This window comes from Tenggerimyces flavus (assembly GCF_016907715.1).
Lineage (GTDB): Bacteria > Actinomycetota > Actinomycetes > Propionibacteriales > Actinopolymorphaceae > Tenggerimyces > Tenggerimyces flavus.
In genome coordinates this window covers 1,815,665-1,928,834 of sequence record NZ_JAFBCM010000001.1, presented here as the reverse complement: position 1 = coordinate 1,928,834, position 113,170 = coordinate 1,815,665, and the positions used below count along the sequence as shown (strand labels likewise).

The 113,170-nt window shown below is 69.2% G+C and carries 108 protein-coding genes, 1 tRNA gene and 1 pseudogene (2 of these 110 cut by a window edge); 52 read left to right on the top strand and 58 right to left on the bottom strand.

What is annotated here, in order from left to right; translation table 11 throughout:
- Positions 1-873, bottom strand: partial view of a right-handed parallel beta-helix repeat-containing protein gene (locus JOD67_RS08930; RefSeq protein WP_205116954.1) — the 5' portion only. 681 nt of this gene lie to the left of the window's left edge; only the first 873 of its 1,554 coding nucleotides appear in the window; it begins with the start codon at positions 871-873; the stop codon falls past the left edge of the window.
- Between the two features lie 546 nt (positions 874-1,419).
- Here JOD67_RS08930 and JOD67_RS08925 point away from each other — a divergent pair.
- The gene (locus JOD67_RS08925; protein ID WP_205116952.1) at positions 1,420-2,283 is read left to right on the top strand and encodes an LLM class flavin-dependent oxidoreductase; all 864 of its coding nucleotides are present in this window, start codon (positions 1,420-1,422) and stop codon (positions 2,281-2,283) included.
- Here the strand turns inward: JOD67_RS08925 and JOD67_RS08920 are convergent.
- A complete protein-coding gene (locus JOD67_RS08920; RefSeq protein WP_205116950.1) occupies positions 2,273-3,205 on the bottom strand; it encodes a YncE family protein in 933 nt (310 codons plus the stop codon). The genes JOD67_RS08925 and JOD67_RS08920 overlap by 11 nt on opposite strands.
- An 85-nt stretch (positions 3,206-3,290) precedes the next feature.
- On the bottom strand, positions 3,291-3,788 hold the full coding sequence (locus JOD67_RS08915; protein WP_205116948.1) for a GNAT family N-acetyltransferase: 498 nt from the start codon (positions 3,786-3,788) through the stop codon (positions 3,291-3,293).
- A gap of 111 nt (positions 3,789-3,899) precedes the next feature.
- Here JOD67_RS08915 and JOD67_RS08910 point away from each other — a divergent pair, with 111 nt between their 5' ends.
- Positions 3,900-4,205 (top strand): putative quinol monooxygenase, encoded by a 306-nt coding sequence (locus JOD67_RS08910; protein WP_205116947.1) that lies wholly within the window; start codon positions 3,900-3,902, stop codon positions 4,203-4,205.
- 57 nt (positions 4,206-4,262) lie between these two features.
- Entirely contained in the window at positions 4,263-5,657 is a 1,395-nt protein-coding gene (locus JOD67_RS08905; protein ID WP_205116946.1) for an FAD-binding oxidoreductase, read from the top strand.
- Between the two features lie 74 nt (positions 5,658-5,731).
- Here the strand turns inward: JOD67_RS08905 and JOD67_RS08900 are convergent, their stop codons facing one another.
- The 3 genes from JOD67_RS08900 to JOD67_RS08890 form a co-directional block, all read right to left on the bottom strand.
- Entirely contained in the window at positions 5,732-6,277 is a 546-nt protein-coding gene (locus JOD67_RS08900; RefSeq protein WP_205116945.1) for a hypothetical protein, read from the bottom strand.
- 83 nt (positions 6,278-6,360) lie between these two features.
- A complete protein-coding gene (locus tag JOD67_RS08895; RefSeq protein WP_205116944.1) occupies positions 6,361-6,978 on the bottom strand; it encodes a hypothetical protein in 618 nt (205 codons plus the stop codon).
- Positions 6,979-6,983: 5 nt separating this feature from the next.
- The gene (locus tag JOD67_RS08890) at positions 6,984-7,634 is read right to left on the bottom strand and encodes an RNA polymerase sigma factor (protein ID WP_205116943.1); all 651 of its coding nucleotides are present in this window, start codon (positions 7,632-7,634) and stop codon (positions 6,984-6,986) included.
- Between the two features lie 198 nt (positions 7,635-7,832).
- On the opposite strand from JOD67_RS08890, the gene JOD67_RS08885 reads away from it, so the two are divergent.
- From JOD67_RS08885 to JOD67_RS08855, 7 genes are all read left to right on the top strand, one after another.
- On the top strand, positions 7,833-8,366 hold the full coding sequence (locus JOD67_RS08885) for a DUF1707 domain-containing protein (protein WP_205116942.1): 534 nt from the start codon (positions 7,833-7,835) through the stop codon (positions 8,364-8,366).
- 90 nt (positions 8,367-8,456) lie between these two features.
- Complete coding sequence (locus tag JOD67_RS08880; RefSeq protein WP_205116940.1) at positions 8,457-9,755, top strand: diaminobutyrate--2-oxoglutarate transaminase family protein; 1,299 nt, start codon at positions 8,457-8,459, stop codon at positions 9,753-9,755.
- On the top strand, positions 9,752-11,134 hold the full coding sequence (locus JOD67_RS08875) for a pyridoxal phosphate-dependent decarboxylase family protein (RefSeq protein ID WP_307782323.1): 1,383 nt from the start codon (positions 9,752-9,754) through the stop codon (positions 11,132-11,134). Before JOD67_RS08880 ends, JOD67_RS08875 begins: the two co-directional genes overlap by 4 nt.
- A gap of 20 nt (positions 11,135-11,154) precedes the next feature.
- A complete protein-coding gene (locus tag JOD67_RS08870) occupies positions 11,155-12,774 on the top strand; it encodes an IucA/IucC family protein (protein WP_307782322.1) in 1,620 nt (539 codons plus the stop codon).
- Positions 12,771-13,322 (top strand): GNAT family N-acetyltransferase, encoded by a 552-nt coding sequence (locus tag JOD67_RS08865; RefSeq protein WP_205116938.1) that lies wholly within the window; start codon positions 12,771-12,773, stop codon positions 13,320-13,322. The genes JOD67_RS08870 and JOD67_RS08865 overlap by 4 nt, the downstream gene beginning before the upstream one ends.
- Positions 13,315-14,643 carry a lysine N(6)-hydroxylase/L-ornithine N(5)-oxygenase family protein gene (locus JOD67_RS08860; RefSeq protein WP_205116937.1) on the top strand — a complete coding sequence of 443 codons (1,329 nt, stop codon included), beginning with the start codon at positions 13,315-13,317 and terminating at the stop codon, positions 14,641-14,643. The genes JOD67_RS08865 and JOD67_RS08860 overlap by 8 nt, the downstream gene beginning before the upstream one ends.
- On the top strand, positions 14,621-16,420 hold the full coding sequence (locus tag JOD67_RS08855; RefSeq protein WP_205116936.1) for an IucA/IucC family protein: 1,800 nt from the start codon (positions 14,621-14,623) through the stop codon (positions 16,418-16,420). Before JOD67_RS08860 ends, JOD67_RS08855 begins: the two co-directional genes overlap by 23 nt.
- On the opposite strand, the gene JOD67_RS08850 is transcribed toward JOD67_RS08855, so the two are convergent.
- The 8 genes from JOD67_RS08850 to JOD67_RS08815 form a co-directional block, all read right to left on the bottom strand.
- Positions 16,387-17,001 (bottom strand): DUF2461 family protein, encoded by a 615-nt coding sequence (locus JOD67_RS08850; protein WP_205116935.1) that lies wholly within the window; start codon positions 16,999-17,001, stop codon positions 16,387-16,389. The genes JOD67_RS08855 and JOD67_RS08850 overlap by 34 nt on opposite strands.
- Before the next feature lie 41 nt (positions 17,002-17,042).
- On the bottom strand, positions 17,043-17,282 hold the full coding sequence (locus tag JOD67_RS08845; RefSeq protein WP_205116934.1) for a BBE domain-containing protein: 240 nt from the start codon (positions 17,280-17,282) through the stop codon (positions 17,043-17,045).
- Positions 17,283-17,328: 46 nt separating this feature from the next.
- Complete coding sequence (locus JOD67_RS08840; RefSeq protein WP_205116932.1) at positions 17,329-17,502, bottom strand: hypothetical protein; 174 nt, start codon at positions 17,500-17,502, stop codon at positions 17,329-17,331.
- 78 nt (positions 17,503-17,580) lie between these two features.
- Positions 17,581-18,285 (bottom strand): FAD-binding oxidoreductase, encoded by a 705-nt coding sequence (locus JOD67_RS08835; protein WP_205116931.1) that lies wholly within the window; start codon positions 18,283-18,285, stop codon positions 17,581-17,583.
- A 10-nt stretch (positions 18,286-18,295) separates the two neighbouring features.
- A complete protein-coding gene (locus JOD67_RS41785) occupies positions 18,296-19,054 on the bottom strand; it encodes a phosphotransferase enzyme family protein (protein WP_205116930.1) in 759 nt (252 codons plus the stop codon).
- Positions 19,055-19,072: 18 nt separating this feature from the next.
- The gene (locus tag JOD67_RS41780; protein WP_205116929.1) at positions 19,073-20,824 is read right to left on the bottom strand and encodes an ABC transporter ATP-binding protein; all 1,752 of its coding nucleotides are present in this window, start codon (positions 20,822-20,824) and stop codon (positions 19,073-19,075) included.
- Positions 20,821-22,578, bottom strand: a complete 1,758-nt coding sequence (locus JOD67_RS41775) for an ABC transporter ATP-binding protein (RefSeq protein ID WP_205116928.1) — start codon at positions 22,576-22,578, stop codon at positions 20,821-20,823. Before JOD67_RS41775 ends, JOD67_RS41780 begins: the two co-directional genes overlap by 4 nt.
- A gap of 107 nt (positions 22,579-22,685) precedes the next feature.
- Positions 22,686-24,056: an MFS transporter gene (locus tag JOD67_RS08815; RefSeq protein WP_205116927.1), complete on the bottom strand. Its 1,371-nt coding sequence runs from the start codon at positions 24,054-24,056 to the stop codon at positions 22,686-22,688.
- A gap of 187 nt (positions 24,057-24,243) precedes the next feature.
- Between JOD67_RS08815 and JOD67_RS08810 the strand changes: the two genes are divergently transcribed.
- Entirely contained in the window at positions 24,244-25,104 is an 861-nt protein-coding gene (locus tag JOD67_RS08810) for a helix-turn-helix transcriptional regulator (RefSeq protein ID WP_205116926.1), read from the top strand.
- Here JOD67_RS08810 and JOD67_RS08805 read toward each other — a convergent pair.
- The 3 genes from JOD67_RS08805 to JOD67_RS08795 all read right to left on the bottom strand — a co-directional run bounded on the left by JOD67_RS08805 (position 25,093) and on the right by JOD67_RS08795 (position 27,534).
- Positions 25,093-26,349 (bottom strand): RNA polymerase sigma factor, encoded by a 1,257-nt coding sequence (locus JOD67_RS08805; RefSeq protein ID WP_205116924.1) that lies wholly within the window; start codon positions 26,347-26,349, stop codon positions 25,093-25,095. The two genes, JOD67_RS08810 and JOD67_RS08805, sit on opposite strands and share 12 nt — an antisense overlap.
- 78 nt (positions 26,350-26,427) lie before the next feature.
- Complete coding sequence (locus tag JOD67_RS08800) at positions 26,428-26,802, bottom strand: YciI family protein (protein ID WP_205116922.1); 375 nt, start codon at positions 26,800-26,802, stop codon at positions 26,428-26,430.
- A 33-nt stretch (positions 26,803-26,835) separates the two neighbouring features.
- Positions 26,836-27,534, bottom strand: a complete 699-nt coding sequence (locus tag JOD67_RS08795; RefSeq protein WP_205116920.1) for a DUF998 domain-containing protein — start codon at positions 27,532-27,534, stop codon at positions 26,836-26,838.
- Between the two features lie 152 nt (positions 27,535-27,686).
- Here JOD67_RS08795 and JOD67_RS08790 point away from each other — a divergent pair, with 152 nt between their 5' ends.
- Genes JOD67_RS08790 through JOD67_RS08780 form a run of 3 tightly spaced genes read left to right on the top strand, consistent with a single transcriptional unit; the run spans position 27,687 to position 29,195 of the window.
- Positions 27,687-28,082, top strand: a complete 396-nt coding sequence (locus JOD67_RS08790; RefSeq protein ID WP_205116918.1) for a hypothetical protein — start codon at positions 27,687-27,689, stop codon at positions 28,080-28,082.
- A gap of 10 nt (positions 28,083-28,092) precedes the next feature.
- The gene (locus JOD67_RS08785; protein WP_205116916.1) at positions 28,093-28,299 is read left to right on the top strand and encodes a hypothetical protein; all 207 of its coding nucleotides are present in this window, start codon (positions 28,093-28,095) and stop codon (positions 28,297-28,299) included.
- A gap of 38 nt (positions 28,300-28,337) precedes the next feature.
- Positions 28,338-29,195, top strand: a complete 858-nt coding sequence (locus JOD67_RS08780; protein WP_205116914.1) for a carbon-nitrogen hydrolase family protein — start codon at positions 28,338-28,340, stop codon at positions 29,193-29,195.
- Positions 29,196-29,327: 132 nt separating this feature from the next.
- Here JOD67_RS08780 and JOD67_RS08775 read toward each other — a convergent pair whose 3' ends face one another.
- The 3 genes from JOD67_RS08775 to JOD67_RS08765 are packed head-to-tail and all read right to left on the bottom strand — an operon-like array spanning position 29,328 to position 30,908.
- Positions 29,328-29,930 (bottom strand): GNAT family N-acetyltransferase, encoded by a 603-nt coding sequence (locus JOD67_RS08775; RefSeq protein WP_205116912.1) that lies wholly within the window; start codon positions 29,928-29,930, stop codon positions 29,328-29,330.
- Positions 29,918-30,385, bottom strand: a complete 468-nt coding sequence (locus JOD67_RS08770; RefSeq protein ID WP_205116910.1) for a hypothetical protein — start codon at positions 30,383-30,385, stop codon at positions 29,918-29,920. Before JOD67_RS08770 ends, JOD67_RS08775 begins: the two co-directional genes overlap by 13 nt.
- A 19-nt stretch (positions 30,386-30,404) precedes the next feature.
- The gene (locus JOD67_RS08765; protein WP_205116908.1) at positions 30,405-30,908 is read right to left on the bottom strand and encodes a mycothiol transferase; all 504 of its coding nucleotides are present in this window, start codon (positions 30,906-30,908) and stop codon (positions 30,405-30,407) included.
- An 83-nt stretch (positions 30,909-30,991) separates the two neighbouring features.
- Here JOD67_RS08765 and JOD67_RS08760 point away from each other — a divergent pair, with 83 nt between their 5' ends.
- The gene (locus JOD67_RS08760; RefSeq protein WP_205116906.1) at positions 30,992-31,576 is read left to right on the top strand and encodes a winged helix-turn-helix domain-containing protein; all 585 of its coding nucleotides are present in this window, start codon (positions 30,992-30,994) and stop codon (positions 31,574-31,576) included.
- 11 nt (positions 31,577-31,587) lie between these two features.
- Here JOD67_RS08760 and JOD67_RS08755 read toward each other — a convergent pair whose 3' ends face one another.
- Entirely contained in the window at positions 31,588-32,094 is a 507-nt protein-coding gene (locus JOD67_RS08755) for a peptidase associated/transthyretin-like domain-containing protein (RefSeq protein ID WP_205116904.1), read from the bottom strand.
- Positions 32,095-32,268: 174 nt separating this feature from the next.
- On the opposite strand from JOD67_RS08755, the gene JOD67_RS08750 reads away from it, so the two are divergent.
- Entirely contained in the window at positions 32,269-34,857 is a 2,589-nt protein-coding gene (locus tag JOD67_RS08750; protein WP_205116902.1) for an MFS transporter, read from the top strand.
- A 77-nt stretch (positions 34,858-34,934) separates the two neighbouring features.
- Here JOD67_RS08750 and JOD67_RS08745 read toward each other — a convergent pair whose 3' ends face one another.
- Positions 34,935-35,885, bottom strand: a complete 951-nt coding sequence (locus JOD67_RS08745) for a TetR/AcrR family transcriptional regulator C-terminal domain-containing protein (protein ID WP_205116900.1) — start codon at positions 35,883-35,885, stop codon at positions 34,935-34,937.
- Positions 35,886-35,997: 112 nt separating this feature from the next.
- On the opposite strand from JOD67_RS08745, the gene JOD67_RS08740 reads away from it, so the two are divergent.
- From JOD67_RS08740 to JOD67_RS08730, 3 genes are all read left to right on the top strand, one after another.
- Entirely contained in the window at positions 35,998-37,125 is a 1,128-nt protein-coding gene (locus tag JOD67_RS08740) for an FAD-dependent monooxygenase (RefSeq protein WP_205116898.1), read from the top strand.
- Between the two features lie 52 nt (positions 37,126-37,177).
- Positions 37,178-38,392: an MFS transporter gene (locus JOD67_RS08735; protein WP_205116896.1), complete on the top strand. Its 1,215-nt coding sequence runs from the start codon at positions 37,178-37,180 to the stop codon at positions 38,390-38,392.
- Positions 38,393-38,528: 136 nt separating this feature from the next.
- Positions 38,529-39,449, top strand: coding sequence for an aldo/keto reductase (locus tag JOD67_RS08730; RefSeq protein WP_307782321.1), 921 nt, complete (start codon positions 38,529-38,531; stop codon positions 39,447-39,449).
- A gap of 3 nt (positions 39,450-39,452) precedes the next feature.
- On the opposite strand, the gene JOD67_RS08725 is transcribed toward JOD67_RS08730, so the two are convergent.
- Positions 39,453-41,237, bottom strand: a complete 1,785-nt coding sequence (locus JOD67_RS08725) for an ABC transporter ATP-binding protein (RefSeq protein ID WP_205116893.1) — start codon at positions 41,235-41,237, stop codon at positions 39,453-39,455.
- Positions 41,230-43,008: an ABC transporter ATP-binding protein gene (locus JOD67_RS08720; protein WP_205122915.1), complete on the bottom strand. Its 1,779-nt coding sequence runs from the start codon at positions 43,006-43,008 to the stop codon at positions 41,230-41,232. Before JOD67_RS08720 ends, JOD67_RS08725 begins: the two co-directional genes overlap by 8 nt.
- A gap of 211 nt (positions 43,009-43,219) precedes the next feature.
- Between JOD67_RS08720 and JOD67_RS08715 the strand changes: the two genes are divergently transcribed.
- From JOD67_RS08715 to JOD67_RS08705, 3 genes are read left to right on the top strand one after another with little or no spacing between them, the layout of a single operon-like run.
- On the top strand, positions 43,220-44,188 hold the full coding sequence (locus JOD67_RS08715) for an ATP-binding cassette domain-containing protein (RefSeq protein WP_205116892.1): 969 nt from the start codon (positions 43,220-43,222) through the stop codon (positions 44,186-44,188).
- Positions 44,185-44,991, top strand: coding sequence for an ABC transporter permease (locus JOD67_RS08710; RefSeq protein WP_239553775.1), 807 nt, complete (start codon positions 44,185-44,187; stop codon positions 44,989-44,991). Before JOD67_RS08715 ends, JOD67_RS08710 begins: the two co-directional genes overlap by 4 nt.
- Entirely contained in the window at positions 44,988-45,803 is an 816-nt protein-coding gene (locus tag JOD67_RS08705; protein WP_205116889.1) for an alpha/beta fold hydrolase, read from the top strand. The genes JOD67_RS08710 and JOD67_RS08705 overlap by 4 nt, the downstream gene beginning before the upstream one ends.
- Here JOD67_RS08705 and JOD67_RS08700 read toward each other — a convergent pair.
- Positions 45,793-48,912, bottom strand: a complete 3,120-nt coding sequence (locus tag JOD67_RS08700) for an AfsR/SARP family transcriptional regulator (protein WP_205116888.1) — start codon at positions 48,910-48,912, stop codon at positions 45,793-45,795. The genes JOD67_RS08705 and JOD67_RS08700 overlap by 11 nt on opposite strands.
- Positions 48,913-48,973: 61 nt before the next feature.
- Here JOD67_RS08700 and JOD67_RS08695 point away from each other — a divergent pair, with 61 nt between their 5' ends.
- Positions 48,974-50,017 (top strand): aminoglycoside phosphotransferase family protein, encoded by a 1,044-nt coding sequence (locus JOD67_RS08695; protein ID WP_205116887.1) that lies wholly within the window; start codon positions 48,974-48,976, stop codon positions 50,015-50,017.
- A 142-nt stretch (positions 50,018-50,159) separates the two neighbouring features.
- On the opposite strand, the gene JOD67_RS08690 is transcribed toward JOD67_RS08695, so the two are convergent.
- Together JOD67_RS08690 and JOD67_RS08685 are read right to left on the bottom strand one after the other, a co-directional pair.
- A complete protein-coding gene (locus tag JOD67_RS08690; protein ID WP_205116886.1) occupies positions 50,160-50,735 on the bottom strand; it encodes an HD domain-containing protein in 576 nt (191 codons plus the stop codon).
- A complete protein-coding gene (locus JOD67_RS08685) occupies positions 50,732-51,691 on the bottom strand; it encodes a hypothetical protein (protein ID WP_239553773.1) in 960 nt (319 codons plus the stop codon). The genes JOD67_RS08690 and JOD67_RS08685 overlap by 4 nt, the downstream gene beginning before the upstream one ends.
- 741 nt (positions 51,692-52,432) lie before the next feature.
- Here JOD67_RS08685 and JOD67_RS08680 point away from each other — a divergent pair.
- From JOD67_RS08680 to tgmC, 3 genes are read left to right on the top strand one after another with little or no spacing between them, the layout of a single operon-like run.
- Entirely contained in the window at positions 52,433-52,654 is a 222-nt protein-coding gene (locus JOD67_RS08680) for a hypothetical protein (protein WP_205116883.1), read from the top strand.
- Complete coding sequence (gene tgmB, locus JOD67_RS08675; protein WP_205116881.1) at positions 52,651-53,625, top strand: ATP-grasp ribosomal peptide maturase; 975 nt, start codon at positions 52,651-52,653, stop codon at positions 53,623-53,625. The genes JOD67_RS08680 and tgmB overlap by 4 nt, the downstream gene beginning before the upstream one ends.
- On the top strand, positions 53,622-54,806 hold the full coding sequence (gene tgmC / locus JOD67_RS08670) for an ATP-grasp peptide maturase system methyltransferase (protein ID WP_205116879.1): 1,185 nt from the start codon (positions 53,622-53,624) through the stop codon (positions 54,804-54,806). Before tgmB ends, tgmC begins: the two co-directional genes overlap by 4 nt.
- Before the next feature lie 20 nt (positions 54,807-54,826).
- Here the strand turns inward: tgmC and JOD67_RS08665 are convergent, their stop codons facing one another.
- Positions 54,827-55,027 carry a hypothetical protein gene (locus tag JOD67_RS08665; protein ID WP_205116876.1) on the bottom strand — a complete coding sequence of 67 codons (201 nt, stop codon included), beginning with the start codon at positions 55,025-55,027 and terminating at the stop codon, positions 54,827-54,829.
- Between the two features lie 86 nt (positions 55,028-55,113).
- On the opposite strand from JOD67_RS08665, the gene JOD67_RS08660 reads away from it, so the two are divergent.
- Positions 55,114-56,586 carry an alpha/beta hydrolase gene (locus JOD67_RS08660; protein WP_205116874.1) on the top strand — a complete coding sequence of 491 codons (1,473 nt, stop codon included), beginning with the start codon at positions 55,114-55,116 and terminating at the stop codon, positions 56,584-56,586.
- 89 nt (positions 56,587-56,675) lie between these two features.
- Complete coding sequence (locus JOD67_RS08655) at positions 56,676-57,620, top strand: phosphotransferase family protein (RefSeq protein WP_205116873.1); 945 nt, start codon at positions 56,676-56,678, stop codon at positions 57,618-57,620.
- 213 nt (positions 57,621-57,833) lie between these two features.
- On the opposite strand, the gene JOD67_RS08650 is transcribed toward JOD67_RS08655, so the two are convergent.
- A complete protein-coding gene (locus JOD67_RS08650) occupies positions 57,834-59,012 on the bottom strand; it encodes an SGNH/GDSL hydrolase family protein (protein ID WP_205116872.1) in 1,179 nt (392 codons plus the stop codon).
- On the bottom strand, positions 59,009-60,178 hold the full coding sequence (locus JOD67_RS08645) for an ROK family transcriptional regulator (protein ID WP_205116871.1): 1,170 nt from the start codon (positions 60,176-60,178) through the stop codon (positions 59,009-59,011). Before JOD67_RS08645 ends, JOD67_RS08650 begins: the two co-directional genes overlap by 4 nt.
- 81 nt (positions 60,179-60,259) lie before the next feature.
- Between JOD67_RS08645 and JOD67_RS08640 the strand changes: the two genes are divergently transcribed.
- Positions 60,260-62,980, top strand: coding sequence for a DEAD/DEAH box helicase family protein (locus JOD67_RS08640; protein ID WP_307782320.1), 2,721 nt, complete (start codon positions 60,260-60,262; stop codon positions 62,978-62,980).
- A gap of 2 nt (positions 62,981-62,982) precedes the next feature.
- Here JOD67_RS08640 and JOD67_RS08635 read toward each other — a convergent pair whose 3' ends face one another.
- The 4 genes from JOD67_RS08635 to JOD67_RS08620 all read right to left on the bottom strand — a co-directional run bounded on the left by JOD67_RS08635 (position 62,983) and on the right by JOD67_RS08620 (position 68,544).
- Entirely contained in the window at positions 62,983-64,410 is a 1,428-nt protein-coding gene (locus JOD67_RS08635; protein WP_205116870.1) for a dihydrolipoyl dehydrogenase family protein, read from the bottom strand.
- A gap of 172 nt (positions 64,411-64,582) precedes the next feature.
- Entirely contained in the window at positions 64,583-65,395 is an 813-nt protein-coding gene (locus JOD67_RS08630; protein WP_205116869.1) for an ABC transporter permease, read from the bottom strand.
- Entirely contained in the window at positions 65,392-67,893 is a 2,502-nt protein-coding gene (locus JOD67_RS08625; protein ID WP_205116868.1) for an alpha/beta fold hydrolase, read from the bottom strand. The genes JOD67_RS08630 and JOD67_RS08625 overlap by 4 nt, the downstream gene beginning before the upstream one ends.
- Positions 67,894-68,040: 147 nt before the next feature.
- Positions 68,041-68,544 (bottom strand): flavin reductase family protein, encoded by a 504-nt coding sequence (locus tag JOD67_RS08620; protein ID WP_205116867.1) that lies wholly within the window; start codon positions 68,542-68,544, stop codon positions 68,041-68,043.
- A 159-nt stretch (positions 68,545-68,703) separates the two neighbouring features.
- Here JOD67_RS08620 and JOD67_RS08615 point away from each other — a divergent pair, with 159 nt between their 5' ends.
- The 4 genes from JOD67_RS08615 (at position 68,704) to JOD67_RS08600 (ending at position 73,444) form a co-directional block, all read left to right on the top strand.
- Positions 68,704-69,477, top strand: coding sequence for an alpha-L-fucosidase (locus tag JOD67_RS08615; protein ID WP_205116866.1), 774 nt, complete (start codon positions 68,704-68,706; stop codon positions 69,475-69,477).
- A 60-nt stretch (positions 69,478-69,537) separates the two neighbouring features.
- Entirely contained in the window at positions 69,538-70,134 is a 597-nt protein-coding gene (locus JOD67_RS08610; RefSeq protein ID WP_275577369.1) for an alpha-L-fucosidase, read from the top strand.
- A gap of 113 nt (positions 70,135-70,247) precedes the next feature.
- Complete coding sequence (locus JOD67_RS08605; protein WP_205116862.1) at positions 70,248-71,186, top strand: patatin-like phospholipase family protein; 939 nt, start codon at positions 70,248-70,250, stop codon at positions 71,184-71,186.
- On the top strand, positions 71,183-73,444 hold the full coding sequence (locus JOD67_RS08600; protein ID WP_205116860.1) for a serine/threonine-protein kinase: 2,262 nt from the start codon (positions 71,183-71,185) through the stop codon (positions 73,442-73,444). Before JOD67_RS08605 ends, JOD67_RS08600 begins: the two co-directional genes overlap by 4 nt.
- Here the strand turns inward: JOD67_RS08600 and JOD67_RS08595 are convergent.
- Entirely contained in the window at positions 73,437-73,871 is a 435-nt protein-coding gene (locus JOD67_RS08595; protein WP_205116859.1) for a hypothetical protein, read from the bottom strand. The two genes, JOD67_RS08600 and JOD67_RS08595, sit on opposite strands and share 8 nt — an antisense overlap.
- A gap of 252 nt (positions 73,872-74,123) precedes the next feature.
- On the opposite strand from JOD67_RS08595, the gene JOD67_RS08590 reads away from it, so the two are divergent.
- Positions 74,124-74,444 carry a hypothetical protein gene (locus JOD67_RS08590; protein ID WP_205116858.1) on the top strand — a complete coding sequence of 107 codons (321 nt, stop codon included), beginning with the start codon at positions 74,124-74,126 and terminating at the stop codon, positions 74,442-74,444.
- Positions 74,445-74,837: 393 nt separating this feature from the next.
- Here the strand turns inward: JOD67_RS08590 and JOD67_RS08585 are convergent, their stop codons facing one another.
- On the bottom strand, positions 74,838-75,821 hold the full coding sequence (locus JOD67_RS08585; protein WP_205116857.1) for an aldo/keto reductase: 984 nt from the start codon (positions 75,819-75,821) through the stop codon (positions 74,838-74,840).
- A gap of 20 nt (positions 75,822-75,841) precedes the next feature.
- On the bottom strand, positions 75,842-76,945 hold the full coding sequence (locus JOD67_RS08580; protein ID WP_205116856.1) for a glycerophosphodiester phosphodiesterase: 1,104 nt from the start codon (positions 76,943-76,945) through the stop codon (positions 75,842-75,844).
- A 370-nt stretch (positions 76,946-77,315) separates the two neighbouring features.
- Between JOD67_RS08580 and JOD67_RS08575 the strand changes: the two genes are divergently transcribed.
- Positions 77,316-77,708, top strand: coding sequence for a GreA/GreB family elongation factor (locus tag JOD67_RS08575; protein WP_205116855.1), 393 nt, complete (start codon positions 77,316-77,318; stop codon positions 77,706-77,708).
- Positions 77,709-77,819: 111 nt separating this feature from the next.
- Here JOD67_RS08575 and JOD67_RS08570 read toward each other — a convergent pair whose 3' ends face one another.
- Complete coding sequence (locus JOD67_RS08570; protein ID WP_205116854.1) at positions 77,820-78,587, bottom strand: phosphotransferase enzyme family protein; 768 nt, start codon at positions 78,585-78,587, stop codon at positions 77,820-77,822.
- A 166-nt stretch (positions 78,588-78,753) separates the two neighbouring features.
- On the opposite strand from JOD67_RS08570, the gene JOD67_RS08565 reads away from it, so the two are divergent.
- Together JOD67_RS08565 and JOD67_RS08560 are read left to right on the top strand one after the other, a co-directional pair.
- Positions 78,754-79,824, top strand: coding sequence for a helix-turn-helix transcriptional regulator (locus JOD67_RS08565; protein ID WP_205116853.1), 1,071 nt, complete (start codon positions 78,754-78,756; stop codon positions 79,822-79,824).
- Between the two features lie 94 nt (positions 79,825-79,918).
- Positions 79,919-80,959 (top strand): hypothetical protein, encoded by a 1,041-nt coding sequence (locus JOD67_RS08560; RefSeq protein WP_205116851.1) that lies wholly within the window; start codon positions 79,919-79,921, stop codon positions 80,957-80,959.
- On the opposite strand, the gene JOD67_RS08555 is transcribed toward JOD67_RS08560, so the two are convergent.
- From JOD67_RS08555 to JOD67_RS08545, 3 genes are read right to left on the bottom strand one after another with little or no spacing between them, the layout of a single operon-like run.
- A complete protein-coding gene (locus JOD67_RS08555; RefSeq protein ID WP_205116849.1) occupies positions 80,956-81,675 on the bottom strand; it encodes a cation diffusion facilitator family transporter in 720 nt (239 codons plus the stop codon). The genes JOD67_RS08560 and JOD67_RS08555 overlap by 4 nt on opposite strands.
- A complete protein-coding gene (locus tag JOD67_RS08550; protein ID WP_372442323.1) occupies positions 81,675-82,010 on the bottom strand; it encodes an ArsR/SmtB family transcription factor in 336 nt (111 codons plus the stop codon). Before JOD67_RS08550 ends, JOD67_RS08555 begins: the two co-directional genes overlap by 1 nt.
- A 37-nt stretch (positions 82,011-82,047) precedes the next feature.
- Positions 82,048-82,611 (bottom strand): TetR/AcrR family transcriptional regulator, encoded by a 564-nt coding sequence (locus JOD67_RS08545; protein ID WP_205116847.1) that lies wholly within the window; start codon positions 82,609-82,611, stop codon positions 82,048-82,050.
- Between the two features lie 82 nt (positions 82,612-82,693).
- On the opposite strand from JOD67_RS08545, the gene JOD67_RS08540 reads away from it, so the two are divergent.
- The 3 genes from JOD67_RS08540 (at position 82,694) to JOD67_RS08530 (ending at position 85,223) form a co-directional block, all read left to right on the top strand.
- Positions 82,694-83,734, top strand: a complete 1,041-nt coding sequence (locus JOD67_RS08540; protein WP_205116845.1) for an alpha/beta fold hydrolase — start codon at positions 82,694-82,696, stop codon at positions 83,732-83,734.
- A gap of 167 nt (positions 83,735-83,901) precedes the next feature.
- Positions 83,902-84,378, top strand: a complete 477-nt coding sequence (locus JOD67_RS08535) for a peptidase inhibitor family I36 protein (RefSeq protein WP_205116843.1) — start codon at positions 83,902-83,904, stop codon at positions 84,376-84,378.
- 137 nt (positions 84,379-84,515) lie between these two features.
- A complete protein-coding gene (locus JOD67_RS08530) occupies positions 84,516-85,223 on the top strand; it encodes a hypothetical protein (protein ID WP_205116841.1) in 708 nt (235 codons plus the stop codon).
- Here the strand turns inward: JOD67_RS08530 and JOD67_RS08525 are convergent.
- The 3 genes from JOD67_RS08525 to JOD67_RS41115 form a co-directional block, all read right to left on the bottom strand.
- Positions 85,220-85,663 carry a VOC family protein gene (locus tag JOD67_RS08525; protein ID WP_205116839.1) on the bottom strand — a complete coding sequence of 148 codons (444 nt, stop codon included), beginning with the start codon at positions 85,661-85,663 and terminating at the stop codon, positions 85,220-85,222. The two genes, JOD67_RS08530 and JOD67_RS08525, sit on opposite strands and share 4 nt — an antisense overlap.
- Before the next feature lie 63 nt (positions 85,664-85,726).
- On the bottom strand, positions 85,727-86,014 hold the full coding sequence (locus tag JOD67_RS08520; protein WP_205116838.1) for a hypothetical protein: 288 nt from the start codon (positions 86,012-86,014) through the stop codon (positions 85,727-85,729).
- Between the two features lie 87 nt (positions 86,015-86,101).
- Entirely contained in the window at positions 86,102-86,515 is a 414-nt protein-coding gene (locus JOD67_RS41115) for a YkvA family protein (protein WP_275577061.1), read from the bottom strand.
- A gap of 58 nt (positions 86,516-86,573) precedes the next feature.
- Between JOD67_RS41115 and JOD67_RS08510 the strand changes: the two genes are divergently transcribed.
- Together JOD67_RS08510 and JOD67_RS08505 are read left to right on the top strand one after the other, a co-directional pair.
- A complete protein-coding gene (locus tag JOD67_RS08510; protein ID WP_239553770.1) occupies positions 86,574-87,338 on the top strand; it encodes a helix-turn-helix transcriptional regulator in 765 nt (254 codons plus the stop codon).
- A gap of 45 nt (positions 87,339-87,383) precedes the next feature.
- Positions 87,384-87,941, top strand: coding sequence for a dihydrofolate reductase family protein (locus tag JOD67_RS08505; RefSeq protein ID WP_205116836.1), 558 nt, complete (start codon positions 87,384-87,386; stop codon positions 87,939-87,941).
- A 42-nt stretch (positions 87,942-87,983) separates the two neighbouring features.
- On the opposite strand, the pseudogene JOD67_RS42345 reads toward JOD67_RS08505, so the two are convergent.
- Positions 87,984-88,403, bottom strand: a pseudogene (locus tag JOD67_RS42345) (dihydrofolate reductase family protein); the annotation flags it as partial.
- Between the two features lie 89 nt (positions 88,404-88,492).
- Between JOD67_RS42345 and JOD67_RS08495 the strand changes: the two are divergent.
- Positions 88,493-89,125: a hypothetical protein gene (locus JOD67_RS08495; RefSeq protein ID WP_205116835.1), complete on the top strand. Its 633-nt coding sequence runs from the start codon at positions 88,493-88,495 to the stop codon at positions 89,123-89,125.
- Positions 89,126-89,161: 36 nt separating this feature from the next.
- Here JOD67_RS08495 and JOD67_RS08490 read toward each other — a convergent pair whose 3' ends face one another.
- The 8 genes from JOD67_RS08490 to JOD67_RS08455 form a co-directional block, all read right to left on the bottom strand.
- Positions 89,162-89,485, bottom strand: a complete 324-nt coding sequence (locus JOD67_RS08490; RefSeq protein ID WP_205116834.1) for a hypothetical protein — start codon at positions 89,483-89,485, stop codon at positions 89,162-89,164.
- Between the two features lie 9 nt (positions 89,486-89,494).
- Positions 89,495-90,754 (bottom strand): hypothetical protein, encoded by a 1,260-nt coding sequence (locus JOD67_RS08485; protein WP_205116833.1) that lies wholly within the window; start codon positions 90,752-90,754, stop codon positions 89,495-89,497.
- Between the two features lie 367 nt (positions 90,755-91,121).
- Entirely contained in the window at positions 91,122-94,133 is a 3,012-nt protein-coding gene (locus JOD67_RS08480; protein ID WP_205116832.1) for an AfsR/SARP family transcriptional regulator, read from the bottom strand.
- Between the two features lie 41 nt (positions 94,134-94,174).
- Positions 94,175-94,882: a sulfotransferase family protein gene (locus tag JOD67_RS08475; RefSeq protein ID WP_205116831.1), complete on the bottom strand. Its 708-nt coding sequence runs from the start codon at positions 94,880-94,882 to the stop codon at positions 94,175-94,177.
- On the bottom strand, positions 94,879-95,034 hold the full coding sequence (locus JOD67_RS08470) for a hypothetical protein (protein ID WP_205116829.1): 156 nt from the start codon (positions 95,032-95,034) through the stop codon (positions 94,879-94,881). Before JOD67_RS08470 ends, JOD67_RS08475 begins: the two co-directional genes overlap by 4 nt.
- A gap of 99 nt (positions 95,035-95,133) precedes the next feature.
- On the bottom strand, positions 95,134-95,361 hold the full coding sequence (locus JOD67_RS08465) for a hypothetical protein (protein ID WP_205116827.1): 228 nt from the start codon (positions 95,359-95,361) through the stop codon (positions 95,134-95,136).
- Positions 95,362-95,666: 305 nt separating this feature from the next.
- Positions 95,667-95,739, bottom strand: a tRNA-Glu gene (locus tag JOD67_RS08460).
- Positions 95,740-95,774: 35 nt separating this feature from the next.
- On the bottom strand, positions 95,775-97,415 hold the full coding sequence (locus JOD67_RS08455) for a metallophosphoesterase family protein (protein WP_205116825.1): 1,641 nt from the start codon (positions 97,413-97,415) through the stop codon (positions 95,775-95,777).
- Between the two features lie 45 nt (positions 97,416-97,460).
- On the opposite strand from JOD67_RS08455, the gene JOD67_RS08450 reads away from it, so the two are divergent.
- Positions 97,461-97,802 (top strand): metallopeptidase family protein, encoded by a 342-nt coding sequence (locus JOD67_RS08450; RefSeq protein ID WP_239554609.1) that lies wholly within the window; start codon positions 97,461-97,463, stop codon positions 97,800-97,802.
- Here the strand turns inward: JOD67_RS08450 and JOD67_RS08445 are convergent.
- On the bottom strand, positions 97,793-98,425 hold the full coding sequence (locus JOD67_RS08445) for a hypothetical protein (protein WP_205116821.1): 633 nt from the start codon (positions 98,423-98,425) through the stop codon (positions 97,793-97,795). The two genes, JOD67_RS08450 and JOD67_RS08445, sit on opposite strands and share 10 nt — an antisense overlap.
- Positions 98,426-98,512: 87 nt before the next feature.
- Between JOD67_RS08445 and JOD67_RS08440 the strand changes: the two genes are divergently transcribed.
- Genes JOD67_RS08440 through JOD67_RS08430 form a run of 3 tightly spaced genes read left to right on the top strand, consistent with a single transcriptional unit; the run spans position 98,513 to position 101,092 of the window.
- Positions 98,513-99,502 (top strand): ABC transporter ATP-binding protein, encoded by a 990-nt coding sequence (locus JOD67_RS08440; protein WP_307782319.1) that lies wholly within the window; start codon positions 98,513-98,515, stop codon positions 99,500-99,502.
- On the top strand, positions 99,499-100,287 hold the full coding sequence (locus JOD67_RS08435) for an ABC transporter permease (protein WP_205116819.1): 789 nt from the start codon (positions 99,499-99,501) through the stop codon (positions 100,285-100,287). Before JOD67_RS08440 ends, JOD67_RS08435 begins: the two co-directional genes overlap by 4 nt.
- Positions 100,280-101,092 (top strand): ABC transporter permease, encoded by an 813-nt coding sequence (locus tag JOD67_RS08430; protein ID WP_205116816.1) that lies wholly within the window; start codon positions 100,280-100,282, stop codon positions 101,090-101,092. The genes JOD67_RS08435 and JOD67_RS08430 overlap by 8 nt, the downstream gene beginning before the upstream one ends.
- On the opposite strand, the gene JOD67_RS08425 is transcribed toward JOD67_RS08430, so the two are convergent.
- From JOD67_RS08425 to JOD67_RS08410, 4 genes are read right to left on the bottom strand one after another with little or no spacing between them, the layout of a single operon-like run.
- Positions 101,006-101,701, bottom strand: coding sequence for a hypothetical protein (locus tag JOD67_RS08425; RefSeq protein WP_205116814.1), 696 nt, complete (start codon positions 101,699-101,701; stop codon positions 101,006-101,008). The two genes, JOD67_RS08430 and JOD67_RS08425, sit on opposite strands and share 87 nt — an antisense overlap.
- Entirely contained in the window at positions 101,698-102,513 is an 816-nt protein-coding gene (locus JOD67_RS08420) for a carbohydrate ABC transporter permease (RefSeq protein ID WP_205116812.1), read from the bottom strand. The genes JOD67_RS08425 and JOD67_RS08420 overlap by 4 nt, the downstream gene beginning before the upstream one ends.
- Positions 102,506-103,399 (bottom strand): carbohydrate ABC transporter permease, encoded by an 894-nt coding sequence (locus JOD67_RS08415; RefSeq protein ID WP_205116810.1) that lies wholly within the window; start codon positions 103,397-103,399, stop codon positions 102,506-102,508. Before JOD67_RS08415 ends, JOD67_RS08420 begins: the two co-directional genes overlap by 8 nt.
- A gap of 6 nt (positions 103,400-103,405) precedes the next feature.
- Complete coding sequence (locus tag JOD67_RS08410; protein WP_205116808.1) at positions 103,406-104,743, bottom strand: ABC transporter substrate-binding protein; 1,338 nt, start codon at positions 104,741-104,743, stop codon at positions 103,406-103,408.
- Positions 104,744-105,179: 436 nt separating this feature from the next.
- Here JOD67_RS08410 and JOD67_RS08405 point away from each other — a divergent pair, with 436 nt between their 5' ends.
- From JOD67_RS08405 to argS, 5 genes are all read left to right on the top strand, one after another.
- Positions 105,180-107,327: a glycoside hydrolase family 2 protein gene (locus JOD67_RS08405; protein WP_205116806.1), complete on the top strand. Its 2,148-nt coding sequence runs from the start codon at positions 105,180-105,182 to the stop codon at positions 107,325-107,327.
- Between the two features lie 53 nt (positions 107,328-107,380).
- A complete protein-coding gene (locus JOD67_RS08400) occupies positions 107,381-108,349 on the top strand; it encodes a hypothetical protein (RefSeq protein ID WP_205116804.1) in 969 nt (322 codons plus the stop codon).
- Between the two features lie 629 nt (positions 108,350-108,978).
- On the top strand, positions 108,979-110,232 hold the full coding sequence (locus JOD67_RS08395) for an HNH endonuclease signature motif containing protein (RefSeq protein WP_205116803.1): 1,254 nt from the start codon (positions 108,979-108,981) through the stop codon (positions 110,230-110,232).
- 243 nt (positions 110,233-110,475) lie between these two features.
- Positions 110,476-111,978 carry a DUF4832 domain-containing protein gene (locus JOD67_RS08390; RefSeq protein ID WP_307782318.1) on the top strand — a complete coding sequence of 501 codons (1,503 nt, stop codon included), beginning with the start codon at positions 110,476-110,478 and terminating at the stop codon, positions 111,976-111,978.
- A gap of 65 nt (positions 111,979-112,043) precedes the next feature.
- Positions 112,044-113,170: the 5' portion of an arginine--tRNA ligase gene (argS, locus tag JOD67_RS08385; RefSeq protein ID WP_205116801.1), read on the top strand. It continues 508 nt past the right edge of the window; only the first 1,127 of its 1,635 coding nucleotides appear in the window; the start codon lies at positions 112,044-112,046; its stop codon lies beyond the right edge, outside the window.

Genomic DNA, 113,170 nt, shown 5'->3' with positions numbered 1-113,170 from the left:
GCCGCCGGACTCCCAGTCGCTCACCCAGTACAGCGCCTGCGCGTTGTTGTGGTCGACCTCGACGTTCGCGATCGTGAAGTTGCGGCCACCGTTCACGCCGCCGCCGAGCTGGCCGTTGTACGAGGTACGTCCCGCGGTGAACGACGCGTTGTTGCCGAGGAACCTGAACCCCAGCGCGTGGTTGTAGCTGGTCTCGACGCTGAACACCCGCCACCCTTGGCCGAGCTCGATGGCGCCGACCTGGCTGGGCGAGGCGAAGTACCGTACGCCGAGGCCGCGGACGACCACGTTGCTCGCCCCCGCGACGGCGATCGCCTGCGCGGTGCGGCCGATCTGCATGGTGACCGCGGCGGGGTTGTCGCGAACGTAGACGCAGTTGGCCGCGTAGTCGGCGAAGAACTTGCCCGGCCCGAGCTCGGCGAGCGTGGCGACCCGGAGCAGCTGGGTGCTGTTGCGGAAGACGTCCTCGCGCTTCTGGCAGAGGTTGGTCGTGAGGACCTCGCACTTGCCGCCGTCTGCGTAGGCCGCGGGGAGGGCGCCGGCGACGTACCAGTTGGCGCCGGACGCGGTCCAGCCGGTCAGCACGCGGGCGCCGGTGAGCATGGTGCCGCTGGTGGGGGAAGGACCCGCGCCCCAGAGGGTGTCACCGGTCTTGAGCCTCAGTGGGGCGGTGAGTCGATAGAGGCCGGCGGCGAGGCAGTACGTGGTGCCAGCGGGACGGGCATCGATGGCGGCCTGGATGTTGCCGCCGACGGGAACGTTGACGCCGACGCAAGTCTCAGCCACAGCTGCCGTCGGCGTGGCGGTGACCGTCGCCGCCGCCAGCATGGCGAGCGGAACCGTCCAGCGCAGCAGTGATCGAGATGCGAACACAGAGGCCTCCTCGCCCGGCCGACCGAGAGCCCACCCATCGTCTCCGGATGGCTACCCGTCGCAACAGGAATGAACGTTCCTTGACATGTCACCTACTTTGCAGCTCGAGCCTCGTCGTCAACCCTCCCTTGACGCCCCATCTCCCGCGTCAACCTGGCCTTGACGCTCGCGCTAACCCTCCGCTCCCCCTAGACTCAGCCGTACACTCGCCGGCCCGCCGCCCGCCCAGGGGGTGGGCTGTCCCCAACAGTCGCTCCGCCGGGCGAGAGGCCTGTCCCCCACCTGTACCCACCGGGCTCGCATCGGGCGACCAGACTGCCTTCCGGGCAGGGCCGAGCCGGCGGCTGGCTGGAGCGACCCGAGGCCTGCCGCTGAAAATGCGACTGACTCCAGCATCGCCCCGAGCCGGGCCGAACGGGGAGCCCGCCGAGGATCTGTGGAGAACTTCCCGAGATCGGCACCTGGGGACGAAAACGTGGCCACCGGGCCTTCCGTCAGGCGTGCGGCCGGAGCGGTACGTCGATGGTGTGCAATACGTTGGGCGCCATGCGCTATGGCTTGACGATCCTGCCCGAGTTCCGGTGGCGAGACGCCGAACCGAGGTGGCGGCGGGCGGAGGAGCTGGGGTTCGACCACGCTTGGACGTTCGACCACCTCGCCTGGCGGACGCTCGCCGACGGGCCTTGGTTCGGCACCGTTCCCACGCTCACCGCGGCCGCAATCGCCACGCAGCGCATCAAGCTGGGCACGTTCGTCGCCTCCCCGAACTTCCGCCACCCCGTCTCGTTCGTCCGAGAGCTCCTCTCCCTCGACGACATCTCCCGCGGCCGCTTCGTCCTCGGCTTCGGCGCCGGCGGCATCGGGGTGGACGCGACCGTGCTCGGGAACGACGTCCTCCCGCCCGGCAAGCGCGTCGCGCGGCTCGGCGAGTTTCTCGAGCTCCTCGACCAGCTCCTCACCGACGACCACGTCAACTATGACGGCGCCTTCTACCAGGCCGTCGACGCTCGCACGCTGCCCGGATGCGTCGAGGAGCCGCGCCTCCCGTTCGTCGTCGCCGCCAGTGGGCCGCGGTCGATGCGGCTGGTCGCCAAGTACGGGCAAGGCTGGGTGACCACCGGCCCGCGCGACGGCGAGACGAACGAGGACTGGTGGAACGGCGTCAAGCACCAGTCCGACCAGCTCACCGACGTCCTCGCCGAGGCCGGCCGCGACCCGGCAACCATCGACCGCTACCTCGCCCTCGACAGCTCCGGCACCCTCGCGCTCTCCAGCGTCGACCACTTCGAGAACGCCGTCGGCCGGGCCGAGGAGCTCGGGTTCACCGACGTCATCGTGCACGAGCCGCGGACCACCGAGCCGTTCAAGGGCGACGAGAAGGTCCTCGAACAGCTCACCCTCAGAAGGTAGGCAGCTCCACCACCCCGCCGTAGCAGTCGTCGGAGCCCGGCAGGCTCCCCACGTACGTCACGAACAGTCGCGCACCATCCGCCGACGTCGCGATCCCGTTCAGCCAAGCGTGCCGGCCCAGCGACCAGCCGTTGATCAGCACGCGACGCACCGCCGCGACCGAGCCGTCCTGCCGCATCCGCACGATCGTGGCATTTCCGCGGTTGCAGACGAAAATATCGCTGCCCTCCGGCAAAGTCGTGCTCGCCGAGTCCGGAAGTACCGGCGCCAGGTCGACGGGTTGGGCGAGCAGCCAGGAACGGACGGTCCGAGCCGATGCCGGGTCGCCCGCGAGCTGGATGACCCGGATCGAGTCGTCGAACGGCTGGCTCACGTACAACCGCGAGGAGGAGTTCACGACGCCGAGTCGCGGCATCGCGTACCTCCAGGAGCGATGTGCGAGCGGCTGCACCGTACGAGCCGGCGCCACGCCGTCGATGCTGCCGTCCGCGCGGACGACCACCCGACCGAGCAGCGCGGTGCCGACGGCCGCGCGCTCGATCAGCCCGTACGGCGCACTCGCCGGCGAGAATCCTCCACCAGAGTTGGTGATGGACAGGCCGAGCGGGTTCGCGACAGTGCTGTGCCGCCGCACCGCACCGTCGTGCGCCGAGCTGGCGAACCGCGGCGGCACGCGGAGCTCGCCGCCCCACGAATCGATGCACAGGAACGAACCAGCGGCCTGGTCCGCCCGCACCTTCGGCGCGCCGAAGTTGGACCGGCTGCCCACGAGGACGCCGGCACCGATCGACGCGACCGCGGACGCTCCGGGGATGCCCGAGGCGAGGATGCGTCCGTTCAGCGTGGCGACGGCGACTCCGCCGAGCGCCGCACCGCCGGCGAGCAGCTGCCGCCGGGTGAAGAAGGTGGTACGAGCTGACATGACCGACGTCCCCCTTGATCCGCACCGCACTCAGCAGTGAACCAAGGGCCGTTCAGCCAGCCTTAGACCAACCTTCAAGAACCCGCTAGCAGTCGATCCAAAACCGGAGCGCGTCGCCCAGAGTCTCGTCCTGCTTGCCGCCGTTGGCGGCGATGACCCGGCGGGACGGCTCGTTCTCGGGTGCGCAGGTGAGCAGGACCCGGCTGAGGCCGAGGTCCCGCGCGTGGGCGATGCCTGCGCCGAGCATGCGCGTCGCGTGGCCTTGCCGCTGCCACGGCGCGACCACGTGGTAGCCGATGTGGCCGCCCTCGACGAACAGCTCGTCGGTGAGCTCGTGCCGGATCACCAGCGTGCCGAGGTAGTGCTCGCCGGCCTGGTACCAGAAGACCGTGGACGGTACGTTCCAGCGTTCCTTGACGCCGACGCGTGCGGCGACGAAGCCGTCGAAGTCCTCGCTGGCGGGGCCGAGCCAGTCGGTCTCGGAGCCGCGCGCGACGCAGTCCACCTGCTCGCCAGTGAGATAGGAGACCTTGACCGCGGTGGAGGGCGGCAGCAGACGTGGCGCTTCAGGGAGGGTGATCATCGCCGTCGATTCAACCACCGTGCCCCGTACGTGACGGACTTGGATCCGGGAAACCCCCACGTTTCAACGCGAAACTCCGCATCGGGCCGACGACCGCCTACGCTCGAAGGCGTGATCGTGGTCCACGCCATCCTCAGATCCAAGCCCGAGCACCGCCAGGAGACGGCCGAGGCGCTCGAGGCGATGCAGCGGGCGACGAACGCTCGGGACGAGGGCTGTCTGCACTACGCGTACCTGCAGAGCCTCACCGATCCGGACGAGTTCACCGCCGTCGAGGAGTGGCGCGACCTCGAGGCTCTCCAAGCTCATATCGCCAGCGACCATATGGCGAAGCTCGACGCGACGCTCGCGCACATGGCGGCCGGCAAGGCGACGATCCGCGTCTTCGAGGCCCAGCCCACAGAGCTGCCTTCCTAGCACCTGCCCAGCGGCTTCCCATCAGGCGTCAAGCCTGCCCACGTACACCTTTCCCAGGTGTACGCCAGCATTCAGGGGGATCTGATGCACGACCTCACGTCCGAAATAGGCCCGTTCCAAGGGGACCTCGTCACGCCCGGCATGCCGGCCTATGACGAGGCGCGCAAGATCTGGAACGAGGCGATCGACCGCCACCCGGCGCTGATCGCCCGATGCGCGACCAGGCGAGACGTCCAGCTCGCCGTGCGTCTCGCCAAGACCTCCGCGCTCCCGCTCGCCGTCCGGGGTGGCGGGCACAGCTATGCCGGGTTCGGCAGCTGTGACGGCGGCATCGTCATCGATCTCCGCGCCATGCGCGACATCGATGTCGACCCACAAGCAAGAACGGTCAAGGCCGGCCCCGGTCTCACCTGGGGCGAGCTCGACGAACGGACCCAAGCCCACGGCCTCGCCACGACCGGCGGCCACATCACCAGCGTCGGCATCGCCGGGTTCACGCTCGGCGGCGGCATCGGCTGGCTGTCCAGGGAGCATGGCCTCGCCGTCGACAACCTGGTCGCCGTCGAGATCGTGCTCGCGAACGGCGATGCGCTCCGAGCCAGCGACGACGAGAACCAGGACCTGTTCTGGGCGATCCGCGGTGGCGGCGGAAATTTCGGCATCGTCACGGAATTTACGTACCGCCTGCACGAGGTCTCCGACCCCCTCGGCGGCATGCTCCTGTACAGCGCCGAAAATGCCGAGGAGACGCTGCGGTACTTCCGCCACTTTTCCGAGAGCGCGCCCGACGACGTCACCGCGCTGGCGGCGTTCATCACCGCACCCGACGCGCCATTCGTCCCCCAGGACCTGCGTGGCAAGCCCGCGCTCGCGATCGCCGCCGCCTGCCTGCACCCGACCGGCGAGGGCAAGGCCGCGCTCGCGAGGCTGCAGGCGTACGGCCCGCCCGCCGTCGACCTGGTCGGCCCGAGCGAGTACCTCGAGCTCCAGCGCCTGTTCGACGGCATGGCACCGTCCCGCCCCGCGTACATTCGTTCGCGCCTGCTGAGCAAACTCACCGACAGCACCATCGCGACGCTGACCGAATACGGGCTCAACCCCACCTCGCCGAACGGCGCGATCGTGATCATCCCGCTCGGTGGCGCCATCGCGAGAGTTTCGACGAACGGCACCGCCTTCTCGCACCGGAAGGCGGCGTACCACGTCGAGCTCTGCGCGTTCTGGGAGAACCCCGACGAGCCGGCCACCCGCCATCGCGTCTGGGCCGATGGAACTTTCGAACGCATCAAGGCCGACTCGGTCGGCGTGTACGTCAACCACCTCGGCAACGAAGGGCCCGACCGCGTCCGCGAGGCGTACGGCGCGGAGACGTACCAACGGCTCGCGACGATCAAGCGCCGCTACGACCCGACCAACCTGTTCCGCGGCAACCAGAACATCCCACCCGCATAGGAGAAAGTGGAAGGGCGCCCCGATGGCGGGGCCATCGACACCGGGACGCCCAGCTTGCAGTCGTCGTCAGCCCGTTACGGCAGGCACTTCTTCGAGTCGGTCGACAGGTCGGTCACGCAGATCGTCGCCTTCGGCACCCGCAGCGTGGTCGAGTGCGCGCTGTAGCTCGCGGTCACGGTCTGGGTGTCGATCTCGAAGAGCGTCTGGCCGGCGATCTCGGCGGTGATGACCTTGTGGAACGACTTCTCCGACTCGCAGACGAAGCTGATCGTGATCGTCGTGAACGCCGCGTCGCCCTGGTCGACGTCGACCGTGGGCGGCTCGGAGCACGGGGTCGGCGCGTCGGGCAGGTCGGTCTTCGGCCCCGGAGCCGGCTTGTCGGAGTCGGAGCCGCCGTCTGGCAACGGCAGGTCCGGAATGTTCGGCAGTCCCGGAAGGTCAGGCAGCTCGCCCGGCAGACCCGGCAGGTCCGGAACTTCCGGCAACGGCAGGCTGTCGGTCGGCAACGTCAGGTCAGGCAGCGGCGGCTCGACGGCCTGGCTTACGCCGCCGCTGAGCACCAACGCGCTCATGACGGTTCCCGCGACCACGACATTGCGGACGAGGTGTCGGATTCGCACGGTGCTGGTTCCTCACTCTCGATCGGCTGTGGCGCAGACTTCGCGCCCTCTCCCTCTCGACAGCGCCGGAAGTCTCGAGAGTGTTACGGCCTGTTCGCCGGAAAAGTCGGAAAAGTTGTCGGAAATCGCGTCGGCAACGGCAGCGAGGTCGGAAGAGGCAGCTCTGTCGGCACCGGCAACGTGCTCGGAACGGGCCACGGCCGGGGCTGCTTCGTCAAGGTCGGCACCGGCTCGGGTTCCGGAACCGGATCCGCCGATCTCGTCGGGAACGGCTTCGGCGCGGGCTGCGGCCGCTTCGTCGGGGAGTCGGACGGTGAGACCGACGGCTTCGGGGCGACGCCCTCCGTCCGCGTCGTCCCCGGCCCCGCCGACGACACCGACGGCGCGGGAACGGGCGGGGGCGAAGCCGGGCCGGGCAGGATCCCGGTCGCCGCGAACGCCACGCCGCCGAGACTCAGGCCCGCGAGCACCAGCCCGGCGACCTTGACCAGCGCGAGCCGTCGTCCGGGTGCAGGCACCGGAGCCGGCGAGAGCCGCGAACGATGGAACGCCGCCACCGCGGTCTCCTCGCCCACCAGCTCGTCCGAACGGGCCGGCGCGGCAGCCGCCGAAAGTATCGAAGCGACGGGATCCGGGGTCGCCGAACCGCGCCCGGACAGCAGCTCGGCTGCCTGGGCGCGGGAGATCCGGCGACGACGCATCCCACTCATCTCATCTCGGTAAGCGTCGGGTCGAGCGAAACTGTCACGCGCGGCGAGGTTCCGGGCGTGGCGCAGGCCATAGTTCCGCCCCGTCCCTCGAGAACGGAGGCCAGCCGGCGCAGCCCGCGGTGAGCTGCGGCACGTACGGCACCTGCCCGCTTGCCCAGCACCTTGCCCGCCGCCGCGGCGTCCAGCCCGACCACGACCCGGAGCAGGATCGCCTCCGCCTGGTCCGGCGGGAGCGTCGCGATCAGCGCGAGCGCCGCGTCCGTCGAGACCGCGTCGAGTGCTTGGGTCGCGGTGTCCTCGCCGCTCGGAAGTTCCGAGAACTGGGCCAGGTCGGCGTCCGCGATTGGCCGCCGACGCACTCGCCGCAGGTGGTCGAGCGCGCGATTCCGGCCGATCGACACCGCCCAACCGCGGAACGCGTCGTCGTCCCCGTGGAACGAGCCGAGGTCGCGAACGATCTGCAGCCAGGCCTCGGACGCGACGTCCTCGACGTCCCGATCGCCAACCAGGACACGCAAGTAGCGGACCATGCCGGGATGCACGTCGCGGTACAGCCGGCGGAACGCGTCCTCGTCACCGGCCTGCGCGAGCTCGACCGCGGGCGCGGCGACATGGCGTGCTTCGCCCCGCTTCCGCCCGCTCGGCATGGCACGCGAATCTAGCCGGGTGCCGCGGCGCTTTCCTCCCCGGCCTCCCACCGGCACCAGACCGGCAACGGAAACGATTGACCGGGGTGGAAGGCGCCGCGTTCAAAGCACCCAGCTCGTCGCGCGGAGCGCGACCATGACACAGCCGCGAGTCGCGGTGATCACACAGCGGGGTTGTCGGAGTGGCACGATGCGCGCATGCCGGAAGATAGGCCTCAGCGCATCACCCAGCACGAGCGCGACCAGACGGTGCGACGGCTCCAGGAGGCGTACGCCTCGGGCGAGCTGTCGCACGACGAGCTGGACGACCGGCTGCAGCAGGCGCTGACCGCGACCACCAGCAGCGAGCTGGCGCCGATCCTCGCCTCGCTCCCGGAGATCGCACCAGACCGCACCGTCCGGATCAGCGCGAAGGCCGGAAGGATCCAGCGCCGCGGGACCTGGCAGGTACCGAAGACGTTCGAGATCGAGTCCGAGTTCGGCAAGGTCGACCTCGACCTGTCCCGCGCGATCATCGAGCACCCGGCGATCCAGCTCGAGCTCAAGCTGCGGTTCGGCAAGGCCCGGATCACCGTTCCCCGCAACGCGGTCGTCGAACTGGACGACCTGCGCTGCGAGTGGAAGCAGCCGGTCGACCGGCCTCCGGTGGACCGGCCCACGAACGGCGTCCGGATCAGGATTTCCGGTGAGATGGAGTTCGGTCGGCTCGTCGTCCGGTACGCGCGCCACTAGTCACCCCCGATTTCCACCGACGCGCCGACTCGGACTACGCTGGGCCTGTAAGGCGAGCCTAACCTGAGTTGACCGGAGGTAGGGAGCTCGATGCCGACCGTGATCACCGACAGCGGCCAGGTGCTCGCACGCCAGAGCCGGCGCGAGTCGTCGGCACGGACGTACGCGCGCTCGTTTCCGATAGTTCCGGTGCAGGCCAGCGGCCTGACGATCACCGGCGCGGACGGGCGGACGTACCTCGACTGCCTCTCCGGCGCCGGAAGTCTCGCGCTCGGCCACAACCATCCGGTCGTCGTGAACGCGATCCGCAAGGTGCTCGACGACGGCGCGCCGCTCGCGACCCTCGACCTCGCGACACCGGTCAAGGACGCGTTCGTCGACACGCTCTTCGACCTCCTGCCGCCGAACCTCAAGCAGAACGGCCGCATCCATTTCTGCGGCCCCACCGGTGCAGACGCGGTCGAGGCGGCGCTCAAGCTGACCCAGACCTCCACCGGCCGGCGCGGCGTGCTCGCGTTCACCGGCGCGTACCACGGCATGACCGCGGGAGCTCTCGCCACGACCGGCAACGTGGCGGCCCGCCAGAACGTCGTCACAACCGGCGAGGTCACACAACTTCCGTACCCCTACGCGTATCGCTGCCCGTTCGGCGTCGGTGGCGACGACACCGCCCGCCTGAGCGCGCACTACGTGCGCCAGCTGCTCCAGGACCCGAACGGCGGCGTCGTCCCGCCCGCGGCGATGATCCTCGAGGCCGTGCAGGGCGAGGGCGGCGTGATCCCCGCGCCGAACGAGTGGATGCGCGCCATGCGCGATATCACAAGCCAGCAAGGGATTCCGCTGATCGTCGACGAGGTGCAGACCGGCGTCGGCCGCACCGGCGCGTTCTGGGCGGTCGACCACAGCGGCGTGGCGTCGGACGTTCTCGTCCTGTCCAAGGCGATCGGCGGCGGCCTGCCGCTGGCGGTGATCGTGTACGACGCGGCGTTGGACGGTTGGGCGGCCGGCGCGCACACCGGAACGTTCCGCGGCAACCAGCTCGCGATGGCTGCCGGCGCGGCGACCCTGCGGTACGTTGCGGAGCATCGACTCGACGAACGCGCGGAGAAACTCGGCGACTGGTTGGTGGCCGAGCTTTCGACGTTGCCGTTCGAAACTATCGGCGATGTCCGTGGACGTGGCCTGATGATCGGCGTCGAAGCGACGGATCCCGCGATTTCCCAACAGGTACGGGCCGAATGCCTCGAGCGCGGGCTGATCGTCGAGCTCGGCGGACGCGACGACGCGGTCGTGCGCCTGCTGCCCCCGTTGGTCATGTCCGACGTCGAAGCTACGTCGGTGCTCGAGCGGCTTGCCGCCGCGTGGACGGCCGCGGAACGAGCCCGGTGAACGACCGGTTGCCCCCTGGCTCGGAGCTCGCCGGCAACGTCGACGAGCTGGCCAGCTACGTCGCGGTCGCCCTTACCGGGTTGACGATCGGCGCCGCCGAGCGGGGCGGACCGTTGCCCGCGGGCGGTCCCGACGCGGTCGCGAAGGCGGTCGTCGCGGCACTCAACGGCGGCACGCCGAGCGAGGCCCTCGCCGACCTCGCGCGGGTGGTCACCGCGGGATCGGCCGACCCGGCGGACCCGCGCTGCGCCGGGCATCTGCACTGTCCGCCGTTGGCGATCGCGGTCGCGGCCGACCTCGTCGCGAGTGCGTTGAACCAGTCGCTCGACTCGTGGGACCAGGCACCGGCATCGACCGCGCTCGAGGGCGAGGTCATCACCCAGCTCGCGCGGATGGTCGGCTACGACCCGGCGCGAGCCGGCGGCGTGATCACCTCGGGCGGTACCGAGTCCAACCTGATGGGCCTGTTGCTCGCGCGCGACCATGCGACGAAGCCGGTCCGCGTGTTCTGCTCGCGGATGGCGCACTTCTCGATCGCCCGGAACGCCGGCTTCCTCGGGCTCGATCCGCAGGCCGTGGTCGACATCGACGTCGACGAGTCGTCCCAGCTGGACCTCGACAAGCTCGCGGCGGCGCTCGACCAGGCCGGCGACGTCTCGCCGGTCGTCGTGGCGACCGCGGGCACGACCGACCTCGGCGCGATCGACCCGGTCGACGCCATCGCCGACCTCGCCCGAGAACGCCAAGCCTGGCTGCACGTCGACGCGGCGTACGGTGGCGGCGCGTTGTTCTCCGAGCGGATGGCACCGTTGCTGACAGGCATCGAACGAGCCGACTCGGTGTCGCTCGATCTGCACAAGCTCGGTTGGCAACCCGTTCCGGCCGGCGTCTTCCTCACCCGCGACAGAGAGTCGTTCGCACCGCTGACCCAGCGCGCCGCGTACCTCAACCCGGCGGACGACGAGGAGGCCGGATACCCAAGCCTGCTTGGACAGTCACTGCGTACGACCCGCCGCGCCGACGCCGTCAAGATCGCCGTGACCCTTCGTGCGCTCGGCCGGTCCGGCCTCGGCACGCTCGTCGAGCGCTGCCACGAGCTCGCCGACTACGCGGCCGTCCGGATCGCCGAGCACGACAGCCTGGAACTCGCGGCAAAGCCCGTCCTGACCACGGTCGTCTTCCGCTACAACGGATCCGATACTGTCAATGCCGCCTTGCGGCGGCGGTTGCTCGAGCAGGGCCGCGTGGTCGTCGGCCGGACAGCCCTCGGCGGCCGTACGTGGCTCAAGCTCACGTTGCTCAACCCGCACGCGCGAACCGACGACATCGACGCTGTTCTCGACGCGGTCGTGGCAGCCGGCGCGGAGGAGGAGCGCTGAGCGACGAAAGTCCCGCCGCCGTGGCCGACCACGCGGCGATGGAGAACCTGCTGCGGTGTTGGCTCCGCGAGACCGACATCGCCCACAGGGATGGCGAGCTGCTCACGCTCGACCTGTCGGGTACACGGATCGAGGCGACGATCGCGCACTGGTCGGCGAGCGGCTGGCACCGGTTCGACGAGGTACGCATCGACGACAGGCCCGGTGACGCCGCGACGCTCGCCGCGCTGATCGCCCGCGAGGGCGCGCTGCTGCGTGGCGTGCCGCCGTACGCCGGCAGCGAGCTCGTCATGCGAGCGCTGGACTCCGTACGCCGTGTCGCCGACCATGTCGCGCACCGGCGGACTCATCCCGACGCGCCGGCGGACACGACGCCGTTCCTCGATGGCGAGCAGGCGCTGATCCTCGGGCATCCGTTGCACCCGACGCCGAAGAGCCGGGAATCCCTCACGGACACGGAGTGTTCGGCGTTCTCGCCGGAGCTGCGTGGCTCATTCCCGCTGCACTGGTTCGCCGTGGAGGCCGACCTGGTCTCGTCGGACTCGGCGCTGGAACGGTCGGCCGAGGCGATCGTCGCCGAGTTCGCCGACCGCGACGCGCCGGACGGGACCGTCCTCGTTCCCGCGCACCCGTGGCAGGCTCGCGACCTCGCCGGGCGACCCGACTTCGCCGAGCTGCTGACCGCCGGACGGATCCGTGACCTCGGGCCGTCTGGCGCGCCGTGGTATCCGACGTCGTCGCTCCGTACGGTCTATCGGCCGGAAGTTTCGGTGATGCTGAAACTCTCGCTCGCGCTGCGCATCACCAACTCCCGCAGGGAGAACCTGCGCAAGGAGCTGCACCGCGGCGTCGAGGTGCATCGGCTGCTGGAGGCCGGGATCGGGGAGTCGTGGCAGGCCGCTCATCCCGGGTTCGACATCGTGCGGGACCCGGCGTGGATCGCGCTCGACGGACCGATCGGCCTCGACGCGATGCTACGCGCCAACCCGTTCGGCCCGAACGACGACATCTGGTGCGTCGCCGGCCTGGTCTCGCCGCAGCCCGGCCCGTCCCGGCTCAGGCGACTTGTCGAGAAGCTGGCCGAAACTACCGGTGGATCGCTCGCCGACGTCGCGGCCGTCTGGTTCGCCCGCTATCTGCAGGCCGTGATCGATCCCGTGCTCTGGCTGTACCGGACGTACGGCATCGCGCTCGAGGCACACCAGCAGAACACCCTGGTGGTGTTGGACTCTGAGGGTTGGCCCGCCGGCGGCCGCTATCGCGACAACCAGGGCTACTACTTCGCGGCGAGCCGGATCAGCGAGCTGGAGAAGCTGCTGCCGGACGTTGGCGTGGCTTCCGATACCACCGTTCCCGACGACGTCGCCGAGGAACGGCTCGGCTACTACCTCGGCATCAACAACCTGCTCGGCCTGGTGGGCGCGTTCGGGTCGCAGGGCTTGATCGCCGAGCGTCCGCTGCTCGAGCTCGCCAGGCAGTTCGTCGAGGACCGCGATGCGCCGATCCTGCGGGAACCCGTGCTGCGCAGCAAGGCGAATCTGCTCACTCGCCTGCACGGCATGGACGAACTGGTCGGCCCGGTGTCGACGCAGTCGGTGTACGTCCACCTTGCCAACCCGCTGTGGACAAGAGACCGATGAGCGACGATCGGCGCTGGTCGAGTTGGTACATCATGTCGGAGGGGTTCGGGCTCAGTCGCGCGAGCGCGGAGGACCACGAGCTGCTGACCACGTGGATGAACGACCCGGACGTCGCGGAGTTCTGGCAGCTCGACGGTCCACCCGAGCGCACGATCGCCTATCTGACCGAGCTGAACAAGGCGACGCACACGAGGGGCTACGTCGGGTCGCTCGATGGCACGCCGATGAGCTACTGGGAGCTCTACTGGGCCGATCTCGATCCGCTCGCCAAGCACTACGACGCTCGCCCCTTCGACGCGGGGATCCATCTGCTGCTCGGGCCGAGCGACTTCCGCGGGCGCGGGCTCGGCGCCCAGTTGCTGGAGGCGGTCGCGCGTACGATTCTCGCTCTGCGACCGGAAGTTTCGCGAGTGGTGGCCGAGCCGGATGTGCGGAACGTCCGGTCGATCGCCGCGTTCGAGCGGGCGGGCTTCGTCCGTGCCGCCGACCTCGACCTGCCCGACAAGCGCGCCGTCCTCATGATCAAGACAAGGGAACCGCATGACTGAATCCAGCACCTACGACGTGGTAGGTGTGGGCCTCGGACCGTTCAACCTCTCGCTCGCCGCACTGGCCGATCCGCTCGACGGCCTGTCCGCGCGCTTCCTGGAGAGCAAGCCGGAGTGGTCGTGGCATCCGGGCCTGCTGCTCGACGACGCGATGTTGCAGGTCCCGTTCCTCGCCGACCTGGTGACGCTCGCCGACCCGACCAGCGAGTGGTCGTTCCTCAACTATCTGCGCGCGCACGACCGAATGTACGCGTTCTACTTCGGCGAGCGGATGCACGTGTTGCGGCGCGAATACGACGACTACTGCCGGTGGGTGAGCGAGCGGCTGCCGTCTTGCACGTTCGGCGCCAGCGTCACGTCGGTCCGGTGGGACGGCGCGTTCGAGGTCGAGTTCGTCACGGCCGACGGGACCGAACGGGTCCGGGCGAAGAACGTCGTCCTCGGTGTCGGAACCCAGCCCGTCCTTCCGGAAAGTTTCGCGCCGGTCGTCGGCCGCGGCGTCTTCCACTCCGGCGAGTACCTGCATCGTCAAGCCGAGCTTGCGGGCGCCGGCGACGTGACGGTCGTCGGGTCTGGCCAGTCGGGGGCGGAGATCTTCCTCGACCTGCTTCGCCAGCTGCCGGCCGGACGCCAGCTGCGGTGGTTGACGCAGGCACCGGCGTTCGCGCCGATGGAGTATTCGAAGCTCGGGTTGGAGCACTTCACTCCCGCGTACACGCGGTACTTCCGCGGGCTTGCCGAGCCGGTGCGCGATCGGCTTGTTCCGGAACAATGGCAGCTGTACAAGGCGATCTCGGCCGAAACTATCGCGGCGATTTACGACCTTCTCTACGAACGCAGCGTCGGCGGGGCCTCGTCGCAGGCGACTCTCCTTCCGAATGTTTCGGTGGTCGCCTCGCGACGTTCCGGAAACGGCGTGGAACTGCGCTGCCACCAGCCCGACCAGGACGAGGAGCTCGTCGTCCGTACGGATGCCGTCGTGCTCGCGACTGGCTACTCCGCGCGGCAGCCGGACTTCCTGGACGCCGGGCTGCTCGACCTGGACGATGCGGGCCGCTACCGCGTCGACGCCGACTACCGCGTCGCGACCGCCCCGCACGTCACGGGCGCGCTGTACGTCCAGAACGCCGAGCTGCACACGCACGGCGTCGGCACGCCGGACCTCGGGCTGGGTGCGCACCGCGCCGCGGTGATCCTGAACGCGATCGCCGGCACGACCCGCTACCGGCTGCCCGAGCAGACCGCGTTCACCACGTTTGGTGTCCCGTCATCCACCGACCAGCTTCAGGAGGCCGCTCGTGTCGCTGCCCGTACCCGCTGAGCTCACCGCGGACGCCTGGCGCGCCGCCGGGCGTGCCTTGCTGGCCAAGGCCATCGCGGAGTTCTCCTACGAGGAGCTGCTGACGCCCTCGCCGGAGGGCAACGGCAGGTACCGGCTCGACCTGCCGGATCGGGTCGTCTACCGGTTCGCGGCGTCGCGCGGCTCGTACGACTCGTGGTTCGTGGATCCGTTGTCGATCACGCGCTCGGTGGGCGACGCGGATGCGGAGGAGGCGACGGACGCACTGCGGTTCGTGCTCGATTCTCATCGAGCGTTGGGAATGTCGGGTGACACGACCGGGCACCTGTTGCGCGAGCTGTCGGCGACGCTGACCGCGGACTGCCGGCTCGCGGCGTCGGCGTTGCCGGCAGCGGAGCTGGCGGAACTTACGTACGCGGAGCTGGAAGGTTTTCAGACCGGGCACCCGTGGATCGTGCCGAGCAAGGGACGGATGGGCTTCTCAGCCGCGGACGCGGCGACGTACCCACCGGAGGTACGGACGGCGCTGCGGCTGCCCTGGTTCGCGGTCGACCGCGAGCTGGCCGACTACCGCGGCATCGCCACCTTGCAGGAGGCGGACCTCTACGCCGGCGAGCTCGACGAGACGACGCGAGCGCGCTTCACCGCGAGTCTCCAAAACCGTGGGCTCGACCCGGATCGCTATCTGTCGTTGCCCGTTCATCCCTGGCAGTGGGATGAGATCGTGGTGCCGCTGTTCGCTGCCGAGATCGCCGAGCAGCGCATCGTTCCGCTGGGCAACGGGCCTGACGACTATCTGGTGCAGCAGTCGGTGCGTACGTTCACCAACGTCTCCACGCCGAACCGGCACCATGTCAAGCTGCCCTTGTCAGTGCTGAACACGCTGGTCTGGCGTGGTCTGCCGACGGAGCGGACGCTCGCTGCGCCGGCCGTGACGTCGTGGGTGCTCGGGCTCTTCGAGAAGGACGAGTTCCTGCGGGACGTGGCGCGTCCGATCCTGCTCGGTGAGGTCGCGTCGGTCACCGTGCGGCACGAGGCGCTGGAGTCGGTGAGCGGTGTTCCGTACCAGTACCGGGAACTGCTCGGCGCGATTTGGCGCGAGCCGCTGGTCGCGAAGCTCGACCAGGGCGAGCGGGCGCGGACGCTGGCGTCGTTGCTGTACGTGGATCCGTCGGGTCGTGCGTTCGCGGCCGAGCTCGTCGCACGGTCGGGGCTGTCGGCGGAGGCCTGGTTGGAGCGGCTGTTCCACGCAATGCTGCCGCCGTTGCTGCACTTCCTGTACGAGTACGGGGTGGTGTTCTCGCCGCACGGGGAGAACGCGATCGTCGTCTACGACTCGTCCGACGTTCCTTCGCGGCTCGCGGTGAAGGACTTCGTCGACGACGTGAACATCTCCGACCAGCCGTTGCCCGCGCTGACGTCGCTGCCGCCGGAGATCGCGCCGGTGCTGCTACGGGAGCCGCCGGCGTTCCTGTGCCAGTTCATCCATTCGGGGCTGTTCGTCGGACATTTCCGGTACTTGGCCGAGATCTTCCGCTCGCAGCTCGGCGTCCCGGTCGACCGGTTCTGGCGGTTGGTGCGGTCGGAGATCCTCGCGTACCAGTCGGACTTTCCGGGACTTGTCGAACGTTTCGCCCTGTTCGACCTGCTGACGCCGCGGATCGAGCGGCTCTGTCTGAACCGGAACCGGCTGCTGCTCGATGGCTACCGGGACCGCCCGGCACGGCCGCACGCTGCTGTGTACGGAACGGTGCCGAACCCGCTCTACGGCTTCTCCCAGCCCGCGGGCGCGATGTAGTCGGTGTACCAGCTGGTGAGGGCGTGCAGTGCGCGGAGATCCTTCCGGATCTTCCGGAGATCCGTCGTGTCGATCGGCTTCTCGGCATAGATGCCGCGGCGGCGGAGCAGGTCGGCGCGGGGATGGTCTTTCCGGAACTCGCTCGGTAGGCGCCGCAACTTGCTGCCCTGGAGATCGAAGCCGGCACGTTCCAGCTTGCGGACGATGTCGGCGAGCTCCGTTCCGGTACCCTCGGCGTCGACGAGCTTCCGGTAGAGCTGGACCTGGTCGGGCGCGGGGCTGCCCGAGCCGCCGCCGAGCGCGAAGCCGTCGAGGTCGAACGTGAACGTGATCTTGATGCGGCGGGCGATCCACCAGGTGATGCTCTGGTGCTGCCAGCCCCACGGGCGGTCGGACATGCCGCTGGGCCAGAACGTGCCGAACTCGTCCGTCGCGTTGAGCGCGTCGCAGAGCTGCTGGAAGGGTTCGCGGACGTACCGCTCGACCGCGTCCCGGTGCTCCTCGAGCTCGGCGGGGCCGGGGTCGCCTTGCAGGTCGAGCATGACTTCGTACGCGCGGTCGGACCAGCCGGTGAAGCTCATGCGGGCATCGTGCCAGGGGCCACCGACAGTTTCGGCGAGTGTCAGAGTGCTTGCGGAAAGTCGAAGAAGCGGTCCGGATCGTAGCGCCGCTTGATCGTTTGGAGTCGCTCCTTGTTGGCTCCGTGATAGGCGGTGAGCGGGTCGTCGAGGTCAGGATCGGGCCCTCGTCGGAGTACGGGTGCTGAGCTGCCACGACTCGTCGACCCAGGTGTCCGTACGTTCGGCGCGGTCTGCTGGACGTGTTCGAGCAGGAACCGAGAGTTCCGATACGCGAAAGCCATGTCGGTCTCGTTCGGACGCCTGTAGGCCCCACCCCACGCGTGAAGCTCAACTCGCGTCGCGAGTCTTCGGTCCGTCCCCGGCGAACCGCTCCAGAAGCTCCGCGAGGACGTCCGACCGGCTGCGTTCGGCGCCAGACTCGTAGAAGTCCTCGCGTCCGACGATCCTGGAGGAGGACTTGACGTCCCGGTAGGAACGCTCGATGGCCCAGTGCGGGCTCACACCGGCGTGGCCAGGACCCGTTCGGTCTCGGCAGCGTGCCGAGGTGGATCCCGAACAGGAAGAGGATCGGGGGCTCGTTCAAGTAGGGGTCGCGACCAGGCGGAGGTGGGCGTTCATGCCGTCCAGGCAGTCGCGTGCCCAGCGCATCCAGTTCGCGATGACGTCCTGATGGGGCTCATCGGAGAACGAGTGCTGGAAATGGGCGACGACGCCGAACTGGCCACCTCCGGCGCCTCGTAGCGCCCAGAAGAGATCTTCGTGGTGATTCTCGTCAGCGTGGACGATGCTGCCGTCGGCGAGCACGACGGCGGCCTTGAGGAGCCGGTCGCAGGTGAGGCCGTAGGCTCGGCAGAGGCCGATTCCGCCGCCTAGGGTGAGGCCGGCGACGCCGACGGTCGGTCCGCAACCGAGATTGAGGATCCTGCCCTGGCGCCAGAGTGCGCGTTCAATCGTTCGAATCGTGGCTCCGGCGCCGATCGTGGCCGTGTCACCCTCGACAGCGAACCCCCACATCGGGCTGAGGTCGAGCACGATGCCGTCGGTAGACGATCGTCCCGCGAAGCAGTGACCGCCGCTGCGTGGTCGGAGCTCGATCCCACGCTGCTTGGCGAACGTGATGGTCTCGGCGACGTCCTCGGCCGTGAAGGCGCGGACAACCGCCTTTGGCTTGTAGTGGTGGAAGGCCTTGAGCTGCGCATTGCGCACTTCGGGGTACTTCGGGTCGTCCGGGTGGATGTACTCCCCCGCGAGTCTCCGGTGCAGTTCGAGCTCGTCCGGCACCATGCGGACAAGCCTAGGTCAGGTGGTCGCGGATCCAGGCGGCTTCGCGGGTGAAGGCTTCGAGGCTGCCGTCGGCGGCGAACTTCCTCCAGGGGTGGAGGTTGCGGCGGGCGAGCTCTCGGGTGTGGTCGAGTTCGGTCTCGATGACCGCGATCGCTCCCTCGATGACCTCGTCCGGCGTGAAGTCGCCATAGCCATCGCAGAGCGCTTCGAGGCGGGCTCGGCGATCCAATGGGGTGCGCATCCCGTACTCCCGCACCCGGTCGTCCGGCGACAGCGGGACGAGGTACCACGCGAGGTACGCGACGTCGTCGATCGCCTTGCCTGGTTGGGCGAAGTCCCAGTCGATGACGCCCACCGGCTCCGCGCCGATCCAGGTCACGTTGAACGGGGAGAAGTCGCCGTGCCGGATCAGGTCGCCGCCCTCGGCGACGACGTTCCGCCACGGGGCGTCCGGCGGTGGGGTGAAGTTTCGGACCGCGTCGTGATACTTCCGGAGCAACCGGCCGAGCTTGGTCGGACCCTCGTTCGTCTTGAGGTGCGACGGCCAGTTCGTCCAGCCGACCGTCTCGCCGGGCAGGAACGTCAGGATCTCGCGGCCTTGCTCGTCGATCCCGCGCACCCGCGGCGACGCGGCGAACCCGACCTGCTCGAGGTGGTCGAGCAGCGCGTGCACCGCCGGCGTCCAGTACCCGGCACTCCGGCGCACGGTGTTGCCGACGCGCACGACGTCGTTGACAAACCCACCCTCGAGTCGCTGCTCCGCTTCCACCGTTCCAGCCTAGAGCGCTCAGCGATACGCGGCGGCTTGGAGCGAGTACAGCTCGGCGTAGAGGCCGGCAGCGGCCATCAGCTCGGCGTGCGTGCCCACCTCGCGCAGCCGGCCGTGGGACAGCACGACGATCAGGTCGGCCATCCGTACGGTCGAGAACCGGTGCGACACCAGCAAGGTGATCCGGCCGTCGACCCGGGCCGTCGCCGAGACCTCCTCGAACAGGGCGTGCTCGGTCTGCGGGTCCAGCGCCGCGGTCGGTTCGTCGAACACCGTGAGGAACGGGTCCGTCCGCACCATCGACCGGGCCAGCGCCAGCTTCTGCCACTCTCCGCCCGAGAGATCCACTCCGCCCGACCACGAAATCCCCAGCTGGGTGGACAGTCCCGACGGCAGCGAGTCCACGAACGACGCCCGCGTACGGCCCAGCGCCGAACGGACCGCGGACTCGTCGGCACCGAGCGCCCCGACCTCGACCGCCTCCCGGACGAGCAGCTCGAACCGCATGAAGTCCTGGAATCCCGCCGACACTCGCGACCGGTACGCGTCGAGGTCGAGCGACGCCAGGTCGACCCCGTCGACGAACACCCGGCCGGCGGTGGGTGCGTACATGCCGGTCAGCAGCTTCACCAGCGTCGTCTTCCCCGCTCCGTTCTCGCCGACCAACGCCACGACCGCGCCCGCCGGCAGGGTGAGTGACACGTCATCCAATGCCGGTGCGCCCGCCGTGTAGGAGAAGGACACCGAGTCCAGCGCGATGCCGCGCGAAAGCTCAATGGGAACAGGCGATCCGCCCTGTGCATCGGCGGCCTGGTCCTCCAGCCAGTGGTAGTGCTCAGACACAGTACGCACCGCCAGCAACGAGCCGGCGTATTCGGTCAGTCGGGCCGACGCGTGCACCAAGGTCACCGCCAACATCAACACCAGGGTGACGTCGCCGACCGACGAGCGGCCGGAGGCAGCCTGCTGGAGAACGAGCACGATGCCCGCCGCGTATGCACCCCAGAACAGCAACCGGCCGCAGAATCCCAACCCCACCGAGCGAAACTGCGCCGACTCGTGCTTGTGGTTGGCGACCGCCGAGGCAGAACGGTGCCGTGTCAGCAGCTCGGACGACAGCCCGTAGAGCCGAATCTCCATGCCCGCTGGCGCGGTGGACGCCAGCCCGAACAGGTGCTCCGCCGTCCGCTGGTAAGGCGCCGCTCGCAGCGCCGCCGAGCGTTGGATCCGCTCCGCGTAGCGTGCCGCCCACACCGCCGGCACCGCCACCACGGGGATGAGCGCGAGCCACGGCGAGATCTGTCCCAGCAGCACGGCCGCGACGACGAGCTCGGCTACCAGGATCGGTCCGAGAACGGCGAGGGACAGGCCCATCCAGAGGCCGTCCATGCTCCGACGCAACGATTGCAGACGGTCCCAGAACTCCGGCCGTTCGAAGTGCTCCAACCGCGGTGCCTTCGTAGACAGGTCGAGCAGGCGACGCTGCATCACCATGATGGTGCGCTCGCGCACCCGGACCGTCGTCCAGCGGTAGGCCGCAGGCATCAGCACCAGGAGCAGCAATGCCGTAGCGATGAGAGCGACTCCGAGGGCCAGGTGGGACGTCGAGCCGGTCGCGATGCCGTCGACCAGTGGCCGCGCGCCGATCGCGGCGACGATCGGGGCGGTGAAGTCGAAGGCGCTCGTCAGCAGGGTGGCCAGGGTGAGGAGTGGCCCGATGTCGCGGCCGATGCCCAGCAGGAGGCGGGCTGTGCGCAGCCACTCTTTCACGATGCCTCCGAGAATCGCGAAGCCTGCAAGCGAAACATCTCCGCGTACGCCCCATCGAGCGCGAGCAGCTCCTCGTGGGTCCCCTGCTCCACCACGCGGCCCTGGTCGAGCACGACGATCGAGGACGCCTGGCGTACGGTCGAGAAGCGGTGTGAGATCACGATCGTCGTCACGCCCGACGTCAGCTCGAGGAACCGCTCGTACAAGCGGGCCTCCGCTCGCGCATCGAGATGGGCGGCGGGCTCGTCGAGGATCAGGACCGAGGCACCGTTCGACACGGCGTACAGCGCTCGGGCCAGGCCGATCTTCTGCCACTCGCCGCCGGACAGGTCCACTCCACCGTCGTACTCGGCCGACAGCGGCGTGTTCCAACCGTCGGGTAGAGCTGCGATCACGTCGTCGATGCCGGCCGCCTTGGCTGCCGCGTCGAGGTTGGCCGTCGACACTCGGCCGAACGACACGTTCGCCTGTGCGGTAAGGGCGAACCGGGTCGAGTTCTGGAACACTGCCGCCAGTTGCGACCGCCACGCCTCGACGTCGGCCGACGCCAGGTCCACGTCATCGACGCTGATCCGGCCCGACGACGGCTCGTACATCCGGCTGAGCAGCTTGACCAACGTCGACTTGCCGGCACCGTTAGCGCCGACGATCGCGAGCGAACGCCCCGCCGGTACGACGAGATCGAGCTCGTGCACCGCGTCTCCGGTACCGCCGGGATAGCCGAACGACACCCGTTCGAAGCGGATCTCCCGTTGCGGGGCACCCACCACCGCGCCACCCGACGACGGCGTCGATGCGAGACTCGCGACCGCGTCGTCGTAGCGCCGCAGGGTCGCCAGTGCCAGTTCGGTCTGCAGGCTCGACCACGAGGTGATCCGCGCGCCGGCGAGCGAGACCATCAACGCCTGCACGACCGCCATCGCCGCACCCGCGGCGAGCGAGCCGCCCGCGGACCCGGCGACCGACCCCAGTGCGCCGAGTACGACGGCGCCGAGCGCGATAGCGGCGACGAACGGCCGCCGGCTCGTCGGGGCGAGCACCTCGTCCATCGACCGGTTCCAGCTCGCGAGATAGCGGTCCAGCAGGTACGGCCCCAGCCCGAAGATCCGGATCTCCTTCGCCGCCGGAGGAGTCACGCCGAGGTCGTAGTAGTACTCGGTGCGCCGCGAGATCTCCGTTCCGCTGTGGTGGTGGTTCGCTTCGATCCGGGAGGCGACCTTGTCCTCGTACGCCGCCCACAGCCCGGCCAGCAGGAGCGCGATCCCCCACACGGGTTGGGATTTCGCCACGATCACGCAGGCGCCGATCAGCATCAACCGCCCGTTGAGCACTCCGCTGAGCGTCCGGGCGAGCCGTCCCGGCCGGCTCCAACCGGAGCGGAACGTCTCCTGGCCGACGTTGATGAGGTTCAGGCTGGCCGGATCCTCCAGATGCCCGATGCCGACCGGCCGCATGACCGCGGCCATCAGGTCGCGCTGGAGCAGAGCGTTGACTCGTTCGGCGAGCGCTGCCGCCGCGGCCTGATACAGGCCGATCGCCAACCATTGCAGCAGGAAGAACGCGCCGACGGCGATCGCCCAGGGCATCGCCGACGCACTGGGCACGCGCGAGACGACCGCACCGATCGCGACGGCGGCTCCGAGGGGAGCCGCCGCGTTCAGCACGAGCATCAGGACCGTCAGAACGGTGAGCGCCGGACTCGCCCGCCATGCCAGTCGAGTGAATCTTCCGTAGCCACGCCAGGTTTGCCGCACGTCGTTGAGCATGAGAGTGCCGAAAGTCCTTTGGATTGGAGAATACGCACCCGCGACCATCGGCAAGTTTTCAGTGAATTACCGGAAAGATAAAGTCTTGTCCTGCCTCACCCCACTGCGGCAGACTTGAGCCGTGGCCGAAAGGCGCCCGCGACCACGAGTGCGCCGACCAGGCACAGCCCCGCATTGACGATGATCGCCGTCGTCACGCCACCGAGTACGGACTGCTGGGCCACGACGACCGCGCTCATGATCGGGATGCCCATCGTGATCCCCACTTGTTGACTCATGGTCGCGATCCCGGTGGCGAGCCCCTGCTCCGCGTTCGGCAGTCCCGACGTCGCCGTCACCATGAAGCCGACGATCACCACGAGGTTCGCGACGCCTCCGACGAACGTCGCGACGAGGACGAGCCACATCCACGAGCCCGGAAGTCCCACCAGGACGAGCGAAACTGTCGCCACTGCCTGCACGAGGAGACCAACGACGATCGCTCGTACGCTCCCGAACCGGCCGATGACCCTTGGTCCGACGATGCCGCCGAGCACCGTGCCCACGCCGAGGACGCCGAACGACAGCCCCGCCGCGAGGGCCGAGAAGCCCAGTACCTCCTGCAGGTACAGGGTCAGGACGAAGACCAACGACGTCTCGGTCGCGAACGCCAGCAGCCCGGCGAAGTTGCCCCACCCGACCGAGCGTCGGCGCAGTACCGGTAATGGCACGAGCGGCGCCGATACTTTCCGTTCCACGAGAACGAACGCGACGAGCAACACCACGCCAACGAGCAGCGCCGGCGGAGCGACTGTCAATCCGTAAACAACGGCGAGCAGGCCGAGAGTGACGAGCACCGCGCCCGGAACATCCAGCCGCGGCCGTATCGCCGGCCGAGCCTCGGCCAGCACGAACGGCGCCACAACGAGCACGAGGGCAGCCACGGGCACGTTGAGGAAGAACGCCCACCGCCAGCTCAGCACGTCGGTCAGGACGCCACCGAGGATCGCGCCAGTGGTGAAGCCAGCCGCCATCAACGCACCGTTCAGCCCGAGAGCGCGGGATCGCAACGCTCCTTCGGGAAACGACGTCGTCAGCAACGACAACGCCGCCGGCGTCACCGCCGCGGTCGCCAGCCCCTGCGCCACCCGTGCCGCGAGCAGCACGCCCGGCGATGTCGCCAGGCCACCGATCAGCGACGCTATGCCGAGCACCGCCATCCCCGCCAAGAACAGCCGGCGCCGCCCGAACAGGTCGGCCACCCGCCCGAACAGCAACGTGAAACCGGCCGCACACAGGGCGAACGCCGTCGCCACCCACTGCAGGTGCTCCAGCGCGAAGCCGACGGAGGCGCCGATGTCCGGAAGTGCCACGTTCAGGATCGAGAAGTCCACCGCGAGCGTGAAGCTCGCGCTCAGCAACAGGACGAGGACGACGCGTTGACGACGCGTCATCCGTTCCTGGGTCACATCCACCACAGCAGTCATGCCGCCAACGGTCGGCGCGATCGCCGATGCCAACCAGAGCCTGTGTCGCCTAGCACTCGCAGGGTTAGGCAGAACGGCCGCCGGCGAGCAACCATGGACTCATGGAGACGACGGCGCCACTCCGATTGGTCGAGTCGGGGTCGCTCAGTTTCGCCGGTTCTAGCTGGCCATCACGTCGGTCAGCGGCATGACCGACGCGCGAAGGGCTTCTTCGACGACCCCGACTCGACTGGGCGAGTACCTCCGGACGCGGCGCGCCCAGCTCAGCCCGGAGGACGCGGGCGTGGTGTCGTACGGCGCCCGCCGGGTGCCGGGACTCCGGCGTGAGGAGCTCGCCCAGCTCGCCGGCGTGAGCGCCACCTACTACACGCGCCTCGAGCAGGGCCAGAGCGCGAACGCGTCCGAGGCCGTGATCGACGCCCTCGCGACCGCGCTCGACCTCGACGACGACGAGCGCGCCCACCTGCACACGCTCGCCAAGCCGGCGAAGCGGAAGCGCACCCGGGCGCCGAAGCCCGCCCGGGCCAGTAGGAACGTCCGGCAGCTGCTCGGTGCGCTCATCGAGGTTCCGGCCGTGGTGATCGACCGGCGCAGCGACGTTCTCGCCTGGAACGCACTCGGTCGCTCCCTCCTCGCCGGTCACCTGCTGCCCGACGCGCCGGACGACCTGGCCGACCGGCCGAACCTGACCCGCATGCTGTTCCTCGACCCGCACCACCGCGACCTCTACCCGCGCTGGCAGGAGGAGGCGGCGCGGGCGGTCGCGTCGCTGCGGGTCTTCGCCGGACGGTCGCCGGACGACCGCGTTCTCGCCGAGCTGGTGGGCGAGCTTTCGGTGAAGAGCGCGGAATTTGCAGCCCTGTGGTCGAAACATCCGGTCGCGAACTGCGTTTCCGGAACAAAGCAGTTCCGGCACCCGGAAGTCGGCGAGCTGGAGCTCACGTTCGAGGCGCTCTACCTCGCCGAGGACGAGGGCCAGCGCATCCTCCTGTACAGCGCCGAGTCCGGCTCGCCCTCGGAGGCCGCGCTGCGGCTGCTAGGCCGTTAGCTCGCTGGCCCGCGCGAGGAAGATCGCGCGCTCGCGGGCGTTGCGGGTGAGCTCGGCGGCACGTTCGAACTCCACCCGTGCCTCGTCGGCCCGGCCCAGCTTCGCCAGCAGGTCGCCGCGAACGGCGGGCAGCAGGTGATAGCCCTGCAGGACGCGCTCGTCCATCAGCTTGTCGAGACGTTCCAGTCCCGCGGCCGGACCGGACGCCATTCCGACCGCGACGGCCCGGTTCAGCTCGACGATCGGCGACGGCGAGATCTGGGCGAGGATCTGGTACAGCGTGGCGATCCGTTCCCAGTCGGTGTCCTCCGGCGTCGCGGCCCGCGCGTGGCAGGCGGCGATCGCGGCCTGCAGCGTGTACGGGCCGAGCAGCCCGCCGAGCTCCTCCGCCTTGGTCAACGCCTCGAGCCCGCGCCGGATCAGCAGCCGGTCCCAGGTCGAGCGGTCCTGGTCGAGCAGCAGGACCGGGTTGCCGTCGGCGTCGGTGCGCGCGGCCGTACGGGACGCCTGGATCTCCATCAACGCGACCAGCCCGTGCACCTCCGGCTCGGTCGGCGCGAGGCCGGCGAGGATCCGTCCGAGTCGCAGCGCCTCCGTACACAGCGTGGGCCGCATCCAGTCGTCGCCCGCGGTCGCCGCGTACCCCTCGTTGTAGACCAGGTAGATCACCTCGAGCACCGACGCGAGGCGCTCGGACAGGTCGGCCGGCGGGGGAAGCTCGAACGGCACCTGCTTCTCGGCGAGCGTGCGCTTGGCCCGGACGATGCGCTGGGCGACCGTCGGCTCGGGGACAAGGAAGGCGCGCGCGATCTCGTCGGTCGCGAGGCCGCCGAGCAGCCTGAGCGTGAGCGCGACGCGTGCCTCGGTCGAAAGTATCGGGTGGCAGGCCATGAAGATCAGCCGAAGCAGGTCGTCGCCGATCTGGTCGTCGAGGTCGTCGTCCCAGTCGGGGTCGAGCCGGTCCGAATGGTCTCGGCCGATCTCCTGCAACTTTCGTTCGTGGTTCGTCCGGCGGCGCAACTGGTCGATCGCGCGGTGCTTCGCGGTGGCCATCAGCCAGGCGCCGGGGTTGTCGGGTACGCCGTCCCTCGGCCACTGCTCGAGCGCGATCACCAGCGCGTCCTGGGCGAGCTCCTCGGCCTGGCCGACGTCGCGGACCAGCCGGGTGAGCCCCGCGATCAGGCGCGCGGACTCCATCCGCCACACCGTCTCGATCGCGCGATGCGTCTCGACCCCAGCCGTCATGGGCCTGATCCAAGCACCGACAGCCGAAAGCCCTCAACTTCCTTCCGGAAGTCGAGGGCTTCGTGGCCGGTAGTTTCGTTAGGCGGGCGGTCCGGCGAAGTCCTCCGGCCCGAAGATCTTGAGCACGTCGGCCTCGCCCTCCCAGCCTTCCCAGAGGTCGCGGTGCAGCTTGACGAAGCGGTTCGCCCACTCGACCGCTTCCTCCTTGGAGCGGACCTCGTAGATCGCGTAGCTGATCAGTTCCTTCGCCTCGGTGAACGGGCCGTCGGTGACGCTGAGCTGGCCGCCGGTGAGGGCGACGCGGGCACCGTTCACGCTCGGCTGCAGGCCGGCCGTGTCGAGGAGCGCTCCGGCCTTGGTGGCCTCTTCACCGAGCTTCATGATTCCCTCCATCAGTTCGGCGGGGGGCGGGGTCGGAGGGTTGGTGCCGCGGAGCAGGACGAGGTAGCGCATGATCTTCTCTCCTTGGGTGTGTGGCGGGTGAGGTTACTTGCTGGCTCGCTGGTAGAGGTGCACCGCGACGGCGGCGACCCAGGTCCAGGCGAGCGCGACGGCGATGCCGAAGCCGACGTTGGCCACGACGGCGCCTCCGGTGGAGGCGATGCCGATGAACGAGAAGAGGAAGAGCACGCCGGTCGCGACGGAGTACGCGGCCCAGGCCTTGCGACCCTCGCCGGCGAAGCGGCGGGCCAGGACGATGCAGCCGATGACGAGCGCGAGGAACCCGATTGCACCAGCCGTGAAGTGGCCCAAGGCGTGCCAGCTCATGGTCACCGGGCCGCCGGTCGGCGTGCCGGCCGGGAAGCCGAGCGCGGGGTCGGCGCGGAAGATTCCGGCGGCGATGAGACTTGCGCCGTACGTTCCGATAAGTCTCGGAGCCCACTTGGCGCCGCGGCCGTCCTTGAGGGCGCGGCCGAGGCCGACGGCGAACGCGATCGTCATCAGGCCGGTGAGGACGAAGTTCGTGATCTGGATCCAGCCGAGGTCGCCGTTGCTGAGCAGGCTCACCTGGTGGCGGCTGAGGTCGAACCCCTCGCGGGTGAACGCCTGGGTCAGCGCGACGATCGTGTAGAGCGGGCCGGCGACGACACCGTAGCCGAGCAGGCTCCGGGTGACGCTGGTGGCGGGGTCGCAGACGGCGTTCTTGCTGGTCAGGGTGGCGGCGGTGGCGGTGTGCTGCGTCATGGTCGGCTCCTGTGAAGTCTGGTTCCGACCCGTTCGTGGGCCGGCCTTTACCTAGGCCTCGAACGACCAGACCGGGAATCGACACGACTTCCGAACTTTCTCAAGAAACTTTCGCTGGGGTCTCGCCGGGTCGGTATGTGACGCTGAGTGGCATGGGGACGACGCGGCGTTTCTGGTGGAACTTCCTGCGGATGCTCGTCGCGATGAGCGGAGGGATGCTGCTGCTCGGACCACTCTGGTCGCTGGTCTGGCCCGGGCACGCGTCCGGGGTGGAGGGGATGACGCTGCTGATGGCGACGAACATGACCGTCGGCGTCGGAGTGTGGATGGTGCTGCGCGGCCACGGCGTCGTGGCGGTCGGGGAGATGGCGCTGGCGATGTACGTACCGTTCCTGCTGCTGCTCGTGCCGTACCGGCTCGGCGTGCTCCCCGCCGACGGCGTGCTGCTCGGCGGCCACGTGCTGATGCTGCCGTGCATGCTGCTCGCGATGGTGCGGCGGCGGGACGAGCACAGCCGGCCTGTGGTTCGGCGTCAGCTGGGCGGGTAGGGGCTCGGCCGTGAGCGACGAACAGGAGAGCAGACGTCCGACGGTCGACGACGTCGATCCGGAGGCCTTGGCGATCCACTCGATGGACGACATCACCCGTATGCACGGGGACGGTGACGAGACCGAGCGGATCGCGAGCGCAACGGGTGACGTGGAGCTGGTCGAGGAGCCGGCCGACGACGTCGAGGACGACGGAACGGGTAGCAGCAACAGCTAGGGCCGCCTTGTCGGTGGTGGGTGCGAGCATCTCGCGACATGACCTCGATCCGGATCGCGGTGGCGCAGGGCGTGGGGACGCGGGCGCAGATCCCGGACGGGGTGTCGATTCGTGAGCATGGCCGGCGCATTCGGGAGCTGATGACCGTCGCGGCTGACGGTGGAGCGCGGCTGATCTCGTTCACCGAAGGGGCGTTGTCGGCCTACCCGGACAAGCGGTGGCTGTCGCGCGATCCCGATCGGTTGGCGGAGTCGGACTGGTCGCGAGTCGACTGGGCGGTGCTGTCGGAGGAACTCGCGGCGACCGTCGAGCACGCCGGCGACGTGGGTGTGTGGGCGGTGGTCGGCTCGGCCCATCGTGACGTGGGAAGCGCACGACCGTTCAACAGCTTGTACGTGATCAGTGGGACCGGGCAGCTCGTCAGCCGGTACGACAAGCGATACCTCTCCCCCAGCGAGTCGACGTATATGTATGCCGCGGGCGATCATCCGACCGTCTTCGAGGTCGACGGGTTCCGCTTCGCCTGCGCGCTGTGCTGTGAGGCATGCATGCCCGAGGTGTTCATCGAGTACGAGACACTGGCGACCGACTGTGTGCTGATTGGCGGTGGTGACCCGCGACTGGCCAAGGCGAACGCGTTGCTCACCGGGATGTGGATCGCCTTCGCCGCTCCCGGGAGCGACGGGTCCGGTGTGGCGTCACCCGACGATCGATGGCTGGCCACCCGTACATCGGACGGAACGCCCAGCGTCGTGTTCGCCGACCTCGATCCGCACGCGATGCGCGCCGGCTATGACCGCGGCTACCGGCCCTGGCGCGCGTACTTCCGCCAGAACAGCCACTGCCCCACGCCCGCTGAGGTCACGGCGATGCTCGAGCCTCCGAGGCAGACCTAGACCCCGTTGCGGAAGTCGGCGGTGCTGGCGGATGGGCACCGATGCCGCCTTACCTGGTGAGCGGGTGCTCTACGCGGGGTGTATCCCACGTAGAGCGGCGAATGATCATGTAAACATGATCATTGGCCGTCGCTAGGCCGGGTTGGGCTCCAGCGTGCGGCTCACGATCCAGCGGTGTTTGCCGATCTGGCGCACGCGCTCGAAGCCGTACTCCTCGTACAGCTCGACCGTCATCTCGAACAGGAAGCGCCCGTGGGCGATGCGGTCGGCGGTCACCTCGGGGAGGGCTTCGACACGTCCTCCGCCCGCGTGGGCGATCAGGTCCAGTGCCCCCTCGAGCGCGGCGCGCGCGATGCCCTGGCGCCGGTGGCGGGTGTCGACGTAGAAGCAGGTGATCCGCCAGTCGGGCGGCGGCGGGGGATCGGCTTCGTACGCACGCCGGTTTTGCTCGATGATCGGCTGTTCCTCGAGCCTGCCGTACTTCGCCCACCCCTGCGCCAGGCCGTCGGCGTCGAAGACCAGCGCGGCGTGGGCACGGCCGGCGCGCACCAGCTCCTCCTTCTTGGCGCGCTTGTCGTACTTCTGCCAGCGGTACGTCTCGCCGTTGTCCATCGCGTGGTGACCCATGCACCAACAGCCGCCGAAGACTCCGCCGTTGCGCTCGACCAGCTCCGCGAACGCGTCCCAGGTCGTCCCGTCGAGCGCGCGAACGGTGTACGGCGTCAGCCCACCCATCCGGCCCACTGCTCTCCGCCGTCGATCTCCAGCGCCTTGAGGTAGACGCTGAGCTTGCCGTAGAAGATGTAGACCGCCTCGCGGTAGACCTGATGCTGGACGAACGGCGAAGCGACGAAGCCGCCGCGGTCGATCCGGTCGATGCGCAGCTCCTCGTCGGTGAAGCGGTCCAACGCGGCCTTCATCGCGGCGTCCTGCGCGTCGAACCACGAGCGCAGGCCGGCGACAGTGACCGTCGCCGGCGGCGGGAGCTGGCGGTGCTTCCAGTCGAGGGTGAACGTCGCGAACGAGTGCGTGTAGACGCCCTGCAGGTCGCCCAGCTCGATCAGCAGTCCGCCCAGCGTGGGGTTCTGGCCGGGCAACTCGTAGCCGAGATCGGCATCGGACACCAGCGTCAGCAGGTGGTCCCGCATGCTGTGGTGGCTGCGGATCTCCTCGTCGAACAGCGTGTTCATCAGGCTCCTTCGTCAGCGGTCACGGTGGGTCGTTGCCGGTCAGCCCGTCGACCGCCTCGCGGACGATCGAGGTTTGGCCAGTGTGCAGCAGGTTCTCTTCGAGGATGTCGACGAGAACGCGGCGGCGGTTCACGTGGTAGTCGTCGCCGTACCAGGGAACGACGGTGTCGAGGTCGGTGGCCATGACCGTCCAGGCCTGCCTCGTCCGGGCGATCGTCTGGAACCACAGGGCGCGCAGCTCGTCGGGCTCGTGGGCGAGGGCGTCCCAGTCGACGTCCGCGAGCGTCTCGTCGCCGTCGCGGCCTTGGGCGCGCGCCGTCCAGTCCGCCTCGACCCTGGTGAGATGTTGGACCAGCCAGGCCAGCGTCAGCTCCGACGGCGGATGCTTCTGGAGCATCTGCTCGACAGGGAGCCCACCGGTCTTCCAGGCGAACTGGCGATGGACCCGGTCGAGGGCGAAGAGCAGCATCTCGCCCTCGGTGCCGGTCGCGCACTCCGCGAACGGGATGTCGGTGTGGTCCATCGGTCCTCCCCAGGCGTACGGATAGGCTGTCCAGCAACCAATCGAGAAGTTTCGATCAGTGAGCATACGGAAGTAATCCAAAAATGTCGATCAGTCAGCAGCAGTTTCCCGACTACGAGCTGGACGACGTCCGCCGCGTGTCGACCCCGCAAGGGGTCAAGGCGATGTTCCACCCGCTCCGCGGGACCGTGCTCGAGCTGCTGCTGGAGCGCGCCGCGACCGTGCAAGAGCTGGCTGCCGCGGTGGAACGGCCGAAGAGCAGCGTCGCCTACCACGTCGGGCTGCTCGCGTCGGCCGGGCTGCTGAAGGTCATCCGCACCCGCACGGTCCGCGGGCGGGAGGAGCGCTTCTACGGACGCACCGCCAGGTCGTTCTACGTCGAAGGCCCAGGCCCGGAGCGCACCGAGTCGACGCCGAACTGGTTCGTGGCCATCGCCGCCGAGTCCGAACAAGCCCAGCGCGACGACAACCTGCGTGCGGGCAAGAGATACGCCTGGATCTCCGACGACGACGCCGACGAGTTCTGGTTCCGCGTCATCGCGCTGGTCAACGAGTACGCGCAGCTACCTCGCACCGAGAACGGCGTGGCGTACGCGTTCCAGACGGCGCTCTATCCGACCAAGCACCCAAGACTGCCGCAGCCCCACGACACGGAGAGCGAGGACTGAGCGGCACGCGACTACTGAGTGCCGCCGTTCTTCAGGGCGCCCTTGGGGTCGTAGCGGTAGGTGATGTCGATCGGGCCGGCGGCGGTACGCCAGGTGCCGTTGACGATCTGGCGGGTGAAGCCGGACGAGGTGAAGTCACCGTTCGTCGCCTCGACCAGCATGGAGATCGTCGCGATCCCGTCGTTCTTCGCCGCACCCTTGACCAAGGCCTGCGGCGCCGTCCCGCGAACGGTGTAACGGCCCTTGCCGTCGGTGGTCGCCTTCGCCACGATGGCGGGCTCGAGGGTGGCGCCGGACTTGGCGGCCGCACGGTCGGTGGACCAGGTGAGCGTGATCGTCGCGCCGGCTACGGGCTCGGCGGGCTTGCCGTCGACAGCCTTACGCACCGTGCCGGTCACGATCACCGGGGCGTTGCTGTCCGCAGCGCGCTTGTTGACGTCGGCGGAGGGACCGGGGCCTGAGCACGCGGTGACGACGAGCACGCCGAGCAGCGTGAGAGCCCCACCAAACTTGATCATTCCCCACCCCCGGAAGACATCAGGCCCGCACCAGAGTACCCGGCAAATAGGGCGAGAAGAACGCGGTCCACAGGCGGTTGCTAAGCGTGCTGAGGCGGGCGCGTACAGTAGGGCAAGTTCGACATTGGTGACGAGAACGTCACATCCAGTGACCACATCCGGAGGGTCGCCCCCGTGACAACGACCAACGTGGACCGCATGCCGCCCAGTGTGCCCGCGCCCACCGAGGAAACGCTGAGCCGCAAGCGCATTCTCGTGGTGTTCTCGGCACTCATGCTGACGGTTCTGCTCGCCGCGCTCGACCAGACGATCGTCGCGACCGCGCTCCCCACCATCGTCGGCGAGCTGAACGGGCTCGACCACATCTCCTGGGTCGTCACCGCGTACCTGCTGTCGTCCACGGTCGTGATGCCGATCTACGGCAAGCTCGGCGATCTGTTCGGCCGCAAGGGCATCTTCCAGTTCGCGATCATCGTGTTCCTCGTCGGCTCGGTGTTGTCCGGCTGGGCGCACAACATGCCCGAGCTGATCGCGTTCCGCGCCCTGCAGGGCGTCGGCGCGGGCGGCCTGATGATCGGCGCGCAGGCGATCATCGCCGACGTCGTTCCGCCGCGCGAGCGCGGCCGTTACATGGGTCTGATCGGCGCGGTCTTCGGCCTTTCGTCGGTGATCGGCCCGCTCCTCGGCGGCCTGTTCACCGAGCACGCCAGCTGGCGTTGGTGCTTCTACGTGAACATCCCGCTCGGCATCATCGCGCTGTTCGTTACGGCGGCGGTGCTGAAACTTCCGAAGCACCACGTCCGGCCGCGGCTCGACTACTGGGGCGCGCTGCTGCTCGCGGTGGCGTCGACGTGCATCGTGTTGTTCAGCAGCTGGGGTGGTTCGCAGTACGAGTGGGACTCGTGGCAGATCCTCGCTCTCGCCGGCGGAGCGATAGTTTCGATCATTCTGTTCGTCGTTCGCGAACATTTCGCCAGCGAGCCGATCATTCCGCTCCGGCTGTTCCGGGACGGCATCTTCAGCGTCGCCAGCGTGATCGGGCTCATCATCGGGTTCGCGATGTTCGGCGCGATCGCCTACCTGCCGGTGTTCCTGCAGATGGTCGACGGCGCGACGCCGACCGAGTCCGGGCTGCTGATGCTGCCGATGGTCAGCGGGCTGTTCGTCGCGTCGATCACGGCCGGCCGGATCATGTCGGCGACCGGTCACTACAAGGTGTTCCCGATCCTCGGCACGATGATCGCCGGTGGCGGCATGGCGTTGCTCGCGCAGATGGACGTCGACTCGACTCGCGTGGAGAACGGCATCTACATGGCGGTGCTGGGTGTCGGCGTCGGTCTGGTGATGCCGACGCTGGTGCTCGCCGTCCAGAACTCGGCGCCCCGCGAGGACCTCGGCGTCGCGACGTCGGCGTCGAACTACTTCCGGCAGATCGGCGCGTGCCTGGGTACGGCGGCGTTCGGCGCGCTGTTCACGAACAGGCTCGCCGACGCGCTCACCGAGCGGCTGCCGTCGACCGGTGGCGCCCCGGTGCCCTCGGTGGACTCGATCACGCCGGAGTCGTTGCAGGGCCTTCCGGCCAACGTACGTGAGGGATTCGTGCTCGCGTTCGCCGACGCGCTGCCGCCGATCTTCCTGTACGCCGTTCCCGCGTTGGCCTTGGCGTTCCTGTTCGCCTGGTTCCTCAAGCAGAAGCCGCTGCAGGGTCACCCCGCCGCGACCACAGCCAGTGGCGACCCGGCGGCGACGCCGCTCGAGGCTTTCGAAGAGGACGAGAACGACCTGCGCGGTTACGCGGTGAGCCTGCCGGCGCAGCAGCGGACCGAGGAGGACGTCGTTCCCGACCTCGAGCCGGACGAAGACCCTGATGACGTTGAGGAAACCGTTCCACAGCTCGACGCAGTCGTACGTGAGGAAGACGAGGAAGCCGACCCGATGCCGATCCGAGTCAATGTGCGTCGCGGGGATGGTGAGCTCGTCCGCGGCACCGTACTCACCCTGATCGACCTTGCGGGCAAGCAGGTGGGGCGCAGCGTCGCGACGGGCGAGGGTGGCTACTCGATCGACAAGCCGGAGCGTGGGACGTACGTGCTGATCGCTAGCGCGCACGGTTACCACCCGGAGGCGACGCCGATCGAGATCGGTGACGGGCCGTTGGATCTCGCGGTGACGTTGACCGGGGAGAGCGGGCTCTACGGGACGATCCGTTCGGTCGGCAACGGCCCGGTGTCGGGCGCCACGGTGACGCTGACGGACCCGGCCGGGCAGGTGGTCGCCTCGCGTTCGACGACGTCGGACGGGTCGTACGCGTTCCGCGGGCTGGTGCCGGGGTCGTACACGATGGCCGTGTCGGCGCGGGTGTATCGCCCCGCCGCGTTGGTGGTGCAGGTCTCGGAGACGGGCAAGGTGCGCCAGGACGTCGAGCTGGTGGGCGGCGCGCAGCTGCACGGACGGATCCGCGGGAAGTACGGGCGGCGCCCGCTGCCCGGCGCGCGGGTGACGCTGCTCGATCCCGCCGGCCGCGTGGTCGGCGCCACGTCGACGGGTGAGGACGGGTCGTACCGCTTCGCCGAGGTGCCCGAGGGCCAGTACACCGTGGTCGCGACGACGTACCCGCCGTCGGCGAGCACGATCAAGGTGAGCGGCGGGCAGTCCCACGAGCACGACATGGAGCTCGCCTTCCCCGAGCCCGACGCCGGCGCTGGCGTTGGCGTTGGCGTGGCCGCTGTCTCCAACGGCCGGCCGGCATCGGTGGGGTCGTAGATGTCAGCCCTGTGGCGGGCGGTCCGAACGGTGTGGGCCGCCCTCAAGCACCAAGGCCACTACCCCACCCGCGGCGATCAGCTCGCCTGGTCCGGTTGGTCGACGAGCCGGCCATCGGGCCGCTCGATGACCCCGGCGAGGCCGTCCAAGTAGGCCCGTAGGCCGAACTCGAACGCGTTCTCCAGCAAGAAGTCGAAGCCTTCCGGGCCGAAACCGTTGATCACGCGCGCGAACGCGGGGAACTCGCCGGAGTTGACGAGCTCGTCGAAACCTCGTTCCTGTGTGGTCATCCACTCGTCCTGGGTCAGCCCGGTCTCCGCCGCCGCCAGGGCTTCGGACTCGAGGTTGACCGCCACGCCGCGCACGAACGTGTACAGCCCGGCCTGGAGATACATCGCCGTCTCCGAGCCGAGGTCGTAGCGCTCGACGGCGGACAGCATGTACTCCGACATCTTCGTCAGGTTCCGCGACGGCAACGGGCGGCCGAGCGTGCCCACGTGCGGCAGCCACGGATGGCGAACGTACAGCTGCCACTGATGCCGCGCCGCCACCTCGAAGCGCTCCCGCCAGCCGTCCGGCCAAGGGGTCGGGTAGCTGATCTCCCCGTAGACGGCGTCAACCATCAACGCCACAAGGGCATCCTTGCTCTCGACGTACCGATAGAGCGTCATCGTCGCCACGTCGAGCTTCGCCGCCACGGCGCGCATCGACACCGCCGCGAGGCCCTCGGCGTCGGCGAGGGCGATCGCCGTACGGAGGATCCGAGCACGCGACGGCTCGCCCGCGTGCTCGACGGCTCGGCGTTCCCGCCCGGGCTTCGCGGCGACCACGGTGCCGACCCTCGGCACGGCCTCGACGAGCCCCAGCTGCTGCAGCGTGGTCATCGCCTTGGTCGCCGTCGCGAGCGCCACGTCCCACTGCCGCGCGAGCTGGCGGGTCGACGGCACCCGGTCGCCGGGCGCGAGCGCGCCGGACTCGATGCGCTCCCGCAGCGCCGCGACGATCCGGGCGTACGGCGGCTCTGCCATCCCACCCACCTCCTCCTGTACTAGTACAGCTTGTCATCAAACAGTCTTGTACAAGCTGTATTTACGCCGTACGTTCAGATCACGTACAACGTATCAGGGAGGGATCCTCACCATGCACAACCGACGCGTGCTCATCTCCGGCGCGAGCGTCGCCGGACCGACACTGGCGTACTGGCTGCACCACCACGGCTTCGAGCCGACCGTCGTCGAGAAGGCGCCCACGATCCGGCCCGGCGGTCAGGCGATCGACATCCGCGGCACCGCGCTCGACGTGACCCGGCGGATGGGCCTGCTGGAGCAGGCACGGGCCGCTTGCACCGCGATGCGCGGCATGTCGTACGTCGACGAGAACGGCACCGAGCTGTTCAGCACGACCGAGGCCACGCTCACCGGCGGCGACGTCGACAGCCCGGACATCGAGATCCTCCGCGACGATCTGGCCGGAATCCTCTACGAGGCAACGCGATCCAACGTCGAGTACGTCTTCGACGACTCGATCGCGAGCCTGACCCAGCACGAGGACCACGTACAGGTGACGTTCGAACGATCGGCGCCCCGCACGTTCGACCTCGTCGTCGGCGCGGACGGCCTGCACTCCGCGACGCGCGCGCTCGCGTTCGGCCCGGAAGCGGACTTCATCCACCACCTCGGCACGAACCTCGCCGTCTTCACCTCCGAGAACTTCCTCGACCTCGACCACTGGCAGGTCTACCACCAGACCTCGGACGGGCTCGCCGGTCTCTACAGCGCGCGGAACAACACCGAGGCCCGCGGCATGCTCGGCTTCCTGGGCCAGCCCCTCGGCACTCGAGACGTCCACGCGCAGAAGCGGGCCGTCGCCGAGCACTTTGCCCAAGCAGGATGGGAAGTTCCGCAACTGATCAAGCAGCTGTGGGAAGCGCCGGACTTCCACTTCGACTCGATGAGCCAGATCGTCCTGCCGTCGTGGTCGGCCGGGCGCGTCACGCTCGTCGGCGACGCCGGCTACTGCGCCTCGCCGCTGTCCGGCCAGGGCACGAGCCTCGCGCTGACGGGCGCGTACGTTCTCGCCGGTGAGCTCGCGGCGGCCGGCGGCGACCACGTGCGGGCGTTCGCGAGGTACGAGGCCACGCTGCGTCCGTACGTCGAGGCGAACCAGGCGTTCGCGCTGGCGATGAGCGCTTGGCAGCAGGACCAGTCCACGCCGCAGCCGAGCATCCACGACGTCTCGAGCCTGCTGGAGCTGCCGACCTACCCCTGACCGCGCCCGATGTGAGAGGCTGGCCCGCTGCCCAGAGCCTTGGAGGTAGCGCGTGTCCACGCGTGCACGGTGGGTGCCGTACGTCGCGGTCGTCGGGATGTTCGGCGGCCAGCAGATCCTCGCACCGGTCATCCCGCCGCTCGGGCGCAGCCTGGGACTGAGCGAGATCCAGGTCGGGCTGTTCATCACGGTGTCGTCGACCGTGATCCTGCTCGCGAGCCCGTTGTGGGGCCGCGCGGTGAGTCGGTTCGGGCCCAAGCCGGTGATCGTCGCCTCGCTGCTCGGCGTCGCTGCCGCGCTGCTGGGGTTCGCGATCGTCACGCAGGTCGCGGTGGCGACGGGCATGTCGCCCGCCGTCACGTTCTGGCTGTTGCTGCTGTGTCGAGGCGTCGGCTTCGGGTTGACCGCCGCGGCGGTTCCGGTCGCGGTGCAGTCGCACCTCGCCGCGAGCACGGGGACTGAGGCCGAACGGGTGCGCTCGCTCGGCATGTACGGCGCCGCGTACGGGCTCGGTGCCGTGGTCGGTCCGATGCTCGGCGGACTGCTGGCCACGTGGGGGTTGATGGCGCCGCTGTTCGTCCCGCCGGTGCTGATCCTGCTGATCGCGGTGGTCGTGTGGGTACGGTTCCAGTCGGCCGGCCCCTCGGCACCTCCGGAGGCCGCAGCCGAACGGAAGGCGCTCAGCCCGTTCGACCCGCGCATCTCGCCGTACCTGCTCACCGGCATGGTGCTGTTCGTCGCGCTGACCTCGCTGCCGGTGACGGTGGGCTTCCTCGTGCAGGACCGGCTCGGGCTGACGCCGGAGCAGGCGGCACAGCAGACCGGCGTGGCGCTGCTCGGGTACGGGGTCGCGTCGCTGATCGCGCAGGGCGTGCTCGTCCGGCGGTTGGGCTGGTCGCCGGCGACGTTGCTGCGGGTGGGGATCCCGGCCTCGATGGTGGCGCTCGCCGGCCTGGCGTTCGCGCCGAACCTCGCGACGATCGTGCTGGCCACCACGCTGTTCGGGCTGGGACACGGGCTCGCGCTGCCGGGCTACATGGCGGGCGCGACACTGCGGGTCGAGCAGCACGAGCAGGGTGGGCTGGCCGGCCTCATCGGGGCGACGAACGGCGCCGGCTCGATCGGCGGCCCGTTGTTCGGAACCCCGCTCTACGCCTTCGCTCCGGGCGCCCCGTTCCTCGCCAGCGCCGCCCTGCTCGGTGCGCTGGCGCTCTTCGTTCGGTGGAAGCTGCCGGCCAAGAAGGCCAATCAGGTATGGCAGCGGTAGCCATTGATCGATCCGACCGTTCCCGCCGATCAGTCAGGGCTATTGGACGTTAGCCGCCAACGCTGTGAGGGTGGGCGGTATGAACGCGAGCGATGGGTGGACAGGCCGTAGGCAGCTGGGGAGCAACGGGCCGGAGGTGAGTGCGATCGGGTTCGGGGCCTGGGCGATCGGCGGCCCGCTCAGCCGGGACGGGAGTCCGATCGGGTGGGGCGTCGTGGACGACGACGAGTCGGTCGCCGCGATCCATGCCGCGCTGGACGAGGGCGTCACGTTCTTCGACACCGCCGACGTGTACGGCGCCGGGCACAGTGAGCGGGTCGTCGCGCGGGCGCTGAGCGGTCGGCGGGACGAGGTGGTCATCGCCACGAAGTTCGGCGTCCTCTTCGACGAGGAGACCCGCGAGTCCACTGGCCGCGATGCCGACCCCGCGTACGTACGCCAGGCCTGCGAGGCCAGCCTGCGCCGGCTCGAGACCGACCGGATCGACCTGCTCCAGTTCCACATCGGCGACTACGACCTGGCCAAGGCCGAGGACGTACGCGCGACGCTCGAGGACCTGGTCGCGGAGGGCAAGATCCGCTCGTACGGCTGGAGCACCGACGACACCGACCGCGCCGAAGCCTGGGCCCCACACGAGCACTGCTCGGCGATCCAGCAGGCGTTCAACGTCCTCAACGGCAACGCCGACACGCTCGCGGTCTGCGAGAAGTACGGCGTCGCGAGCGTCGTCCGCGGCCCGTTGGCGATGGGTCTGCTGTCCGGAAAGATGAACCAGGACACGACGTTCGCGGCCGACGACATCCGCAGCGGCTGGAACCTCAGCGGCAGCGACGACGAGCGGCTCGCGAAGGTCGAACGCCTCCGCGACGTCCTCACGGTGGACGGCCGCACGCTCGCCCAAGGTGCGCTCGCCTGGCTGCTCGCCCGCAGCCCCGCGTTCGTCCCGATCCCCGGCATCCGCACGGTCGCCCAGGCGAAGGAGAACGCCGGCGCCCTCCAGCACGGACCGCTGTCCGAGCAGCAGCTCGCCGACGTCGAGGCAGCCCTCGGCCGCTGAGCATCAGCGGTAGGAGCGAGCCTGGAGCTCGAACAGCTCCGCGTACAGCCCGCCCCGTGCCATCAGCTCCGCGTGCGTGCCGACCTCCACGACCCGGGAGGAGTCGACGACCACGATGAGGTCGGCCATACGAACGGTCGAGAAGCGGTGCGAGACGAGCAACGTGATCGCTCCCGTCGACTGCTGGAGCTGACGCGCGGCGGCGGTCCAGTGGTCGAACAGCTGGTGCTCGGTGTCCGCGTCGAGCGCGGCCGTCGGCTCGTCGAGCAGCAGCAGGAGCGGGGACGTGCGCATCATCGCCCGGGCGAGGGCGAGCTTCTGCCATTGACCACCGGACAGGTCGACCCCGCCGTCCCAGGCCGTTCCGAGCTGGGTGTTCAGGCCGTCCGGCAGTGACTGGAGAAGGTCGACGGCGCCAGCCCGTCCCAGCGCCCCGGCGACAGTGTCCGCGTCGTCTACAGAGGGCAGGTCACCGATGCCGACGGTCTCGCGGACGACGAACTCGAACCGGGCATGGTCCTGGAAGCCCGCCGACAGACGCAGCCGCCAATGGTCGGGGTCGACCTCGGCGAGGTCGACGCCGTCGACGGTGAGCCGGCCCGAGGTGGGCAGGTACATGCCCGCGAGCAGCTTGACCAGGGTCGACTTTCCAGCACCGTTGTCCCCGACGACGGCCACGGTCGCTCCGGCGGGCAGCAGCAGGTCCACCTCGTGCAGCGCGTCCGAGCCCGCGAGCGGATAGCGGTACGACACGCCTTCGAACCGGATGCCCTCGGTGAGCCGCGACGGCACGACGGCTCGCGGATCGATCCGTTCGCGGGCACGGGTGAAGACGTCGTGCAGGTAGACCCATCTGCTCGCCGCGACCAGAGCCTTGAGCCCGGTCTGGAGCACCTCGGCCGAGCCGGTGACGAGTCCGAGCACCTGCCCGGCCAGGACGGCGGTGAGCGCGGCGTCGCCGACGGTGGCCTCACCGCGGACGGCCCGGTCGACGACGAACGCGATCGCCGCGACGTACCCGACCAGGAACAGCACGCGGGCGGCGAGCCCGATCAGACCGGCGCGCACCTGCATCGAGTGGTGGATGTGCCGGATCTCCCGGTGGGTGGCGTGGAAGCGAGCGAGCAACTCCGCGCGCAGCCGGAATAGCCGTACCTCCTTGGCCCCACCGGGAGTCGCGGTGAGCTCGAGCAGGTGCTCCGAGCGGCGTTGCGGTACAGACGCACGCAGCACGCCGACGTAGAACAGCCCGCTGGTCATCGGGCTGAGCAGCAGCATCGGCGCGCCGAACAGCGGCAGCGCCAGCAACAGCGGATGCACGCTGACCAGGAGCAGGCTGGTGGTCACGATGCGGACGACCGTGGCGAAGGCCTGGATCAGCGACGGGAAGACGTTGGCGAACGCGTGGCCCTCCAGCCGGAACGCCTCGAGCTGGGCGAGATGCCGCGGATCCTCGTGGATCTCCAGCGTCGGCGTCCGGCCCATCAGGTCGAGCATGCGGAGCTGGACGAGGTGCTTGGCCCGGTCCTGGAGCGTCGCCTGAACGCGGCTTCCGGTGTACGACAGCGCGGCGACGCCGCCGATCGACGCGGCCATGCCCACAGCGCCAAGGCCGAGCTGACCGTCGAGGAGCAGCTTCAGCCACAGGGCGAACACCGACCCGGCGAGGGCCTCCAGACCGAGCAGGCCGAACGAGAGGATCGTTCGCCGCCGATCGGCTGCCCAGGCGAAGCTCAGCATGGTGCGGGCGGCGCGGTACCGGCTCACCGGTGGGCGGGTCTCAGGCATCGTCTCCTCCATCGGCTGCGTCGTGATAGCGCTGCGCCTGCTTGGCGAACAACCGTGCGTACGTCCCGCCCGCGGCGACGAGCTCGTCGTGGCTGCCGTCCTCGCTGATCCGGCCGGCGTCCAGGACGACGATCCGGTCGGCGCGTCGTACGGTCGAGAAGCGGTGGCTGATCACGATCGTGGTCAGGCCGTGGGTGAGGTCGAGGAACCGGTCGTAGATGTCGGCCTCGGCTCGGACGTCGAGCTGGGCGGTGGGTTCGTCGAGGACGAGGACGCGCGCGCCAGCCTGGACGGCGACCATCGCGCGGGCGAGCGCGATCCGCTGCCACTGACCGCCGGACAGATCCACGCCGCCGGGGAACCGACGGGACAGCAGGGTGTCCAGCCCGTTCGGGAGCCCGGCCAGCACGTCGTTCGCGCCCGCGCGGTGGGCCGCCTCGGCGATCCGCTCGTCATCGCGAACGTCTATGGAGCCGAACCCGATGTTGTCGCGGGCGGGCAGCTCGTACCGGACGAAGTCCTGGAAGATCGCCGCCACTCGCCGCCGCCAGGAGTCGGGGTCGAGGTCGGCGAGATCGGTGCCGTCGACGGTGATCCGGCCGGCCTGCGGCGCCTCCAGTCCGGCGAGGAGTTTGATCAACGTCGTCTTGCCGGCGCCGTTGATCCCGACGATGCCGAGCGAGGTACCCGCCTCGATGCGGAGGTCGAGCCCGTCGAAGACAGGTTCTTCCCTGCCTGGGTAGGCGAACCGTACGCCGTCGAAGCGGACCTCGTGCGCCGGCCCGGACGCGACCAGCGTGCCGGCCGGACGGGTGGACTGCGCGGCGACGGCCTGTTCGAGCTCCCGCACGGTAGGGATGTGCGGCGAGCCATACACGATCAGGTTGTCGGCATCCTGGTCCGCGAGAGCGGCCAGGCCCAGCAGGCCTTGCACGAGCACGGTCAGCCCGGCGATCCCGAGCGAGCCGTCCGCCGCCGACCGGGCCGCGAGGACCAGCACCCCGCCGTTGGCCGCAGCCAAGGCGACGAACAGCAGCGTCGTCGAACGCTGGTCGACGCGACGCGCCTTCCACATCTCGTCGAGGATCACGGCCCACTGGCGGCCGAACCGGCCGGCGACCCAGTCGACCAGGCCGAAGACGCGGACCTCCTTGGCCCACTCGATCCGCTGCCCGATGCGGCTGTAGTAGTCCGCGTGGCGGAGCGCCTCGCCGTAGGCGTAGAGGTCGGAGCGATGCAGGTCCGCCTGGAGTCGCCGACTGATCAGCACCCACACGGCGGTGACAACGACGGCAGCGATCGGCCATACGGTCGCCACCAGTACGGCCGACGCCAGACCCGGCGCCTGGACCCGCCACTTGGTGGTCCATCCGTCGACCAGATCACCCGGCTCCCAGCCGGCGATGTGCACGGCCTTGTCGGCGACGGCTGCCTGCTCGCGGTCCTCGAACAGCTCCAGCCGTGGCGCGGCGAGTGTCGCCCGCATCACACGGGCCATCAGGTACTCCTCGTACCGCCGGTAGAAGTCCCACTTCGCAACCTGGTAGACGCCGTCCACGACCTCGCGGGCGACCAGAACAGCGGTCACCCAGACGAGTGTCGTGACGACTCGACCGCCTGCGGCCGAGCCCATCCCACCTTCAACTGCCGCGGGCAATGTCTCGACCAGGCGGCCTACCAACAGGGCGAAGATCGCCGGCAAAGCTCCGAGGAGCAGGGCGAGCATGAAGAGAAACGTCACGCTGGCGGGGAACGCCCGCACCAGCGTCATCAGAGCCACGCGACGAAGCGGACTCCGGTCAACAACCCGTAGGGAACACTGTCGATCTTTCCGGCGGCCCCCGGGGCCGTCAAGCCTTTATCCCTGTCACCTCGTGCCAGCCGCTCTCAGCTCCTGACAGCGCCGTCTCAGCGAGCTGTGCGAGCGCTGTCAGCGCCGAGAGGGACGGTGTGGGAGTCAACCTCACCGAAAGGCACTGAACATGTCCTATGCGATCCAGGCAGAAGGCCTGGTGAAACGGTTCGGCAAGACCACGGCCCTGGCCGGGGTCGACCTCGCGGTCCGGACGGGTCGGGTGCTCGGCATCCTGGGTCCGAACGGAGCCGGCAAGACCACGGCCGTCCGCATCCTCTCCACCCTCATCCGGCCCGACGAGGGCCACGCCACCGTGGGCGGGTACGACGTCGTCAAGGACGCCCAGCAGGTCCGCCAGCTGATCGGGCTCACCGGCCAGTACGCCTCGGTCGACGAGGAGCTCACCGGCTTCGAGAACCTCCTGCTCATCGCCAGGCTGCAGGAGCTTCCGCGCAAGCAGGCCAAGGAGCGCGCCGCCGAGCTGCTGGAACGGTTCGAGCTCACCGACGCCGGCGGGCGTCCCGCGAGCACGTACTCCGGCGGCATGCGCCGGCGGCTCGACCTCGCCGCCAGCCTCGTCGGTCACCCCCGGATGCTCTACCTCGACGAGCCCACCACGGGCCTCGACCCGCATGCCCGCAACGAGGTCTGGGACGTCATCCGCAAGCTCGTCGGGGACGGCACCACCGTGCTGCTCACCACCCAGTACCTCGACGAGGCCGACCAGCTCGCGAACGAGATCGCGGTCATCGATCAGGGCAAGGTCGTCGCGCTCGGCACCTCCGGCGAGCTCAAGGCCAAGGCCGGTGCACAGACGCTCGACATCCGCCCGGCCGACCTGCGCGACCTCTCCAAGGTCAAGGCGATCATGCACGACCTCACCGGCGAGCACCCCACCGAGAGCTCCGACCTCGGCCTGCTCACCGTTCCCGTGAACGACCCCGACATCCTCACCGCCGCCGTACGACGCCTCGACCAGGAACAGGTCACCGTACGCGAGCTCGCGCTGCGACTGCCCAGCCTGGACGAGGTCTTCCTCGCCCTCACCGGCCATCGCGCCGAAGAAAACTCCAAGCAGGAAGGCAAAGCGGCATGACCGCCCTCACTGTCAACGACACCTTGCCCACCCGGGGCATGAACCCTCTCAGGGCGCTCCAGCACGGCCTCACGCTCACCTGGCGGAGCATCGTCAAGATCCGCCGCAACCCCGAGACGCTGATGGACGTCACGCTGCAGCCGATCATCTTCACCGTGCTGTTCGTGTTCGTCTTCGGTGGCGCGATCGCGGGCGACTGGCACAAGTACCTGCAGTTCGCCCTTCCTGGCTTGATGGTTCAGACCATCGTGTTCTCGACGATCGGCACCGGCCTCGCGCTCAACACCGACATCGACAAGGGCGTATTCGACCGGTTCCGCAGCCTCCCGATCGCCAGAACGGGACCGCTCGTCGGCGCCGTGCTCGGCGATCTCGTCCGGTACGCGATCTCGCTCGCCGTGCTGATCGGCTTCGCCGCGATCCTCGGTTACCAGTTCAACGCGGGCTTCCTCAACACCCTCGCCGCCTGCCTGCTCGTGCTCGGCTTCGCGCTCACGCTCTGCTGGGCCTGGGTGTGGCTCGGCCTGAAGATGAAGAAGCCGCAGGGCTTCCAGGGCGTCGGCTTCATGATCATGATGCCGCTGACCTTCGGCAGCAATGTGTTCGTCCAGACCACCACGCTGCCGGGTTGGATGCAGGCGTTCGTGAACGTCAACCCCGTGGCGCATCTGGTCGACGCGACCCGCGGACTGATGCTCGGCGGAGCGGTCGCCAGGCCGCTGCTGTTCAGCCTGCTCTGGATGGCCGGCTTCCTCGTCCTGTTCGTCCCGCTCGCCCTGCGCGCATACCGGAGGCGCACATGACCACCCCGAAGACCGAGACGCTGAAGGTTCCCGGCGCGACGCTCTACTACGAGGTCTACGGCAGCGGACCCACCCTGTTCCTCATCCCCGGCGGCATGGGCGACGCGGGCTTCTACGGAGCCATCGCCCCGTTGCTCGCCGACGAGTTCCAGGTCGTCACCTACGACCGCCGCGGCAACTCGCGCAGTCCGCTCGACGGGCCGCCGACCGACCTGGTCGTCGCCGAGCAGTCCGACGACGTACGCCGGATCCTCGACCAGGTCGGTGCCGGCGAGACGTACGTCTTCGGCAACAGTGGTGGCGCGATCATCGCGCTGGACATCGCGGCGCGGTACCCCGAGCTGGCGGAGCGGGTGATCGCGCACGAGCCGCCGGTGGTCGAGCTGCTTCCCGACGTCGACCGGCACCGCGCGTTCTTCGCCGACGTCCTCGCCACGTACGAACGGGAGGGCAGCTGGGCCGCGATGACCACGTTCCTCGAGGGCTCGGGACTGGTGGAGGAGGAACAGGGCGAGGACCTGTTCGAGGGCGAGCTGGAGCAGAGGTTCGCGGGCAACGTCGACTTCTTCCTCGCTCACGAGGTGCGCAACTTCGTCAGGTTCGTGCCCGACATCGCCTCGCTGCGGACGAACGGCGCGAACGTCGTCCTCTGCGGAGGTGCGGACAGCAGGGACACCTACCCGTACAAGGCGGGCGTCGCGGTCGCCGAGCTGCTCGGCACCAGGTACGTCGAGTTCCCCGGCGACCACACCGGCTACCTCGGCCACCCGGTGGAGTTCGCCGCGAAACTGCGAGACGTCCTCACTCCGTAGGGAGAATGCTGGCGAGCGCGTCGTCTCGCGACTGGCTCCGGCCGGTCGCGAACGCGCGCTCGTACGCTTCGTCGCCCAACGCCTCGCGGGCCCGGGCGGCGGTCTGGAGCACGTTGTCGTCGACCAGCGGCCCACCGCGTACGGCCTCCGCGAGCCCGAGCAAGGTGGCCGCTCGTTCCGGCGATCCCTCCAGCAGTGCGACGGCGGCATCGATCCGCGCGGCGATCGACACTACCGGCATGTCGAACGCGACCATGCCGTGCTGGAGGGCCTCCCGCGCCCGCTGCGCGGCCATCGGCGCATCGCGTTCGAGCACGTCCGCCGTCGCCAGCCCGACGAGCACCAGCGCCTTCGCCTGCGGCGGACCCGCGGACTGCCGCTCGCTCTGGTGCAGCTCGCTGAATGCCCTGTGCAGCAAGGCGCGAGCGCGCGGGATGTCGTTCGACTTCATCTCGACTTCCGCGAGCCCGCACAGTGCCACGTGCCGCGCCTCGGACTGGCCGAACTCCTCGGCGAACCGCAGCGCCTCCTCCAGCTCGGCGCGACCCCTGGCCAGGTCGCCCATGCGCGCGCGTTCCAGCCCCATCTCCGACATCATGTGCGCGACGTCGTCGACCGAGTTGAGGTCGTGCACCAGTTGCAGGGCCTCGTCGTACGCGGCGATCGCGCCCTCGTGGTCGCCGACCGCCGACAGGTCACCGGCCTCGGCGCGCCGCACGGCGGCCATGCCCCAGCGGTCGCCGACCTCGGCGAACGCCTCGAACCCGCGGCGAAGATACGCGGCCGACAGGTCGGGGTTGCCCTCGTTGCCCTCCACGAATCCCAGAAACGTCAACGCCAGCGCGCGTTCCCAGCCGCCGTACCGGTCGACGAGGCCGGTCAGCGTGTCCCGCGCCTTGTTGCGGTCGCGGTCGAAGACCGAGACGATGCCCTCGAGGAACAGCATCAACGGATACTGGGTCATGTCGAGCGCACGGCTGTCCGCGATCGCCTTGCCGATGATCGCGCGGCCTTCCTCGAAGCGGTCGGCGCTGAGCATCATCATGCCGTGGAACGCCAGCACCGACGCCCTGGCCTCGGGATGCGACGTCACCGGCAGCGTCACGATCTCGTCGATGAGCGCCATGCTCTCGGCCCGGTTTCCCTCGATGAACCAGAACCACATCATCGACGCGCCGAACCTGACGGCCAGGTCCCCGTCCTCGGTGTCCAATGCCCAGCGCAGTGCGGCGACGACGTTGCCGTAGTCGCGTCTCACCCGGGCCAGCCAGGTCAGCTGCTCGCGCGTGCGCAGGTGGGCGTCGGCGGTCTCGATGAGGTCGCCGAAGTACACCGCGTGGCGGCCCCTTACGTCGGCGAGCTCACCCGCCTCGGCGAGCTGTTCGGCGCCGTACGCACGGATCGTCTCGAGCATCCGGTAGCGCATCTCCTCGCTGCCGGTGTCGGTCGTGCCGACCAGAATCGCCTTGTCCACAAGGGCGGCGAGGATCGGCAGCACGTCCTGGTCGGGCGCTGCGCAGACCAGCTCGGCCGACTCCAGCGTCGCGCCGGCCGGGAACACCGAGAGCCGGCGGGCGAGGACGCGCTCAGGCTCGTCCAGCAGGTCCCAGCTCCACTCGACGACAGCGCGCAGCGTCTGGTGTCGCGGCAGGGCGGTACGACTTCCGCCGGTCAACAGTCGGAACCGATCGTCAAGCCTGGCAGCGATCTGAGCCGGAGCGAGCGAACGCAGCCGGGCTGCCGCCAGCTCGATCGCGAGCGGCATCCCGTCCAGCCTTGCGCAGATCTCCAGTACAGCTTTGAGATTCGCCTCGTCGAGTGCGAAGTCTGGCCGTACGGCGACCGCGCGATCGACGAACAGCCGTACCGCGGAGTGCCCGAGCGCCTCCGTGGGATCGGATGACGTGGTGGGCCAGGACAACGGCGGGAGTGGGTAGACGTTCTCGCCGAGGATCGTCAGCGGCTCGCGGCTCGTCGCCAGGATGCGCAGCTGGGGACAGGACGCGAGCAACGTCTCGGCCAGCCTCGCGGCCGCGGTGACCAGGTGTTCGCAGTTGTCGAGGATCAGCAGCGCCCGCTTGGTCGCGAACGCGTCGACCAGCCGCGCGACCTCGGCCCGCGCCTTGAGCGGGCGGGGTTCGAGCGTCGACGACTCCAACAGCACGGCCTCGCGGATGCCCATCGCCGAGAGCACAGCTTGCAGCAGGTCGTCCTCGTTGGTGACCGGGGCGAGCTCGACCAGCCAGCTGCCGTCGGGTGAGTCCGCCTGCCGCCTTCCCGCGAGCTCGGTCGCGAAGCGAGTCTTGCCCGCGCCGCCGGGGCCGAACACGGTCACCAGCCTGGTCTCGTCGAGCAGCGCGCCGACGCGTTCGAGCTCGGTCTCGCGTCCGACGAAGCTGGTGAGCGAGGCTCTGAGGTTGGTGCGGGTCAGTGCTGGTGTTGGCGGCGCGACGGACGGGTCGTGCCGCAGGACGGCGAGGTGAACGGCGGCGAGCGCCGGCGACGGGTCGACGCCGAGCTCGTCGGCGAGCGCTCTGCGGATCCGTTCGTACGCGGCCAACGCGTCCGCCTGCCGCCCGGCCGCGGAGAGCGCTTTGACGAGCTTGGCGTGCAGCGTCTCCCGCAGCGGGTGCTTGGCGGCCAGGCGTTCCAGCTCGCCGAGGTCGAGCGCGCGGTGCTCGGCGACGTCGAGCCTGCGGTCCTCGAGCCTCGTCGCGACAGCGGTCGCGAACGGGGCGTCCAGCACGTCGGCGAGCGCTTCGCCGCGCCACTCGCGCTCGGCGTCGTCGTACCTGCCGGCGGCGACCAGCGCCTCGAACCGGCAGGCGTCGACGTCGTCGGGCATGATCGGCAGCAGGTAGCCGGCCGGCTTGGACTCGACCGGGATCCCGGCGCGCCGCAGCCGGGAGACCAGCGACTGCAGCGCGTTCGTCGCCCCACCGGGCGGGTCGTCGCCCCACAGCCCGTCGATCAGCGCCTCGGTCGTGACCAGCCGACCGGGCTGTAGCGCGAGCAGTACGAGCAGCGCGCGCAACCTCGTCCCGCCGACCTCGACCGGCCGGCCCTCCTCGTCCCGGACCGCCAGAGGGCCGAGTACGTCGATGCGCACGCCTCCAGCCTGCCAGGTCACCCCAGAAACGCCGGCGAGCGCCGGATGAAACGATGAAGCCATGTGGTCGAGACTTCGGTTCGGGGAGGAGCTGCGGTCCGAACTGGGGCGGCCGCGCCGGGCGAAGAGGGTGAGCAGCAGCCCGCGGTCACGGGTGTGGCGGGCGGAGCTGGCCGGTGTGTCGGTCGTGGTCAAGCAGCTCGTCGACGGCGCGGAGGCGGACGACCGGTATGCGCGCGAGGTGGCCGCGCTGAGACTTTCAGCGAGGGTGTATCCACCGGTCGCACCCAGGTTGCTCGGAGCGGATCCGCGCGAACGGATGCTCGTCCTCGAATACGTGGATCAGCAGGAACCGCCCGCAGACTGGGCCGTCGCGTACGCGACGGCCCTGGCGAGGCTGCATGCCGCTACCACCGCCGACGACACATCCTCATCCGTCCTACCTGCCTGGTCCGGCCCCACCGACGACGACGTCCAAAGCTTCCTCGGGCTCGCTCAGCAGCTCGATGTCGCCGTGACCTCCAGGGTGCGGGCCGAGCTGGACGACGTGCTCGACCGACTCAGCCGCACACCTGGCCATGCCCTCCTGCATGGCGATCCCTGCCCCGACAACGCCCTGCACACCAGCAGTGGTGTCAGGTTCATCGACTTCGAACAGGCCGCGCTCGGTAACGGACTGGCCGAAGTCGCGTACCTGCGCATCGGCTTTCCGACATGCTGGTGCTCCACCAGCCCGACCCAGGCCCTGCTCGACGCGGCGGAGACCGCCTACCGAACAGCCTGGCACCAGGCCACGGGCACCGACGTTCTCGGCGACCTCACCGACGCCTGCGCCGGCTGGCTGCTGCGAGGTGACGCGCTCGTCCAGCGAGCCCACCGTGGCACTGTGGATCACCTGGCCAGGCTGCCGAAGCAGGACTGGGAGTGGGGTACCGCGACGGCCAGGGAGAGGCTGGTGCACCGCCTCGGAATCCTCGGTGAGATGAGTGCGGACCGCGAGGAACTGACAACGCTCGGACGACTCGCCGCGAGCATGCGCGCCAACATGCTCGCCCGGTGGCCCGCGCTCAGGCCCCTGCCCCAGGAGCTACCCGAGCTGACCTGACTAGAGGACGCGACTCGCACGGGAACTCCCCGGAATGCATGGCCAAGTTGCTCGGCCTCGCCCGAGCTCTGCGTGGTGGTGCGAGAACGTGACTGACAGTCCACGCACAGCGACCGGGACACCTGCTTCGCTGTTCCCGCCGCTAGCGCGAGCCTTGCGCAGCCCTCCACCAGTCACCGGGGTGTGTGACCAGCGCCTCTTCGGCCAAGCGACGCCCTGTCTGTGTCCTCACTGCTCGCTTGGATGACTCGATCCAGGCGTCGATGTCCGTTGCTCCGGCAATCTGGTACTCGCGTGCTTGGAGCAGGCACTCCAGCTTGTCGGCATCGCGCGCGCAGACCGCTTCGATCGTCTCCCCCGCCTCGAACTCGGCTATCGCCGCCCGAATCGGCGCCGAGATCGTCTCGGGCATGCTGCTGGTCTGATCCTTGACGATCGTTTCCGGTTCAGCGGCGGTCAAGTACCGCCGGCCCACATATGGGATGTCCCCGATCCGTGTCTCAGGTACGTCGTGATACAGCCCCAGAGTCGCGGCTCGGTCGGGATTCCCACCCTCGGCCGTAGCGATCAGGTGGGCCAGAATCGCCGTCCGGAAGGAGTGCTCCGCGACGGACTCGATCCGGCCAGCCACGCCACCGACTTCCCAGCCGACACGCGGAGACCGCTTCAGGTACCCCACCTCGTACAGGAACCGACAAACAGGTGCTGCGTCGTTCACACCGACTCCCTCGCAAACTTGGCGGTGTAGTGGATCCTGTCCAGCGCTCTCCGGGTGGGTGCGTAGCCAGTTCCACCGTCCAAGAGACTAGCTGCCGTGTTGGCCAGGCCGGCCGCGGCTTCTCGATCGCTCAGCAGAAGGCGAGGGTAGCGACGAATCAATGCATCGGTTGAATGCACACTCAGGTCAACGAACGGCTGGGATTCGGACAGCTGGGCGGCGAGATGTCTCAGCAGCTTCCCGAGTGGAACCTGATCAGGATGAGTGGTCGACATGAAAGTGTCCGACTCCGCACCCCCCTCCGGTGGTTCGAGCCAGTACGCCCAGTACACGATGCTTGCTGTCTCGGCCAAGTCGTCGTCGGCCAGGTGACGCGAGATGAATGACTGGAGAAGTCCCGGGTCGCCTTGACACGCTCTCGCAACGGCCAAGCTACGCAACGTTGCCCAGCCGCCTGGCCATTCCTTCCCGGCTCCGGAGACAAGCCCGTCGCGTTCCACGCTCGCGAGCCAGCTCTTGCTGTCGGATCTCCGATCGACGCCCGACAAGAAGTACGCCTGCCTGCGCAGAAGCGGTCCGGTCAGCGGTCTATCGGCACCTCTCTGCAGGTGGTCGAAGAAGATCGACAGCTCGCCCGGACGCAGGGGCTGCAGAGACGTCACGTCCGCGAGGTTTCGAATCGCTGCCGGCGCTCGTCCCGTGATCGGCCAGAAGATCAACTCGAACAACTCGCGCCACCCGACCACATTCGCAAGAACCCAACACCTGGGATCCTCGCCCGCCACAACTTGCTCGTAGAACAGATCCGCCTCCATCGCAGGTTCGAGGAGTCCTATGAGCCGGGGCGCAACACCACTTCGACGAAGGTGAAGTCGCACATGCCGAATGACTTTGCCAGAAGCGTTCACTAGCGGGCGACGCCCGGTTTCCCATGCCTTGACGGTTTCGATGTCCACACCGAGCTGCTCAGCGAACTGTTCACGGGTGGCACGCACAGTCTCTCGTGCGATCCGCAACACGTGACCGGCGATGACCCCGTCGCCGATCGATGGCGGTCGCCTCCGTGTGGGGGTACCGGGAGTACCCGCACGGTCCGCTGAGGCTTGCGACAGGGTCTTCGCTGCCCGCAAGCGTGGACTGCTGGTCACTCCCGACTCACGAGCCGCGCCTTTATCGTCCTGTGTCATGGAACTCCCCGTAGAACTGCGGAAGTTGCGCGGCACGCCTGCTGGTGCCGCTGACCGGCATTGGTCTTTGGTCGACAACCACCGTGAAGGGCGAATTCTAGCCGCGCACTCGACGGCGCAACAGCATCTCACTGGCGGTAGCGATGCAACGTCCGTCGCCGAAGTAGGTGCCGTAGACGCGATCGGTCCCGGACACGGCCAAGGCACAGTCGGAGGGAGACCATTGATGGAACCGGGCATGGCATGCGCCTACGAGCGTTGCTCATCCATCTTGACGCGGTCGACGACAGAACCGCCTACCTCGTCCACAACTTTGGCATGTGGACCATGAGCGAGATCGAGGTCTCGTGGGGATCGGCACGAATGGCCCGGGTCGGAACGGCGATCGTTCCCCGGCCACTGACTCTCGTCGAACTTGGGGCGGACCTACGCCAGATGCCTAGCGGCTCAGCTACGACCGTAGTCACACCTCGACAAGCCTAGAGATCAATCGAGCAGAGGAGAAACGCCATGACCGACCAGCAGACCGTACCGTTCGGAGCCCGCGCGGAGCGTTCACCGCACATCATCGACATCGAGGCGGGATCGGTGACCTACGACCCGAACCAGCAGGTGAACGTCGTCGCTGGGGGCCAACTGTGGTGCCTGTCCAGCGAGATGCCGGCAACCTGTACGAATACCAACTACGACAGCAAGAACGACGACACCAGCGACCCGTACCGAGTCGTATGACAACGAAGCTCGACCGCGGCACAATCCTGGTTCTCGCCGAAGAACTCGATCCGACTGCCGATCTGGTCGTCCACGAGCTGAACTCTCGGCAGGCGCCGGTCATGCGATTCGACCTCTCCACCTTCCCGCAGCATCTCACGTTACGGGCGCGGCTCGAGGAGCGCTGGTGCGGTGTCATAGAGGGAGCGTGCCGAGCTGCTGACCTGGAACAGGTCCGGGCCGTCTACTACCGGCGGCCCGAACCGCCAGCGATCGCCGATCACGTGGACGAGCCCTACCGCAGCTGGGCTCGGGGCGAGGCCGTGGCCGGATTGCTTGGCGTTCTCTACGCTCTGCCTGCAGTGTGGGTGAACCGACCAGACGTCGATATGAAGGCCGCGGAGAAGCCCTGCCAGTTGCCCATCGCTGCCGCCTACGGGCTGCGAATCCCGCGCACGCTCATAACGAACGACCCTCGACATGCTCGCGAGTTCGCCAGGGATATCGGTGGCCAGGTGGTGTGCAAGTCGTTGCACGGTGGGCAGCTCCAGCACGACAACGGCGCACGTAACGGGGTACCGACACAGCTGATCGACCCCGTGGAGATCGACGACTCGGTACGCCTTACCGCCCACCTGTTTCAGGAGTGGATACAGAAGGATCACGAAGTTCGACTCACAGTCGTCGGCGAGCGCATGTTCGCCGGCACGATCCACGCTCGGAGCCGGCAGGCGCACGTGGACTGGCGGACTGACTACGACGCTCTCGAGTACGGCACAACCGGGGTGCCCGACGAGGTACGACTTGGCGTTCTGGCCTGGATGAAACACTTCGGACTGAACTTTGGCGCCTTCGACTTCGCGGTAACCAGGAAGGGTGAGTGGGTGATGTTCGAATGCAACCCGTCCGGCCAGTGGATCTGGATGCAACAACGAACTGGCCTGCCGATCGCCGCCGCGATCGCCGACCTACTCGTCGGAGCTCAGTTGTGAACGAGGACCACAACAGCGTGAACGTCGGCCGAGATCCAGCCCGGCAGCGCCTTCGCACAGAATTGGCCGACCTTCTCATCGAGTCCGGAGATCTACGGTCGCAGGCGTGGCGGCAGGCCCTACTCGCCACGCCACGTGACGCATTCTTGCCACGTTTCTTCATGCCTCACTCTGAAACGGGCGAGCTCGTGCTAGTGACGACCAGCGATCCGGAATGGATCGGTGTCGTGTACTCGAACGAGCCCCTCGTGACTCAATTCGATGGAGATCCCGGCGCGACGCACGGTGTTCCCACCTCTTCCTCGACCGCGCCAGGTCTCATGCTCCGCATGCTCGAAGCCCTTGAATTGGACGATGGCATGCGCACATTGGAGATCGGCACAGGCACGGGCTACAACGCCGCGCTCCTATGCCATCGCGTCGGCGACAAGAACGTCACGACCATCGACGTCGACCCCGCAATCGTCGAGACGGCCCGCGGAAGACTCAACGTTCTCGGGCTCCAGCCAACTGTGATCGCTGGCGACGGCGCCAACGGCTGGTCGGCCAACGCCCCTTTCGACCGCATCATCGCTACCTGCGCTGTCCGTCATATCCCGTCGGAGTGGATCGCACAGACCGCGATCGGCGGCAGGATTCTGACCACCATCGAGACCAGTCTGCATGGCTATGCGCTCGTTCTTCTCGTTCCTGACGGTCGAGGTAGCGCATCGGGCTCGTTTCTGCGCGACGCCGCTTCGTTCATGCCGATGCGGTCGCACGCGAGCCCGGCGTTCGCACAGCTACGTGGACGCGCCGCCCAGACAACGACTCGGAGACGCAGCGGCCTTCGGCCACTCGACCTGGACAGCGACGCGGCGAGGTTCGCCATAGGCCTGGCACTACCCGACGTGTCGGCCTTCAGCATCACGACCGAAGGGGGCGCGGGGATCTACTTGGGCCACCACCTGGATGGTTCGTGGACGCAGGTCACCGACACCGGTTCCCGAATCAACGTCGAGTACGGCGGGCCGCAAGACCTGTGGGCGGTCGCTGAAGACACCCACGCCCGCTGGGTTCGACATCGCGAACCAGAGCCCAGCCAGTTCTCGCTCTCTGTCGACGCCGAAGGCACACAGACCGTCCACCTCCACACCGCTCAAGGCCCCAACACCTGGACCTCGTTCGACGCCAAGAGATAGGCGGGCCCCGGCCTCCCAGGTCAGAGGTAGTCCTGAACGCGGGCGAGGGCCTGCTCGCGGGTGAGGGCGGTGCCGCGGGCGTACGCGGCCTCGTACGCCTCGGGGCCGAGTGCTGCACGGGCGCGGTCGGTGATCGTGGCGAGCGGCGGGACGCCGGCGACCTCGATCGGCTCGCCGGCGTCGTCTCGGACGTCGAGCGGCCCGAGCAGGTTGACCCGCACGTGTTCAAGCCTGCCTCACCGCGGCAATCCAGATATAGGCAGTCGTCACCCATGCATGCGCCTGGGCACGCGCCTACACAGGAGGCATGTCGCTTCGCCGCCTCGTCGTCCCCGTCATCGTCGCCCTGACGTTCTCCCTGACCACCGCCGCTGCCGCCTCATCGGCCTCCGCTCCGCCGGTGCCGAAGCTCGGCTGGACGGCGTGCGAGGGCGGCTTCGAGTGCGCCACCGCCAAGGTCCCGCTCGACTACCGCAAGCCACACGGAACGAAGATCGAGCTGGCGCTGATCCGTCGCCAGGCGGTCGACCAGGAGCACCGGATCGGGACCCTGTTCCTCAACCCTGGTGGGCCGGGCGGCTCGGGCGTGGACTTCGTACGAACGGCACCGCCGCCCGCGTTCCAGCTGCTGAGCAGGTTCGACTGGGTCGGCTTCGACCCGCGCGGCGTCGGCGCGAGCCGGCCGGCGATCGACTGCCACGACGAGGACACCGGTCCGATCGTGTTCACCCGTCCCGAGACCGCGAACGTGCCGACGCTCGTCGCAGAGGCACGGCAGCGTGGGGAGAAGTGCCTGCGGAACAACAAGCTGCTGCTCCCCCACGTGAGCACGGCGAACGTCGCGCGCGACCTCGACCTGCTGCGCGTGGCGGTCGGCGACCAGAATCTCACCTACGTGGGGCAGTCGTACGGGACCGTGCTCGGCGCGACGTACGCGTCGATGTTCCCCGGCCGAGCGCGGGCGATGTTCCTCGACAGCGCGATCGACGTGCAGGCGTACTACGACCGGCCGGCCGATTACCAACAGCAGCAGGGCGCCTCGTTCGAGGAACTCCTCGACCGCTTCTTCACGGCGTGCGCCGCGGCCGGCCCGAAGTGTGGCTTCGGCGGTGCCGATCCCGAGGCGGCGTTCGACGCGCTGACGGCGAAGCTCGACAAGAATCCCCTTCCCACCAACGATCCTGAGCACCCGGCTCCGGTGACGGGTGACGAAGTACGGCTCGCCGCCTCGGGCGCCCTGTACAGCCAGCGGGACTGGCCCGGCCTCGCCAAGGCACTGGTCGCGGCGGACGCCGGCGATCCTGCTCCGATGATCGCGTTCCGGAGCGACGCGTTCCAGTCACTGACCGGCGACTCCGGCAGCGCCGTGCTGAACGTCGACCAGCAGACCTCCCGCCGGATCTCCGACCACGTCGAACGCGGGAAGCAGAACTACGCGATGTTCCGCAACTTCTGGTGGGCGATGGGCTACGACGACATCGGTCCGGCACTGTGGCCCGTCGAGGACAAGAACGCGTTCCGCGGCAAGATCCGCAACCCCAAGAGCGCCGCGCCGATCCTCGTCACCGGCGTCACGTACGACCCCGCGACGCCGTACCGGATGGCCGAACAACTCACCGCCGACCTCGGCAACGCCCGGCTGCTCACGTTCCGCTCGACCGGGCACACCACCCTGGGCGCGTTCAACCCGTGCATGCTCGGCGCGATGGCCGCCTACCTCAACGACGGCACGTTGCCCGCGAAGGGCACCGTCTGCGTGGACTCCCGCAAGCCCTTCTAGTGGCCTGCGTCTGAGACATCGGGTCACTTCCTCTGGCGGGTGAGAAATCCCTTATCGCCGCGGGCCCTCTGACGAATAGCCTCGCGCTCATGACCGATGGTGACTGGAGGGATGGCGGGTTCAGGCAGCGTCGGCCTTCCGTGGAGACTCTCGCCTGGGTTGCGGCTTCGATGGGTCGGGGCAGTCGCGTCGTTGGCCATCGCCGATTGACCGGTGGTGTCTCCTCCGCGATGCATCGGGTGACTGTCGAGCGACGTGGAAGGCGAACGTTCGTCGTCCTGCGTCAGTACCCGGGCGGGCTTGGCCTGCAGGGAGCTTTGGAGAGGGAGATCGCCAACCTTGGTCTGGTGGCGGGAAGCGGACTCCCGGTTCCGGGCATCCTGGCTACTGACGCCGCCGGTGCTTCGACGGGCGGCGCGCCATCGTTGCTGATGACACGTTTGCCCGGGCATGTTCACCTCGATCCGGCGGAGCCTCGATCATGGCTGACGAGGATCGCGGAGCTTGCTGTCTTGCTACATTCCCTCGATCTCCCCGCGAAGCTGTTCAGACCTTGGACGGATTCCTGGATCGCTCCGCTCGACGGCCGTCAGGTGCCGGTCGGCGCACAGAAGCCGGCCGTGTGGAAGGCGGCGTTCGGTGCCATGGCCGCGCCGCCGCCCAAGGACAGTGCCGTCTTTCTGCACGGCGATTTCCTGCCGGTCAACCTGCTGTGGTCGCGCGGGAGGATCACTGGCCTGACCGACTGGCTCGGCGTCCATCGGGGGTCGCGCGCGATCGACGTCGGGCAATGTCGGCGATACTTGGCGGCGCTCTACTCGCCCGAATGGGCGGAGCAGCTTCGGTCGCTCTATGAGTCGATCGCCGGGGTGACTCTCGATCCGTGGTGGGATCTGTATGCCCTGCTGCACTATGACGACAACGCGCCGAAGTGGATCGGTGAACAGGTCGCTGGGCGCCGGCCCGTCGATGGGCCCGGCATGACTTCCCGGGTCGAGGTCGCTGTCGAGACAGCGCTACGGCGCCTCGGATAACCGCGGGTTCCCTGCTGGTCGTCCCTTCCGCCTCTAGCCCCGATCTCTCGTCCGGCGTGGGGTTCGCCCGGCCCCCGCCCGCCTTGGGGCCAACGATCATGTTTACATGATCATTAGCCACTTTACGTGGGGTGGACACCAGGTAGAGGGGGCACTGGCCGGGTAAGGCGACCATGGGGTGTCGCGCGCCCGGCGATATTTGAGAGACACGCCCTACAGGTCGGCGAGGTCGATCGCGTTGGCCATCAGGACGTAGCCGGCGTCGTTCGGGTGCAGCTTGTCCCCTTGGACGTAGGCCGGGTTGACCTGCTCCGGGTCGGCGGGGTCGCGCATGACAGCGTCGAAGTCGACCAGGTCGTCGCAGGCACCCGCGCGGACGGCCGCATTGACGGCCTGGCGGGCGGTCTCGGCCTGCGGCGTCCAGGCCCCGAATCCCTTGTAGGGAAGGACAGTCGCGCAGATCAGCTTGACGCCCTTGGCGTGGGCGCGGCTCTTGAGCTCTCCGTACGCGGCGATCAGCGCGGCGGGGTCGGTGGCGGGTGCGTTGATGAGGTCGTTGACGCCCTCGAGCAGGATGACCGTGTGTACGCCGGCGCGGCCGAGCGCGTCGCGGTCGAACCTGGTCAGCGCGCCCGGTCCCTGCCACTCCTGGCCGGGCAGCGGGTCCTTCAGCACCTTGTTGCCGCCGATGCCCTCGTTCGCGACGCCCATCCGCTTGCCCGCCGCGAGCAAACGCCGGGCGAGGACGTCGGGGTAACGACGGTTGACGTCCCAGGAAGAGCCGACGCCGTCGGTGATCGAGTCGCCGAACGCGACGACAGCGCCGCGGACCCGGGGACCGAGCACGTCGACCGCGGTCACGTACCACCAGAAGTCGGTCGTCGCGCCGAACGCGCCGCCGGTCGCATCGCCCGCGTGGTCACCCGTGGCGACGAACGAGCGCTGCGCGGCGAACGGGTGGATCGTGCCCTCACCGGGCGCGTCCGCGACGTACGTGGACACGAGCAGGGTGGCCTCGTCGCCCACGCGCAACGGCACCGGGTCGCTGACGACCTCCTTGCCCGCGGGGATCGTCAACCGCGCCTTGCCGTGGACGCGCAGCGTGCGCAGAGTGCCGGCGACGATATCGGCGGTGCCGTTCGCCGAGACCGCGACGGTGGCGCGGTCGACGACGAGCGGTGCCTTGCCGAACAGGTTCGAGAGCCGTACGCGGACGACATTGCCGCCCACGCTGAGATGCACGACGTTGCGGACGGTCGTCTGGGGCTGCGCGTCCCACTGCTGGGTCGGCGCGGTCCCCCAGCTCGCCGTCCAGGCGCTGGTGGACGCATTGGCGGGCGTACCGACCAACCCACACCCGAGAACGAGCAGGACGACGAGCATCTTCTTCATAAGCGCTCCGCTGCCAGCAATTGCCCGATGGCTACCGCGGCGGCGCCGCGGGCCCATTCCTCGAACGGCATCTCGCGGGTGATTACATCACAGCGGGCGGCCCCGTACGCCTGCCGTCCGAACTCCTCGCGGATCTGCTCCTCGACGAGCTCGTAGGTCGGCAGGCCCTCGCCGGACACGACGATGCGCTCCGGGCCGACCAGGTTGGCGACGGTGGCGAGGGCGACACCGATCGCGCGGCCGGCCTCGCGGAACACCCGTTGGGTCGCGGCGTCGCCGGTGCGGGCTCGGGCGAGGGCGGCGGTGAGGGTGAGTTCGGGCTCGCCGGTGGCGGACCTGAGGTGCTCGACGATCGCCCGTTCGGACGCGACGGTCTCGACGCAGCCGCGGCCGCCGCACATGCACTCCGCGCCGTTCAGGTCGACGGTGACGTGGCCGAGCTCGCCCGCGACGTCGTGCGCGCCCTCGACCAGCTGGCCGTCGGCGACGAGGCCGCAGCCGATGCCGGCGCCGATCGTGACGAGCGCGAACGAGTGCGAGCCGACGCCGTGGCCGAACCACTGCTCGGCCCGGGTGAGCGCCTTGACGTCGTTCTCGACGAACGTCTCCAGGCCGGTCGCCTTGCGGACGAGCCTCGCGATCGGGACGTTCTGCCAGTCCAGGAACGGCGAGTAGCGCGCGACGCCCGCGTGGTGGTCGACGTCGCCGGCGATCGCGAGGCCGAGGCCGGTGGTGCGTCGCTGGAAGGCGCGGTCGGTGCTCAGCAGGTCCTTGGTGAGCTTGGCGATCGCGTCCACGACATGGTCGACATCGTGGTCGCGGAGCCGTACGTGCTTGGCCCGGCGAACGACGGCCCGCAGGTCGGTGACGACGCCGACGAGCTCGTCGGCGGTGGCCTTGATCCCGACGAAGAACTCGCGGTCGGCGTCGACCTCGAGTGGGTTGGCCGGCCGTCCGACACTGGCGGGCCGGTCCTCCAGCTCACCCTCGACGAGGTAGCCGGCGTCGAGCAGCGGACGGACCGCTTTGGTGACGGCGGCAGGCGACAGACCGGTCAGTCGGGCGACGTCGACGCGGGAGACGGGACCGTCGGTGAGGACGGTCGTGAACACCCGGACGGCAGCGGGACCACTCCCCGGCACCCGTCGCGGCGCTTCGGTCGACACGCCGTGACCTTAGAAGGGTTAGTTCACGCCGTCAAGGAACTTCGCGGCGGGGGGTCGCTCAGCCCGTGGCAGGATGCCCGGGTGCGGGACCTGGCGGCAGCCTACGCGATGACGGCCGCGCCCTACCCGCTTCGCGTTCACCAGGCCCGAGCCCTCTCCGAAATCGACCGGTTGATGGTCGACGGTGACCGCCGCCGCGCGTGGGTCGTGCTGCCTCCGGGGACCGGCAAGACGCTGGTCGGGCTGGAGACCATCCGGCGGCTCGGCGCTCAGGCCGTCGTGTTCGGGCCGAACACCGCGATCCAGTCGCAATGGGTACGGCAGTGGTCGGCGTTCACTCCCGCGACCGTGCCGGCCGGGATCTCCCGCACGTTGGACGCTCCGGTGACGGCGCTGATGTACCAGGCGCTGGCCACGTTCGACGCCGACGAGGAGGTCGACGAGGAGGGGCACTCGGGCTCGCCTCTGATGGGGCGATTGCACCCGAACGGCCGCGCGCTCGTCGAGGTGCTGCGCGCCACGTCGCCGCTGACGATCGTGCTCGACGAGTGCCATCACCTGCTGGAGGTGTGGGGACGGCTGGTCGCGGAGCTGTTGGAGCTCGTTCCGCATGCGCACGTCCTCGGCCTCACCGCGACGCCGCCGCGGTCGTTGACGCGGGACCAGGCGCTGCTCGTGGACGAGCTGTTCGGGTCGGCGGTGTACGGGACGTCGATCCCGTCGGTCGTACGGGAGGGGCACCTCGCACCGTTCGCGGAGCTGGCCTGGCTGACCACGCCGACGCCGACGGAGGCCGACTGGCTGACGGCTCAGGCGGAACGGTTCGCCGAACTCGTCACCGATCTGCTGGATCCGTCGTTCGGCTCGACGAGCTTCCTGAGCTGGCTCGATGTGCGGTTCGTCCATCGCTCGCCACCGATTCCGTGGCACCGGCTGGAACGTGACGAGCCCTTGCTGACTGCCGCCGCGCTGCGGCTGCACTACGCGGGGCTGTTGGCGCTGCCGCCGGACGCGCGGTTGCGCGAGGAGCACCGGCACCCGCCGACCGCGGACGACTGGGTCTGTCTGCTGGACGACTGGGTGCGTCGGTGCGTGGGCTCCGACGATGCCGTGCTGGACGAGCTGCGGCGGGCGCTGCCGAGCGTCGGGTACTCGCTGACCCGGCGGGGCGTTCGGTCCGGCCGTTCGCCGGTGGATCGGGTGCTGGCGCGGAGTGCTTCGAAGTCGGCGGCGTGTGTCGAGATCACGGCAGCGGAGGCTCGTTCGCTCGGCGACCGGCTGCGGATGCTGATCCTGTGCGACCACGAGCGTGCGGCCGCGACGTTGCCCGCCACGTTGCGCGGGGTCCTCGCCGCGGAGGCGGGGTCGGCGCGGCTCGTTCTCGCGGGACTGCTCGCCGACCCGCGGACCCGTTCGCTCGCACCCATGCTGGTCACCGGCCGGACCGTCGCGGCCGGCGCGGAGACGGCGACGGCGTTCGCGCGGTACGCCGACGTCGAGCTCGAGGTCGGCACGCCGGATGCCGACGGGATCGTCGAGCTGACCGGGCGCTGGACGTCGCGGACCTGGGTGCCCTTGGTGACCGCGTTCTTCGAGGCGGGCTTCTGCCGGGTGCTGGTCGGCACTCGTGGGCTGCTCGGCGAGGGCTGGGACGCGCGCGGCGTCAGCGGCCTGGTCGACCTCACGACCGCGACCACACCGACAGCGGTCGTGCAGACCCGCGGTCGGGCGCTGCGCACCGATCCCGGGTGGCTGGACAAGGTGGCGATCACGTGGACCGTCGTCTGCGTGACCGAGGACCATCCGAAGGGTGCGGCGGACTGGGATCGGTTTGTCCGCAAGCACAACGGCTACTTCGGGATCGACGAGACCGGGGAGATCGTCGACGGGGTGGCGCATGTCGACGACGCGTTCTCGCCGTTCGCTCCGCCGAAGGTCGCTTCGTTCGACGCGGTGAACGCTTCGATGCTGGCGAGGGCGGAGGCTCGTTCGGTGGTGCGGGCGTTGTGGCGGGTCGGCGAGCCGTACGACGACCGGCCGGTGCACACGTTGCGGATCCGTACGCCTACTGCGCGGCCGGCGGTCGTGCCGGCCCAGCCACCGGCGTCGGTGCCGACCGTTGCCGGGGTCGCGGCCCGGACTCCCCGCTGGGTCGTGCCCGTCGCGGCGGTGCTCGCTTTGGCGTTGCTGGTAACGGTGTTCGGGCTTCCGGCGGTCGCGGCCGTTGCTGCCTTGGGTCTGTTGGGCGTCGGTGCGTACGCCGTCGAACGCCGGGGCCGAGTAGTGGCGGACGCCGCACGTCCCGTCGACCCGATGCGACTGGCGTACGCGGTCGCCGACGGACTGCACGCTGCCGGACTGACGCCAGCCGGGGCCAGTGCGGTCGCTGTGAAGGTGGACGAGACCGGCGAGTACCGCATCGCGATGCACGACGTCCCGGCCGAGGCTTCGAGGGAGTTCGCGGTCGCGCTGGACGAGGTGCTCTCGCCGATGACGTCACCGCGGTACGTCGTCCCGCGCTACGTCCTCGATACCGTGGACGGGCTCGCCGACCGCCTGCGTGCGGGGGCGTCGTCGATGGTCGGACGGCTCCGCCCGACCGCCGTGGTCTGGCACGCCGTACCCACCGCCCTCGGCCAGAACGCCAAGCGGGTAAGGGCGTTCGCCGCAGCCTGGACGCACTGGGTCAGCGCCGGCACACCGCTCTACACTGGCAGCCCCGAAGGCGAAGGCGTCCTCGCCGCCCACCGCGGCAGCGACCCGATGCAGGCCACCACCGCGATGCGCCTCAGCTGGGAGTAGCGCTACATCCCGTACGTCTCGAGCAACCGCAACCAGACCTCACTGACCGTCGGGAACGACGGCACGGCGTGCCAGAGGCGGTCCAACGGGACCTCGCCCACCACGGCGATCGTCGCGGCATGGAGGTGGTCACCAGCGTCGGGCGCGACAATGGTGAAGCCCACGATCACCAGGCGTTCCTGGTCCACGACCATCTTCGCCAGGCCTTTGTAGCCGTCGGCGTGCAGGCTGCCGCCGGCGGTGTTGCCCACTTCGTACTCGACCGCACGGACGCTCATGCCCTTGTCCTCGGCCTCCGCCTCGGTCAGCCCGACCGACGCCACCTGCGGGTCGGTGAAGACGACCGCGGGGACGTAGCCGTTGTTGGCGGTCGCGGCGTACGGCGACCACTTCACCGGCATCGCGTGGTCACCCTTGGAGCGCGCGGTGATCGCGTCGCCGCAGATCCGGGCCTGGTACTTGCCCATATGCGTGAGCAGTGCGCGGTGGTTGACGTCGCCGACCGCGTACAGCCAGCCGCCCTCGACGCCCTTCACGCGGCAGCTGTCGTCGATGTCGACCCAGTCGCCGTCCTTCAACCCGGCGGTCGCCAGGCCGAGGTCGTTCGTCCGCGGCGAACGACCGGTCGCCACCAGCACCGCGTCGGCCTCGAGCTCCGAGCCGTCCTCGAACGTCAACGTGGTCGGACCGTCGCCGTCGCGGCGCGCGGACTTCACGTTGGCCGACGTCCGAACGTCGATGCCGTACGACGTCAACGCCTCCTTGACGTACTCACCGGCGAACGGCTCGAGCCGCGGCAGCAGCCGCTCCCCGTTGACGATCAACGTCACCTCGGAGCCGAGGTCGTTCCACGCCTGCGCGAGCTCGCAGCCGACCGGCCCGCCACCGAGGACGGCAAGGCGCTCCGGCGCCGCCTTCGCGCTCGTCGCCTCACGGTTCGTCCACGGGCGGGCCTCGCGCAGCCCGTCGATCGGCGGGAACGCCGAGTCCGAACCGACCGCCAGCACCACCGCGTGCGTGGCGAGCAGCACCTGGTCCTCGGCGCCTTCCTTGCTGACTACGACGCGGAGCGAGCCGTCGAGCCGCGCGCGACCGCGGACGACCGTGATCTTCGCGCCCTCGGCCCACTCGACCTGGCCGGTGTCGTCCCAGTTCGCGGCGAACGAGTCGCGCCGCTTCAGCACCGCGGCGACGTCGAGGTCGCCGGTGACCGCGGCGGCCGAGCCGGCCACGGCCTTGGCGGCCCGCAACGCCTCGCCGGAACGCAGCAGCGCCTTGCTCGGCATGCAGGCCCAGAACGAGCACTCACCGCCCAGCAGCTCCGACTCGACCAGCGCCGCTGAGAGTCCGTGCGAGGCGACGCGGCCCGCGGCGTTCTCTCCGGGAGGGCCGCCACCGATGACGACGACGTCGTACGTCTGCTCAGTCATAGGTGCAAGGCTAGTCTGGTTCGCCCCGGTGCGGCGGCCAGCAGGTCGTCGCCTTGTCGACGTGGAGCACCAACGGCGCTCCGTCGCTGGCCACCATCCCGATGAGCCATGGCGCCGTTGGCGCGATGGGGGTCGACAAAGCAACGACGGCCGCCGACCTCTGGCGAACGGGCTAGCTCGTGACGTCCTTGCGCAGGAAGCGGACCCACGCGACTGCTGCGAAGAGTGAGGCGTAGATCGCGGCCGAAACGCACCCTTTCACCAGGTCGTCCAGCTGCACAGGATCGCTGAACAACCCCTGCCAGGCATCGGTGAAGTGCGTCGGGAGCAGGTTGCGCAGAACGCCGAGCGCGCTGATCTGGTCGAGGATGCTGGAGACGATCACGATCATCACCGCGCCGCCGACCGCGCCGAGCGGGGCGTCGGTGCTGACGCTCAGCAGGAACGCCAGGCTGGATACGACGAGCAGGCTGACCGCGAGGTAGCCGAGCATCGCGGCGAGCCGGACCAGCGCCTCGTTCGCCGAGATGTCGTCGCCGATCGGCGTCTGCAGCGGATGCCAGCCGTACGCGAACACCCCGATGAGCAGGCTCGTTCCGGTCAGCAGCGCGATCGCGACACCGGTCGACAGCAGGCTGACCACGTACTTCACCGCGAGCAGCCGCCCTCGCCCGACCGGGATCGCCAGCAGGTAACGGAGGCTGCCCCAGCTCGCCTCGCTCGCGACCGCGTCACCGGAGAACAGCGCGGCGACGACGATGAGCAGGAACGCCTGCGACACAAGCACGGTGAAGATCGTGAAGTTCGCGGCCCCGCTGGTCGCCATCGAGATGAAGCCAGGCCCGTCGCCGCTGTCGTCGTCCGGGCCGAGCTGGAACGCGACCAGCACGATGATCGGCAGCAGGACCATGAAGCCGAGCGCCCAGCGCGTACGTTGCCGGCTCCATTGCCGACGGATCTCCGTGCCGAGCGTGTACGTGCTCATCGGGCGTCTCCCCCGATCAGGCTGAGGAAGACGTCCTCGAGCCGCTGTCCGTTGCTCGTCCCGACGATCTCCCCGACCGAGCCCGCGGCCACCCGCCGGCCGCGGTCCAGGACCACGACGTGCGTGCAGGCCTGCTCGACCTCGGCGAGCAGGTGGCTGGAGACGAGGACCGCGCGCCCGTTCGCCGCGTACCCCTTGAGCACCCGCCGCATCTCCGCGATCTGCGGCGGATCGAGCCCGTCGGTCGGCTCGTCGAGGACGAGCAGCTCGGGCAGGCCGAGCATGGCCTGCGCGACGGCGAGGCGTTGCTTCATGCCGTGGCTGTACGTCTTCACCTTCCGTTCCAGCGCGCTGCCGAGCGCGGCGATCTCGAGCACCTCGTCCATCCGGGCCTCTGCCTTGGGGCGGCCGGTGGCGCGCCAGTACAGCTCGAGGTTCTTGCGGCCGGTCAGGTGCGGGAGGAAGCCGGGACCTTCGACGAGCGCGCCGAGCCGGTTGAGGACGTCGGAGCTCGGCGTGAGGGGAGTGCCGAAGATCAGCACATCGCCCGCGGTCGGGCGGATGAGGCCGAGCAGGATCCGCAGGCAGGTGGTCTTGCCCGCACCGTTCGGGCCGAGCAGGCCGACGACCTGGCCGCGGCCGACCTCGAAGTCGATGCCCTTCAACGCCTGGAACCCGTCGGTGTACGTCTTGGCCAGCCCGCGGATGACGAGCGGCTTGTCGGTGGCGTCTGCTTCGGTTGTCGTCGTACGGCGGCGGGTGCGGGTCCGCGCGACCAGCCAGGCGAGGGCGACGCCGAGCGCGATCGCGAGGAGCACCGCGGCGAGGATCCACGGCCAAATCGCGCTGGCCGTCGCGATCGGGCTCGCGGTCACCTGGGGCAGCGTGAGCCTGGCCTCGGCCAGGCCGACGACGTACGTCGTGGGTGCGGGCGGGCTGGCGTACGCCTGGTCGGCGGTCGCGATCGTCACCCGGATCCGGTGGCCGGCCGACCAGCGGTGCACGACGCCGGGCAGCTCGACGGTGACGGGCTTCGCCTGGTCGAGGCTTGTCGGCAGGTTCGTGAGCCGGATCGGCGCGACCTGGCCGCCGAGCAACGTCTGGTTGCCGTTGGAGCCGACGTCGTAGAGCTTGACGAAGAGGACGGCCTCCGTCGTCGGGCTGGCGGCGAGCAGCTGGACGGTCGCCGCCCCGGCTATGTCGGTGGCCTCGTCTAGCGTTCGGGACTCGTACCGGACGAACTGGCCGGGGATGTCGGAGAGGGCTCCCGCCGCTTCGGTCGCTTGAGCGAACGCGCCGAGGCTGGGGAGGTTGGTGAGGGGCGCGGGCACGCCGTTGGGCGGGTTCGCGATGGGGCTGGGGCGGCCCTTGAGCTGGAGGGACCGAGGCTCGGTGTTGCCTTCGAGCCCGGGGTAGCGAGCAGAGCTGAGCGCGGTGGTCCGGACCGAGTTCGTCCTGTAGTCATAGCCGTTCACGCGGCTGAACGTGAAGTCAGTGGAGGCGTTGCCTATGCCCTTGAGGTAGTGGTCGAACCAGGTGATCGTGAGGTACTTCAGCCGGTCCTGGTCGGCGGTCGAGCCCTGGCCGCCGTCGTGGCCGCCGGAGAACCACGCGACCTGGACAGGCGTGCCCGTCGCGGCGATGCCGCGGGCGTTCGCGTCGGCTTCGTCGAGCGGGAACAGCGAGTCGGCGAGGCCCTGGACGAGCAGCGTCGGCGCCTTGATCCGGTCGAGCACGGTCTGCGGGCTGGACCTGGTCAGCAGCGCCTTGGTCCGCGCGTCCGAGCGACCGGTGGCGGCGGACTGGAGGTACGTACGGCAGACGTCCGGCGCGAACCGTCCACACTGCGGCGTCGCGCCCGGTCCCGGGGCGAGGCCGGCCGTGAACAGGCTGCCGGCCCAGGCGCGCTTGAACACGCCGCCGGGGAAGAGCGCACGGTCGAGGTCGTTCCAGGTGATCTGCGGGACGATCGCGTCGACGCGCTGGTCGTACCCGGCCAGCAGCAGCGCGAGGCCGCCACCGTACGAGCCGCCGGCGACGCCGACGCGTGGATCGTCCGCCTGGTCGAGCTGGACCTCGGGCCGGGTCGCGAGCCAGTCCAGCAGCCGGCGCGCGTCGGTGACCTCGTAGTCCGGGCTGTTCAGGTGGATGGTGCCGGTGGAGCGGCCGAAGCCCTGGGCGGTCCAGGTCAGAACGACGTACCCACGGCCGGCGAGGTCCTCGGCGTCGTCGCGGACGCTGTCCTTGGTGCCGCCGAAGCCGTGCGCGAGCAGGACCGCGGGAGCCTTGGCGCTGCTGGTCGCCGCGTCGGGGACGAACAGCCGCGTGTCGAGCCGTACCTGCTCGTCGCCGGCAGGACCGGTCTGGACCGTGAACATCCGGTCCTCGGTACGGAAGCCGGCGGGACGGGTCGCGACCCAGAACGCGACGCCAGCGATGAGCAGCACCGCCAGTCCGGCGGCGATCAACCCGTGCCGGCGGCGGAGTCGTACGGCCATGTGATCACCGTACGTGCCGGTTGCCACCGCAACGACTCGGGCGCGTTGGCGCCTCATCGAACGCCCAGATGATCTACGCTCTCTCGCGGGACGGGCGCTCTGGAAGGACCTCTCGCGCCAGAACGCCCCTCCCGAAAGACTCGGCTGCTACTCCGGGAGCGTGAGGTAGCGGCCCCGCTGGTGGAGCAACGGGGCGGGATCGTCACCGACCTCGACGTGCTCCAGCGTCGCGCGGATCTCGATCGCCCAGCCTGAGCTGCGCGAGTCCAGCAGCCGGCAGCCGGCCCAGCTGGTGACTCCCGACGGCACCAGGCCCCACTCCGTCGCGTTCCACTCCGTCAGCCGGAACGGCCCACCGGGCGCGGGCATGGTCTCCGCGAACGCCTCCGCCAGGCCGCGATGCGACCACGACAGCAGAGAGATCGCGAACGTGGACGTCCGCTGGATCGCCGCCCACAGCAGCGAGTCCTCGTCCACCAGGCCGATCGCCAACGCCGGCTGGCCGTCCGCCACCAGCATCGAGGTCACCGGCAGGCCCGCCGACTCCGACGTCCACAGCGCCACCGGCGACGCCAGCCGGCCGCGGAACCGCCGTACCGCCGATCGTTCCGACTCCGGCGGCAAAAAGGGGTGGTCGCCGTGGATCGTCATGCCGATCATCCTTCCACCACTGACTTTCGGTGGTACCCCAAGACCGAAGGACCCGACGTTCGTTGGGTGGCACCACTCCGTCTGGCCGATGTCCGCCAGCCCTCGCCGTCAGTAGCGTCCCTCATCAGCAAGCAAGGACGCGATGAAACGGGGGAGACCATGTTCCACACCCAGGACCAGCCCGCCAGTCAGGGCTCCAGCCGCCGCACGTTCCTGCGTGCGACAGCTGCCGGAACGGTCGGCCTCGCGCTCGCCGGGCAGAGCCAGGCACATGCCGCCACGAAGAGCGCGAACGCGCCGCCGGCGTGGTTCGACCAGGACAAGTTCGGCATCTTCGTGCACTGGAACGCGGCGGCCATCCCCGCGTACGCGCCGGTCCACACTGCCGACCTCGACGCCGCGCTCAGCCCCGACGCGCCGAAGTGGCGCCAGGAACAGCAGTGGCGGCTGTTGCCGTACGCGGAGATGTACCAGAACACGATGAACGTTCCCGGCAGCGAGACCGCGCGCTTCCACCGCGAGCGCTACCCCGGCACGAGCTACGACGACTTCGTGGCGCAGTTCCGCGACCGTTCGCTCGCCGGTTGGAATCCGCGCCCGTGGGCGGACCTGTTCGCCAAGTCGGGCGCGAAGTACGTCGTGGTCACCACGAAGACCGAGGACGGGTTCCTGCTCTGGCCGAGCAAGAACCCCAACCCACACAAGCGAAACTGGCAGGCCAAGCGCGACGTCCTCGGCGAGTTCGCCACGGCGGTCCGGCGCAAGGGCATGCGGTTCGGCACGTACTACAGCACAGGGATGGACTGGACGTTCGGCGGTCTTCCGATCGTCGACAACGAGTCGTTCGCCGCGGCGCTGGTCAGCGTCGACCTCGACTACACAGGCAAGCATTGGCAGGAGCTGATCGACCGCTATCAGCCAAGCGTCCTCTAAATAAGGATCACCGGCGGAAGCCACGCCAGACGGAGAGCGCGGTGAGCGTCCGGCACCGGCCTGGCGACGCCGACAGGTGGCTCGAGGGTTTCAGTCAAAGTCTGTGGAGCGACTACGGCTTCCAACCCTGGAAGGAAGCCGGCGCATCGGCACGTCGTTCGGCTACAACCGGCTGGAGACCGACGCGAGCTCCTCACCAGCGAGCAGCTCGTCCACCTGCTCGTGGACGTCGTCTCGCAGGGCGGCAACCTGCTGCTGAACGTGGGTCCCACGGGCTCCGGCCACCTCCCGCGCGAGCAAGAACGCCGGCTCCGCGACCTTGGCACGTGGCTGGAGGACAACGGCCGGGCGATCTACGGCACCACGTACTGGAAGCGCGCCAAGGGCCTTACCACCGACGGACACGACGTCCGCTACACCAGAAGCAAGGACGCCGTGAACGCGATCGTGCTCGGTGCGCCGCAGGGCAACACGGTCGATCTCGACGTCAAGCTCGCCGACCACGCCAAGGTCGAGCTGCTCGGCGGCGACGGCACGCTGCGCTGGGAGAGCTCGCCACAGGGTACGCGGATCTCCTTGCCTGGAAGGAGGAACGACCAGTACGCGCTTAGCCTGAGGCTCTCTCCGGCGTCGGCCGTGACGGATCCGACCGCGTAGCTCGCGGCGGGACCCGGCGTTCGGGGAATCCCCATCCACAGGCCTGTGTACGACCGCCCTGGAGCCGCCGAAGGTCTCACTAGGCTGGTGCGTACACGGGAGGAGACACGGCCATGGGCGAACAGCGGGGGCACCCAGTCCTCGCCCTGTTGCGCGCCCGACTCGAGGCGCAGGACCGGCCCGGCGCCCGGCACGACCAGCACCGGCTCGGCCTCGCGATCCAGGGCGGCGGCATGCGCGGCGTGATCTCCGGCGGCATGCTCGCCGCGCTCGAGGACCTCGGGCTGGGGCACGCGTTCGACGGCTTGTACGGCTCGTCCTCCGGCGCGCTCAACGGCGCGTACTCCTACGCCGGCGACAACTGGAAGCAGCTCGCGATCTACTGGGAGCACCTCACCGACCGCCGGTTCATCGACCCGTTCCGCGCGCTCACCGGTTCTCTCATTGGGCTGGACTACGCGTTCTCGTACGTCATCTCCCAAGCTGTGCCCCTGAACGCTGACGCGGTGCTGGACTCGAAGGTGCCGCTCACCGTGGCGGTCACGCTCGTCGACGAGCTCCGGACCGAAGCAGTGTCGACGTTCCAGGACCGGGCCGACCTGGTCGCGGCGCTGCGGGCGTCGTCGTGGCTGCCGCTCGCCGTGCGTGGGACGGCGACGTTCCGCGGCCGGCGCGCGATCGACGGCGCGCTGCTCACCGTGCATCCGTACCGGCTCGCGCTGCTCGACGGGTGCACGCACGTGCTCTCGCTCAGCACCCGCCCGCACGGCCCGTACCAGCTGCCCGGCCGGCTGCTGCGCTCCGTCCAGCACCGCGGGCTCGAGCGGCTGCGTCCCAGCCTCGGCGCCCGGCACCTCGACGCACTGGAGGAGTACGTGGCGGACCGCACCGTGCTGAGTCGTCGGACGACCACGCCGGACGGACCGCCGTACGTGTACGACCTGGCACCGCCACGACCTCTTCACGCGCTCGAGCAGAGTCGCCCCAAGCTGATCGCCGCCGCCACCGCCGCTCGCGAGCTCACCCTTCAGGCCATCGGGGGTGCCGCATGACGGCCGACCTGCGCACGCTCGTCGGCGTCGTACCCGCCGTCCTCGACGAACGCGACCACGAGCTCGACCAGCTGGCCCGCAAGTGGAACGTCGAGGGGTGGCGTGACGTCCTGCTCGGCATCCCGCCGGACAGCGGCACGTTCACCGCCCAGCTCGAGCTGCCCTGGGACCGCGTGATCACCGCGCTGACTGGCTGGCGCGCCCGGCTCGCCGACCGGGAGCGGGGCGAGCTCGGGTCGCTGAACGGGTTCGCCGGCCTGCTCCTGTTGACGTTGCTCGCGCTCCGGCATTCCGAACGACAGCGCTCGCCCTGGGCCGACGAGGGACCCGATCACGACTGCACTCTCCTGTGCGAGCGGCTCGTCAAGGATCCCGACGTCCAGGACGCGCTGCGGGAGCTGTACGCGCCGGCGGAACCCAACGCCGAGTGGGACGCGATCAAGGTCCGCAGTCTCACGTTCCACCGGCATGGCACGACGTCGTTCCTGCTCCGCGGCATGCCCACCGAGCGCAGGGCGGGCGAGCTGAAGCCGCTCGCGCTGAAGTGCATCGTCTACCCGTTCCTGCGGATCCCGACGATCGCCCGCGCGACCAAGGGCTATGCGACGACGTACGAGCTGCCGCTCGACGTCGAGGCCGACCACCTGGTCGGCGTGTGGGCGAGCTCGGACAGCTGGCTGCTGATGGACTTCATCGACGGTCAGACCCTGGCCGAGCTGCTGGCCGCGCAGGCGAACGGACCGGCGAACGTCGGCAAGGCGCGGCTCGACCTCGCACGGCTGCGCACGATCGGCGACGAGCTGTTCAGCGCGCTCGCCGACCTGGAGGCCTGCGAGCTCGAGCATGGCGACCTCTCGCCGAGCAACATCCTGGTCGTCGAGGTGGAGGGGACGCGGCGGCTCCGGCTGGTCGACCTCGGCGTCAACTTCCTCTACCTGCACAACCTGCCCGGGCGGGACGGCGCCGACGCGGCGTACGTCGCGCCGGAGATCCGGGCGCTCAGCCGGCAAGTCGATCCCGGGGCCGCGGTGGAGGAACGTTCACGTACGCACGGGAAACCGTCCGGCGACCTGTACTCGCTCGGCCAGCTGCTGATCCTGCTCGGCTGCGGCCGGTTGTCGAGCGACGGCACCGTGCCCGACGTGTTCTACGCCGAGGCGCCACTATTGGCCCGGTTCATCGAGGACCTGATCGACCGCGATCCGGCTCGGCGACTGCTGATCTTCCGGCCGTCGGATTCCACGTACGAGAGCCTGCGCCAGGACTTTCTCGAGGAGCTCGACGCTGTCGCTGCGGCGAAGTCCGAGGGCGCGAACCCGCACGGCGTGAGCTGGTGGCGCGGCATGGCCGACCTGTTCACGCCGCTGTCCGGTGCGCTCGGCCGGCAGCTGCGACTGTGGCGCAAGCGCCGTTCGCAGGGACTCTGGCGCGACCCGACGCGCAGCTTCGGCGTACGTCGGCTGCTCGTCTGGTCCACGCTCGCCACGCTGACCTGGGGACTGTGCTCGGTGCTGGTGCTGATGTGGACGTACCGCAGCGCCGGGCTGTCCTGGGACAACCTGATCGTGGTCGCGCTGCAGCGGCTGTCCGGCGCTGCTCCGGACGTGTTCCCGATCATCGACCAGCTGCGGGCGCCCGGCTACGCCATTCCGGAGGGGATCGCGCCGGTCGCGCTCGGCATCCTGGCGCTGAGCATGACGCTGGTGGGCGTGAAGTACTACCAGAGCTTGTTCGCGAGCGTGACGCCGTGGCCGCTGCGATGGGGTTCGAGCGCGCTGTCCTGGTACGGCATGGTGGCCGAGGTCGCCATGCGCGTGCCGGCGTTCGCGCTGTCGCTGTTGACGCTCGCGGGGCTGCTCGTCCAGCCGCGGCTGTGGCTGTTGCTGACCGCGATCGGGATGACCGTGGTGACGGCGATCAACTGGCTGACGTCGTCGTTCGCCCTTACGGTGTTGGCGAAGGCGCGTGCGGACGGCCTCTCGACGGTGCCCGCGCAGGTGCCTGGCTTGGCCTTGTTCGCGTCCTGGATCCCGGGCAACCTGCTGTACGCGGTGATCCTGTGGGCGGTCGGCATCCTGCTGTATCTGGGAGTGCTGCGGGACGCGATGTTCTACGTCGTCGTGATCACGTTCCTGAACGTCGTGCAGCTGTACCTGGTCAAGTGCGGCCGCCAGGGACCGCCGATCCGGGCCGGCCTTGCGCGAGCCAGCGTGACGGCGGAGCGGCTGCGGCTTGTCCGTTCCGCCTTGCCTAGCTGAGGATCGCGGCGTTGATGCCGAGCACAGTGGCGGTGAGGACGAGGCCGGTGACGATCGCGACGAAGCCGGAGACGACCTTGGTGCCGTTCGTCGTGGGCTTGGTCGCGTAGCTGGCGACCCACGAGACGGCGACGAACGTGAAGCAGAGCAACAGCGGCACCCACTCGCCGGCGCCGGTGCCGAAGAGGCGCTGGATGAGCTTCCAGAGCAGGGTGATCACGGTGGTGGAGAAGGTGAGGTTGACCAGCGACTGCACGGTGAGGAGGCTGCTCACCGTCTCGGTCGCGTTGCTGGTGCCGTTCTCCTCGGTGGTCGTGAAGAGCGGGTTCTCCTTAGCGCCACGCGGCGCCTTCGTCGCTGCGGGCGGGACGCCGGCTATCAGGCTGGGGAGCTCGACGCGTACCCCGACCAGATCTGACCACTTCATCGCCGATACCTCCGTGGGCCTTCGGATGTCTCGCGTGTCGTGCGTGTCGTGAACGCACACGGTAGCCCCGTTATGACACCCTGCGACCAGAGGGTCCAGCGAATTCCGCTATGCCCGAAATGTGCCACTCCCGGCTCTTGCTACCAACCCGACCCCGCACTTCACCCACCCAACCGGGGTTCTCCAACGTGGCAACACGGTCCCCAACCCCGATTCGGTCGGCAAAGTCGCGGAAAACTGTGGACAGCCACGATGCTCGACCATCGCCGCCGACCGCAGATGTCCGTCGCGCTGGGCAGGCCACCGGCCCACCCCTCACTCCGCCCACACGAGAGCAGGCCACCCGCCGCCTGCACGCCTGCCACCGAGAACGGCCTCGTGCTGCGCTACCGGGTCGAGGAGACCGAGGACGGGCTCAGCGGCGAGGAAGGCACGTTCACGATCTGCTCGTTCTGGCTGGTGTCCTGCACACCTGCCACCTGCCACCTGCCCGCCCGCCACCTGCGCGCCGCACGGGTGAGCACCGCCAGCCGCCCTCACCCGCACTGGTGTGCGCCACCTGGAGGGACCTGAACGTTGCGGCGAAAGCTCGCGTGGGCGGCGAGCGGACCCTGATGTCGCCGTCGATGCGCACTTCACCCACCGAACCGGGGTTCTCCAACGTGGCAACACGGTCCCCAACCCCGATTCGGTGGGCAAAGTCGCGGAAAGCTGTGGACAAACGGTGCTCAGCCACCATCGCCGCCGAGGTCCGTCGCGCCGAGGAAGGGCACCGACCCAACCCCTAGCCCCGCCCGCACGAGCACAAGCCACCCGCCCACCCATACCAGCGAGAGCCACCCGCCACCTGCCCGCCTATACGGTTCAGTTCGCTGCATCCACAGCCGCCGACACTTCCCTTACCAGACTGGGGTTTGACGGGGCCTTGCCACGGTGCAGAACCCCAGTTCGGTAAGGGAAGTCGCGCTACCAGCGGTCGTGGACGTCAGGCCGGATCAGCTCGTCGTAGATCGCCCGCACCTCGGCCAGCACAGCCTCAGGCAGCGGCGCGAGGGCGGCGGCCGCGGCGTTGGCGTTCGCCTGCTCCGCGTTCCGCGCGCCCGGGATCACCGTCGACACCCCGGGCTGGTCGAGGATCCAGCGCAGCGCGAACTGGGCCATCGACGCGCCCTCCGGCACCAGTGGCCGCAACCGCTGCACGGCCTCGAGACCCGTCGCGAACGACACCCCCGAGAACGTCTCCCCCACGTCGAACGCCTCGCCCTGCCGGTTGTACGTCCGGTGGTCGTCCGCCCCGAACGACGTCGACGTGTCGTACCGCCCCGACAACAGGCCGCTGGCCAGCGGCACCCGTGCGATGATCCCGACGCCCGCGGCCAGAGCCGCCGGCAGGACCTGGGCGAGCGGCTTCAGCCGGAACGCGTTCAGGATGATCTGCACCGAAGCGACCCCCGGCCGCGCCACCGCGGCCAGGGCCTCCGCGCACGTCTCGACGCTCACCCCGTACGAAGCGATCACCTTCTCCGCCACCAAAAGATCCAGCGCTTCATACACCGCGCCAGACGAGTAGACGGCAGAAGGCGGGCAGTGCAACTGAACCAGGTCGAGAGTGTCCACACCGAGGTTCGACCGCGACCGATCGAGCCACCCGCGGAAGTTGTCCAGCGTGTAGATCGACGGCGACTGCGGCAGTCGCCGCCCCATCTTCGTCGCCACCGTCAGGCCGGCGGACGGACGCGACCGCAGCAGCTCCCCCACCAGCCGCTCGCTCCGGCCGTCGCCGTACACGTCCGCGGTGTCGATGAACGTCACGCCCGCATCCACCGCGGCGTTCAACGTCGAGAGCGCGTCGGACTCGCTGACCGAGCCCCAGTCCGCCCCGAGCTGCCACGCCCCGAGCCCGACCGCGCTCACCGACCTACCCGTACGACCCAGCGTCCGCTTCTCCATGCGGACCAACCTAGAGCTACCTAGAAGTCCGAAACCGCCTCGACACCGATGTCCGGGAAGTCGGTGAAGATCGCGTCCAGCCCGGTCCGCAGGTACGTCTGGATCTCCCCGACGAGGTCGCCGTGCGCGGCCGGGTCGGTGCCGTCGCGGAAGTCCGCCGGCAGGAACGTGTTCTCCGCTCGGAACGTCCACGTCACCACGCGCAGCCCGGCGCGGTGGGCGTTCCGGACCAGCGCGGTCGGCTGCATCATCCCGCCCGACGCGTCGCGCGGGATGATGCGGCCCTTCTCCGGCGCGACCCAGTCGGCGTACCGGCTCAGCTCACGAAGCCCGGCCGGCGTGAGGAGGTCGTCGTACGTGCGCGGATCGCCCTTCGCGATGAAGTCGTACGGCGCGCCGGAAGCGTTGACGAGCTGCGCGAGCTCCACGTCGGTCTGCTTGGCGAGCGCCTTGAGGTTCGAGACCTCGAACGACTGGATCACGACCTTCGACCGGCGGTGGTCGAGGTCGTTCTTGCGCAGCGTGCGGATCAGCGGCTTCTCCAGCGGCAGCCCGATCGAGGCGAAGTACGTCGGGTGCTTGGTCTCCGGCGCGATGCCGATCCTGCGGTGCTGCCGCTTCGACTCGCGCTTCACGAGGTCGATGACCTCCTGCAACGTCGGGATCTCGTAGCGGCCGTCGTACGCAGTGTTCGAGGGCCGCAGATCGGGCAGCCGCTCCTTCGCGCGAAGCGTCTTGAGCTCGCGCAGCGTGAAGTCCTCGGTGAACCAGCCGGTGACCGCGACGCCGTCGATCGTCTTGGTGGTCTTGCGCCCAGCGAACTCACCGTGCGCCGCGACGTCGGTCGTTCCCGAGATCTCGTTCTCGTGCCGCGCGACCAGCACGCCGTCCCTGGTCGAGACGACGTCGGGCTCGATGTAGGCCGCGCCCAGCTGGATCGCCAGCTTGTACGCGCCGAGCGTGTGCTCGGGCCGGTAGCCGCTCGCGCCGCGGTGAGCGATCACGATCGCGTCGTCGCCATGCCCGTGCCCGTGGCCGTGTCCGCCAGCCTGAGCCGTCCCCACACCCGGCACCGCGACCGCCAAGGCGATCAGGGCGACGAGGCCGATCCTGCGGAACCTCATGAGCTCTCCCTTGCGTTGGTTCTCTCAACCGACCCCGTTGGGCGCTACCGAATCGAAGCAGACGGTACGTCCGGCGAACGCAAGGAAGCCGGCAGGTAACTGCTGGCCGAGCAGCACTGTGTCACCGCAAGCTCACGCTCGGCGTCCGAAAGTTGATACACCCCTTCCGTAGGGGCCATTGCGTGAGAGGATAAGCACCTTCGTCGGCGTCGACGACCGGATCCCTCCGAAGCTGTAGGGAACTGTGCTCAGAGGCGTCTTGGGGGCAACCGAGGGAAGTGAGGCCGCCGTGAGTGTCCTCGATCATCAGGTCCACGTACTCTCCGAATCTGCGCGTGAGCGTCTGCATCGCGAGGAAGAACAGCTTTTGGTGCGTCGCGCCGAGCTGCTCGCCGAGCAGGGCTCCGAGACAGGCGGCGATCTCGTCGACCAAGCAGGGGTCGCAGCACAGCAGATCGAGATCGAGTCGATCGACCGCAGGCTCTCCCGCATCCGGGACCTGCTGTCCGCCACGACGATCGCTACGGCGATCGACAAGGACACGGTCGGGCTCGGTACGAAGGTCACGCTGCGCTTCGACGACGGAAGCACAGAGACCTACCAAGTGGGCTTGATCGAGGAGCAGGACGACGAAGTCGTCGCGCTCACTCCGACCAGCCCGCTCGGGCAGGCGTTGATCGGCCAGCGGAAGGGCGGACAGATCACGTACGCCGCTCCCGCCGGTCAGCTCACGGTCGAGATCGTCGGAGTCGCCGCGGCCTGAAGGCTCACCGAGGGCCTCCCCGCCCTCGAGGAGTAGGTCAGCGGAGTCTCCGCAGCCGTCCAGGACGGCGGGCCACCCCAGGCAAAGCGCGGTGCCCGCCGTCTGGCGTCTTCACTGTGACTTCAGCGCGGTGCGTAGCTCGGCGAGCCGTCGTCGTGCGTACACAGGTTCGGCGCGCCAACAGGTCGCGGCCTCCCACGCGAGGCCGGCGACCATCGCGTCGCGCCAGGCTTCGTCGCGTACGCCGAGGTCGGTGAGCTCGAGGTACGGACCGGCCAGGTCGAACGCCGGCACGTCCACGCGCGCCTCGTCCCAGTCGATGAGCCCGACGCTGCCGTCCTCGGCCACCAGCACGTTGCCGCCGCCGGGGTCGCCGTGCACGACGGTCTCGAGCGCGCCGTCGAGGACCGGGAGCCACGCCGCCTGCACGAGCGCCGCCGCGTCGGAGGGCATCGCGCCGAGATCGACGTCGCCGCCCACCGACTCGATCAGCAGCGACCGCGCCGAGGCGAACCCCGGCCGCTGCGTCCAGCCGACCCCGAGCGCGTGAACGTCGCGGAGCACCGCGAGCACGTTCCGCCAGTCGGCCTCCGTACGCGGCGGGCCGCCCGGCAGGAACTCCTGCACCAAGACCGGCCCGACGAACCGGCGCCCATCGGCCGCCGGAACGATCCGCGGCACCCGAACGCCGTTCGAGTCGAGGTGCTCCAAGAGGTCCAATTCCCATTCCAACGTGGGAATCGGTCGTCCCGACTGCCGCACGACAACGGAGCGGCCTCGGTACCGCGCGAGGAAGACCGGGTTGCGATGCCCGCCGGTCAAGGGGTCCAGCAGCTCCAGACCCGGCCATTCGGCCATGTCCACAAGGGGATTCTGCATCGCCTCAGTGTCCACCAGGCCACCGACGATGTCGGATACGTCCCGTTACCGTGGCCACATCAGACACTGTTGTCACAAATTCGTCGTCAACAATTGCCGAACGGGGTCAGTTTCTGGGCACAATTCACCAGGGGTAATGGGGGTCCAGACCCGAAGGAGCCTGAGCATGTGGGAAGTGCTCGGACTTGACCGGCAGATGCGCGAGACGTACCGGATGCTGCTCCGCGAACAAGAGTGCACGGCCGCAGACGTCTCCGACCGGTTGGGTCTCAGTTGGAACCAAGCAGAAGACGCACTGGACCGACTCGCCGCGGCAGGACTCGCGGTGGCCGTGCCAGACGCGCCCCACCGGATCGTCCCGGTAGACCCGCAACGCAGTTTCGGCCCGTTGCTCGCCCGGCGGCAGGCGGAGGTAGCCGCCCGACAGCAGGAACTGGCCCGGACCCAGGAGGCCGTGCTCACCCTGGTGGCCGCGTTCTCCACTCGTGAACCGCACAGCCCGCCGGCGCCGCCCCGGTTCTGTACGGGCGTCGCGGAGGTGTGCGAACAGATCGAAGCGCTGGTGCTCGCCGCACAGGCCACCGTGGTCACCGTGCTGCCGAGCCCCGCGTGGGACCTGGCGCTGACCGTACGATCCGATCCGGTCGAGCAGGCGATCGACCGGGGTGTGGCGGTCCGCGTGCTGTATCCGGACGCCGTACGTTCGGACCCGGCCGCACTCGGGCAGGCCAAGTGGCTGCTCGCGGCGGGCGGCGTCGTACGGGTGGGCGGCGCGCTCCCGCCGACGATGATCATCATCGACGGCAGGGTCGTGATCGTGCCGGCTGACGGCGAGGTGCCGACCGCGCTCGTCGTCTACAACCGGCCGCTCGCCCGGGCGTTGGCCACGCTGTTCGACGTGGCGTGGCAGGACGCGTACCCCGTGCAGGCGGCTCCGGCACCGGACCCGTCGACCGGGCTCAGCAACGCCGAGCGCTGCCTGCTCCGGTTGCTGGGCAAGGGCATGACCGACGCCTCGGCGGCCCGGCAGCTCGGGGTGTCGTTGCGTACGGTGCGCCGGATGATGGCCGAGATCATGGCCAGACTCGGCGCGCGCAGTCGCTTCGAGGCGGGGATCCGGGCAGCCGAACGTGGCTGGATCGGCTCCGCGCCGCGGCCGTTGCCGCACCAACCCGCTGCCCATGCGGTGTCGAGCCGCCCTCGCCAAGCGGTCACTCCGGTGATCATGAGCAGCTAGCTGAGGTCGTGTCGGGCAAATAGCGCCGGTCATCGCGCGCCGCGCGCCAGGCGATCTTTGACCGACACGGCCTGGCCTCCCGTACGCTGCGGCCGTGCGGGAGGCTTGGGTACTCGATCGACAGAGGCTCAATGCGGGGCGGCACGACCTGACGAAGGTCGCCGCCTCGCTCTCTTCGTCGCTGCCTTGCGTGGCGGGTACGGCGCTGCTGTGCCGGCCGGACTGGGTGCCCGACGAGCCGATCGCGCTGGGCGCGCTCACGTTGCGGTTCGACAGCGCTCATCCGGCGCCCTCGTTCGACGGGACGGAGCCGGCTTCCGCGCACCTGCGGGCAGGCTTCGGGTCGTACGCGGAGGCACTTGGGGCGCTGGCTCGGCCGGCGGTGTTCGAGAACCGGCCGGCGTACCGGCTGCTCGACGCCTCCCTCGCCGAGCGTGCGCTGACGTTCGGGCCGGGGTCGTACTTCGACGGCGTGAACGTTGGCGAGGCCGTGGCGCACGAGCTCGCCGCCGGCGGTCGGGAGTTCCGTTCGCTGGTCGGCGACCCACGCGACTTCGCGCGCCGCCCGGCGCTGCCGGCGATCAGCACGTTGACGCTGCGCGCGGGCCCGGTGACCTCGTTCGTCCTGCACTTCCGCGACGCCGCGAAGGTCGCGCACGGGGGCGGCCTGCACCAGGTCATGCCGGTCGGCGTCTTCCAGCCGGTGAACGCGGCGCCGGGGAGCTTCGCGAACGACTTCGACCTGTGGCGCGGGATGGTGCGCGAGTACAGCGAGGAGTTCCTCGGCCGTTCGGAGTCCTACGGCGACGACGAGCCGCTCGACTACGACGCGTGGCCGTTCTATCGGGCGATGACCGAGGCGAGGGACGCCGGGCTGATTCGCGTGTACTGCCTGGGCCTTGGCGTCGACCCGCTCACCTGGGCCACCGACCTGCTGACGGTCGCGGTGTTCGACCCGGACTGCTTCGACGACCTGTTCGGCGGACTCGTCCAGACCAACACCGAGGGCACGAGCTCACTGGTTCCGTTCGAACGGAAGATCCTCGAGCCCCTGCTCGACGGCACCAAGCCGATCCAGGCCGCCGGCGCGGCAGCCCTCTCGCTCGCCGCGATCCACTGGGCCCAGCTCGCCTAGCAGTCGCAGCCGTCCACACACCCGCAGGTGCTCGTCCCTTGGACGAGGATCTCGGTGGAGACGGTGACGGGGAGATCGCAGCAGGTGTCGCCTCGCCACGCCTCGATGCCCTCCTTGACCGCGACGCCGGCGATCACCAGGGCGGCCAGCGGGTCGGCCCAGCTCCAGCCGAACAGGCTGTTCAGCCCGAGCCCGACCAGCAGCACCACGGACAGGTACGTGCACAGCAGCGTCTGTTTGGAGTCGGCCACCGCGCTGGCGGATCCGAGCTGCCGCCCGGCGCGACGTTGGGCGTAGGAGAGTCCGGGCATGACCGCCAGCGACAGCGCCGCCAGCACCAGGCCCACCGTGGAGTGCTCGGCCTCGCCGCCGGTCAGCAGCGACCGGATCGACTCGAAGGTCACGTACGCGGCGAGCGCGAAGAACGAGACCGCGATGATCCTCAACGCCCGTTGCTCGCGGGCCTCCCGTACGGCGTGGTCACGGGCGGAGAACTGCCACGCCACCGCGGCCGCCGACGACACCTCGACCACCGAGTCGAGCCCGAACCCGATCAGCGCGGTCGACGACGCGATCGTGCCCGCGCTGATGGCCACCACGGCCTCGACCACGTTGTAGGAGATCGTCGCGGCGACCAACCACCGCACCCGCCGCGCCAGCACCGTTCGCCGCTCCAGCGTGGTGGCGACGGGCAGCTGCTTCGTCCAGAGCGCCATCAGGCGCGGCCGTACGTGGGACACAGCGCGACGGCGTGACCGGTGGCGTCCAGCACCCGCTCGGCCGCGACCAGCAGGTCCATCAGCTCCGGCTGGGTCAGCGCGTAGAACGACTGGCGTCCCTCGGTCCGGTAGTCGACCAGCCCGCAGTCCCGCAGGCACGCCAGGTGCTTCGACACCGTCGACTGCGCCAACCCCAGCTCCGCGGTCAGGTCGACGACCCGTACCTCCCCGCCGGCGAGCCGCTGCAGGATCCGCAACCTGGTCTCGTCGGCCAACGACCGGAACAACGCGGCCGCGGGAGTCACGGTGGACACGGTCCGATCCATCGCCATTCGGCGATGCTATCGACCATCGGCTATATAGGGAAGGTCAGAGGGCGTCGACTTCGGCGTGCAGAACGGCGATCGCCTCGTCGGCGTCGAGCCCGCCTGCCAACACGCGCAGGGTCAGGCCGTCGGAGAGCGCGAGCAGGCGTCGCGACACGGCGAGCGCCTCGGCGGCGCCGACCTCGCGCATGGCTCGTACGTGGGCTGCGCATTCGGTCTCGCCGACGCGCAGCGCCTCGGCGAGGATCTGGCGGATGCGGGTGTCGGTGATCGCGGTGGCGAGGTAGGCGTACCAGACCGCCACGCCCATGCGCCCGGGCTCGGTGCGCGGCACCTGCTGGGACAGGACGTGGAAGAGCCGGTCGCGCGGCGGAGCGTCCGACGTTCCCTGGTAGGCGCCGACGGCCTGGTCGATCAGCCGGGTGAGCCCGGCGAGGACGAGGGCCTCCCGGCTCGCGAAGTAGTGCTGGATCCGGCCGATCGACACGCCCGCGGCCTGCGCCACCACGCGCAGGCTGACCCCTTCGATGCCGTGCTCGGCGATCACCTGCCAGAGCGCACGGACGATCTCCTCGTGGCGCTGCTCGTGGTCGACGATCTTGGGCATGGGTTTGAGCTTATCCGGTACGGTCATACTGTAACCTGATGCAGTACGAACGTATTGCAAAGATTCCGACGGGGAGACTTCCATGACCACGGACACTTCGCCGGCCGAGACCCAGGAAGCGCCGGCCGACCCGAAGAAGCGGACGAAGCGGCGCCGCTGGCCGGTCGTGTTGCTGGCCATCGTGGCGGTGCTCTCCACGACCGGATTGGTGGCGATGCTGGCGATGGGCGGACCGAGCCTCGGCTACTTCCGTACGCCCGAGGGCCGCGCGACGTACGTCTCCGCGTACGAGACGGCGATGAAGACCATGCCCGCGCCCACCGCCACGCGCGATCTCACCACGACGTTCGGGACCGTGCGCGCCTATGCGTGGGTCAACGACAAGCCCGTCGACGACACCCCGGTCGTCCTGCTGCCCGGTCGGGCCAGCGGCGTGCCGATGTGGGGCACCAACCTGCCGGACTTCGCCGCCCACCGCACCGTGTACGCGTTCGACGCCGTCGGCGACAGTGGACTGTCGGAGCAGACGCTCCCGCTCCGCGACATGGACGACAACGCTCGCTGGGTCGACGAAGCTCTGGCCGCGTTGAAACTCGACCAGGTGCACCTGGTGGGGCACTCGCAGGGTGGCGGCCTGGCCGCGGCGGTGGCCGTACGCCACCCCGAGCGGATCGCCAGCCTCACCATGCTGGACCCGATCATGACGCTGGGGACGATCCCGCTGTGGGCCTTCGGTTGGACCGCGCTCGCGTCCCTGCCGGGCATCCCGAAGTCGTGGCGCGACCACGCACTGAACAAGATCGGCGGCGTCGAGGACGAAGAGGTCGACCCGAACGACCCGATGGCCCGGATGATCGCCGCCGGGACCGAGCACTTCTCGTCCGGGAGCCTCCCGACGCCGAGCCCGCTGACCGACGCCCAGCTGAAGGGCCTGCCGATGCCGGTGTACGTGGCGCTGGCGAGCGACAAGTCGCTGGCCGGCGGCGGCGCGGCCGAGAAGGCTGAGCTGATCCCGGACGCGCAGGTCAAGGTGTGGCCGAACACGACGCACTCCCTGCCCATGCAGGCCGGCAAGCCGCTCGACGCCGAGCTCGAGTCGTTCTGGGCCGCACATCGCCCGTAGTCGCGTTTGCCCTTGCCGCGTTGGGAGTTCTCGACGTAGTGGCACGCACCAGTATGCGTGTCGGTGATCGGTCGGGTGGGGGAACGATCGTTCCTATCGCGCCGTGAGTCCGCTTGGAAAGCTCGACGTGGCATAGCTTTCCAGGTTCATGAGCGGAAGGTTTCCCCATGAGACAACGCATTGCGGCTCTCCTCGGCACGTTCGTCGCGGTGATCGCCGGGCTGATCGCGTTCTCCGTTCCCGCGCACGCCGCGAACGAGAACGGCCACTGCGAGACGGGCGAGATGTGCATGTGGCAGAACACCTGGCACTCGGCCGGTGTCTACGACTCCTTCTACAGCATTGCGAACCTCACCACGAAGGTGTTCATCCGGAACTGCGGGACCGACTGCAGTGTGGACGACAACGTGAGCTCGCTCCGGAACTACGACGCCGGCAAGTACGTCCGGACCTGGCAGCACGCGAACTTCAGCGGCGGCCTGTTCACCCGCAAGTGGGCGAACGGACCCGACGAGCTCGATGCGGCGATGGACCTCACGATCGACAAGTTCAACAACGGGTTGGTGGTCAACGACAAGATCACCTCGTTCTGCTTCGTCTATGAGACCAGCCCACACCGACAGTGCCGAGGCATCTCGCGGTGAACGTCGCCGGCGCGCGAGCGTCGTGGGCGGGCTTCCTTGCGGGTGTGGTGCTGGTTGCGGGTGCGTCGGCGTGCGCACCCCAAACAGCCCACCCCGCAAGGGGATCCTCCACCGCCGCCTTGTTGAGGGTCAGCGGAGTGTCGGAGATCAAGCTGCCACTCGACGCGCTCTACCCGACCGCGCAGCAGGACCTGCGGATCCAGCGCGCCGAGGGCTTGCTGACTTCGCGCTGCATGCGCGGGCGGGGATTCTCGTACGCGCCGCCCGCGCCGTTCCATTTCGACATGGCGTCGGCTCGGGAGCGGTTGTTCGGGCTCATCGACGAGAAGGAGGCGCGGGCGCACGGCTATGCCGGGAGGGTGGAGGCGGAGTCGCGCCCGCCTGCTTCGCCGCCGCTTTCGGCAACCGTGGAGAAGGCGCTGACCGGTTGCGTTTCTGAGAGTGCCAAGGCCGTCTCGGGTGGCGTCGAGAACGTGGACCCAAGTGTGCTCGACGAATTGTCCATGCGTACCGGTGGCATGGCCGAGGCGGACGAGCGCGTCAAGGCGAAGTTTCGCGAGTGGTCCGCGTGCATGAAGGCGGAGGGCTTCGCGTTCGCCGATCCCTGGCAGCCGAACGACGACCCGCGCTGGCAGCCGGGCAAGCCGACAGCGGTGGAGAAGCGTACTGCGGTCGCCGACGTGCGGTGCAAGCACAGCACGGGGCTGGTCGACACCTGGTACACGGTGCTGGTGGGCTACCAGCGCGAGGCGATGTCGACGTTCGCCGGCCAGCTGGGTCGGCTGGCCGACGCGACCGCGACGCGGGACCGCAATGCCAAGCGGGTGTTGGCAGATGCCCGTTAGTTGACGTCGAACTCGTTGCCCTCCGGATCTCTCATAGCCACGGCGTAGTGGTCGAGGCCTTCCTGCTGCAGCACCCGAACGGCGGTGGCGCCGAGCTCGGTCAGCCGCCGCACCTCGGCGTCGACCCGTTCCCGCCGCGTGGCGAGCGGAACCTCGCGCCCACCGCCGGCGTGGATGTCGAGGTGGAGCCGGTTCTTGATCGTCTTGCGTTCCGGAACGACCTGGAACCAGATCCGCGGCCCACCACCGCTGGGGTCGACGATGCGGTCCTCACCGGCCCCGAGCTCCTCCTCGGGCACCCCCACCTCGCGCCAGTAGTCATCCCACGACGCAAACCCCTCCGGCGCCGGCGCGAACTCATACCCCAGCGCGGCAGCCCAGAAGCGCGCGAGCAGATCGGCATTCGCGCAGTCGATCACGAGCTGATACCTGACAGTCACAGGCCCTCCTTCGTTGGATACCTGAGCGCCAGCTTGCCCGAGCCCACCGACACTCCTCACCGATCACGGGCGGGCGAAGCCCCAGATCGGTGAGACCACCGGTGGATCCGCGTCCAGGCCGGTCGCCGCGAGGGCGGCGGCAAGGACGTCGTCGTGGAACGACCGCAGCTCTGCCTCGGTGCGCCAGACGTCGACGATGACGAAGCCGTCGCCGTGGGGCTTGGTGAAATGGACCATGAGCCCGGCGGGTGGGCAGCCCATGGCCCCGATGGCCTCGCCGATGCGTTCATCCAAGGCGTCGTGCTCCACCTGCGTGGCGTGGTGGATGCGCGTTTCCACAGCAACAGCCATGATCCCTCGTCCCTCCGGCAGTCAGAGCGCCCATCCTTCGGCACGCACCCCGTCGATCGGTATCGGGCGAACGACGTATGTCGTCCGTCACGGTGCAGCCTTCAGTCCGGTGAGACGCAGGAGGACGGCGAGTCCATCGGACGTGCCAGGCCAGTGTCGCTCGATCGCGGCGAGGCCGGCACGGCGGACGACGGAGCGCAGGACCAGGGTGACGATGACCGCGTCGTCGGCGTACCCGAGGATCGGGACGAAGTCCGGGATCAGGTCGATGGGGCTGGCCAGGTAGACCATCAGCAGGACGAGCCGGATGCGGACACCGCGGGGCAGGGTCTTGTCGCCGGCGAGCCGCTTCAGCAGCCGGAGCAGGTCGGGGAGAAGCCGGAGCGCTTCCGTCAGCATCGGACCGGACGGCTTCGCGACCCACATCACCGCCACCAGCACCAGCCAGCACAGCAGCACCCCGGCGACGATCCCGACGATGATTCCCAGCCAGGTCGGCATAGAACGTCCTCCAAGTGTGGTCAGCTCACCGTAAGCAACGTCGGCCATGATGAGGCTCATGGCGCGCGACCACGAGGGCCCCTCGACACCTCATCGACTGTCGATCGAGAACGACAATCGCCCGTCGAGCTCGCCCTACATTGAGCGCGTCTACCGCAGCGAGGGCATCATCGCGCCGACTCGGATGCACTCGATCGCAAGCCCACACTGGGAGCTGGCTTTCGCCGAGGTCCGCGGACACGTTCACGTCGCCGTCCGGGGGCCGGAGACGAAGCCGACCTCGGTACGGGTCGACCCCGACGGGTCCTGGTTCGGGATCGTCTTCGCCCATGGCACGGCGATGCCACATCTGCCGGTCGATCGCCTGGTCGACTCTGCCGTACCGGCGCCGTACGCGACCTCGACCACGTTCGTACTCCGCGGGGAGGAGTGGGAGAGGCCGACGTACGACAACGCCGAGGATCTGGTGACGCGGCTCGTGCGTACGGGCGTCCTGGTCATCGATCCGCTCGTCGCCGACGTCCTCGCCGGCGACGATGCCCCGCGGCTGGGCGCACGTTCGGTGCAGCGCCGGGTGGTGGCCGCGACCGGGCTGACCCAGGGGGCGATCCGCCAGATCAGCCGTGCACGACAGGCAGCCGTCCTGCTCGGTGAAGGCGTCGCGCCGCTGAACGTCGCACACCGGCTGGGGTACTTCGACCAGCCGCACCTGGCGCGATCGCTCACCCGCTTCATCGGCCGGACGGCGACAAGTCTGCGGCAGCCGACCCCGGCGGAGCCGCTGTCGCTTCTGTACAAGACCGCCCACCGACCCACTCCGTAGCCTCGGCCGCGCGGCGCCTGACCGCATCGATGACCGGAGGTCGGTGTGTCCACAGCAGTGCTCGACATGTCCATGTCCCTCGACGGGTACATCTCCACACCCGACGACTTCCTCGGCGGGGACGACGGCGAACGGCTGCACAAGTGGGCCGCACCGGAGTCGGATGAGGTGACCCAGCAGTTCGTGACCGAGTGGAACTCCGCCGGCGCGGTCCTCACGGGACGGCGCACCGCGGAGCTGATGGACCACTGGGGCGGCAGTCACGGTGGCATGCCGATCTTCGTGGTCAGCCACCGCCCGCCCGGCCCCGCCGCTCGGTGGGGCTATCCGTTGGTCACCTACGTCACCGACGGGATCGTCAGCGCCATGGCGCAGGCGAAGGCCGCGGCCGAGGGCAGGGACGTGCAGGTACGGGGCGCGAACGTGGCCCAACGTGCGCTCGAGGCTGGCGTGCTGGACGAGATCCAGATCCACCAGATCCCGGTCCTGCTCGGCCGTGGCCACCGCCTGTTCGAGCTCCTGCCGGCGGAGATCGAGCTGGAGCTCCTCCGCGTGATCGACACACCGGCCGCCACCCATCTCCGCTACCGCGTCCACCGCTGAGCGCCAATGTCCGGGTAGCGGCCGGCGAAGCTTGCCGAACAGAGGCGTGCCGCGTCCGATGCTCGTCGGATGCACGATGAGCAGGTAGTCGTCGATGACGCCCGGGTGCTCGGCGAGCTGGGCGAGCAGGTCCGGGCCGCAGGAGAGCATGACGTTCTCGTCGCTCGCGTCCTTGAGAATCCGCAGCTCTCGTTCGAGATCCGAGCCGATCACCCGGATCGAGTCGTCACAAGCGAGCGTCCTCGACGGCACCACCTTCGCCATCGACTGGGCCGCGGACCACCATGGGACCATCGCGTCGTGCGACCTCCGCCCGAACACCCACGTGCCGGCGCTCCGGAACAGCTCGACGTTGTACGCCATCGCCTCCTCGCCCCAGGCGAACCGTTCCCACAGGCCGCCTTCCGCGGTCTCGATGAAGCCGTCCACTGTGATGTGGATGAAGTACCTGAGTCGTCCCATGGACCGAATCCGGTGAAGCCGTGAACGCCGCAGGCCCGCGGTTCGTACACATGGCCATCGACAGCGCTCACAACCGAAGGAGAATCCTCATGCGGACAGCGATGTCCATCACCGCGGTGGCGGTCCTGGCACTCACGTTCGGCACCGCCGGCACTGGTGTGGCGGTCGCGGACACGGCGTCTGGTGGAACGCCGCGCAGCTACGAGCACGTGCTCCCCGGTGCCGGCAGTGCGAGTGCGAACGCGACCGCCCATGCCGACGGGCGGGTCACGGGGACGGCGACCGCGCGCGGTGGGCGGTCCCTGCTCCCGTTGCCCCTTCCCCTGCCCGGCTTCGGCACCTCCAGCGCCGGCGCGGGTGGCAGTGCGGAACGCTATTTCGACGCCGCCGCGGGCACCTACGAGGTCAAGATCAGGTACGTGTCTGCGGTAGGCGAGGAGAACGAAGGCAAGGGCGGACGGGCGTCCAACGTTCGGACCTCGGTCGCCCAGTTCGTCGGCTCCGAAGGGCATCAGGCCGCCCCGGTGATCGAGTTCGAAGGCCTGCCCTCGTCGCCGGCAACGGTGACCACCACGCTGCTCGTCAGCGTCCCCAGTGGCGAAGCGGGGCGGATCTGGGTCAAGGGCGACGTCGGCGCCAGCGCCGCGGCGGATGCGGGTCAGACCGCCACGGCCCGGGTCAAGGTGTCCGGGATGAGCTTCACGATCAACCGCATCCGCTGACCAGGCGAGGGGTGCGTCGGGAAGCTCGGTGCACCCCTAGTCAGCATGGTCCGCTTCGAGCTCCTCGCGGGTTTTCGCCAACAGGGCAGGGAAATCGCCACCCAGCTTGGCGATCGTGTCGACGACGTGAGTGCGGTACGCCTCGACCTCGAAGATTCCCCGCGGACCCAGCTGGCCGTCGCGGAGCTGAGTACCGATCTCCTTCCACAGCGGGTCGTCGGACTCGGCGAGGAGTTCGTACAGCGTGCGGCGGCGGCTGGTGTCGTCGGCGATCAGCTCGCCGTACGGGCTGTCGGGCGCGAGCCGCATGATCGCGGCCAGGTCGGCCGGCGCGCCCTCAGCAGCGGGTTGGTCGTTCATGTCGCCTCCTCAGGAGGGCAGTACGGAGATGGCGCTGGCGTCGCCGGTGACGGTGGGCAGGTTCGGCAGCTGCCCGCCGGCTTGCAGGTCGCCGAAGTCGTTCTGGGCCGCCGCGACAAGGGCTTTGACCGCTTCGTACTTGCTCATCAGCTCGAACAGGTTGGTGATGGCCTGGACCAGCAGGACGATCTCCCCTCCGGCGATCACCGCGGCGACGCCAGCGCTGACGCCGCCGGTCGCGGCGGCTCCGCCGGCTCCGACCGCCACCGTGCCCGCGATGAAGAACGCGTAGTCGATGAGCGAGTTGGCAGCTTCCTCGATCAAGCCGCGGTAGGCCGCGGCGCCTTCGGCAGCACGCTCGTACTCGTCTGCCATCGCGTCCAACGCGCCGGGCGCCTCACGCAGCGGCGTCGCGACCGCGCCGAGCCACACCACGCAGGCGTCGGCGGAACGTCCCCGCCACACCGGCCCGAGCAGGTGGCGGGCGCGATCGATGCCGATGCCGGTACGTTCGGCCGCGTCGCCGGCTTGGCGCAGTACGTCCGCGTACCTCCGCAGGCCGGCCCAGTCACCGACGAGCGGCTTGGTGAACACCTCGTAGGGGTCGTACGACTTGTCGAGAATGGAAAGCCCTGCAAGGAAGTTGGTGACCTCGATGACGGTGGCACGGGCGGCGCTGGCCGCGCTCGGGCCGAGAACGTCCCAGATCCTCGGGTGATAGGCCAGCCCCGGATCGTCTGAGTAGTCGCGCGGCTCGTGCAGTGCACCTGCCGGATCCTCGACGAACTCGAACGGCCCGAAGACCTTGGCGTCCCCGAGGGAGGTGTTCTCCGCTGGGGTTTGCGTCGTGTCCCATGGCGGCAGCGACACGTCGACAGTGTCGAGCCGACTCGGCACGGTGGCGTCGATCGTGGCCGTGTTGGCTGTCTCGGTGTCCTTGAAGAGCCGGATCGTCGCGTCGATCTTGCTCGCGGTCGTCGCCAGCACCGGGTCCGCCGCCTTGTCGAACCAGGACGCGGCATGCTCGACAACGGCGTCGTGGTTGCTGCGGACCACGCCGAACGCGTCGTCGCCGTCGCTCTCGAGCTCCGCGTACTCCCGGTCCCGGACGAATCGCCCGGTCTGCCTGCAGTAGCCGGTCGCCTGTTCCATCATCGTGCCCAGTCCCGGCACCGCGGCGAAGTCCATGAAGAAGTCGGCCCCGCCTTCGTACCCGGACTCAGGCGTCCTGCCAGGTACGGGAAGCGGTGGAGCGTGCCCGTCGGTCACCAGTTCCTCCGTGCGTCTCGGAAGTCGACACAGCTGCCGAGTATGGACCGACGACGCTTCACATCGGCCTCAGCGCGCGGTGGCGGGCGGGGGTACGGCGAAGCCGATCCGTAGCAGAAATGAAGCGCTCGTCTGGTGCCGTCCACCAAGGAGAATCGACAGGAGGGAAGACGACATGATCGCTTTCGACCGCGAGTGGTTCACCGGCTGGGAAGGGTTCTTCGGTACGCGTCCGGCCGAGTGGTAGGCGAACCGGCCCGGTGCCCGGGCAAATGATCATGTTTACATGATCATTTGCCCCTTTACGCCGGGTAGACGCCAGGTAGAGGGGCCACTGGCCGGGTGAGGCAACCCTAGGCGAACTACGCTAGTCCTCGTACGTCGCCAGGTGGCCGCGGATCGCGGTCACGCTGGCCATCCAGTCCTCCGAGGTGCTCTCGATCCCGAGCTCGGCGAAGGTCCGCAGAGCCAGCTGCCAATGCCGCCGAGCTTGGTCGTGCTCCTGGCGAGCGCGGTGCGCGTGAGCGATGCCGTCGTGCGCACGGGCGGCGTCGACCTGTTGGCCGATCTGGTTCGCGATGTCGAGCGCTTCCTGGTGGCAGGCGAGGGCGTCGTCCGGCCGGTCCTGACTCAGCCGTGCCCGGCCGAGTCCCTGCAACGCCTCGAACGTCCAGTTGGGCTTGCCGAGTTGGCGAGCGCTGGACAGGACGTCCTCGTAGCAGCCGGCGGCCTCCTCGAACCTGCCGTGCTTCAGATGTACGCCGCCGAGACCGGTCAACGACGCCAGCTCGGCGATCCGGTACCCGTCGGCGCGCGCGATCTTCAACGCGCCGGCGAAGTCGTCGGCTGCCCGCGCGTCGTCTTGGGCGAGGTGCGTCCAGCCCAGGCCGAACAAGGCGTCCAGCTCGCCGAACCGGTGGCCGGTGTCCCGGGCCAATGCCAGGCTCCGCGTGAGGTGCTTCGCTGCCAGCTCGTGCTGGCCGCGCCCGTTGTACAGGTGGCCGAGTCCGAGTTGCGCCTCCAACGCTCCGGTGGGGTACTCGGCCAGCTCCGCGAGATCCAGAGCACGGCCGAACGAGTCGGAAGCCTCGGCGAACTGGCCCTGCAGCCGTTGCATCTGCCCGAGCCCGTGCAGCGCGTCCGCCTCGCCCCGCCGGTAGGCGCTCTCCCGTGCCGACGTCAGCGCCCGCTGGTAGAGCGGTTCTGCCTGGGGGTACTGGCCGGCGAGTCGATGCAGGTGGGCGAGGCGTACCACCGCGTCGACCTCGGCTACGGCGTCACCGGCGGCGCGAGCCGTGTCCAGAGCCAGCTGGTCGAGCCGCTCGGCGTCGGTCGTACGGCCGCGGCTCATCAGGTGCCGTTCGAGGAGAGCGGCCAGTCGCGGCGGATGGTCCAGCCAGCCGTTCTCGGCCGTGTACCGCGCGACGGCCAGCAGGTTGGGGAGTTCGAGGTCCAGCCAGGTCGTCGCCTGTTCGGCGGTCTGGAACGACGGCACCGGGTGGTCGCCCGGAGCGGGGTGCGGGCGGCGTTCGTACTCGAACGGATAGCCGACGTCCATCGCCACGGCCGCCGTGTGCAGGTAGGACGCGAACAACCCCTCGAGCGCCGACCGGCGGGTGGCCGCGGGCTCGTCCGCGCCGGCGATGGCCGCGGCGTGTTGGCGGGTGAGGTCGTGGAACCGGTAGCGATCGGGGGTCGGCTCCTGCATCAGGTGCGCGCTGAGCAGTTCCTCGAGCAGCCGCCGCGTGCTCTGCGTGTCGCCTTCGTCGAGGAGCGCCGTGGCAGCGTGCAGGTCGAGGTCTGGTCCGGGATGGAGACCGATGAGCCGGTACGCATGCTGGTGGCGAGGGGTGAGTTGGTGGTACGACAGGTCGAGGGCACCGATGACGCTTCGCCGGCCGAGGTCGAGTTCGTCCAGCCGGCGTTGACGATCGGCGAGCAGATCCAGGAGATGTCGCGCCGTCCACGTACGGTGCATGCGCAGCCTGGCCGCGGCGATGCGCAGCGCGAGCGGTAGCCGTCCGCACAGCTCGACGAGCTCCCTCAGCAGCTCGGGTGGCTCGCCGGCGAGGCGTTCGGGGCCGGCGGTGGTCGTGAAGAGCCCGAGCGCGTCGGCCGGGGGCAGCACGTCGAGCGACACCGTACGGGTCTGGTCGAGGGCGGCCAGGCGGCGGCGGCTCGTGATCAGCACCAGGCAGTGCGCACTTCCCGGAATCAGCGGCGCGACCTGTGCCTCGGTCGCCGCGTTGTCGAGCAGGAGGAGGACCCGCTGGTCGGCGAGGTGGCTGCGGAAGAGCGCGGCGCGAGCGTCGAGCTGCGGCGGGATCTGCTCGCCGGGTACGCCGAGGGAGCGCAGCAGTCGGTCCAACGCGTCGCTCGGGTCGACCGGCTCGATGCCCTCGGTGAAACCGTGCAGGTCGAGGAAGAGCTGGCCGTCCGGATAGCGCTCGGCCAGCTGATGCGCGAGGTGGACGGCGAGGGTCGTCTTGCCCACCCCCGCCATGCCGTCGATGGCGGTGATGACCACCGTCGGGCTGTCGTCGTCGGCATCGAGCTGGGTCAGTTCGGCGGTGCGGCCGACGAACACCGGTGGCGGCGCGGGCAGTTGCTGCGGGACCCCGAGGGACGCCGGCACCGGTTCGGCGACGGCGGGTTGGTCGGCGAGGAGGTCGGCGTAGACCTGCTGGAGCTCTTGGCTGGGGTCGACGCCGAGCTCGTCGGCGATGCGGAGCCGGATGTGGTGGTAGCGCTCCAAGGCGTCGGCGCGCCGCCCGCAGCGGTCGAGGACGACGAGCAGCCGGGCCCAGAGCGACTCCCGCAGCGGGCACCGTACGGTCCACTCGTTCAGCTCGCCGACGAGCTCGCCATGGCGTCCAGCCGCGAGATCGAGGTCGATCCGGCGTTCCAACGCCGAGAGCCGCAGCTCGGACAGCCGTGGCGCCAGCGTCTCGTCGAGCCAGCGGGACTCGACTCCTTCGAACGGTTCGCCGCGCCAGAGCCCGAGGGCCTCGTCGAGTCGCTGGCGTTCCTCGGCGGGGGTGGCCCGGGGTGACGCGTCGTCGAGGAGCTGCTCGAACCGCAGCGCGTCCACCTGGTCGGCAGCGGCGTCCAGGACGAGCCCGCCGGAGTGGCCGCTGATCAGCTGCGCGCCGAGCTCGGCGCGCAGCCGCGTCGCGTACGTCTGCAGGCTGCGCTTGGGATTGTGCGGTGGGTCGTCACCCCACACGGCGGCGGTCAGGCGTTGCATCGACACGGTCTGGCCGGCCGACATCGCGAGGACGGCCAGCAGCGCGCGCAACCGGCCAGTGGTGAGCCGCACCGGGCGGCCGTCCACGGAGACCTCGAGCTGGCCGAGTACGCCGACCGTCAATCTGGGCAAGGTTCCCTCGCTGCGCTGACGACTCCCATCACCCTAGGGTGTCAGCGCCAGGCCGGCTCACCCGTCCGCGTTCTGGCCAGTCGCATCGCCGTCTTGATGTTGTCCACCAAGCGGTCGCCGACGTTCACCTTCGGGAACGGCTCGTCCGGAACGTCGACGCCGAGGAACCGGCACAACGGCTCCCAGCCCTCCTGGACGCGGTAGACCAGCAGCCGCTCGGCGGGCACCGTGCTTCGGACCCGTTCGTAGTGCTCTGCGAACACCTGCAGGCAGTGCTCCTTGTCGAACACCCGCCCGTCGAACGTCCCCGCCGCGCCCCTCCCCAGCGCCGCCTGCATGCGCGCGAAGCCGGACCGTTCCGCCCACTGCTGTTGCTCGTCGGTGAGCGACTCGCCGAACGCGAGGCCACGCCGGAACATCTCCGCGTGGCTCTCCCACCAGCTCTCGGGATCGCGGTCGGTAAGCAGGAGCTTCGCGTCCGGGTAGGCGGCGGCCAACTGCTCCCAGAAGTAGACCGTCGGCCAGTCCATGGTCGCTCGGTAGCCGTCGAAGATCCGCGCCCAGTCGTACTCGCCGCCAGCCTCGTACGCCTCGTACGCGGCGTGCCAGTGGTCGCCGTCGCGGCTCCGACGCAGGGCCTCCATACCGTGGTAGCACGGCCCGAACCCCAACCGTTCCAGCGCCGCCTTCACCGACATCGATCCGGTCCGGTGCAGGCCGACACCGATGACCTGTAGTCCTGGGCTCATGCGTTCGCCGTCGACACCCAGGCCAGGAGCGTGGCTGGCTCGTCAACCAGCTCGACGCTCACCCCGCCGTCGGGCCACCTGCGGTAGCGGACCAACCCCTGCGAGGTGCGGTGGACCGACAGCGTGGTTGCGCCGTTGCCCTTGTCGCGCATGGCACTCCTCCGTCCGTACGTGGAACTCGTACGGACTCATGCCACCGGGCACCGGCTTCACATCCGCTTCACCTGAGTTTCATCCGACTCAGGTCAAGGTCAGAGCGTGTCCAGCTTGTAGAAGGGGGCTGCGACGCGCATCAGTCTCCCGCCGCCGAAATCGACGACGACGGCAACTTCGCCGTCAACGGAGCTGATCCGTCCCAGTCCTTCCTTGTCGTGAGACACGCGGTCGCCGACCTCGAACACCTTGATCGGATCGGGCTCGCGGGGCTTGAAGGGACTCGTGGGCAGGTGACGACGCGTCGTCGCGCGAGAGGACTCCATCAGAGTTCCAGTATGCCCACTCCACCCTCGGTACCGACAGCCGTCGGCCACCCAAACCGCCATACGATGCCCCAACCGCGCCCAACGGTTACTCCCCGCAGCCACATAGAAGCACACCGTGCCACGCCGAAGCTGACCGAAGACCGCTCAGACAAGAAGAGCAAAGACCGTGCACCACGGCCGGACGGAACCGTCCCGCCCAGGCCCGCCACGAATCGCGGGGGTCTGGGGGGCTCTGCCCCCCAGTGAGGAATGCGGGCACGCCGAAGCTGACCGAAGGTCAGCGAGCAGGGTCGGCGACCCCGTGCCCCCAACGGGATTCGAACCCGTGCTACCGCCTTGAAAGGGCGGCGTCCTAGGCCTCTAGACGATGAGGGCGCGCGGAATGTCCGCCGCGTGGCGCGGGGCTGAGTCTAGGGGTTGGACCTGTCGGGGGCCAAACTGGTTGCGCCTGGCGTCACCGACGGTGTCACCGACGGCAGCGGCGTGAGGGTGATCGTCGGTGCGGGCAAGGGGGTCTCCGGCACCGGGCCGGACGGCGTCGGGATCGGCGTGGGCGTCACGGGCTTCTCGAGATCGTCCGGAAAGACCTGGTGCCGCTCGATCTGGACCGATCGCAGGCCCAGGCCGCCGATCGTGATCTCGTCCCACGCCTCCAGCGCCCGCGTCGAACGGTCCAGGTACAGCACCGACATCTCGATCGGCAGCGGCTTGTCCGGCCCCGCCTCGATCGCGCGCAGCCCGGAGCCGCCCGTCGAGCCCTCCTGCATCAGGCGCGAACCGCCGGGCAGCAACTGCACGAGCCGCTTGTGCCCGTGCCCCGTCAGCAGCAGCGGCGCGGACCCGTCGAAGAACTGCGCGCCGGCGCTGTCGTGGTAGACGATCATGTCCGGAGGCGTACGTTCCCGCGAAGCCACCTTCGCGATCGACAGCGCCTGCCGCGCCACCGCCTCGGTCTCCTCCGCGGTGTCGCGGTGCGAGCGGTCCGGCGTGAACCGCGGATCCCCGGCGCCCAGGAAGCGGATCCCGGAGACCTCGCGTACGTGACCGTCCAGCACCACCGCGTTCTTGATCTTCCGCATCGCCTGCTCGGTGATCAGCGAGTCGTGGTTGCCGCGCACCCAGACGTACGGCACGCCCAGCTTCTTGATCGGGTCGAGGTAGGCGTTCTCCGCCGCGAGCCCGTGGTCGGAGATGTCGCCGGAGTCGACGACCAGGTCGACTTGGTACTGCTTCACGACCGAGGCGATCAGCTGCCACGAGTACGGCATGATGTGCAGGTCCGACACGTGCAGCAGCCGGATCACGTCCGAGCGCGGCCGGTACGCCGGCAGCGTCGAGGTCACGTCGTACAGCCGGGTCACGTTCGTGACGAGCCGGGTCAGCTCCTCCTGGTACTCGTCCAGGTTCTCGGCGATGTCGGACGCGTTGCCGATCAGCGACGGGGCCGAGGTGAGCAGACCGGTGTACTTCGGCTCGGTGATCGCACGCGGGTCGTACGTCGTCCCCGCCGCGATGCCTGAGCCCGCGACCAGCACCAGCGCCACACCGCCCGCGACCAGGGACAGGCGCCAGCGCCGGACGACGATGAGCACCATCACCGCCGCACCCAGCACCGCCGCCACGCCACCGCGTACGGCGGTCTGAACGACGCCCGTACGCAGGTCGGCGCCGATCGTGTCCGGCAGGTTCGAGATCACCGCCGGATCCTTGAACAGCGCCTCCGCGTCGGCCTGGTTGATCCGGTCGACGCGCGCCTCGAGCCGCAGCGGCCCGTCGTGGCTGTCGATGCTGATGGTGCCCAGCGGCGGCAGCTCGACGACCGACTCACCGTTCCAGCTCGGAGCGATCCGCATCGTGGTCTCGACCGGCCCGATGGACGGATGCGTGACCCCGCCGAACACCATCCCGAGCGTCGCGCCCACGCCTGCGAGCACGATCAGTGCCAGGATTTTCACCGGTTTGTCCAGGAACCGGCCGGCGATCCGGAAGCGGGCGCGCCACCTTCGTACGGCGTCGCGACCGCGATGGGTTCGCTCGGTTACGTCGGCCATTGGTTCCCTTCTACCCCCGTCACCCACAATATGTGCGTGCTGGAGATGAGTCGGGAACGGTTCGAGGAGCTTGTGACCGAAGCGTTGGACACGATCCCGGCGGAGCTGGCGTCGCTGATGGACAACGTCGCGCTGTTCGTGGAGGACGATCCGCCGCCGGGCGAGCCGGACCTGCTCGGCCTGTACGACGGCGTGGCGCTCACCGAACGCGGTGACTGGTACGCCGGGGTGCTACCGGACCGCATCACGATCTACATGAACCCGACGTTGCGGATCTGCGAGTCCGTCGAGGACGTGGTGGACGAGGTGCACATCACGGTCGTGCACGAGATCGCCCACCACTTCGGCATCGACGACGCCCGCCTGCACGAGCTCGGCTACGACTGAGCCGAACCGTTCGGGCTGGCCTTCTTCGCAGCGGTCTTCTTGGCGGCGGTCTTCTTCGCAGCCGCCTTCTTCACGGTCGACTTCTTCGCCACGGCCTTCTTCGCGGCCGGCTCGGAGCCGTCGACCGCCTTCGTCGCGGTCTTCTTCGCCGCCGTCTTCTTGGCGGCGGTCTTCTTGGCAGCGGGCGCCTTCTTGGCCGCGGCCTTCTTGGCCGAAGACTTCTTCGCGGCGGCCTTCTTCGCCACAGGCGCAGCAGCGGGCTCCGGCGCGGCCGACACCGCGGCCGGGGGCGGCGGGAACGGCGCGAGCTCGTCCTCGTCCTGCAATCCGCGCCCGGGCAGCCGATCGGAGATGTTCCGCTCCACCTGCGCGATGAGCTCCGCCATCGCCTGCTGCTGAGCGCTCAGCACGCCCTGCACGGCGTGTGCGAAGTCGACCAGCGAACGCTGTTGCTGCTGGAACGCCTCCTCCACGCGCTCACGGAGATCGGAGCTCTGGATGCGCTCGAGCAGCTCGCCCAGCGCCTTCTGCCGAGCTTCCTCGACCTTGCGTACAGGCTCGGAGTCAGCCAACGCCTTCAGCCGCGCGGTCAGTTCACGGTAGTAACCCTGCAGGTCGTTCACGCGCTCTTCCTCCAGCATTCGGTGGAATCAGAAACAGTACGCGTTAATTCCCTTGCGAGGCGCAGAGGTCGGCTGCGAGTGTGACGCGTGTCCCTCCTCGTGCGCGCCGCAGGGCTGGTCAAAGAGTTCCGCCGCGCCAAGCGCGTCCCCGGCCGGATGAGCGTGCTGCGCACGTTCCTCAGCCGCGAGTACGACGTCATCCGCGCCGTCGACGACGTCTCGTTCGACATCCACGAAGGCGAGCTCGTCGGCTACCTCGGACCGAACGGTGCCGGCAAGTCCACGACGATCAAGATGCTCACCGGCATCCTCACTCCCACCGAGGGCACGGTCGACGTCGCCGGCAACGACCCGTCCCGGCGCCGCAAGGCGAACGCGCTCAACATCGGCGTGGTCTTCGGCCAACGCAGCCAACTGTGGTGGGACCTGCCGCTCCGCGAGTCGTTCCGCGCGATCCGCGACCTGTACGGCGTCCCGGCAGCAGAAGGCGACAAGAGGCAGCACGAGCTGGTCGAGCTCCTCGACATGCAAGAGTTCCTTGACGCACCCGTTCGTCAACTGTCGTTGGGACAACGCATGCGCGGCGACCTCGCCGCAGCCATGATCTACCAACCCAGGTTGCTCTTTCTCGACGAGCCGACCGTCGGCCTCGACGTCGTCGCCAAGCATCGGATCCGCGAGTTCGTGGCGCACGCGAACCAAGCACGCGGCACCACCGTCGTCCTCACTACGCACGATCTGGAGGACGTCGAACGCCTCTGCCGCCGCATCGTGCTCATCGACCACGGGCGCGTGCTGTACGACGGCGCGCTGTCGGAGCTGATGTCCCGCTACGCGCCGTACCGCGATCTCGTTGTCACGTTGGCGAGTCCGCACGACGTCACCGTCGAGGGCGCCGAACAGGTCGCCCGCGACGGACCGGTCGTGACGCTGCGGTTCCGCTCCGACCAGGTGAAGGCGCCGGCGATCATCGCCGCGACCACCGCGGCCGCCGAGGTCGTCGACCTCGCGGTCGTCGAGCCGCGGCTCGAGGACGTCGTCTCCCGCATCTACACCCAGCGCGGCCTGCCGGCATGAGGCGCGTCTGGAGCCAGATCCGCATCGGCTACCTCACGCCCTGGTCGTACCGGACCTCCACCCTGCTCACGTTCGGCATCCTCGCGATCCAGGTCGCGCTCTACAGCGTCGTCTGGCGCGCGATCTACGCCGACCAGGGCGGCACGGTCGCCGGCGCGGACGTCCGGACCGCGGTCGGGTACGCCGTGCTCGGCCTCACGATCGCCAGCATCCTCGACACCTCGCCGTACTGGTCGATCGCCGCGCGCGTCGGCGACGGCCTGATCGGCGTCGACCTGACCCGACCGATCGGCCTGCTCACGCAGAACTTCGCCGTGCAGACCGGGTACGTCCTCGCCGCGCTCCCCGCGGTCGCGGTCGGGCTCGCCACCGGGCTCGCCGTCCAGGGCCTCGCGCCACCGGAGAACGCCGAAGCGGCCGTCGGCTTCGCGCTGAGCCTCGTGCTCGCGTTCGCGGTCTCTCAGTTGATCACGCTGCTGATGGCGCTGACGTCGTTCTGGACGGTCGAGGTCGGCGGGTTCGAGATGGCCTTCGCCGTGGTCCGGACGTTCCTGTCCGGCGCCGTCCTTCCGCTGTGGTTCATGCCCGACTGGCTGCAGGCCATCGCTCGCGCGCTGCCGTTCCAGGCGGCGACGTACACCCCGCTCTCGGTCTACTTCGGCCGCCCCACCGGCGGCCTCGTCGCGGCGCTCGGCGTGCAACTGCTGTGGGTCGTCGTGCTCACCGGCCTCTGCGCGCTGGTGTGGTCGCGCGCGAAGCACCGGGTGGTGGTGCAGGGTGGTTGAGGCGCCGTCGACCCTGCGCCAGTACGGCGTGCTGCTGCGCATCGGCCTGCAGTCCGCCCTGCAGTACCGCGCGGACTTCGTGATGACCGCCATCGGCGCGATCGCGTACGAGGCGGTGTCGCTGGCTTTCGTCGGTGTGATCGTCTTCGCGTTCGGCAGCATCGGCGGCTGGAGCTTCGTCGAGGTCGCGTTCGTGTACGGGATCCGCGCGATGGGCCACGCCCTGCACGGCGTCCTGTCCGGCCAGCTCTGGGGGACCGACGAGGTCGTCCGGCGTGGCGAGTTCGACCGCTTCCTGCTCCGGCCGGTGAACCCGCTCGTCCAGCTGCTGGCCCGGCGCTTCCAGGTCACCGCGGTCGGCGACATCGTGTTCGGACTCGTCGTGCTCACGATCACGGCGGTCGCCGCGCCGATCGTGTGGACGGTCGGTTCGGTCGCGTTCCTGATCGTGGCGGTCGTCGGCAGCGCGCTCGTGGAGTCCGCGGTGATGCTGGCGTTCGCGTCACTGTCGTTCCGGCTGCTCGTCAGCATCCCGGCGCTCCGGGTGGCGGACCTGGTGTTCGTGACGTTCGGCCCGTACCCGTTGAGCGTTCTGCCACGGACTGTCGCGCAGCTGCTCACGTTCGTGCTGCCGTTGGCGTACGCCGGGTTCTTCCCCGCTGCCGTGCTGCTCGGACGGGAGGCCGACCTGTTCGTCCCGGTCTGGCTGGCGTACGCGTCACCCGCGGTCGGAGTGCTGCTGTACGCGGCCGCCGTCGCGTTCTTCCACCGCCAGCTCAGGCACTACGCCAGCCCGGGGCACTGAGGCGGCCAGGAAGACGGCGAACGGGCCGGGCAGGACGAGCGCGATGGCGGGCAGCCAGCTCACCGCGAGCCCGGCCAGGATCGCCAGCGCCAACGTTCCGGCCGTGAGGACGGGGCGACGGGCCGCGAGCCGCAGCGCGGACAGCCAGAGGTTCCAGCCGCGCAGGCCGCTCTCGGCGAGGGTGAAGGCGGAGAGGCTCGCGACGGCCAGCAGGGCGAGCACGGTCCCGTCGACGAACAGCGGCACCAGCAGCCAAGTCCGCTCCGGGTTGGCGTTCCACAACGTCAACGTGCCCACGGCGGCCGCGCCGACGGCGCCGAGAACGAGGCCGATCTTCAATCCCGCAAGGCCGTTCCGCACCGACCATGGCTCGTCGCGCACCAGGGCACCCGCGACGGACAGTGCGCCGGCCCAGACCGGGCCGAGGACAGCGCCGAAGACGAGAGGCGCCAGCATCGGCCAGACCAGAGCCACCAGCACACCGGGAACGCACGCCACCACCACGACCAGATCGACCACCAACAGCAGCGGCAGCTGCGTCCACACGGTCCGACCGACGATGACCGGCAACTCCCCGGCCACCGCACGCAGCGCGTTCACGATCGTCATCCGCGCAGGCCCGTCATCGCCAGGCTCTGCGTGATCGGCCGTTGCGCGAGCACGAACAGGACGAGGATCGGCACCACGACCAGCGAGATCGCGGCGAAGATCACGACGGGCGAGCCGGTGCTGTACTCGCCCTGCAGGTAGACCAGTCCGACCGGGATCGTGAGCTTCTCGGGTGTCGACAGCATGATGTTCGGCCAGAAGAAGTCGTTCCAGGCCGCGAGCGAGATGAAGATCGCCAGCGCGGCGAGCGGCGGCCCGGACAGCGGCACGATCACGTGCCGGAGGATCCGGAAGTGCCCGGCGCCGTCGATGCGGGCGGCATCCTCGAGATCGCGCGGGATCGTGAGGAACCACTGCCGGAGCAGGAAGATCGCGAGCACGTTGATGAGCTGCGGCAGGTAGACGGCCTCGTGCGTGTCGACCAGGCCGAGCGAACGCAGCACCATGAACGTCGGCACGACCGTCACCTGACTCGGAACCATCAACGAGGCGAGCAGGATCACGAACAGCACGTCGCGGCCGCGGAAGCGCAGCCGGGCGAACGCGTACGCCGCCAACACGCTGACGACCAACGAGCCGGTCGTCACGATCAGCGTGATCTTCAAGCTGTTCAGGGCGAACAGGCCGAACGGGATCAGCTCGAACACCGACGCGAAGTGCTCGATCGTCAACGTCGCGGAGAACCACACCGGCGGCAGCCGGAACGCCAGCTCCGGCGGCAGGAACGAGGTGAGCAGCATCCAGTAGAACGGCGCCATCATCACCAAGCCGAGCACGATCAGCGCGACGTTCAGCACCCAGCGCCTAGTCATAGTGGACCCAGCGTCTGCCGAGGCGGAGCTGCAACAGCGTCACGGCCATGATCACCACGAAGACCACGAGCGCGAGCGCCGAGGCGTAGCCCATGTCGAACGAGCGGAACCCGGTCTCGTAGATGTGCATGACCATGCTCACGGTCCGGTTGCCCGGGCCGCCGTCGGTCATGATGAACATCGGTTCGAAGATCTGGAACGCGCCGATGAACGTGATGATCGTCGCGAAGAACAGTGTCGGCGAGAGCAGCGGCAGCGTCACGTTCCAGAACCGCTGCAACGGACCGGCACCGTCGACGAGCGCCGCCTCGCGCAGATGGGCCGGGATCCCCTGCAGCCCGGCGAGCATGATGATGAACGTGAAGCCGATCGTCTTCCACAGGTCGACCGCGATGATCGCCGGCATCGCCCACGCGTTGTCGATGAGGAAGTTCGGCGCGGGCAGCGACAGCCGCTGCAGGTAGTGCGTGATGAAGCCGTAGTTGGGGTCGAGGATGTACTTCCAGATCAGCGCGACCGCGGCCCAGGACACCAGCATGGGAAAGAAGATCGTCGTCCGCAGGAAGTAGGTCAGCACCGTGGGCATCGCGCGGTTGACCGCGAGCGCCAGCGGCAGCGCGAGCCCGATGTGCAGCACCACCGACCAGAACGTGAACAGGAACGTGTTCCCGATCGCCGCGCCGACGACCGGATCCGTTGCCATCCGGGCGAAGTTGGCGAGCCCGGCGAACTCCGCCGAGCCCAGCAGCTCCCAGTGGAACAGGCTGAGCACGATCGCGGCGAGCAGCGGCCCGGCGAGGAAGACCAGGAACAACACGTACGCCGGGCTGAGGAAGTAGTAGGCGTACGCGGCCTCGCTGCGCCAGCGGGCGAACCGTCCAGGCATGACGCGCTACAGCTTCGCCTGGATCTGCTGGTTCAGCTGCTTCAGCGCGGCGTCGGGTTTCACGTTGCCGGTAAGGACCTGGGTGAACGAGTCGATGATCGAGTGCTCGATCGCGCTCCCCTCGTCCGGCGACGGGATCGGCGTCGCGTACGTCAAGGCCTCATAGAGTTTCTCGCTGCCCGCTGGGGCGTTCTTCAGGAACGCTTCGCTCTGTGCGATCGACTTCAACGGCGGCACGATCGTGCCGGTCTGCTCGGCGTAGAGCTTGGTCGCCTCGGCCGAGCACATGAACTTCACGAACTCCCACGCGGCGTCCTTGTTCTTGGACCCCTTCAGGATCGGGTACGCGTCCCACCCGACCGGCGAGCCCTGCTTGGTCTTCTGCGGCCAGGGAACGATCTTGACCTTGTCGACGTAGTTGAGGCTGCGCAGCGTGACGGTCGGCCAGCGCCCGCCGCCGAACATCGCCAGCTTGCCCTGCGTCATCGCGGTGAACGCGTCGAACTCTCCACCAGGCTTGGGACTCAAGCCCTCGGCGACGAGCTGGCGCATGAACTCCGCGGCCTCCATGGCCTCCGGGGTGTCGGCCGTGGCCTGGGTCCAGTCGTCGTTCAGCAGGTTGGCACCGTTCGTGAACAGCCACGGCGCGGCGCCGGCGAAGTGGGTCGCGCCGACGGCCATCGCGAACGTCTGCGGGAGCTTGGTTTTGATCTGCCGGGAGATCGTGAGGAAGTCGTCCCAGGTCCAGTCGTCGCCGGGCTCGTCGACGCCGGCCTTCTGGAAGATCTCGGTGCTGTAGTGGATGCACATCGTGTTGAAGCCGTGCGGCAGGTAGAACGTCTCCTCGCCCGGGGAGGTGAGCTCGTTCGTCCACTTGATCAGGTTGGGGTGGACGTCCTTGAAGTACGGCTCGAGCTCGGCCTTGTCGCGTTCGATGTAGGTGTCGATCGGCTCGACCAGGTTGCGGCTGATGAACAGCCGTTGCCCTTCGGTCGCGACGTGGACCACGTCCGGCACCTGGCCGCCGGCGATCTGCACCGAGACCGAGTCGAAGAAGGCCGCCCAGCTGTCCGCGGCGATGTTGCGCACGGTGACCTTGATGTCGGGATGGTCCTTGTTGAAGAGCTCGACCATCTTGGCCCAGATCTTCGCGGCACCGGCGTCGCCGTACCTGATGAACGTGATCCCGTCCGACGAGCCCGAGTCGCCGTTGCCACACGCGCTCGCGAGCCCGCCGACTCCGGTGAGCCCGGCGAGCCCGACGCCGAGCGCCGCGGTGTCGCGCAGGAACTGCCGCCGGCTCCGCACGTACCGGGCGCCGGATGTGTTGCCGCCACTCGTCATGGCACTCTCCTCGCGTTTCGCCAGCAGCGCCTTGACCCCGGTGAAGCTTGATCAGCAATCGTTTTCTCACGCTAGCCAGCACAGCGCGGGGACGTCAAGCTTCCACCGGTCTTGGCCAAAGGCGGCTTGCCGCGGACGCCTCGCGCCTGTGACGAAAGTGGCTGGAGCGGTGGAGCGGCGTCTCGGCATGGGCCGACGAGCACGCTGCCCGTGTGGCTCCCCAGTGACGGCAAATGATCATGTCTACATGATCATTCGCCGCTTTACGTGGGATGTACGCCACGTAGAGCGCCCACTCACCAGGTAGAGCGGCATCGGCGCCCAACCGCCAGCACCCCGTGCGCCTCCAGCTTGGCGGGCAGCGGACCTCGCGCGACTTCCCCGTTCTCGCTCACCGTGGTGACGCTATCGACAGCCGCGCGGCAGGATGTCACGGGTGGAGCTGACATCTGGCTGGCTGTTCGAGGGTGCGCCGGTGACCCTGCCGCACACGGTGGCGCCGCTGTCGTGGCGCGACTGGGAGCCGTCCTCGTGGGAGGGCGTGTTCACGTACGAGCGGTCGTTCGACCTGCCCGCCGACTTCGCCGGGCGGCGGGTGTTCCTCGACGTGGCCGGCGCCATGACGTCGACGCGGACGTTCCTGAACGGGACCGAGGTGGGCACGCATCGCGGCGGCTATCTGCCGTTCAGCCACGAGCTGACGCCGTACCTGCGCCCGCGGGGCAACGCGCTGACGATCGAGGTCGACGCGACCTGGCAGCCGGTTCCGCCGAACGGGCACGAGCTCGGGGCCGCCGGAGTGGACTACTTCCAACCGGGCGGGCTCTATCGTTCCGTCGCGCTGCGCGCGGTGCCGCCCACGTTCGTCAGCGACGTCTGGGCACGACCGCTCGACGTCCTGGACGCCGAACGGCGGCGCGTCGAGGTCGAGGCGACGCTCGACGCCACGTCCGCCGGTCCGGCGCGGCTCGTCGTCGAGCTGCACGGACCCTCCGGAGTCGTGTCCCGCGCCGAGGTCGACCTCTCGCTCACCGCCGGGTCGAACGTCGCGCGGGTGACGCTCGACGGGCTCACGGACGTCGAGCTGTGGGACCTCGACCGGCCTCGGCTGTACGAGGTCCGCACCCTGCTCGGCGAGCACGAGGTACGTACGCGGATCGGGTTTCGCCAAGCCAGCTTCGAGAACGACGGCTTTTACCTCAACGGTCGACGGGTCCAACTGTTCGGCCTGAACCGCCACCAGCTCTATCCGTACGCCGGCATGGCGATGCCCGACCGAGTGCAGCGCGAGGACGCCCGCATCCTCCGCGAGGAACTGAACTGCACGATGGTGCGGTGCGCGCACTACCCGCAGTCGCCCGCGTTCCTCGACGCCTGCGACGAGCTCGGCCTGCTCGTGTTCGAGGAGATCCCCGGGTGGCAGCATGTCGGCGACGCCGCGTGGCAGGACCTGGCGCTGGGCGACGTCGAGGACATGATCCGGCGGGACCGCAACCGGCCGTCCGTTGTCGTGTGGGGCGTCCGCGTGAACGAGTCCGAGCTCTGGCCCGAGCTCTACGATCGCACGCAGGCGTTGGCGAAACGGCTCGATCCCGATCGGCAGACGAGCGGCGCGATGCTCGCCAAGTTCCACTCGGCGGAGGGGTTCGCGCAGGACGTGTTCGCGTACAACTGTTACGCCCACGACGAGTCCGGCGCGACGCTGAAGCCGCCGCTCGACGGAATCCCGTTCCTCGTCACCGAGGCGATCGGGTCGCTCGCCGGTCCGCACTTCTACCGGCGGACGGACCCGCCGTCGGTGCAGGCGCGGCAGGCGTTCCTGCACGCGCAGGTGCACGACCAGGCCGCCCGCGATCCGCGCTACGCCGGCGTGCTCGCGTGGCAGGCGTTCGACTACGACTCGATGAACGGCTGGGTCGACCATCGACTGAAGTGCAACGGCGTCGGCGACACGTTCCGGATCCCCAAGCTGGGTGCGGCAATCTATGCCGCGCAGGTCTCGCCAGCCGTCCGTCCGGTGATCGCGCCGGCGTTCCACTGGGACCCCGCGTTGCCGCTCGGCCGCGGCGAGCTGGTCTGCTCGAACTGCGACCGCCTCGAGCTGTACGTCGGCTCCGCGCACGTCACGTCGGCGCTTCCTGACCGGGAGCGCTTCCCTTCGATCGCGTACGCGCCGTCGTTCGTGGATCTCTCGCCCTCGTTGGAGGTGCTGCGCATCGACGGGTACGTCGGCGACCGTCTCGTGCTCACGCGGCACTTCTCGGCCGACGTTGGGGCCGACGTCTTGTCGGTGGCGGCCTCGTCCGCCGAGCTCGTCGCCGACGGCGCCGACGCCACCCGCGTCGTGATCCGGGCGGTCGACCGTTACGGCAACGTACGCACGACCACGACCGGCGAGGTGTCGGTGGAGCTTCGCGGTCCTGCCGTGCTGGTCGGCGACCCCACGTTCGCTCTGGAAGCCAACGGCGGCGCGTTCGCGGTGTGGGTCCGCTCGCTCCCTGGCGCGACCGGTCCGGTGGCCGTGACCGCCCGGCACCCGAGGCTTGGTGTCGGCTCCTTGACGCTCGCGGTTACGACGTCGTAGCGTTTCTCTCGAATACGCCAGATGTCTCTCGTATTTCGTATGAAGGAACCCACGTGACGCTGCGCGAGCTGTACGAGCTGTCCATCCGTCTCGGCATGAAGCACGACCTCCGCGGCGAGGCCGCGCTGCTCGCGCAGTTGGAGCGCCGGCGGGAGGAGTACGAGCTTCTGCCGGAGTGGCAGCAGCCCTTCTACGACCAGGAGCGGTTCCGCAACCCGTACGGCGACGTCCGCATCGCGCGCGGACCGGACGACACCGAGCTCACCACTGTGCTGCTCGGCGTCGACATCCACATCCCCGAGCTCCTCCTCGCCGACCGCCTGCGTGAGAAGGGGCGGCGCATCGACGCGGTCATCGCGCACCACGTGCACGGGGTCGGGCGGTCGGCGTTCCTGCCGCACGACTTCATGACGTACGACATCGACTCGCTCGTCGCCGAGGGCGTGAACCGGTCGGCGGCCGAGGCGCTGATCCTGCCGTACATCGAGGCCAAGCTCGCCGGCATGGAGGACAACCACAGCCGCGGGCCGGCGGTGGCGGAGCTGTTGGATCTCCCGTTCGCGTGCATCCATACGCCAGCCGACTTCTACATCAGCGTGGGCGTGCAGGCCGCGCTCGACGAGGCGAAGCCGGCGACGCTCGCCGACACGATCCCCGCGCTGCTGACGATCCCCGAGATCGCGTCCGCCGCCACCCAGCTCGGCGCGCTGCCGCGGATCTTCGGCGCGTCGCCGGAGCGCGAGGTCGGCCGGGTGTTCCACAAGTTCGGCGGCGGCTACATCTTCCCGCCGTCGGCGTACGCGTTGCTGGGCGCGGCGGGCGTACGTACGGTCTTCCAGATCCACTGCGAGCCGGTCTACGCCGAAGCGGCCGCGGCCGCGGGGGTGGCGATCGTGCGGGTGCCACATGCGGCGGGGGACAACATCGGGCTGAACCTGTTGCTGGACGACGTCGAGGCTGAGCTCGGAGCGCTGGAGGTTATTGGGTGTGGCGGCTTCGAACGCCACTCCCGCCGGGCTTAGCCACGGCTCGCTGCTGCTCCCGCATGGGCGCGCGATGCTGTGCCGTTTCGCGGCCATTGCTTGCTCCGGCTCCCGGCTGCTCCCGCGACCTCTCCCGTACCCCCCAACCACTACAGCCATGACGCTGTCGCTTCACCCACCAGCCCGTCGCCACCTCACCTCCGGCTGCAGGTTGCCACGTCGCGCGCCGCCACTCCTGCGTTCCATCCCGGTCGCCGTCACCCTTCCGTCCCTTCCACCTCTCGACCATCGCCCTTTGGGGGCGTACTGTCCTCTGTTGCTTTGCTCAACTGTGCTTGGGCAATCAGCTGGTCGGGCTGTGGCGGCGGTCGAGTGTGGTGGCCGGTCCGGGGCGCGTCAAGGGCGCCTCTCTGGGGCGCTTCGCGGAGGAGAGAGGCGTCGCTTCGCGACCGCTTTGCGGCCCTTGACTCGCCCCGGCCCGGCCACCTGTTTCATACGCGCCGCCCCCGCCCCCGGAACAGTTCCCCGGGACAGGCCTGCCTGCGCCTTGGGTTTGTTGCCGTGTTGCGGCTTCTTGTGGGGCCCGCCGTCGCTTGCGGTGGCGATGATGTCGGGGATTGCCCTTGCCGGGTTGGGCATTAGCCAGATTCGGCTGGTAGAATTCTGCTATGGAATCGACCACCTGCTCGAACACCACCGGCACCGCCGATGGTGTATCGGCGTGGTCGATGACCGATGACCAACTCACCACCGCACTCCTCGACAACGCCACCCAGCTGAACCAGCTTCAAGGCCGCCAGCTCGAGCTCATCCGCGAGGCCGACTCCCGGAACCTCGCCGTGTCGGCGGGTGCGGCGAACACCGCGCAGTGGGTTGCCGGCGTCCTTCGGGTCCCGACTGCTGAGGCCGGTGCGATGGTGAAGCTGGCCAGCCACCTCGACACCGAGCTGCCCGCCACCGCGCAAGCGTTAGCTGACGGCCACCTATCGGTGGGCCATGCCCGGGTGATCTCCCGCGTGGTGCAGATGCTGCCCTCCCACATTTCGACACCCGAGCTGCGGTCCCAAGTTGAAGCCACTCTGCTGAAGAATGCCGCCACCTTCGACCCCAAGGTCTTGGGCAAGGTCGGGAACCATCTGTTGACGGTCGTCGCCCCGGATCTTGCCGACCAGGTCCTGGAACTGAAGCTCAAACAAGAAGAAGCCAGCGCCGAACGGGACCGGTTCCTCCGCATGACCTTCGACACCACGTCAGGGACATGGCGGGTCACCGCCCGACTCCCCAAACTCGTCGGAGAACGCCTCAAACTCGTCCTCGACCCGCTCGCCGCACCCCAGCCCGGATCCGACGGCCGCGATACCCGCCTCCCCGAACAGCGCAACGTCGACGCCCTCGACGAGGCCTGCCGCCGGTTGTTGGCCGAGAAACTGGTTCCGTCCCACGGTGGGAACCCCACCCAACTCGTCGTCACCCTCACCCAGACTGGCGGGCGGACCCTGCACACCGGGATCGAACTGTCCCGCAAACTCGTCGACCAGCTCATGTGCGAAGCGGACCGCACCTACTTGGTGAAGCCCGAGGACCAGCCCGGTCGGGTCAGTCTTCTGACCGATGCCCAGCAGCGGCTGTTCCAAGGCAAGCTGCGCCGCTTGCTCGAGCTTCGCGACGGTGGGTGTGCGTTCCCTGGCTGTGATCGGCCCCCCGGTTGGTGTCACGCCCACCACGTCACTCCGTGGAGCAAGGGTGGATCCACCACCCGGGACAACGGGGTCCTGCTCTGCGGGTATCACCACCGCCTCATCCACCAAGGCGCCTGGCAAGTCCGCATCGCACTCGACGGATTACCCGAGTTCTTACCCCCGGACTGGATCGACCCCCAGCGTCGACCACTCCGCAACCACCGCCTCACCCCGGCCGCCTAAGCGGCGGCCGGGGCGGCGAGTGCTGCGCGTGGCCAAATCGCCAACTGTCACGGTGGAATCCCCGGACGGCCAGACTTGGACAGGCGGCCTCTGGTGGCGGCGGCGAGATGCCCCTGATTGCCCCGTTCATCGGGTGGGCCGACCCCTCGTCCTATGAGATGCCGTTGACACCGGTTCGGCCGCGTCGCTAGCTTCGCGATCACGGGGATGGCTCGAACCGTCACGATTCTGGAGGGGTACATCGTGAGGCGTCGACTCTTCGTAGCCGCAGCGGCCGTCCTCGTTCTCGGGACCGGAGCCACCTACGCTCCGGAGTACGGGTCGGGCGGCGACCACAACGAGACCCGGCACACCTACGTCGGGACGGACGAGATCATCGCCAATCCCGACCGCGGTTTCTACCACCACACCGAGACGCACGCGCGCGTCGACGGGACGGGGTACGCGCCGCTGGATCCGGTGAAGCTCCAAGAGTGGCGGCAGAACGAGCAGATCACCCAGATTCTGCGCGTGTTCTACCTGGAGCGCTTCGTCGGCGCCGATCTCGACAAGGCCTACCTCGACCAGGTCCGCGCGGACTTCCGGACCGCACGCGACAACGGGGTGAAGGTGGTCGTGCGGTTCGCGTACGCGCAGCCGAAGGACGCCTGGCCCTACCAGCCGCCGTACGGCGACGCGCCCAAGGAGCGGGTCCTCCGCCACATCGACCAGCTCGCGCCCGTCCTCCGGCAGAACGCGGACGTGATCGCTGCGGTGCAGGCGGGGTTCATTGGGCTGTGGGGCGAGTGGTACTACACCGACCACTTCGTCGCCGACCCGGCCAACCCCGGCGAGGTCACCGACGCCGACTGGGCCGCGCGCCGCGAGGTCGTGTTGGCGCTGCTCGACGCGCTGCCGGACTCGCGCATGGTGCAGGTGCGCACGATGATGATGAAGCAGCGCATCTTCAACCGTCCCACGGGTGTCGAGGGAGCGCTGACGTCGCGGGAGGCGTTCTCCGAACGGAACGTGGCGCGCGTCGGTCACCACAACGATTGCTTCCTCGCCAGCCCGGACGACTTCGGCACGTTCCTGTCCGACCCGATCACGCTCGACCAGGAGTACCTCGCCCAGGACTCCCGCTACGTGCCGATCGGCGGCGAGACCTGCACCGTCAACCCGCCGCGCTCGGAGTGGGCGTCGGCGTCCGCCGAGATGGCGCGTTACCACTACAGCTACCTGAACTCCGACTACAACAGGGACGTGTTGGGGAGCTGGGGTGCGAACATCGACGAGGCGAAACGCCGCCTGGGTTACCGAATCTCCTTGCGTGATGGGGAGTTCACCGATGGCGTACGGCCCGATCGCGCCTTGGACGTCGAGCTGTCGTTGCGGAACGACGGATGGGCCTCGCCCTACAACGAGCGCGACGTCGAGCTGATCCTGCGGAGCGCGTCGCGTACGTACGCGGTCAACCTGCGCGAAGACCCGCGCCGCTGGTCCGCCGGCAGGACGGTCGAAGTGGAAGCCGAGATCTGCGCCACCATCCCGCCCGGTCGCTACGACCTGCTGCTGAACCTCCCCGCGGCCGAGCACTCCCTCGCCACACCGGAGCGCAACAGCGACTACGCCGTACGGCTGGCGAACGCCGACGTGTGGGAGGCGGCGACCGGCTACAACGACCTCCACCACACGCTGACCGTGAGCCGCAACCAACCCCGGACGGGCGACTGCGACGACGCCCGCCGCCCGCACCGCGTGGACTAGACCCGTCACCCCTTGCCGGCGAAAAGCAGTCCGCCGGGAAGGGAGGGTGGGCCTATGCTCGCGCGATGACTCCCGCGCTGCTTGCCGAACTGATCCGCACGGTGACCACCGACGTGCTGGTCCGACGCGGGCTGGCCATCGAAGCGCTCCCGCATGAGCTGGCCGTCGAGCGGCCGAAGAACCCCGAGCACGGCGACTACTCCACGAACGTCGCCATGCGGATCGCCAAGCAGGTAGGGGTTTCGCCGCGCGAGCTGGCGCAGTGGATCGCCGACGAGCTCGGCACTCAGGACGGCATCCAAGGCGCAGAGATCGCCGGGCCGGGGTTCGTGAACGTACGGCTCGCCACCCAGGCGCTCGGCGGCATCGTCGCCGACGTCCTTCACCAGCAGGAGAACTACGGCACCGGCACAGAGCTCGAAGGCAAGGCCGTCAACCTCGAGTTCGTCTCCGCCAACCCCACCGGCCCACTGCACCTCGGCGCCACCAGGTGGGCCGCGGTCGGCGACGCGCTCGGCCGTGTCCTGCAAGCCCGCGGCGCCAACGTCACCAGGGAGTACTACTTCAACGACGCCGGCGCGCAGATCGACCGGTTCGTCGCCTCCCTCAAGGCCGCCGCCCATCACGAGCCGGCACCCGAGGACGGCTACGTCGGCGCCTACATCGACGAGATCGCCCAACAGGTCCTGGCCCAAGACCCCACCGCACGCGACAACGACGAAGTCCTCCACCATCGCGGCGTCGGCCTCATGTTCGACGAGATCAAGCGCTCACTGCACGAGTTCGGCACCGACTTCGACGTCTGGTTCCACGAACGTACGCTGCACGACAACGGCGCCGTCGCCAAGGCCGTCGAACGTCTCCGGCAGACCAACGCTCTCTACGAGCACGACGGCGCGTGGTGGCTGAGATCGACCGACTACGGCGACGACAAGGACCGCCCGGTCATCAAGTCCGACGGCCAGCCCGCCTACATCGCCGGCGACATCGCGTACTACCTCGACAAGCGCGAGCGCGGGTTCGACCTCTGCATCTACCTGCTCGGTGCCGATCACCACGGCTACATCGCCCGGCTCCGCGCGGCAGCGGCCGCGACTGGCAACGATCCCACCACAGTCGAGGTGCTGATCGGCCAAATGGTCAACCTTGTCAAGAACGGCTTGCCGGTCCGAATGAGCAAGCGGGCTGGCAA

What these genes read in the sequence shown, in the direction of transcription:
- JOD67_RS08540 (WP_205116845.1), top strand. Translation starts at nt 82,694, where the DNA reads ATGACCACGGACACTTCGCCGGCCGAGACCCAGGAAGCGCCGGCCGAC.
- JOD67_RS08550 (WP_372442323.1), bottom strand. Translation starts at nt 82,010, where the DNA reads ATGGCGATGGATCGGACCGTGTCCACCGTGACTCCCGCGGCCGCGTTG.
- JOD67_RS08780 (WP_205116914.1), top strand. Translation starts at nt 28,338, where the DNA reads ATGACCTCGATCCGGATCGCGGTGGCGCAGGGCGTGGGGACGCGGGCG.
- tgmB (WP_205116881.1), top strand. Translation starts at nt 52,651, where the DNA reads ATGACAACGAAGCTCGACCGCGGCACAATCCTGGTTCTCGCCGAAGAA.
- JOD67_RS08660 (WP_205116874.1), top strand. Translation starts at nt 55,114, where the DNA reads ATGTCGCTTCGCCGCCTCGTCGTCCCCGTCATCGTCGCCCTGACGTTC.
- JOD67_RS08545 (WP_205116847.1), bottom strand. Translation starts at nt 82,611, where the DNA reads ATGCCCAAGATCGTCGACCACGAGCAGCGCCACGAGGAGATCGTCCGT.
- JOD67_RS08455 (WP_205116825.1), bottom strand. Translation starts at nt 97,415, where the DNA reads ATGGCCGACGTAACCGAGCGAACCCATCGCGGTCGCGACGCCGTACGA.
- JOD67_RS08555 (WP_205116849.1), bottom strand. Translation starts at nt 81,675, where the DNA reads ATGGCGCTCTGGACGAAGCAGCTGCCCGTCGCCACCACGCTGGAGCGG.
- JOD67_RS08740 (WP_205116898.1), top strand. Translation starts at nt 35,998, where the DNA reads ATGCACAACCGACGCGTGCTCATCTCCGGCGCGAGCGTCGCCGGACCG.
- JOD67_RS08625 (WP_205116868.1), bottom strand. Translation starts at nt 67,893, where the DNA reads ATGGCCGTACGACTCCGCCGCCGGCACGGGTTGATCGCCGCCGGACTG.
- JOD67_RS08605 (WP_205116862.1), top strand. Translation starts at nt 70,248, where the DNA reads ATGGGCGAACAGCGGGGGCACCCAGTCCTCGCCCTGTTGCGCGCCCGA.
- JOD67_RS08620 (WP_205116867.1), bottom strand. Translation starts at nt 68,544, where the DNA reads ATGACGATCCACGGCGACCACCCCTTTTTGCCGCCGGAGTCGGAACGA.
- JOD67_RS08655 (WP_205116873.1), top strand. Translation starts at nt 56,676, where the DNA reads ATGACCGATGGTGACTGGAGGGATGGCGGGTTCAGGCAGCGTCGGCCT.
- JOD67_RS08790 (WP_205116918.1), top strand. Translation starts at nt 27,687, where the DNA reads ATGGGGACGACGCGGCGTTTCTGGTGGAACTTCCTGCGGATGCTCGTC.
- JOD67_RS08885 (WP_205116942.1), top strand. Translation starts at nt 7,833, where the DNA reads ATGCCGGAAGATAGGCCTCAGCGCATCACCCAGCACGAGCGCGACCAG.
- JOD67_RS08925 (WP_205116952.1), top strand. Translation starts at nt 1,420, where the DNA reads ATGCGCTATGGCTTGACGATCCTGCCCGAGTTCCGGTGGCGAGACGCC.
- JOD67_RS08770 (WP_205116910.1), bottom strand. Translation starts at nt 30,385, where the DNA reads ATGAACACGCTGTTCGACGAGGAGATCCGCAGCCACCACAGCATGCGG.
- JOD67_RS08635 (WP_205116870.1), bottom strand. Translation starts at nt 64,410, where the DNA reads ATGACTGAGCAGACGTACGACGTCGTCGTCATCGGTGGCGGCCCTCCC.
- JOD67_RS08520 (WP_205116838.1), bottom strand. Translation starts at nt 86,014, where the DNA reads ATGGCTGTTGCTGTGGAAACGCGCATCCACCACGCCACGCAGGTGGAG.
- JOD67_RS08570 (WP_205116854.1), bottom strand. Translation starts at nt 78,587, where the DNA reads ATGCAGAATCCCCTTGTGGACATGGCCGAATGGCCGGGTCTGGAGCTG.
- JOD67_RS08880 (WP_205116940.1), top strand. Translation starts at nt 8,457, where the DNA reads ATGCCGACCGTGATCACCGACAGCGGCCAGGTGCTCGCACGCCAGAGC.
- JOD67_RS08600 (WP_205116860.1), top strand. Translation starts at nt 71,183, where the DNA reads ATGACGGCCGACCTGCGCACGCTCGTCGGCGTCGTACCCGCCGTCCTC.
- JOD67_RS08895 (WP_205116944.1), bottom strand. Translation starts at nt 6,978, where the DNA reads ATGCGTCGTCGCCGGATCTCCCGCGCCCAGGCAGCCGAGCTGCTGTCC.
- JOD67_RS08585 (WP_205116857.1), bottom strand. Translation starts at nt 75,821, where the DNA reads ATGGAGAAGCGGACGCTGGGTCGTACGGGTAGGTCGGTGAGCGCGGTC.
- JOD67_RS08475 (WP_205116831.1), bottom strand. Translation starts at nt 94,882, where the DNA reads ATGAGCCCAGGACTACAGGTCATCGGTGTCGGCCTGCACCGGACCGGA.
- JOD67_RS08535 (WP_205116843.1), top strand. Translation starts at nt 83,902, where the DNA reads ATGAGACAACGCATTGCGGCTCTCCTCGGCACGTTCGTCGCGGTGATC.
- JOD67_RS08415 (WP_205116810.1), bottom strand. Translation starts at nt 103,399, where the DNA reads ATGCCTGGACGGTTCGCCCGCTGGCGCAGCGAGGCCGCGTACGCCTAC.
- JOD67_RS08425 (WP_205116814.1), bottom strand. Translation starts at nt 101,701, where the DNA reads ATGACGATCGTGAACGCGCTGCGTGCGGTGGCCGGGGAGTTGCCGGTC.
- JOD67_RS08590 (WP_205116858.1), top strand. Translation starts at nt 74,124, where the DNA reads ATGCTCGACCATCGCCGCCGACCGCAGATGTCCGTCGCGCTGGGCAGG.
- JOD67_RS08810 (WP_205116926.1), top strand. Translation starts at nt 24,244, where the DNA reads ATGACCGACGCGCGAAGGGCTTCTTCGACGACCCCGACTCGACTGGGC.
- JOD67_RS08490 (WP_205116834.1), bottom strand. Translation starts at nt 89,485, where the DNA reads ATGAACGACCAACCCGCTGCTGAGGGCGCGCCGGCCGACCTGGCCGCG.
- JOD67_RS08450 (WP_239554609.1), top strand. Translation starts at nt 97,461, where the DNA reads ATGAGTCGGGAACGGTTCGAGGAGCTTGTGACCGAAGCGTTGGACACG.
- JOD67_RS08580 (WP_205116856.1), bottom strand. Translation starts at nt 76,945, where the DNA reads ATGAGGTTCCGCAGGATCGGCCTCGTCGCCCTGATCGCCTTGGCGGTC.
- JOD67_RS08705 (WP_205116889.1), top strand. Translation starts at nt 44,988, where the DNA reads ATGACCACCCCGAAGACCGAGACGCTGAAGGTTCCCGGCGCGACGCTC.
- JOD67_RS08615 (WP_205116866.1), top strand. Translation starts at nt 68,704, where the DNA reads ATGTTCCACACCCAGGACCAGCCCGCCAGTCAGGGCTCCAGCCGCCGC.
- JOD67_RS08630 (WP_205116869.1), bottom strand. Translation starts at nt 65,395, where the DNA reads ATGAGCACGTACACGCTCGGCACGGAGATCCGTCGGCAATGGAGCCGG.
- JOD67_RS08915 (WP_205116948.1), bottom strand. Translation starts at nt 3,788, where the DNA reads ATGATCACCCTCCCTGAAGCGCCACGTCTGCTGCCGCCCTCCACCGCG.
- JOD67_RS08805 (WP_205116924.1), bottom strand. Translation starts at nt 26,349, where the DNA reads ATGACGGCTGGGGTCGAGACGCATCGCGCGATCGAGACGGTGTGGCGG.
- JOD67_RS08775 (WP_205116912.1), bottom strand. Translation starts at nt 29,930, where the DNA reads ATGGGTGGGCTGACGCCGTACACCGTTCGCGCGCTCGACGGGACGACC.
- JOD67_RS08565 (WP_205116853.1), top strand. Translation starts at nt 78,754, where the DNA reads ATGTGGGAAGTGCTCGGACTTGACCGGCAGATGCGCGAGACGTACCGG.
- JOD67_RS08680 (WP_205116883.1), top strand. Translation starts at nt 52,433, where the DNA reads ATGACCGACCAGCAGACCGTACCGTTCGGAGCCCGCGCGGAGCGTTCA.
- JOD67_RS08765 (WP_205116908.1), bottom strand. Translation starts at nt 30,908, where the DNA reads ATGGACCACACCGACATCCCGTTCGCGGAGTGCGCGACCGGCACCGAG.
- JOD67_RS08800 (WP_205116922.1), bottom strand. Translation starts at nt 26,802, where the DNA reads ATGCGCTACCTCGTCCTGCTCCGCGGCACCAACCCTCCGACCCCGCCC.
- JOD67_RS08720 (WP_205122915.1), bottom strand. Translation starts at nt 43,008, where the DNA reads ATGACGCTGGTGCGGGCGTTCCCCGCCAGCGTGACGTTTCTCTTCATG.
- JOD67_RS08410 (WP_205116808.1), bottom strand. Translation starts at nt 104,743, where the DNA reads ATGACGAGTGGCGGCAACACATCCGGCGCCCGGTACGTGCGGAGCCGG.
- JOD67_RS08695 (WP_205116887.1), top strand. Translation starts at nt 48,974, where the DNA reads ATGTGGTCGAGACTTCGGTTCGGGGAGGAGCTGCGGTCCGAACTGGGG.
- JOD67_RS08470 (WP_205116829.1), bottom strand. Translation starts at nt 95,034, where the DNA reads ATGCGCGACAAGGGCAACGGCGCAACCACGCTGTCGGTCCACCGCACC.
- JOD67_RS08510 (WP_239553770.1), top strand. Translation starts at nt 86,574, where the DNA reads ATGGCGCGCGACCACGAGGGCCCCTCGACACCTCATCGACTGTCGATC.
- JOD67_RS08865 (WP_205116938.1), top strand. Translation starts at nt 12,771, where the DNA reads ATGAGCGACGATCGGCGCTGGTCGAGTTGGTACATCATGTCGGAGGGG.
- JOD67_RS08745 (WP_205116900.1), bottom strand. Translation starts at nt 35,885, where the DNA reads ATGGCAGAGCCGCCGTACGCCCGGATCGTCGCGGCGCTGCGGGAGCGC.
- JOD67_RS08595 (WP_205116859.1), bottom strand. Translation starts at nt 73,871, where the DNA reads ATGAAGTGGTCAGATCTGGTCGGGGTACGCGTCGAGCTCCCCAGCCTG.
- JOD67_RS41115 (WP_275577061.1), bottom strand. Translation starts at nt 86,515, where the DNA reads ATGCCGACCTGGCTGGGAATCATCGTCGGGATCGTCGCCGGGGTGCTG.
- JOD67_RS08435 (WP_205116819.1), top strand. Translation starts at nt 99,499, where the DNA reads ATGAGGCGCGTCTGGAGCCAGATCCGCATCGGCTACCTCACGCCCTGG.
- JOD67_RS08890 (WP_205116943.1), bottom strand. Translation starts at nt 7,634, where the DNA reads ATGCCGAGCGGGCGGAAGCGGGGCGAAGCACGCCATGTCGCCGCGCCC.
- JOD67_RS08650 (WP_205116872.1), bottom strand. Translation starts at nt 59,012, where the DNA reads ATGAAGAAGATGCTCGTCGTCCTGCTCGTTCTCGGGTGTGGGTTGGTC.
- JOD67_RS08860 (WP_205116937.1), top strand. Translation starts at nt 13,315, where the DNA reads ATGACTGAATCCAGCACCTACGACGTGGTAGGTGTGGGCCTCGGACCG.
- JOD67_RS08395 (WP_205116803.1), top strand. Translation starts at nt 108,979, where the DNA reads ATGGAATCGACCACCTGCTCGAACACCACCGGCACCGCCGATGGTGTA.
- JOD67_RS08845 (WP_205116934.1), bottom strand. Translation starts at nt 17,282, where the DNA reads ATGGCTTTCGCGTATCGGAACTCTCGGTTCCTGCTCGAACACGTCCAG.
- JOD67_RS08815 (WP_205116927.1), bottom strand. Translation starts at nt 24,056, where the DNA reads ATGACTGCTGTGGTGGATGTGACCCAGGAACGGATGACGCGTCGTCAA.
- JOD67_RS08710 (WP_239553775.1), top strand. Translation starts at nt 44,185, where the DNA reads ATGACCGCCCTCACTGTCAACGACACCTTGCCCACCCGGGGCATGAAC.
- JOD67_RS08920 (WP_205116950.1), bottom strand. Translation starts at nt 3,205, where the DNA reads ATGTCAGCTCGTACCACCTTCTTCACCCGGCGGCAGCTGCTCGCCGGC.
- JOD67_RS08755 (WP_205116904.1), bottom strand. Translation starts at nt 32,094, where the DNA reads ATGATCAAGTTTGGTGGGGCTCTCACGCTGCTCGGCGTGCTCGTCGTC.
- JOD67_RS08850 (WP_205116935.1), bottom strand. Translation starts at nt 17,001, where the DNA reads ATGAGCTTCACCGGCTGGTCCGACCGCGCGTACGAAGTCATGCTCGAC.
- JOD67_RS08715 (WP_205116892.1), top strand. Translation starts at nt 43,220, where the DNA reads ATGTCCTATGCGATCCAGGCAGAAGGCCTGGTGAAACGGTTCGGCAAG.
- JOD67_RS08465 (WP_205116827.1), bottom strand. Translation starts at nt 95,361, where the DNA reads ATGGAGTCCTCTCGCGCGACGACGCGTCGTCACCTGCCCACGAGTCCC.
- JOD67_RS08835 (WP_205116931.1), bottom strand. Translation starts at nt 18,285, where the DNA reads ATGGTGCCGGACGAGCTCGAACTGCACCGGAGACTCGCGGGGGAGTAC.
- JOD67_RS08420 (WP_205116812.1), bottom strand. Translation starts at nt 102,513, where the DNA reads ATGACTAGGCGCTGGGTGCTGAACGTCGCGCTGATCGTGCTCGGCTTG.
- JOD67_RS08795 (WP_205116920.1), bottom strand. Translation starts at nt 27,534, where the DNA reads ATGACGCAGCACACCGCCACCGCCGCCACCCTGACCAGCAAGAACGCC.
- JOD67_RS08760 (WP_205116906.1), top strand. Translation starts at nt 30,992, where the DNA reads ATGTCGATCAGTCAGCAGCAGTTTCCCGACTACGAGCTGGACGACGTC.
- JOD67_RS08495 (WP_205116835.1), top strand. Translation starts at nt 88,493, where the DNA reads ATGCGGACAGCGATGTCCATCACCGCGGTGGCGGTCCTGGCACTCACG.
- JOD67_RS08725 (WP_205116893.1), bottom strand. Translation starts at nt 41,237, where the DNA reads ATGCCTGAGACCCGCCCACCGGTGAGCCGGTACCGCGCCGCCCGCACC.